The sequence below is a fragment of the Pseudomonas sp. W2I6 genome (genome assembly GCF_030815935.1).
Classification (GTDB): domain Bacteria; phylum Pseudomonadota; class Gammaproteobacteria; order Pseudomonadales; family Pseudomonadaceae; genus Aquipseudomonas.
In genome coordinates this window covers 1,087,587-1,202,929 of the sequence record NZ_JAUSXJ010000001.1, presented here as the reverse complement: position 1 = coordinate 1,202,929, position 115,343 = coordinate 1,087,587, and the positions used below count along the sequence as shown (strand labels likewise).

Annotated in this window: 102 protein-coding genes and 5 pseudogenes (1 of these 107 only partly in view); 39 read left to right on the top strand and 68 right to left on the bottom strand. The window is 59.2% G+C overall.

Annotation, left to right across the window (positions count from 1 at the left end):
• Nucleotides 1-147: 147 nt before the first annotated feature.
• Both QF039_RS05685 and QF039_RS05680 read left to right on the top strand, forming a co-directional pair.
• Nucleotides 148-567, top strand: coding sequence for an organic hydroperoxide resistance protein (locus QF039_RS05685; RefSeq protein ID WP_003218695.1), 420 nt, complete (start codon nt 148-150; stop codon nt 565-567).
• Nucleotides 568-592: 25 nt separating this feature from the next.
• Nucleotides 593-1,609, top strand: a complete 1,017-nt coding sequence (locus QF039_RS05680; RefSeq protein ID WP_307517137.1) for an alpha/beta hydrolase — start codon at nt 593-595, stop codon at nt 1,607-1,609.
• Nucleotides 1,610-1,676: 67 nt separating this feature from the next.
• Here the strand turns inward: QF039_RS05680 and QF039_RS05675 are convergent, their stop codons facing one another.
• Both QF039_RS05675 and earP read right to left on the bottom strand, forming a co-directional pair.
• Nucleotides 1,677-2,249 carry an elongation factor P gene (locus tag QF039_RS05675; protein WP_003218698.1) on the bottom strand — a complete coding sequence of 191 codons (573 nt, stop codon included), beginning with the start codon at nt 2,247-2,249 and terminating at the stop codon, nt 1,677-1,679.
• A 49-nt stretch (nt 2,250-2,298) separates the two neighbouring features.
• A complete protein-coding gene (gene earP / locus QF039_RS05670; protein WP_307517136.1) occupies nt 2,299-3,432 on the bottom strand; it encodes an elongation factor P maturation arginine rhamnosyltransferase EarP in 1,134 nt (377 codons plus the stop codon).
• A 131-nt stretch (nt 3,433-3,563) separates the two neighbouring features.
• On the opposite strand from earP, the gene QF039_RS05665 reads away from it, so the two are divergent.
• Both QF039_RS05665 and QF039_RS05660 read left to right on the top strand, forming a co-directional pair.
• On the top strand, nt 3,564-3,932 hold the full coding sequence (locus tag QF039_RS05665) for a hypothetical protein (protein WP_003218702.1): 369 nt from the start codon (nt 3,564-3,566) through the stop codon (nt 3,930-3,932).
• 15 nt (nt 3,933-3,947) lie between these two features.
• Nucleotides 3,948-4,430: a GreA/GreB family elongation factor gene (locus QF039_RS05660; RefSeq protein WP_307517135.1), complete on the top strand. Its 483-nt coding sequence runs from the start codon at nt 3,948-3,950 to the stop codon at nt 4,428-4,430.
• Between the two features lie 5 nt (nt 4,431-4,435).
• On the opposite strand, the gene cysB is transcribed toward QF039_RS05660, so the two are convergent.
• The 5 genes from cysB to QF039_RS05635 form a co-directional block, all read right to left on the bottom strand.
• Nucleotides 4,436-5,410 (bottom strand): HTH-type transcriptional regulator CysB, encoded by a 975-nt coding sequence (cysB, locus tag QF039_RS05655; RefSeq protein ID WP_307517134.1) that lies wholly within the window; start codon nt 5,408-5,410, stop codon nt 4,436-4,438.
• A 104-nt stretch (nt 5,411-5,514) separates the two neighbouring features.
• Nucleotides 5,515-6,015 carry a universal stress protein gene (locus QF039_RS05650; protein ID WP_003218709.1) on the bottom strand — a complete coding sequence of 167 codons (501 nt, stop codon included), beginning with the start codon at nt 6,013-6,015 and terminating at the stop codon, nt 5,515-5,517.
• 63 nt (nt 6,016-6,078) lie between these two features.
• A complete protein-coding gene (locus tag QF039_RS05645; RefSeq protein ID WP_003218711.1) occupies nt 6,079-6,996 on the bottom strand; it encodes a 5'-nucleotidase in 918 nt (305 codons plus the stop codon).
• 14 nt (nt 6,997-7,010) lie between these two features.
• Nucleotides 7,011-7,973 carry a putative 2-dehydropantoate 2-reductase gene (locus tag QF039_RS05640; protein ID WP_102368441.1) on the bottom strand — a complete coding sequence of 321 codons (963 nt, stop codon included), beginning with the start codon at nt 7,971-7,973 and terminating at the stop codon, nt 7,011-7,013.
• A complete protein-coding gene (locus QF039_RS05635) occupies nt 7,970-8,362 on the bottom strand; it encodes a thioredoxin (RefSeq protein WP_307517133.1) in 393 nt (130 codons plus the stop codon). Before QF039_RS05635 ends, QF039_RS05640 begins: the two co-directional genes overlap by 4 nt.
• On the opposite strand from QF039_RS05635, the gene QF039_RS05630 reads away from it, so the two are divergent.
• Complete coding sequence (locus QF039_RS05630) at nt 8,361-8,795, top strand: PilZ domain-containing protein (protein ID WP_003218717.1); 435 nt, start codon at nt 8,361-8,363, stop codon at nt 8,793-8,795. The two genes, QF039_RS05635 and QF039_RS05630, sit on opposite strands and share 2 nt — an antisense overlap.
• Nucleotides 8,796-8,928: 133 nt before the next feature.
• A complete protein-coding gene (locus QF039_RS05625; RefSeq protein ID WP_003218719.1) occupies nt 8,929-10,005 on the top strand; it encodes a 3-deoxy-7-phosphoheptulonate synthase in 1,077 nt (358 codons plus the stop codon).
• A 114-nt stretch (nt 10,006-10,119) separates the two neighbouring features.
• Here QF039_RS05625 and QF039_RS05620 read toward each other — a convergent pair whose 3' ends face one another.
• A complete protein-coding gene (locus QF039_RS05620) occupies nt 10,120-10,401 on the bottom strand; it encodes a GNAT family N-acetyltransferase (protein WP_003189869.1) in 282 nt (93 codons plus the stop codon).
• A gap of 626 nt (nt 10,402-11,027) precedes the next feature.
• Here QF039_RS05620 and oprI point away from each other — a divergent pair.
• A complete protein-coding gene (gene oprI, locus QF039_RS05615; protein ID WP_003172710.1) occupies nt 11,028-11,279 on the top strand; it encodes an outer membrane lipoprotei OprI in 252 nt (83 codons plus the stop codon).
• A 132-nt stretch (nt 11,280-11,411) separates the two neighbouring features.
• On the opposite strand, the gene QF039_RS05610 is transcribed toward oprI, so the two are convergent.
• From QF039_RS05610 to QF039_RS05600, 3 genes are all read right to left on the bottom strand, one after another.
• On the bottom strand, nt 11,412-12,380 hold the full coding sequence (locus tag QF039_RS05610) for a L,D-transpeptidase family protein (RefSeq protein WP_017477366.1): 969 nt from the start codon (nt 12,378-12,380) through the stop codon (nt 11,412-11,414).
• A gap of 72 nt (nt 12,381-12,452) precedes the next feature.
• On the bottom strand, nt 12,453-12,746 hold the full coding sequence (locus QF039_RS05605; protein WP_003218723.1) for a hypothetical protein: 294 nt from the start codon (nt 12,744-12,746) through the stop codon (nt 12,453-12,455).
• 58 nt (nt 12,747-12,804) lie between these two features.
• Complete coding sequence (locus QF039_RS05600; RefSeq protein ID WP_307517132.1) at nt 12,805-13,410, bottom strand: arylesterase; 606 nt, start codon at nt 13,408-13,410, stop codon at nt 12,805-12,807.
• Nucleotides 13,411-13,420: 10 nt separating this feature from the next.
• Here QF039_RS05600 and QF039_RS05595 point away from each other — a divergent pair, with 10 nt between their 5' ends.
• Both QF039_RS05595 and QF039_RS05590 read left to right on the top strand, forming a co-directional pair.
• Nucleotides 13,421-14,104: an ABC transporter ATP-binding protein gene (locus QF039_RS05595; protein ID WP_307517131.1), complete on the top strand. Its 684-nt coding sequence runs from the start codon at nt 13,421-13,423 to the stop codon at nt 14,102-14,104.
• Complete coding sequence (locus tag QF039_RS05590; RefSeq protein ID WP_003218728.1) at nt 14,104-16,614, top strand: ABC transporter permease; 2,511 nt, start codon at nt 14,104-14,106, stop codon at nt 16,612-16,614. Before QF039_RS05595 ends, QF039_RS05590 begins: the two co-directional genes overlap by 1 nt.
• 46 nt (nt 16,615-16,660) lie before the next feature.
• Here QF039_RS05590 and greB read toward each other — a convergent pair whose 3' ends face one another.
• Nucleotides 16,661-17,134, bottom strand: coding sequence for a transcription elongation factor GreB (gene greB, locus QF039_RS05585; RefSeq protein ID WP_008437752.1), 474 nt, complete (start codon nt 17,132-17,134; stop codon nt 16,661-16,663).
• Between the two features lie 152 nt (nt 17,135-17,286).
• Nucleotides 17,287-18,516 carry a hypothetical protein gene (locus QF039_RS05580; protein WP_307517130.1) on the bottom strand — a complete coding sequence of 410 codons (1,230 nt, stop codon included), beginning with the start codon at nt 18,514-18,516 and terminating at the stop codon, nt 17,287-17,289.
• Nucleotides 18,517-18,820: 304 nt separating this feature from the next.
• Between QF039_RS05580 and QF039_RS05575 the strand changes: the two genes are divergently transcribed.
• The 3 genes and pseudogenes from QF039_RS05575 to QF039_RS05565 all read left to right on the top strand — a co-directional run bounded on the left by QF039_RS05575 (nt 18,821) and on the right by QF039_RS05565 (nt 22,289).
• Nucleotides 18,821-19,747, top strand: a complete 927-nt coding sequence (locus QF039_RS05575; protein ID WP_307517129.1) for an ABC transporter ATP-binding protein — start codon at nt 18,821-18,823, stop codon at nt 19,745-19,747.
• A pseudogene (locus QF039_RS05570) lies at nt 19,744-20,468 on the top strand (ABC transporter permease). The gene QF039_RS05575 and the pseudogene QF039_RS05570 overlap by 4 nt, the downstream one beginning before the upstream one ends.
• 15 nt (nt 20,469-20,483) lie before the next feature.
• Complete coding sequence (locus QF039_RS05565; RefSeq protein ID WP_307517128.1) at nt 20,484-22,289, top strand: Gldg family protein; 1,806 nt, start codon at nt 20,484-20,486, stop codon at nt 22,287-22,289.
• 4 nt (nt 22,290-22,293) lie between these two features.
• Here QF039_RS05565 and QF039_RS05560 read toward each other — a convergent pair.
• The 3 genes and pseudogenes from QF039_RS05560 to QF039_RS05550 form a co-directional block, all read right to left on the bottom strand.
• Nucleotides 22,294-22,604, bottom strand: a pseudogene (locus QF039_RS05560) (class I SAM-dependent methyltransferase).
• 255 nt (nt 22,605-22,859) lie between these two features.
• Nucleotides 22,860-23,294, bottom strand: coding sequence for a DoxX family protein (locus tag QF039_RS05555; protein WP_177019477.1), 435 nt, complete (start codon nt 23,292-23,294; stop codon nt 22,860-22,862).
• Nucleotides 23,295-23,398: 104 nt separating this feature from the next.
• Nucleotides 23,399-24,820 (bottom strand): transglycosylase SLT domain-containing protein, encoded by a 1,422-nt coding sequence (locus tag QF039_RS05550; protein WP_102368437.1) that lies wholly within the window; start codon nt 24,818-24,820, stop codon nt 23,399-23,401.
• 238 nt (nt 24,821-25,058) lie between these two features.
• Here QF039_RS05550 and QF039_RS05545 point away from each other — a divergent pair, with 238 nt between their 5' ends.
• From QF039_RS05545 to QF039_RS05535, 3 genes and pseudogenes are all read left to right on the top strand, one after another.
• Nucleotides 25,059-25,865, top strand: coding sequence for a TatD family hydrolase (locus QF039_RS05545; RefSeq protein ID WP_003218739.1), 807 nt, complete (start codon nt 25,059-25,061; stop codon nt 25,863-25,865).
• A 96-nt stretch (nt 25,866-25,961) separates the two neighbouring features.
• Nucleotides 25,962-27,443 carry a methyl-accepting chemotaxis protein gene (locus QF039_RS05540; protein WP_102605081.1) on the top strand — a complete coding sequence of 494 codons (1,482 nt, stop codon included), beginning with the start codon at nt 25,962-25,964 and terminating at the stop codon, nt 27,441-27,443.
• A 108-nt stretch (nt 27,444-27,551) separates the two neighbouring features.
• Nucleotides 27,552-27,809 (top strand): annotated as a pseudogene (locus QF039_RS05535) (terminase); the annotation flags it as partial.
• A 19-nt stretch (nt 27,810-27,828) separates the two neighbouring features.
• Here the strand turns inward: QF039_RS05535 and QF039_RS05530 are convergent.
• The 3 genes from QF039_RS05530 to QF039_RS05520 form a co-directional block, all read right to left on the bottom strand.
• Nucleotides 27,829-28,626, bottom strand: a complete 798-nt coding sequence (locus tag QF039_RS05530; protein WP_008437738.1) for an acyl-CoA thioesterase II — start codon at nt 28,624-28,626, stop codon at nt 27,829-27,831.
• 101 nt (nt 28,627-28,727) lie between these two features.
• A complete protein-coding gene (locus QF039_RS05525; protein ID WP_307517127.1) occupies nt 28,728-29,492 on the bottom strand; it encodes a CHAD domain-containing protein in 765 nt (254 codons plus the stop codon).
• 80 nt (nt 29,493-29,572) lie between these two features.
• The gene (locus tag QF039_RS05520; RefSeq protein WP_003218744.1) at nt 29,573-29,851 is read right to left on the bottom strand and encodes a hypothetical protein; all 279 of its coding nucleotides are present in this window, start codon (nt 29,849-29,851) and stop codon (nt 29,573-29,575) included.
• Between the two features lie 217 nt (nt 29,852-30,068).
• Between QF039_RS05520 and QF039_RS05515 the strand changes: the two genes are divergently transcribed.
• Nucleotides 30,069-31,106, top strand: coding sequence for a patatin-like phospholipase family protein (locus QF039_RS05515; RefSeq protein ID WP_087693690.1), 1,038 nt, complete (start codon nt 30,069-30,071; stop codon nt 31,104-31,106).
• A 128-nt stretch (nt 31,107-31,234) separates the two neighbouring features.
• On the opposite strand, the gene QF039_RS05510 is transcribed toward QF039_RS05515, so the two are convergent.
• The 6 genes from QF039_RS05510 to kdpF all read right to left on the bottom strand — a co-directional run bounded on the left by QF039_RS05510 (nt 31,235) and on the right by kdpF (nt 39,267).
• A complete protein-coding gene (locus QF039_RS05510; protein ID WP_307517126.1) occupies nt 31,235-31,930 on the bottom strand; it encodes a response regulator in 696 nt (231 codons plus the stop codon).
• Between the two features lie 37 nt (nt 31,931-31,967).
• Complete coding sequence (locus QF039_RS05505; RefSeq protein ID WP_307517125.1) at nt 31,968-34,619, bottom strand: sensor histidine kinase KdpD; 2,652 nt, start codon at nt 34,617-34,619, stop codon at nt 31,968-31,970.
• Between the two features lie 156 nt (nt 34,620-34,775).
• Nucleotides 34,776-35,321, bottom strand: a complete 546-nt coding sequence (gene kdpC, locus QF039_RS05500) for a potassium-transporting ATPase subunit KdpC (protein ID WP_087693688.1) — start codon at nt 35,319-35,321, stop codon at nt 34,776-34,778.
• A 67-nt stretch (nt 35,322-35,388) separates the two neighbouring features.
• Complete coding sequence (gene kdpB, locus QF039_RS05495) at nt 35,389-37,446, bottom strand: potassium-transporting ATPase subunit KdpB (protein WP_307517124.1); 2,058 nt, start codon at nt 37,444-37,446, stop codon at nt 35,389-35,391.
• Between the two features lie 24 nt (nt 37,447-37,470).
• The gene (kdpA, locus tag QF039_RS05490) at nt 37,471-39,168 is read right to left on the bottom strand and encodes a potassium-transporting ATPase subunit KdpA (protein WP_307517123.1); all 1,698 of its coding nucleotides are present in this window, start codon (nt 39,166-39,168) and stop codon (nt 37,471-37,473) included.
• A gap of 9 nt (nt 39,169-39,177) precedes the next feature.
• Nucleotides 39,178-39,267, bottom strand: a complete 90-nt coding sequence (gene kdpF, locus QF039_RS05485) for a K(+)-transporting ATPase subunit F (protein ID WP_003218754.1) — start codon at nt 39,265-39,267, stop codon at nt 39,178-39,180.
• Nucleotides 39,268-39,610: 343 nt separating this feature from the next.
• Between kdpF and eat the strand changes: the two genes are divergently transcribed.
• The 3 genes from eat to QF039_RS05470 all read left to right on the top strand — a co-directional run bounded on the left by eat (nt 39,611) and on the right by QF039_RS05470 (nt 41,931).
• Nucleotides 39,611-40,975: an ethanolamine permease gene (eat, locus tag QF039_RS05480; protein ID WP_307517122.1), complete on the top strand. Its 1,365-nt coding sequence runs from the start codon at nt 39,611-39,613 to the stop codon at nt 40,973-40,975.
• 110 nt (nt 40,976-41,085) lie between these two features.
• Nucleotides 41,086-41,253 carry a DUF2897 family protein gene (locus QF039_RS05475; protein ID WP_008437727.1) on the top strand — a complete coding sequence of 56 codons (168 nt, stop codon included), beginning with the start codon at nt 41,086-41,088 and terminating at the stop codon, nt 41,251-41,253.
• Nucleotides 41,254-41,352: 99 nt separating this feature from the next.
• Nucleotides 41,353-41,931 carry a TetR/AcrR family transcriptional regulator gene (locus tag QF039_RS05470; RefSeq protein WP_307517121.1) on the top strand — a complete coding sequence of 193 codons (579 nt, stop codon included), beginning with the start codon at nt 41,353-41,355 and terminating at the stop codon, nt 41,929-41,931.
• 28 nt (nt 41,932-41,959) lie between these two features.
• Here the strand turns inward: QF039_RS05470 and QF039_RS05465 are convergent, their stop codons facing one another.
• The 27 genes and pseudogenes from QF039_RS05465 to mtnA form a co-directional block, all read right to left on the bottom strand.
• Nucleotides 41,960-42,292 (bottom strand): ComEA family DNA-binding protein, encoded by a 333-nt coding sequence (locus tag QF039_RS05465; RefSeq protein WP_177008084.1) that lies wholly within the window; start codon nt 42,290-42,292, stop codon nt 41,960-41,962.
• Nucleotides 42,293-42,403: 111 nt separating this feature from the next.
• Nucleotides 42,404-44,398: a nucleoside-diphosphate sugar epimerase/dehydratase gene (locus tag QF039_RS05460; protein WP_008437723.1), complete on the bottom strand. Its 1,995-nt coding sequence runs from the start codon at nt 44,396-44,398 to the stop codon at nt 42,404-42,406.
• A gap of 164 nt (nt 44,399-44,562) precedes the next feature.
• On the bottom strand, nt 44,563-45,741 hold the full coding sequence (locus QF039_RS05455; protein ID WP_177122831.1) for a DegT/DnrJ/EryC1/StrS aminotransferase family protein: 1,179 nt from the start codon (nt 45,739-45,741) through the stop codon (nt 44,563-44,565).
• A 124-nt stretch (nt 45,742-45,865) separates the two neighbouring features.
• Entirely contained in the window at nt 45,866-46,462 is a 597-nt protein-coding gene (locus QF039_RS05450; RefSeq protein WP_032899673.1) for a sugar transferase, read from the bottom strand.
• Complete coding sequence (locus tag QF039_RS05445; RefSeq protein WP_087693685.1) at nt 46,459-47,676, bottom strand: glycosyltransferase family 4 protein; 1,218 nt, start codon at nt 47,674-47,676, stop codon at nt 46,459-46,461. The genes QF039_RS05450 and QF039_RS05445 overlap by 4 nt, the downstream gene beginning before the upstream one ends.
• A gap of 2 nt (nt 47,677-47,678) precedes the next feature.
• A complete protein-coding gene (locus QF039_RS05440) occupies nt 47,679-49,223 on the bottom strand; it encodes a heparinase II/III-family protein (RefSeq protein ID WP_307517120.1) in 1,545 nt (514 codons plus the stop codon).
• Nucleotides 49,224-49,504: 281 nt separating this feature from the next.
• Nucleotides 49,505-51,649, bottom strand: coding sequence for a bi-domain-containing oxidoreductase (locus tag QF039_RS05435; protein WP_307517119.1), 2,145 nt, complete (start codon nt 51,647-51,649; stop codon nt 49,505-49,507).
• A 99-nt stretch (nt 51,650-51,748) separates the two neighbouring features.
• Nucleotides 51,749-53,677 (bottom strand): asparagine synthase (glutamine-hydrolyzing), encoded by a 1,929-nt coding sequence (gene asnB, locus QF039_RS05430; RefSeq protein ID WP_102368426.1) that lies wholly within the window; start codon nt 53,675-53,677, stop codon nt 51,749-51,751.
• A 10-nt stretch (nt 53,678-53,687) separates the two neighbouring features.
• The gene (locus QF039_RS05425) at nt 53,688-55,007 is read right to left on the bottom strand and encodes an oligosaccharide repeat unit polymerase (RefSeq protein WP_238544258.1); all 1,320 of its coding nucleotides are present in this window, start codon (nt 55,005-55,007) and stop codon (nt 53,688-53,690) included.
• A gap of 8 nt (nt 55,008-55,015) precedes the next feature.
• Complete coding sequence (locus tag QF039_RS05420; protein ID WP_008437701.1) at nt 55,016-56,263, bottom strand: lipopolysaccharide biosynthesis protein; 1,248 nt, start codon at nt 56,261-56,263, stop codon at nt 55,016-55,018.
• Nucleotides 56,264-56,310: 47 nt separating this feature from the next.
• A complete protein-coding gene (locus QF039_RS05415) occupies nt 56,311-57,291 on the bottom strand; it encodes a glycosyltransferase (protein ID WP_238544257.1) in 981 nt (326 codons plus the stop codon).
• Nucleotides 57,292-57,372: 81 nt separating this feature from the next.
• A complete protein-coding gene (locus QF039_RS05410) occupies nt 57,373-58,287 on the bottom strand; it encodes a GDP-mannose 4,6-dehydratase (protein WP_008437699.1) in 915 nt (304 codons plus the stop codon).
• Entirely contained in the window at nt 58,271-59,308 is a 1,038-nt protein-coding gene (gmd, locus tag QF039_RS05405) for a GDP-mannose 4,6-dehydratase (protein ID WP_008437698.1), read from the bottom strand. The genes QF039_RS05410 and gmd overlap by 17 nt, the downstream gene beginning before the upstream one ends.
• Nucleotides 59,309-59,334: 26 nt before the next feature.
• Complete coding sequence (locus tag QF039_RS05400; RefSeq protein ID WP_008437697.1) at nt 59,335-60,783, bottom strand: mannose-1-phosphate guanylyltransferase/mannose-6-phosphate isomerase; 1,449 nt, start codon at nt 60,781-60,783, stop codon at nt 59,335-59,337.
• A complete protein-coding gene (wecC, locus tag QF039_RS05395; RefSeq protein WP_307517118.1) occupies nt 60,780-62,045 on the bottom strand; it encodes a UDP-N-acetyl-D-mannosamine dehydrogenase in 1,266 nt (421 codons plus the stop codon). Before wecC ends, QF039_RS05400 begins: the two co-directional genes overlap by 4 nt.
• A gap of 9 nt (nt 62,046-62,054) precedes the next feature.
• Nucleotides 62,055-63,186 (bottom strand): annotated as a pseudogene (gene wecB, locus QF039_RS05390) (non-hydrolyzing UDP-N-acetylglucosamine 2-epimerase).
• A gap of 787 nt (nt 63,187-63,973) precedes the next feature.
• A complete protein-coding gene (locus QF039_RS05385; protein ID WP_177019490.1) occupies nt 63,974-65,344 on the bottom strand; it encodes a Wzz/FepE/Etk N-terminal domain-containing protein in 1,371 nt (456 codons plus the stop codon).
• A gap of 387 nt (nt 65,345-65,731) precedes the next feature.
• Entirely contained in the window at nt 65,732-65,977 is a 246-nt protein-coding gene (locus QF039_RS05380) for a lipopolysaccharide assembly protein LapA domain-containing protein (RefSeq protein WP_008437692.1), read from the bottom strand.
• A 24-nt stretch (nt 65,978-66,001) separates the two neighbouring features.
• Entirely contained in the window at nt 66,002-66,298 is a 297-nt protein-coding gene (gene ihfB, locus QF039_RS05375; RefSeq protein WP_008437689.1) for an integration host factor subunit beta, read from the bottom strand.
• A 339-nt stretch (nt 66,299-66,637) separates the two neighbouring features.
• Nucleotides 66,638-68,332: a 30S ribosomal protein S1 gene (gene rpsA / locus QF039_RS05370; protein ID WP_003218806.1), complete on the bottom strand. Its 1,695-nt coding sequence runs from the start codon at nt 68,330-68,332 to the stop codon at nt 66,638-66,640.
• 119 nt (nt 68,333-68,451) lie between these two features.
• Complete coding sequence (gene cmk, locus QF039_RS05365; protein ID WP_003172653.1) at nt 68,452-69,141, bottom strand: (d)CMP kinase; 690 nt, start codon at nt 69,139-69,141, stop codon at nt 68,452-68,454.
• Entirely contained in the window at nt 69,138-71,348 is a 2,211-nt protein-coding gene (locus QF039_RS05360) for a bifunctional prephenate dehydrogenase/3-phosphoshikimate 1-carboxyvinyltransferase (RefSeq protein WP_307522902.1), read from the bottom strand. The genes cmk and QF039_RS05360 overlap by 4 nt, the downstream gene beginning before the upstream one ends.
• 28 nt (nt 71,349-71,376) lie before the next feature.
• Nucleotides 71,377-72,489 (bottom strand): histidinol-phosphate transaminase, encoded by a 1,113-nt coding sequence (gene hisC, locus QF039_RS05355; protein ID WP_003218810.1) that lies wholly within the window; start codon nt 72,487-72,489, stop codon nt 71,377-71,379.
• A 9-nt stretch (nt 72,490-72,498) separates the two neighbouring features.
• On the bottom strand, nt 72,499-73,593 hold the full coding sequence (gene pheA / locus QF039_RS05350) for a prephenate dehydratase (RefSeq protein ID WP_003218812.1): 1,095 nt from the start codon (nt 73,591-73,593) through the stop codon (nt 72,499-72,501).
• Nucleotides 73,593-74,678 carry a 3-phosphoserine/phosphohydroxythreonine transaminase gene (gene serC, locus QF039_RS05345; RefSeq protein WP_003218814.1) on the bottom strand — a complete coding sequence of 362 codons (1,086 nt, stop codon included), beginning with the start codon at nt 74,676-74,678 and terminating at the stop codon, nt 73,593-73,595. The genes pheA and serC overlap by 1 nt, the downstream gene beginning before the upstream one ends.
• A 218-nt stretch (nt 74,679-74,896) precedes the next feature.
• Complete coding sequence (gene gyrA, locus QF039_RS05340; RefSeq protein WP_003218817.1) at nt 74,897-77,560, bottom strand: DNA gyrase subunit A; 2,664 nt, start codon at nt 77,558-77,560, stop codon at nt 74,897-74,899.
• Nucleotides 77,561-77,862: 302 nt separating this feature from the next.
• Nucleotides 77,863-78,939, bottom strand: coding sequence for an S-methyl-5-thioribose-1-phosphate isomerase (gene mtnA, locus QF039_RS05335; protein ID WP_087693679.1), 1,077 nt, complete (start codon nt 78,937-78,939; stop codon nt 77,863-77,865).
• A 108-nt stretch (nt 78,940-79,047) separates the two neighbouring features.
• Here mtnA and QF039_RS05330 point away from each other — a divergent pair, with 108 nt between their 5' ends.
• From QF039_RS05330 to QF039_RS05315, 4 genes are all read left to right on the top strand, one after another.
• On the top strand, nt 79,048-80,379 hold the full coding sequence (locus QF039_RS05330; RefSeq protein ID WP_307517117.1) for a TRZ/ATZ family hydrolase: 1,332 nt from the start codon (nt 79,048-79,050) through the stop codon (nt 80,377-80,379).
• A 63-nt stretch (nt 80,380-80,442) separates the two neighbouring features.
• Nucleotides 80,443-81,141, top strand: a complete 699-nt coding sequence (ubiG, locus tag QF039_RS05325) for a bifunctional 2-polyprenyl-6-hydroxyphenol methylase/3-demethylubiquinol 3-O-methyltransferase UbiG (RefSeq protein ID WP_003218825.1) — start codon at nt 80,443-80,445, stop codon at nt 81,139-81,141.
• A gap of 4 nt (nt 81,142-81,145) precedes the next feature.
• Nucleotides 81,146-81,817, top strand: a complete 672-nt coding sequence (mupP, locus tag QF039_RS05320) for an N-acetylmuramic acid 6-phosphate phosphatase MupP (protein ID WP_003218827.1) — start codon at nt 81,146-81,148, stop codon at nt 81,815-81,817.
• Between the two features lie 188 nt (nt 81,818-82,005).
• Nucleotides 82,006-82,746, top strand: coding sequence for a YciK family oxidoreductase (locus QF039_RS05315; protein WP_003218829.1), 741 nt, complete (start codon nt 82,006-82,008; stop codon nt 82,744-82,746).
• A 127-nt stretch (nt 82,747-82,873) separates the two neighbouring features.
• Here QF039_RS05315 and QF039_RS05310 read toward each other — a convergent pair whose 3' ends face one another.
• Genes QF039_RS05310 through QF039_RS05285 form a run of 6 tightly spaced genes read right to left on the bottom strand, consistent with a single transcriptional unit; the run spans nt 82,874 to nt 89,053 of the window.
• Nucleotides 82,874-84,388, bottom strand: a complete 1,515-nt coding sequence (locus tag QF039_RS05310; protein ID WP_307517116.1) for an ABC transporter substrate-binding protein — start codon at nt 84,386-84,388, stop codon at nt 82,874-82,876.
• Nucleotides 84,389-84,439: 51 nt separating this feature from the next.
• Complete coding sequence (locus tag QF039_RS05305; protein ID WP_177019495.1) at nt 84,440-85,411, bottom strand: ABC transporter ATP-binding protein; 972 nt, start codon at nt 85,409-85,411, stop codon at nt 84,440-84,442.
• Nucleotides 85,408-86,364, bottom strand: a complete 957-nt coding sequence (locus QF039_RS05300; protein ID WP_102368420.1) for an ABC transporter ATP-binding protein — start codon at nt 86,362-86,364, stop codon at nt 85,408-85,410. Before QF039_RS05300 ends, QF039_RS05305 begins: the two co-directional genes overlap by 4 nt.
• On the bottom strand, nt 86,361-87,218 hold the full coding sequence (locus QF039_RS05295; RefSeq protein ID WP_003218837.1) for an ABC transporter permease: 858 nt from the start codon (nt 87,216-87,218) through the stop codon (nt 86,361-86,363). The genes QF039_RS05300 and QF039_RS05295 overlap by 4 nt, the downstream gene beginning before the upstream one ends.
• Entirely contained in the window at nt 87,215-88,162 is a 948-nt protein-coding gene (locus QF039_RS05290; RefSeq protein WP_003218838.1) for an ABC transporter permease, read from the bottom strand. Before QF039_RS05290 ends, QF039_RS05295 begins: the two co-directional genes overlap by 4 nt.
• A 3-nt stretch (nt 88,163-88,165) precedes the next feature.
• Complete coding sequence (locus QF039_RS05285; protein WP_102606485.1) at nt 88,166-89,053, bottom strand: proline iminopeptidase-family hydrolase; 888 nt, start codon at nt 89,051-89,053, stop codon at nt 88,166-88,168.
• Nucleotides 89,054-89,235: 182 nt separating this feature from the next.
• Here QF039_RS05285 and QF039_RS05280 point away from each other — a divergent pair, with 182 nt between their 5' ends.
• Together QF039_RS05280 and QF039_RS05275 are read left to right on the top strand one after the other, a co-directional pair.
• Nucleotides 89,236-90,000, top strand: coding sequence for a LuxR family transcriptional regulator (locus QF039_RS05280; RefSeq protein ID WP_008437673.1), 765 nt, complete (start codon nt 89,236-89,238; stop codon nt 89,998-90,000).
• Between the two features lie 94 nt (nt 90,001-90,094).
• On the top strand, nt 90,095-91,027 hold the full coding sequence (locus QF039_RS05275) for a proline iminopeptidase-family hydrolase (RefSeq protein ID WP_003218843.1): 933 nt from the start codon (nt 90,095-90,097) through the stop codon (nt 91,025-91,027).
• A gap of 116 nt (nt 91,028-91,143) precedes the next feature.
• Here QF039_RS05275 and QF039_RS05270 read toward each other — a convergent pair.
• Nucleotides 91,144-92,656, bottom strand: a pseudogene (locus QF039_RS05270) (nucleobase:cation symporter-2 family protein).
• Between the two features lie 172 nt (nt 92,657-92,828).
• Here QF039_RS05270 and QF039_RS05265 point away from each other — a divergent pair.
• Both QF039_RS05265 and QF039_RS05260 read left to right on the top strand, forming a co-directional pair.
• Nucleotides 92,829-93,779, top strand: a complete 951-nt coding sequence (locus QF039_RS05265; RefSeq protein WP_177036277.1) for a LysR family transcriptional regulator — start codon at nt 92,829-92,831, stop codon at nt 93,777-93,779.
• A 144-nt stretch (nt 93,780-93,923) separates the two neighbouring features.
• Nucleotides 93,924-94,757 carry a nucleoside-binding protein gene (locus QF039_RS05260; protein WP_177019498.1) on the top strand — a complete coding sequence of 278 codons (834 nt, stop codon included), beginning with the start codon at nt 93,924-93,926 and terminating at the stop codon, nt 94,755-94,757.
• Here QF039_RS05260 and punC read toward each other — a convergent pair.
• Nucleotides 94,754-95,947 (bottom strand): purine nucleoside transporter PunC, encoded by a 1,194-nt coding sequence (gene punC / locus QF039_RS05255; RefSeq protein ID WP_307517115.1) that lies wholly within the window; start codon nt 95,945-95,947, stop codon nt 94,754-94,756. The genes QF039_RS05260 and punC overlap by 4 nt on opposite strands.
• Nucleotides 95,948-96,069: 122 nt before the next feature.
• Between punC and punR the strand changes: the two genes are divergently transcribed.
• The gene (punR, locus tag QF039_RS05250) at nt 96,070-97,002 is read left to right on the top strand and encodes a DNA-binding transcriptional activator PunR (RefSeq protein WP_003218855.1); all 933 of its coding nucleotides are present in this window, start codon (nt 96,070-96,072) and stop codon (nt 97,000-97,002) included.
• A 65-nt stretch (nt 97,003-97,067) separates the two neighbouring features.
• Here punR and QF039_RS05245 read toward each other — a convergent pair whose 3' ends face one another.
• On the bottom strand, nt 97,068-98,237 hold the full coding sequence (locus tag QF039_RS05245) for an aspartate aminotransferase family protein (RefSeq protein ID WP_102368414.1): 1,170 nt from the start codon (nt 98,235-98,237) through the stop codon (nt 97,068-97,070).
• 103 nt (nt 98,238-98,340) lie between these two features.
• Between QF039_RS05245 and QF039_RS05240 the strand changes: the two genes are divergently transcribed.
• Entirely contained in the window at nt 98,341-99,246 is a 906-nt protein-coding gene (locus QF039_RS05240) for a LysR family transcriptional regulator (RefSeq protein WP_003218860.1), read from the top strand.
• On the opposite strand, the gene QF039_RS05235 is transcribed toward QF039_RS05240, so the two are convergent.
• Together QF039_RS05235 and fabV are read right to left on the bottom strand one after the other, a co-directional pair.
• Nucleotides 99,243-99,866, bottom strand: a complete 624-nt coding sequence (locus QF039_RS05235) for an HAD family phosphatase (RefSeq protein ID WP_307517114.1) — start codon at nt 99,864-99,866, stop codon at nt 99,243-99,245. The genes QF039_RS05240 and QF039_RS05235 overlap by 4 nt on opposite strands.
• A gap of 100 nt (nt 99,867-99,966) precedes the next feature.
• Nucleotides 99,967-101,160, bottom strand: a complete 1,194-nt coding sequence (gene fabV / locus QF039_RS05230; protein ID WP_008437660.1) for an enoyl-ACP reductase FabV — start codon at nt 101,158-101,160, stop codon at nt 99,967-99,969.
• Nucleotides 101,161-101,545: 385 nt separating this feature from the next.
• On the opposite strand from fabV, the gene QF039_RS05225 reads away from it, so the two are divergent.
• Nucleotides 101,546-102,370, top strand: coding sequence for an aspartyl/asparaginyl beta-hydroxylase domain-containing protein (locus QF039_RS05225; protein ID WP_177068709.1), 825 nt, complete (start codon nt 101,546-101,548; stop codon nt 102,368-102,370).
• A gap of 147 nt (nt 102,371-102,517) precedes the next feature.
• On the top strand, nt 102,518-103,891 hold the full coding sequence (ppnN, locus tag QF039_RS05220; protein ID WP_003218868.1) for a nucleotide 5'-monophosphate nucleosidase PpnN: 1,374 nt from the start codon (nt 102,518-102,520) through the stop codon (nt 103,889-103,891).
• Nucleotide 103,892: 1 nt separating this feature from the next.
• On the opposite strand, the gene QF039_RS05215 is transcribed toward ppnN, so the two are convergent.
• A complete protein-coding gene (locus QF039_RS05215; protein ID WP_003218870.1) occupies nt 103,893-104,285 on the bottom strand; it encodes a RidA family protein in 393 nt (130 codons plus the stop codon).
• A 98-nt stretch (nt 104,286-104,383) separates the two neighbouring features.
• Here QF039_RS05215 and QF039_RS05210 point away from each other — a divergent pair, with 98 nt between their 5' ends.
• The 3 genes from QF039_RS05210 (at nt 104,384) to QF039_RS05200 (ending at nt 105,539) form a co-directional block, all read left to right on the top strand.
• The gene (locus QF039_RS05210) at nt 104,384-104,698 is read left to right on the top strand and encodes an AbrB/MazE/SpoVT family DNA-binding domain-containing protein (RefSeq protein ID WP_174717775.1); all 315 of its coding nucleotides are present in this window, start codon (nt 104,384-104,386) and stop codon (nt 104,696-104,698) included.
• Nucleotides 104,695-105,090, top strand: a complete 396-nt coding sequence (locus tag QF039_RS05205) for a PIN domain-containing protein (protein ID WP_003218874.1) — start codon at nt 104,695-104,697, stop codon at nt 105,088-105,090. The genes QF039_RS05210 and QF039_RS05205 overlap by 4 nt, the downstream gene beginning before the upstream one ends.
• A gap of 74 nt (nt 105,091-105,164) precedes the next feature.
• Nucleotides 105,165-105,539 carry a hypothetical protein gene (locus tag QF039_RS05200; protein WP_307522900.1) on the top strand — a complete coding sequence of 125 codons (375 nt, stop codon included), beginning with the start codon at nt 105,165-105,167 and terminating at the stop codon, nt 105,537-105,539.
• Nucleotides 105,540-105,554: 15 nt separating this feature from the next.
• On the opposite strand, the gene QF039_RS05195 is transcribed toward QF039_RS05200, so the two are convergent.
• Nucleotides 105,555-105,884 carry a YXWGXW repeat-containing protein gene (locus tag QF039_RS05195; RefSeq protein WP_023659079.1) on the bottom strand — a complete coding sequence of 110 codons (330 nt, stop codon included), beginning with the start codon at nt 105,882-105,884 and terminating at the stop codon, nt 105,555-105,557.
• Nucleotides 105,885-106,042: 158 nt separating this feature from the next.
• Entirely contained in the window at nt 106,043-106,942 is a 900-nt protein-coding gene (locus QF039_RS05190; RefSeq protein ID WP_177019505.1) for a DMT family transporter, read from the bottom strand.
• 97 nt (nt 106,943-107,039) lie between these two features.
• Here QF039_RS05190 and QF039_RS05185 point away from each other — a divergent pair, with 97 nt between their 5' ends.
• Nucleotides 107,040-107,888, top strand: coding sequence for a LysR substrate-binding domain-containing protein (locus QF039_RS05185; RefSeq protein ID WP_307517113.1), 849 nt, complete (start codon nt 107,040-107,042; stop codon nt 107,886-107,888).
• Here the strand turns inward: QF039_RS05185 and QF039_RS05180 are convergent.
• Nucleotides 107,885-108,781 carry a LysR family transcriptional regulator gene (locus tag QF039_RS05180; RefSeq protein ID WP_307517112.1) on the bottom strand — a complete coding sequence of 299 codons (897 nt, stop codon included), beginning with the start codon at nt 108,779-108,781 and terminating at the stop codon, nt 107,885-107,887. The two genes, QF039_RS05185 and QF039_RS05180, sit on opposite strands and share 4 nt — an antisense overlap.
• Nucleotides 108,782-108,878: 97 nt before the next feature.
• Between QF039_RS05180 and QF039_RS05175 the strand changes: the two genes are divergently transcribed.
• Nucleotides 108,879-109,532 carry an NADPH-dependent F420 reductase gene (locus tag QF039_RS05175; RefSeq protein WP_307517111.1) on the top strand — a complete coding sequence of 218 codons (654 nt, stop codon included), beginning with the start codon at nt 108,879-108,881 and terminating at the stop codon, nt 109,530-109,532.
• 86 nt (nt 109,533-109,618) lie between these two features.
• Here QF039_RS05175 and mqo read toward each other — a convergent pair whose 3' ends face one another.
• Nucleotides 109,619-111,265, bottom strand: a complete 1,647-nt coding sequence (gene mqo / locus QF039_RS05170) for a malate dehydrogenase (quinone) (protein WP_307517110.1) — start codon at nt 111,263-111,265, stop codon at nt 109,619-109,621.
• 437 nt (nt 111,266-111,702) lie between these two features.
• Here mqo and QF039_RS05165 point away from each other — a divergent pair, with 437 nt between their 5' ends.
• From QF039_RS05165 to QF039_RS05155, 3 genes are all read left to right on the top strand, one after another.
• The gene (locus tag QF039_RS05165) at nt 111,703-112,281 is read left to right on the top strand and encodes a fimbrial protein (RefSeq protein WP_003218890.1); all 579 of its coding nucleotides are present in this window, start codon (nt 111,703-111,705) and stop codon (nt 112,279-112,281) included.
• A 67-nt stretch (nt 112,282-112,348) separates the two neighbouring features.
• Complete coding sequence (locus QF039_RS05160) at nt 112,349-113,044, top strand: molecular chaperone (protein WP_003218892.1); 696 nt, start codon at nt 112,349-112,351, stop codon at nt 113,042-113,044.
• A gap of 41 nt (nt 113,045-113,085) precedes the next feature.
• Nucleotides 113,086-115,343, top strand: the 5' portion of a protein-coding gene (locus tag QF039_RS05155; RefSeq protein WP_177122722.1) for a fimbria/pilus outer membrane usher protein. The gene runs 319 nt beyond the window's last position; only the first 2,258 of its 2,577 coding nucleotides appear in the window; it begins with the start codon at nt 113,086-113,088; its stop codon lies off the right edge, out of view.

The following is a 115,343-nucleotide window of genomic DNA, read 5'->3' as shown; positions in this document are numbered from 1 at the left end:
CACATTTGTTTGTGCAATGCCTGGCTATCAAAGCACGCAAAATATTTTCCAAATATATCTTGCGCACTAATTATTAGCGCGATACATTCACCTCGCCACTTACTTAGCGCACAAACATTTAGCGCAAACACTGACGAGGAAATCACCATGCAAGCTCTCTACACCGCAGTAGCCACCGCCACCGGCGGCCGTGATGGTCGTGCTGTTTCCAGCGACAACATCCTCGATGTAAAACTCTCCACGCCAAAAGAACTGGGCGGCGCGGGTGGCCAGGCCACCAACCCGGAACAACTGTTCGCCGCCGGTTACTCCGCCTGCTTCATCGGTGCCCTGAAATTCGTCGCCAGCCAGACCAAACGCAAAATCCCGGATGACGCTTCGATCACTGCCCACGTCGGCATCGGTCAAATCCCCGGCGGTTTCGGCCTGGACATCGACCTGCACGTCAGCTTGCCCGGCCTGGCCCAGGACGACGCGCAAAGCCTGGTCGACGCTGCGCACCAGGTCTGCCCTTACTCCAACGCCACCCGTGGCAACGTCGATGTACGCCTGCACGTAACCGTCTGACCCACGCGGTTTTTTGGAGAAGAACATGAACACATTTGGCAAAGTACTCACCGGCACCCTGCTCGCCTTCTCGATCACCAATGCCTTTGCGGCCAGCGGTGACGTGGAGCACAACACCCAGGCGTTTCTCGATGTACTGAACGCCGGCACCGGCAAACCGATGGAGCAACTGACGCCCAGGGAAGCCCGTGCGGTGCTGACAGGTGCACAGTCAGGCGTGAAACTGACGCTGCCCAAGGCCGACGTGAGCCAGAAGACCATTCAGGTCGATGGCCAGCCGCTGAGCCTGACCATCGTGCGTCCGGCCGGGGTCAAGTGCACATTGCCGGTGTTCATGTTCTTCCACGGCGGTGGCTGGGTACTCGGGGATTTCCCGACCCACGAGCGCCTGGTGCGTGACCTGGTGGTGGGGTCGGGAGCGGCGGCGGTGTTCGTCAACTACACGCCATCACCTGAAGCGCACTACCCGGTGGCGATCAACCAGGCGTACGGGGCAACCAAGTGGGTGGCCGAACACGGCAGCGAGATCAACGTTGATGGCAAACGCCTGGCCGTCGCCGGCAACAGCGTCGGCGGCAACATGGCAGCGGTGGTCAGCCTGATGGCCAAGGACAGGGGCACTCCGTCAATCAAGTTCCAACTGCTGTTGTGGCCGGTGACCGACGCCAACTTCGACACCGGGTCCTACAACCAGTTTGCCGAAGGCCACTTCCTGACCCGCAACATGATGAAGTGGTTCTGGGACAACTACACCACCGACACCAACCAGCGCGCCGAGATCTATGCGTCGCCCCTGCGGGCAAGCACCGCGCAGCTCAAGGGTTTGCCACCTGCGTTGATTCAGACCGCAGGCTCGGACGTGCTGCGTGACGAAGGCGAAGCCTATGCCCGCAAGCTGGATGAAGCCGGTGTACCGGTGACCGCCGTACGCTACAACGGCATGATCCATGACTACGGTTTGCTGAATGTCGTCAGCCAGGTACCGGAGGTTCGTTCGGCGCTGCTGCAGGCGTCCGAGGAGCTGAAGCAACACCTGAAGTAAAAACCGGCACCCACAAAAAAGCCCGACTGATGGTCGGGCTTTTTTTATCGTACCGGTGGCGCAGGAATTACTTCTTGGCGCGACCTTTGTACGAACCACCTTCACGGGTGTCGATCTCGATCAGGTCGTCGATTTCGATGAAATCGGCTACTTGCAGTTCGGTACCGTTAGCCAGCTTGGCAGGCTTCATCACCTTGCCCGAAGTGTCGCCGCGAGCGGAACCTTCGGTGTAGGCAACCTTACGCACGATAGTGGTCGGCAGCTCTACGGAAACCAGACGGTCTTCGAAGAAGATAGCTTCGCAGACGTCTTCCATGCCTTCTTCCACGAACGGCAGAACGGCTTCGATGTCTTCAGCGTTCAGCTCGTACATGGTGTAGTCGGTGGTGTCCATGAACGTGTAGGTGTCGCCGCTGATGAAGGACAGGGTCGCTTCTTTGCGGTCGAGGATCACGTCGTCCAGTTTGTCATCGGCGCTGTAGACGATCTCGGTCTTGTAACCGGTCAGCAGGTTCTTCAGCTTGGTCTTCATGATTGCGCTGTTACGACCAGACTTGGTGAACTCAGCTTTCTGAACCAGCCAAGGGTCGTTTTCGAGACGGATCACTGTACCGGGTTTCAGTTCTTTACCAGTTTTCATTGCGAATATCCGAAATTTGGATGGGATTTACAAAAATCAAGGTCGCGTATCATATCCAATTTACATAAAACTGTACCAGCGCCGTCGCAAGATCGGTCCGCGAGCCTTGTTCCAGAGCCCATTTCTCGGCGTTCGCGGTCACTTCCGGCCAGTGTTCCAGCAGCATTTTCCAGCAAAGTGCCATATCGCCATCAGCGTTCCAGGCCTGCCAAAGGCCGACCAACGCGACTTTCGCAGCCGGAGACAGACCTTCGGTATACAACTCAAGGAACGCATCGAGCTTGTCCAGGTGAATGTCTTCGTCCTGGCGATAGATATGCCACAACAGTGGCCGCCCGGCCCATTGCGCCCGCACGAACGAGTCTTCGCCGCGCACGGCGTTGAAGTCACAGCACCACAACAGCCGGTCGTATTGCTCCTGGCGCATAAACGGCAGCACTTGCACGGTCAACCCGTCGCGCCGGTGCACATCACCTACTTCCAATGACTCGACCCCCAGCCAGCCCTGCACATCTCCGAGGATCCGCCCTTCCGGCACCAGCAGATGAGTGGCGCGCCCATCGGCCGCCAGCACGTCAAGCCAACTGGCCAGCCCGGCGTTTTCATAGGCGAACAACGACATCATTCGCGCACCGTCCACCGGGAAAACCCCAAGCGCCTGCAGAAACTGCTGCCGGGCGGCGGCGTCTTGCTGGAAGGCATCGCGCTGTTCCAGCAGCCCCGCCTCACGCAATAAACCGCCGGTGCCGGGACGGAATCCGGGAAAGAAGAAGTACTTTTGCACGCCCTTGAATTTCACCGAGGGCAAACCGTGGCAGCCGACCACCCAGTCTTCGGCGCTCAGGTAATCCAGGTTCATCCACAACGGCGTGCGGTCGCGTGCGGCCATCGCTTCCATGTAGCCAGGCGGCAATTGACAGGCGAACGCAGCGATCACCACGTCTGCCGCGTCGGTCGCCGGCCAGTCGGAGGGCCAGTAGCGCACGTCGACGCCCTCTTGCCATTGCTGGTGCACCTGCACATCAATCTCGGGGCACATGCGTTCGAACGCCCGCAGGTCATCGACCCACAAGCGCACCGCACACCCTTGTTCCGCCACCAATTGCCGGGCCAGGCGCCAGGTCACGCCGATGTCGCCGTAGTTATCGACGACGCTGCAAAAAATATCCCAGCGGGCTTTCATTCCGGGCTCCAACGCTCAAAGGCTCGATTGTCCGTATAAATGCCTCGATACAGAAGGGTTGATCGCGATTATTCTGCGCGCGGCTGTGGGACAATCGGCGCCATGCCACACGTGCCTGCCAGGAGGCCACCATGTCTGATCGTTCGTTCTCGCTGTTCAAGCTCAGTATCGCCGTGGCCTTCGGCCTGTGGCTGGGGTTTATCGCCATTGTGCTGAGCGTGTGGCTGGCTTCCCGCTACCTGCCCGAGCAAACCGTGGCGCCGGTGGCCCGAGTGGTGCAGCAACTGGGCAAGCCGGAGGTGGTTGCACCGGAGCCACCGAACCGGATGTTCGAGCAGTACCAGGAGAACCTGCGCAAACAGGAGCAACAGCAAACCCTGGACCAGGCCCGCAACAACCCGCGCAACCTGTCCAACCCCAAATGCCAGTTCTGGCTGCAACAGGACCAGAACGCCCCCAACGACAAGAGCCGGGCCAACGTCCTGCAATTTTGCGATTGATCACGAAAGCCGCCCATGAATAAACACGCCGTTCACCAGTTGGTTTTGGACAAACTCGCGGTCGATCTCGATATCGCCCAGCGCGCCGCGCAAACCGCGTACGAAACCGCGACCCACGAAGAAAACATCGCCGAGAACAAGTACGACACCCTGGGCCTGGAGGCTTCTTACCTGGCAGCCGGCCAGGCCCGACGCGTCGAGGAGATCCGGCAGGCGCTGACGCTCTGCCAGAACATGCAGCTGCGGGCCTACGATGACCAGCGCGGCATCGAAGTCGGCGCATTACTGGGGTTGGCAGATGAAAACAATCGCCAGCAGTGGCTATTCCTGGCGCCGGACGGCGCAGGCTTGAAGGTCGATGTGGTGGGGCAACCGGTGACCGTCATCACCCCACGCTCGCCCCTGGGCAAAAGCCTGCTGGGCAAGTTTGAAGGGGATGAGGTGGAGATTCTGGTGGGGGGCGCTCGGCAACAGTTTGCTGTTACCGAGGTGAAGTAAGCCGATCAGTGAACCGGTAGTTCAACGCCGTCGAACAGCTCTTCCAGTTCCTGCTTGTTGTGGCACTGGATGGCCTTGGCCATCACTTCGCGCGTCAGGTGCGGCGCGAATTTTTCAATGAAGTCGCACATGAAACCACGCAGGAAGGTGCCACGACGGAAACCGATCTTGGTCACGCTGGACTCGAACAGCTCGCTGGCATCGAGCACCACCAGGTCGTTGTCGAGCTTGGTGTCGACCGCCATCTTGGCGACGATACCGACACCCAGGCCCAGGCGCACATAAGTCTTGATGACGTCGGCATCAGCCGCGGTGAACACCACTTTCGGCGTCAGGCCACGATGGCTGAAGGCTTCGTCGAGTTTCGAACGGCCGGTAAAACCGAACACGTAAGTCACGATCGGGTATTCAGCCAGGGCTTCCAGGGTCAGCTTCGGCAGCTTGGCCAATGGGTGGCCTTGTGGGACCACGACGCAACGGTTCCAGCGGTAGCACGGCATCATCACCAGGTCGCCGAACAATTCCAGCGCTTCGGTGGCAATCGCGAAATCGACAGTGCCGTCGGCGGCCATCTCGGCGATCTGCATCGGCGAGCCCTGGTGCATGTGCAAGGCCACGTCCGGGTACTGCTTGATAAAGCTGCTGATCACCGACGGCAGCGCATAACGCGCCTGGGTGTGGGTGGTGGCGATCGACAGGGTGCCCTTTTTCTCGTTGGAGAATTCCTGGGCGATCTGCTTGATGCTTTCGACCTTGCGCAGGATCTCGCCGGCGGTGGTGATGATGCGCTCACCGGCCGGGGTGACACGGGTCAGGTGCTTGCCGCTGCGTGCGAACACTTCAACGCCCAACTCATCTTCGAGCAGGCGGATCTGCTTGCTGATACCGGGTTGCGAGGTGTAAAGGCTTTGAGCAGTAGCGGAAACGTTGAGGTCGTGGTGCGCCACTTCCCAGATGTAGCGCAGTTGTTGAAGCTTCATATGTGTCCCTCAAAGCGGATAGACGCCACGGGTATCAGCGACGGTATATAACTATATTAAAGGTTAGACGGATAAATCTAGAACTTTTTATCGTTTTCTACCAATCACACGTCGTCACTGCGTCGACGCTGCAACAGCGGCACCAGGTACACCGGCACCTGGGACAGCTGCAGCACCCGTGCGGCGGTTCTCCCCAGAGGTGTTGCCACCCCGACCGCCTGGCTGTGACTACCTACGATCAACAAATCCACAGAGAGTTTCTGCGACTGGTCGAGAATCACTTCACAAGGATCACCCTGGATCACCCGCACCGAACGGATCAACTTGAGGTCCTGCTCCCCGTCCCCCAGCTCCTCGCGAAAACTGTCGAGCACCCGTTGCTCGATGGTCGCCATCACCGTCGTCAGGCCCTGGCTTTGCCATTCACTCAAGGCCTTCTCATCAAGGTAGCTCTGCAACACCGATTCGGCGAACAGCCCGATGGGCTCGACCACGTGAATCACATACAGATCAGCCTTGAACGTTCGCGCCAGCGCCAGGGCATGTTGCATCACATAGGGGGCATACAGACCGAGGTCAGTGGCGTACAGCATCGAACGAATCATAGAACCTCCTGGGCAGCCAGGATGGCGGGGATTGATTCAGCTTAGCAGCGCCTTTGGCAGTGCTCAGCCCTCGGTCTGAATTTTCAACTCGTTACTGATGCCATGGGGTACGTGGCCGGTAGCCACGAACTCCCGGGCCTTCTCGCAATGCCCTTCCTGGTCATCGAAAAACACATCGGCGGCGAAGGCTTCGAGGAACGCCGACTTCTCCAGGCCACCAAGAAACAGCGACTCGTCGAGACGGATATCCCACTCGCGCAGCGTGCGAATCACCCGCTCGTGGGAAGGCGCCGAACGGGCGGTCACCAGCGCAGTGCGGATGGGGCAGGACTCGTCGGGGAACTCGCGCTGCAACAGGTTGAGTGCCGCCAGGAAGCCCTTGAATGGGCCGCCGCGCAACGGCTCGCGGGCGGATTCGCGCTCGCTGGCCTGGAAGGCTTCAAGGCCGCCCGACTGATAGACGCGCTCGGACTCGTCGGAAAACAGCACCGCGTCGCCATCGAAGGCGATCCGCAATTCGGCACTGGAGGCCCGACCTGCGCCGCCCGACAGAATCGTCGCTGCGGCAAACCCGGCATCCAGGGCGCTGCGCACATCCTCGGCATGGGTGGACAGAAACAAGTGGCAGCCAAACGCCGCCAGATAAGGATAAGGGCTGCGCCCGCCGACAAACGCCGCGCGGGAGATGTCGAGCCCGTAATGCTGGATCGAATTGAATACACGCAAGCCGGTGTCGGCACTGTTGCGCGACACCAGCACCACCTCGACCCGGGCGCGGCCGAGGCTCGCGTTGAGGCTCAGGAGTTTCTTCACCAGCGGGAAGGCGTCACCGGGCTCGAGGGTTTCTTCCTCGTGGTCGATCTGGTACTTGCGGTACGCCTCGACGCCCTGGGCCAGGTAGACCTTGTGGCTCTCGCTCAGGTCGAACAGCGCTCGCGAGGAAATCGCCAGCACCAGTTTGTCGCCCAATCCCTTCGCCATGGTGTTCCCCCCAATCAGCGGTTATGCCGATCCATAAAACTCAAGGCCTGATACAGCGCCTGCATGCGTGGCAATTCACAACCCGCCGCGTTGGCCGCGGCCAAGGGGCGCGCGTAGATCGCCGCCAGTTCCAGCGGGCGCTTGTGCACGTAATCGTGATACATGCTGGGCAAGTAGTCATCCATGCTCTCGGTCATGGTGAACATCTGCCCGGCGTAACTGGCGGGAATCTCATGCCCGCAGGCGTGGGCGCCCTGCACCACTTCGGCCATCAGCGCCTGGATCAGTTCGCGGCTGGACTCATCCGCCATCATCGCCGTGGTGCCCGTGCCGAACACTACCGAGAGGCCGTTGTAAGGCACGTTCCACACCAGTTTATGCCAGCGCGCCTGGTGCACATTGGCCATGGCCTGGGAATCGATACCGGCCTGGTGAAACAGCGCGGCGCCTTCTTCGACGATGGCTTGCCGACCGTTGTCATCGTTGGCCGCGGGGCCACTGTGGTAACCCAGGTTGACCCGGCCCAGCGCCTGATGCTCGACGATCCCGGGACCGGAACGGTGCACGCCGATGTAGCACAGGCCACCCAGCAGGTGCAGCGACGGCGGCAGGTGTTCACGCAGGCTGTCCTCTACGTCGAGGCCATTTTGCAACAGGATTATCCTGGCGTCCGGGGCGGCAACCTGAGCGATGGTCGGGGCCAGCTCGACATTCCCGGTCGATTTGGTGCCCACCAGCAGCCAGTCGCACGGCGGCATGTCGGCGGCGCGGGCATAAGCCTGTACCGGGTGAAGGTGCACGGTTCCGTGGATCGTGCTGTTGAGTTGCAGGCCGCGCTCGCTGACCGCCGCGTACTCGCTGCGCAGCAGGAAATGCACATCGAAGCCGGCGCGCGCGAGCATCACACCGTAGTAGCCACCAATGGCCCCGGTGCCGATGATCCCGATCCGTGGCGACTGTTTTGTTACTTCGGTCATGGCAACTCCTCTGGTATTCGTTTGAGCGCCTGCTGCACACCTTGAGCCAGGTCGCTGGCGGTCAGACGCGTCAGTGACGCTAATATTCCATGGAATTTCCCGTCACACACCACAAACAACGCCGGCAGGTGAAAGATCTCGTAGCGCTCCACTGCCCCGCCATTGTGACCCGCATCCACCCAGCACACCCGGTCCACCGGCAAGTCCCAACCCGGCAGTTGCTGGTGCAGGAAGCGGCAACGCGAGCAGCCGTCACCGGTAAACACCACCAGGGACGTGCCGGGAAGCCCCAGTAATTGCTGGTCGATATCCAGGTCGGTAAGTTGCAGTTCTTTCACTATACTGCTGCCACCGCCGTCAACTGGACGGTGTTCGGAGTCCGTGTGCATGGGTCGTTTCTTTCCTCACCCTGATGATGTCGCTGTCGAAATAACCCAACGCCCCATTTCCGGCATTTCCCGCCAACGGCTGCACACTATCGGCCTGGGCGGCGTCGCATGCAATTGCCCACGGGCCTGGCGCCAGGGCGCGGCCATCGAGTTGCACATCCCCTCACTGGGCCAGACGGCCCGCTATCCGGGCTATGTGGCATGGTGCCGCAAGGCCGAAAACGGCTACCGCGTCGACATTGCCTTTACCGATGAGCAGGCCTTGTTCGGTGCGCGGATGGGTGAGCAAGTGTGCCAGATCGAACGGTACTGCCGCCTCCACGAAGGCGTCGAGCCCACACCCGGGCAGAGCGAAGCCCTGGCCCGGGAATGGGTCACGCGCCATGCCGGCGAGTTCTCCCATGAGGCTTTTGTGCTGCCAGCGCTGGATTAAAGCGGACGTTGCCCATTGTCTCGCAGCCTTGTAACGCGCTAAGGTTCCGCTCCCCGCTGCACTTAAATCATGCTGTGCTCCGCCGCACGGGGATCGCTGGCGGCCGGCACCCGTGACCCTGACGAGTAACACGATGGCTGATTTACCGATCAACGACCTTAACGTCGAATCCAACGAGACCCTGATCACGCCTGATCAGCTCAAGCGCGAAATTCCCCTGAGCGACGCTGCCCTGCAGACCGTCACCAAGGGCCGCGAAGTCATCCGTGAGATTCTCGACGGCACCGACCACCGCCTGTTCGTGGTCATCGGGCCGTGCTCGATCCATGACCTCAAGGCTGCCCACGAATACGCCGAGCGCCTGAAGGTGCTGGCGGCGGAAGTGTCCGACACGTTGTATCTGGTGATGCGTGTCTATTTCGAGAAGCCGCGTACCACCGTCGGCTGGAAAGGCTTGATCAACGACCCGTACCTGGACGACTCGTTCAAGATCCAGGACGGCCTGCACATCGGTCGTCAATTGCTGCTGGATCTGGCGGAAATGGGCCTGCCGACGGCAACCGAAGCCCTGGACCCGATTTCCCCGCAGTACCTGCAAGACCTGATCAGCTGGTCGGCAATTGGTGCACGCACCACCGAATCCCAGACTCACCGCGAAATGGCTTCCGGCCTGTCCTCGGCCGTGGGTTTCAAGAACGGTACCGATGGCGGCCTGACCGTGGCGATCAACGCCCTGCAGTCGGTCTCCAGCCCGCACCGCTTCCTGGGCATCAACCAGGAAGGTGGCGTGTCCATCGTCACCACCAAGGGCAACGCCTACGGTCACGTGGTACTGCGTGGCGGCAATGGCAAGCCCAACTATGATTCGGTCAGCGTGGCCTTGTGCGAACAGGCGCTGAACAAGGCGAAGATCAAGCCGAACATCATGGTCGATTGCAGCCACGCCAACTCCAACAAGGACCCGGCCCTGCAACCGCTGGTGATGGAGAACGTGGCCAACCAGATTCTGGAAGGCAACCAGTCGATCATCGGTCTGATGGTCGAAAGCCACCTGAACTGGGGCTGCCAGGCGATTCCAAAGGACCTGGCCGACCTGCAATACGGCGTGTCGATCACCGATGCGTGCATCGACTGGTCTGCCACCGAGACCACCTTGCGCAGCATGCACGCCAAGCTCAAGGACGTGTTGCCCAAGCGCCAACGCGGCTGAGCACAGACTGCGGACACAAAAACGCCGGGCTAAACCCGGCGTTTTTTTTGATCGTTCCCCCGCCCTGCGTGGGAATGCATCCTGGGATGCTCTGCGTACCGCCCTACTCAATGCTCAAAGCTTCGCGGCATGGCGCTGGTGGCGCTCCATGTAGCGCTCAACGTAGGAGCAGGACGGGATCACCGTATAACCTGCCTCTTCGGCGAACTTCAACGCTTCCTCGGTCAGCGCGGCAGCAATGCCACGGCCGCGCAATGCGTTGGGCACGAAGGTGCGATAGATATCCAGGGTCTGCTTCCCGAGATCCATATAGGTCAGATAGGCACGATGACCGTCCACATTGGTCTCGAACTGATGACCAGCCTGGTCATGGTGGATGGACAACGCCTCGCTCATCACTACTCCTCGCGGGTCTTGGTTTCTGACCCCTACCTTACCGATGTTTTTCCGGCGAAGGAACATCTACGCCACCCGGTGCCGGTTTCGACAACGAGAAAAGCGGCCAGTGTCTTGCACTAGCGCTCACAACCAGCACAAGGAAATAGTAGGCGCCAATCGCACAATTGCTCAAGACGCGCTCGTCTTCCGTTGCGCTGGCGGACATAGAAAGGGCCAATCGAGATTCCTTACGTCGATGGCCTGAACATTGCCGGCAGTTGAAGCTTGAGACGAACACGCGCTCTTAAAGTCACCTCAACATGCACAAAAGATACCGAATGGCGAAAAGACAATCTGAACAATAGTGTCAGGGACGATATATAAAATGACTTATGTTTACATGGCTTAACACATGCCAGCCGGCCCTTTCAGGCTGGATCCAATCCTCGGCCGAGTGCGAAAATCTGGATAATTTTTATACAGACTCTCGAAAGATTAGCCAAAATAGATTGGGCGCGAGAATTTTTTTTGCTTCTTGCGCTACGTCAGTTTACTTACTACAAGTAATGGGTAGTATGTACGCCGGCTATTAGCTCACTCTGAGAAAGTAGCCATTTAATAGAAAGTCCTTGAAGGGGAACACGATGAACAACGTTCTGAAATTCTCTGCTCTGGCTCTGGCCGCAGTTCTGGCTACCGGTTGCAGCAGCGTCTCCAAAGAAACCGAAGCTCGTCTGACTGCAACTGAAGACGCAGCAGCACGCTCCCAGGCTCGTGCAGACGAAGCCTACCGTAAAGCTGATGAAGCTCTGGCTGCTGCTCAAAAAGCACAACAGACTGCTGACGAAGCTAACGAGCGCGCTCTGCGCATGCTTGAAAAAGCAAGCCGCAAGTAATAATCCTCCGGGGTTGTTATCAAGCCGATCCATTCTTGGATCGGCTTTTTTTTGCCTGTGATTTGGCTGGATTCCAGACAATAAAAAACCCGTCACCGCGCGAGGCGATAACGGGTTATGGATCGTGCAGGCTTACTGCTGCAGATCGACCGGCGTACTCGACACCATCGGCGCCCCGCCCGGCACACCGATTTCCGTCGGGATACCGTCTTCGGCCGCAACCACGTCACGCACCTGGTCCCAGTTGACCCGCAGGTTGCTGGACAGGTCTTCACGCTTGAGCAAGGCGTTGATGACGGCGGTGTGCTTGTCGACGACCGATGGGGTGCCATCGTCGTTCAGCGGCGTATGGGCTTCCAGGTAGACCTTGCCCCCGGCCGCGCCGAACTTGTAGGCGTCGTTGATAATCCGCACCGACGTGCCCACCGGCACCATGTCGGCCATTTCCAGCACGTTGTTGTTGAACATGCGGAAGCAACCGTGGCTGGTACGGGTACCGATGCCGAACTTCATGTTGGAACCGTGGATCAGGTAGCCCGGCGTGCCGAGGGTGAACTTGAACGGCCCCAGCGGGTTGTCCGGGCCGGCCGGCACGACGTTGGGCAACGGGTCGCCATTGGCGGCGTGTTCTGCCTTGATCGAGGCTGGCGGGGTCCAGGTCGGGTTCGGGATCTTGCCCGTGATGGTGGTGTGGGCCACTGGCGAGCCCCAGCCTTCACGGCCAATCCCCAACGGGAACGTGTACACCACGTTCTGGCCCTTGGGGTAGTAGTAGAGCCGGTACTCCGCCAGGTTGATCACGATGCCTTCACGCGGGCCGGGCGGCAGGATGAAGCGCGTCGGCAACACGATCTCGGTACCCGCTCCCGGCAGCCAGGCATCCACGCCCGGGTTGGCCGCGACCATCTCCGAATAACCCAGGTCGTAGGTGGTGCCGAGGTCCGCGAAGGTATCTTCGTACTTGGCCTTGATCACCTGGACCTGGCCAACGATATCTTCACCCGGTGGCGGCAAAGGCAACTGCAAGGCTGCAGCAGGACCGGCCGCGCAGAGCGCAGCGAGAGACAGGCAGCAGGTGACGGCGGAAAGGCGCGACAACATCCGGGAATTCCTTCGCAGATCGACGGGTAGTAGAAAATGGATTGTACACGGCTGCCCGGCGGGCACCCATATTCAAAGCTCGAAGCGCAGCTCTGGCCAGATCGGCGGTGTGCCGCGTTTTTGCGACTCGAGGATCGCCCGGCACAGGGGGCACAAACGCTGGTCCTGGAAGATCGAGCGATCCACCGATGACCAGCGCGGCTGGGCAGGCAACAACGTGCCGCAGAGGGTGCGGTCGATGGACCCGCCCAACTCCAATTGACGCGTCACCAGATGCACCCGGACTTCCTGGCAGGCGAACAGATCCAGCTGTTCGTCAGGCTCGATCAGTTGGTAGGCAAACAGTGACCAGGCAGGACGCGACATCGGGGGCTCCAAATCGGGGGGGCGCCACCTTAGCCGAAAGACCGCTGCTAGAAAAGCGTCATAGCAGTGGTTTTAGCGTTGGCCAGACATTTTCCAGCAACTTGCCCTGCGCGCCAACCGCCGGGTGCAATTGGTCAGCCTGCATCAGCTCTGGATGGCCGCCGATTCCTTCCAGGAAAAACGGTACCAGCGGGACGCTTTTCTCCTTGGCCAACGCCCCGTAGACCTCGGCAAACGCGGTGGTGTATTTCGGCCCGTAATTAGGCGGCAACTGCATGCCCAGCAGCAGCACCTTGGCACCACTGGCCTTGGACTGTTCAATCATCGATGCAAGATTTTGTTTCAATTGCGCAGGTGGCTGCCCACGCAGGCCGTCATTGCCGCCCAGCTCGATGATCACCAGGTCCGGCTTATGCTCTGCAAGCGCCGCCGGCAGCCGTGCCAGGCCTCCGGCACTGGTGTCGCCGCTGATAGAGGCGTTGACCACTTTATCGTCGAAACCTTCGCTCTTGAGCCGTTGTCCCAACAACGCTACCCACCCTTTGCTGGTATCCAGCCCGAAACCGGCACTGATACTATCGCCAACGATCAGGACTGTACCCGCCGCTGCGTTCTGGGCCATGCACATCAAGGCCAGGCCAGCACTCAAAAACCACATTCGCATTGGATTCTCCATGGGCGCAAGCATTCTCACCGCGCGAAACCTTAGCAAAGTGGTTCCCAGCGCGGAAGGTGAACTGACTATCCTGCACGAACTGAGCCTGGAACTGAACAAGGGCGATAGCCTGGCTATCGTCGGCGCCTCCGGTTCCGGCAAATCCACCCTCCTCGGCCTGCTGGCCGGCCTCGACCTGCCCAGCAGTGGCGAAGTCACCCTCGCCGGCCAGGCCCTGAGTACCCTCGACGAAGACCAGCGTGCACGCATCCGCGCCGAGCACGTGGGATTTGTGTTCCAGTCCTTCCAGTTGCTCGACAGCCTCAACGCGCTGGAAAACGTGATGCTGCCCCTGGAGCTGGACGGTCGCAATGACGCCCGCGAGCGCGCCAAACACCTGCTGGAGCGTGTCGGCCTGGGCCAGCGTCTCACCCACTCGCCGCGCCAACTCTCGGGGGGTGAGCAGCAACGGGTAGCGGTTGCCCGGGCGTTTGCTGCCGAACCGGACGTGCTGTTTGCCGATGAACCCACCGGCAACCTCGACAGCCATACCGGCGAGCGCATCAGCGACCTGCTGTTCGAACTCAACAAAGAGAGCGGCACGACCCTGGTGCTGGTGACCCATGACGAGCGCCTGGCCCACCGTTGCCGTCGCCTGATCCGTCTTGAAGCCGGCCTGATGGTCGCGCCCCTGGAGCCTTGATGGCACGCTTGCCCTTGTTGCGCCTGTTCAGCCTTGCCCTTCGCCAGTTGCTGCGCGATGCCCGCGCCGGCGAACTGCGTGTGCTGTTCTTCGCCCTGCTGGTGGCCGTGGCCGCCAGCACCGCCATCGGTTACTTCGGTGCCCGCCTGAACGGCGCGATGATGTTGCGCGCCACCGAGTTCCTGGCGGCCGACCTGGTGCTGGAAGGCAGTTCACCCGCCCGCACCGAGCAAATCCAGAGTGGCACCGAGCTGGGCCTGCAGCACGCCAGGGTCGTGGAATTCTCCAGCGTGATTGCCACTGACGCCGGCATCCAGCTGTCCAGCATCAAGGCGGTCAACGAGGCGTATCCGTTGCGCGGCGAGCTGAAGAGCGCCGCCGAACCCTTCGCCGAAGAAACTGCCGGAGGTGGCCCCAAACCCGGTGAAGCCTGGGTGGAAGCACGGCTGTTGACGGCACTGAACCTGAAAATCGGCGACAGCATCGACGTCGGCATGAAGACCCTGCGCCTTTCCCGCGTGCTGACCTATGAGCCGGATCGCGCCGGCAACTTCTATAGCCTGACGCCCAGGGTGATGATCAACCTGGCCGACCTTGACGCCACCGGCGTGGTGCAGCCCGGCAGTCGCGTGAGTTATCGCGACCTGTGGCGAGCGCCACAGGGCGGCACCGTGCTGCAAACCTATCGCGACCTGGTCAAGCCCGGCCTGGCCGCCAACCAGCGGCTGCAGGATGCGCGCGACGGCAACCAGCAGATCGGCGGCGCGCTGGGCAAGGCCGAACGTTACTTGAACATGGCCAGCCTGGTGGCGGTGCTGCTCTCCGGCGTGGCCGTGGCGCTCTCGGCCAATCGCTTCGCCAGCCGACGCTTTGATGCCAGCGCCTTGCTGCGCTGCCTCGGGTTGTCGCGACGCGAAACCATGTTGCTGTTCAGCCTGCAATTGGCCGTGCTGGGGTTGCTGGCCAGCCTGACCGGCGCCCTGCTCGGCTGGCTGGCGCAATTGGGCCTGTTTGCGCTGTTGCATGACCTGCTGCCGGCGGACGTTCCACCCGGCGGGCTGCTGCCGGCCGTTGCCGGGATTGGCACCGGGCTGGTAGCCCTCGCCGGTTTCGCCCTGCCGCCGCTGGCCGCCCTGGGGCGGGTGCCGCCACTGCGGGTATTGCGCCGCGACTTGCTGCCAATCCCTTCCAGCACCTGGATGGTCTACGGCGCCGCACTCTTCGCCCTGGGCCTGATCATGTGGCGCTTGAGCCTCGACCTGGTGCTGACCTTCGCCCTGCTGGGCGGCGGCGTGATTGCCGCGCTGGTTCTCGGCGGCCTGCTGCTCCTGTTGCTGCAAAGCCTGCGACGCCTGCTGGCCCGGGCCTCCCTGCCCTGGCGCCTGGGGCTGGGCCAGTTGCTGCGTCATCCCCTGGCCGCCGCGGGGCAGTCACTGGCGTTCGGGCTGATCCTGTTATCCATGGGCTTGATCGCGTTGTTGCGCGGCGAATTGCTGGATACCTGGCAGAACCAGTTGCCCAAGGACGCCCCCAACTATTTCGCCCTGAACATCCTGCCCGCCGACAAAGACACCTTCGGCGCACGCCTGCTGGAATTACAGGCGCAATCGGCTCCGCTGTATCCGGTGGTACCGGGACGACTGATCAGCATCAATGGCTCGCCAGTGCAGGAGATTGTCAGCAAGGACTCCAGCGGCGATCGTGCAGTACAGCGAGACTTGAGCCTGACCTGGGCCGCCGACCTGCCACCGGGCAACAAGCTGACGGCGGGCTCCTGGTGGACGGCGCAACCGACCGACGAGATTCCAGGCGTCTCGGTGGAGGCCAAGGTCGCCGACAGCCTGAAACTCAAGCTCAACGATCACCTGGTGTTTACCGTCGGCGGGGAAAACCGTGAAGCGCGGGTCACCAGCCTGCGGGAAATCAACTGGGACAACTTCCAGCCCAACTTCTTCATGATCTTCCAGCCCGGCACCCTGAAGGACCTGCCGGCCACCTACCTGACCAGCTTCTACCTCGCACCCGGCCATGACCAACAGATCGTCGACCTGTCCCGGGCCTTCCCGGCGGTGACCATCCTGCAGGTGGAGGCACTGCTGGAACAACTGCGCAGCATCCTGGCCCAGGTCACCCTGGCGGTGGAGTACGTGCTGTTGTTTGTCCTGGCAGCGGGGATGGCCGTGTTGTTCTCCGGGCTCCAGGCAACCCTCGATGAGCGGATTCGCCAGGGCGCCCTGCTGCGGGCGCTGGGGGCTGAGCGCAAGTTGCTGGTCAAGGCCCGGCGTATCGAGTTCGGGTTGTTGGGCGCAGTCAGCGGGCTGTTGGCAGCGCTGGGCACTGAACTGGTGACACTGGTGCTGTACCGCTACGCGTTCGACCTGACCTGGCACCCGCATCCGTGGCTCTTGCTGCTGCCGGTGATCGGCGCCGTGCTGATCGGCGGTGCCGGCGTGTTCGGCACCCGCCGCGCACTGAATGCCAGCCCGTTGACGGTGCTGCGCGAGGGCTGAAAACGCAAATGGCCCGCACGCGTTCATGCGTACGGGCCATCCGTTGTCACTTCACATATTCGATAGCGGTGATCCACCAGCACACTTCGCCACTGGGGGTCTGCACGAGCGCCTCGTCATCCACTTCCTTGCGCAACAGTGCCCGGGCCATGGGTGAGTCGATGGAGATGTAGTCCATACGCTCATAGATCTCGTCGTACCCCACGATGCGAAACCGCTTGGTCTCGCCCTGTTCGTTTTCAATCTCCACCCAGGCGCCGAAAAACACCTTCCCTTCCTGCTCGGGCATGTACTCGACCACGCGCATGTCTTCCAGGCGCTTGCGCAAATAACGCACCCGACGATCAATTTCCCGCAGCAGCTTCTTGTTGTACTGGTAGTCGGCGTTTTCGCTCCTGTCCCCCAGGGAGGCCGCCCACGTCACTTTGCGGGTGGTATCAGGGCGCTTTTCTCGCCACAGGTAATCAAGCTCCTTTTTCAGGGCTTCATGACCTTCTTTGGTAATCAGCTTGGTGCTCAAAAGCTCTACATCCCCTGGAAGTTTGCATTTTTCAGACCCGCTGCCGCATCAGGCACAACGCATTTAACGCCCGATGTCGGCTGTGGGGGTCGATGATAAATGAACTCGGGAAAGTAGCCAGACCCACCGGCGGATTCCGGCAACGACGCGTATCAGTCAGCCTCCGTCTGGGTCGGGCCGCATTCAGGCTGGCCGCGCCCGTTCTCGCCAAGCCATGCAAGTGACTCATCCAGGGATTGAAGCGTAACCCTCAGGTTGTCCCGCAGGACAGGCAACTGGAACAGCGCAGCCGTCAGCTGTTGCTCCTTGAGGCGCACCGCAAGGTCACGGTCATGCAACTGGGCTTCCTGGCTCTCCAGGTAGCGCGCACGCTCGTCCATTCGACGCTGCTCTGTCTGGTTCAGCGCCGAGCTGCCAGCCAGATGCTCCTCCCGGAGGGCCAGCGTGCGGGCCAACTGTTCCAGGGACGTTTCCTTTTCGGCAATCCTGTCGGCACTCCGCTGACTCTCCTGCTCAAGGTCAGCCTTTTCCTGGCGCAGTTCGAGACGCAACTGATCAAGCGCTTCTTCCTGCTTGAGCACGCTGAGCTTTTGCTGCGTCAGCTCCTGTGACAATCGGGAAAGATTGGCCAGCGTATCGTCCACTTCAAACAACGAGGCTGACTCATTCCGGGCAGGCATGGGCGGCGGCGCCTGGGGGACCGGTTCAGGTTGTTGGACTATGGGCGCCGGCACTGGCGCAGCGACAGCAGGCGCCTCGATCGGTGCCTGTAGTGGCGCCTCAACGAGCGGCTCGGATATCTCGAACTCAGCCTCGGGCGCCTGCGCCACCGGCTCGGGCAATGAACGCGCAGGCTCTGAAGGCTCGGGGGACCTGGGAGCAGACACCATTCTTGAGGAGAAACGAATCGACGGCACGATCAACGTATTGCTTTCAATGGCGGGCAAACCGGGCGCCGACGTTCCCAGGGTAATCACCTTCATCACCAGGGATTTCTTGATCGTCAACGAGTGATGATCTTCAGGCCTGGCCGGGGGCAATTTGCAGCCTTTCAAATCAACAAAATGAAAGGGAATCTGAGTTTCGCCGCTGCTTGCAGATTTTGCCCCGGGAGCAGCCGCGAGCGTCAGGATTTGCTTGAAGACATGGGTCGCTATTTGCAGGTCTTCCTTGGAGTCTATCGCCCCCAGAAAGTAACGTTCGGACTTTTTGCGCAACGCTGCGATGTACACCCGTGAACTACCGGGCTCTGTTTCTTCATCCAGACTGTAGGCAAGAAAGTTTGAAGAGATCTGCGCCACCGCAAAACCACAAAGCAGTGCACCATTGACCGGCGCATCATGCCCGGACTGTTCAAGAACAAGGGTACGTAGAAGCAGCATGACATCAGGCTCCATTTCAAATTGGCATAAACTTTAAATAAACACCAAATAAACAACGACTGTAATTAAATCATCAAAAGCAAAACAATTGTTTCAGCGAGTCATAGTCTGGCATGTAGGACTTATCTTATTCAGCCCCCTCAGCATTTCCAAGAGCGTTTATTGAACGTACCATTTTTTAACAGTGCGACGTCGGAAAAGCTTCAACATAAAAAGATTTCAAGCATTGAATTTCGAACATTCACAACCTGCTGTTCACCCAGGTTAATCCAGCCTTGCCATATCCATTCAGTAGAAAAGCATAATGATCGAGATAACGAGCCTGACAAAAACCATGGGCGGAAAAAACATTATTCATGACTTCTCATTCAACGCTCAACCCCAGGAATGCCTCGGGCTGTTTGGAAATGATGGTGCGGGAAAAACAACTATTATCAAAATGATCTCAGGCTCGACTACACCCTCTTCAGGCCATATAAAAATATTCGGTAACGATATCGCCCTGAACGCATTCCAGGCAAAGAAAGTCACCGGCTACCAGCCAGAGCGACTCTTGAGCCATGGTGCAATGAGTGTAAAATCCTTTCTCGGTTTCATTGCCGAAATACGCGGATTCCGCGGCGCGGAAAAACGCAAGATGATTGACCGGGCAGTTGCACGGCTTGAGTTGTGGCGGATACTCAAAAGCCCGGTGGAAACCCTCACGGACGGGTTGAAACGCAAGGTAGCCATCGCCCAGGCAATCCTGCATGACCCCAGCCTGCTGTTGCTCGATGAGCCAACAGAAGGTCTGAATGCCGACCAGAAACACAAAGTCAGAATGCTCATCAAGTCGCTCAGCGACGAGATGACGGTCATTGTCGCGTCCCGTGCGCCGGAAGAACTGACCGGTATTTGTACCCGCGCACTGGTGATAGCCGACGGCCGATTGGTGGCAGACACTTCGGTGCCCGAACTGCAGCGCAGCTCCCGTCATCACCAGGCGGTCACCCTTGCAGCCGACACACCGCTGGACCTGTTGGCCCTGGCGGTATTGCCCGGGGTCGCCGGCATTGAGGAAGACCGCGAGACTCCCGGCACAGTGACCGTACTCGCCCTGCCGGGGCAAATCATCTACCCCCACATCAATGCACTGGTCACCCAGCGCCGCTGGAAGCTCAATGCCCTGAACCTGGAAGCCGGGCGCCTGGATGACGTTGTGCACCATATGAGCCAGGAGGCATCGATTTGAAACTTCTCCCGGTCATATTCAAGCGTCAACTGGTTAGTTATCTTTCGGCTCCCCTCACTTACCTGAGCACTGCGGTTTTCCTGACCGCCGCTGCTGTATTTGGCTTCCATGCAACCCGGTTACTGGAAGTCGGCAGTGCCGACTTGCAGGGCTTCTTCCAGTTGCACCCCTGGCTCTACTTACTGTTGACACCTGTTCTATGCACTCGGCTTTGGGCCGACGAGCCCACCACCGGTTCCATGGAGTTCCTGAAAACCCTGCCCGTCACACGTTTCGAGATAGTGGTCGGAAAGTTTCTGGCGGCCTGGATTGTTTCTGGCGTGGCCCTGCTGTTGACCTTCCCGATAGTTATCACCGTCAACTATTTTGGCAATCCGGACAATACAGTCATTGCGTCACAATACCTGGGAAGTTGGGTATTGGCCGGATGTTATCTATCCGTGGGCTGTTTTATCTGCGCACTGACACACCATCGCGCGATATATTCACCGTAACCCTGTGCTTGCTGCTGACCGCCAGTGGCCTGTCATCCATTCTTGATGCGATTGAACATCAAGTTCCGGTATGGCTGATTGACCGCCTTCTTTCCCTGAGCCCGTCTGCGCGTTTTGACGCCATTGACCAAGGGGTACTGGCTCTTCAAGACAGTTTGTACTTCATCAGTATGATCATCGCCTTTCTTGGCGCGACGGTCATTGTCCTGAATGTAAGAAACGGTTGAGAAGGACACATCACGATGAAAACGCGACTAAGTGCCAGCCTCACAATTATCACGCTCCTGTTACTGTTTCTCGCTTTTAACCTGGTCTGGGCACTGAAACTTCCAAATCCACGGCTGGATTTTTCGGAACAGAACATCCATACACTTTCCGATCCTGTACAGACTATGCTCGGTTCACTGGAAACACCGGTGGATCTGTACTTCTTCAATTCAAGCAACCGTGCACACAAAGCCAACGCCGTTGAAAGCTACGCTAAACGGGTAGAGCTGTTGCTCAAGGAATATGAAAAAGCGGCAAAGGGCAAAGTCAACCTGCACCTCATCGACCCCACCCCTTTTTCTGAAGATGAATACAAAGCCAGGTTACTGGGACTTGACGAACAACACGGATTCTTCGGCCTGGTGGGTACCAGCGCGGGCCATGTGCCCCATAGCATCCCGTCATTCAGCCCGGACCGGGAGTCACTGCTGGAGTATGAAATCAGCCATTTGATTCATAAGGTGATCCACCCCGAGCAACCCGTCATGGGCGTGATCTCCCGGCTGCCAATAAACGGTGAGCGAGATGAACGCAACGGCGTTAATACGCCTCCCTGGCAGGTGTTGCAGGAGATCCGTCGCCAGTTCAACGTGGTGAGCCTGGAGCCGGGTATCGCGCAAATTCCTGAACACGTCAAAACCCTGATGGTGGTTCATCCCGGCAACCTGCCTGACCAAACCCTTTACGCAATAGACCAGTTTGTATTGGGCGCAGGCAAGTTGATGATGTTTATCGACCCGCTTGTCGGGCTGGACACCAGCGTCACGGCCCCGGAAAACCCCAGGCTGGAGGCATTGCTGTCCACCTGGGGCATCCAGATGCCCGCGAACAAGGTGATTGCCGATCGCGACTATGCCACTTCGGTGATCCTGACCACAGGCCAGCCGCCTGTGCGCCATCCCGCGGCACTGACCTTGCCCCGCCAGGCGATGGCACAGGATGACATCAGCGCCTGGAAACTTCACAACGTCAACGTCTTGAGCAGCGGCGCCCTGGTCCCTGCCAAGAGAAGCCGCATGACCTTCACCCCGTTGCTGCAAAGCTCCGCGCACGCCGCGCTGTTTGAGACAGAGCACTTTGTCCTGCCAGCGCAGCTCAATTCACTGATCAATGAAACAGCCACTCGCGCTCAACAACAGGTGATCGCCGCCCGCGTCGAAGGGCCCGCCTATTCCGCCTTTCCTAACGGCATCAGTGGGCGTAACACCGGCTTGCAAAAGGCTGCGAACATCCATGTGGTCGTGGTCGCCGACACTGACCTGCTCAGCGATCGTGTGTCTGGAATGCTCCAGAAGCATCGCGCGGCGGGTAGCCCGTTGTCAGATAACGCGATGTTTGTATTGAACACCCTGGACAACCTGGCGGCGCCCGATGCACTGATGAACATTCGCCCCCGCGCAGGCGGTGCTCGATCACTGCAGGTGCTGCAGGCAATGCGCGAAGACGCGGCACTGGCCTACGGTGAGAAATCCGCCGAACTGGCGCAACGCCTGGAACAAACGGAAAAGGAATGGCAACTGCTCAACCCCCCGACAATTTCCCCGGGCCCTCAGGCTGCAACCTCCAACACACTGCTGCAAGCGCTCAACAAGGAGCGGTTGCGAATCCCCATGGAAATTCACGCGCTGAAGGTCCAGTCATACGCCGAGGTTCACGCCCTGGAACGCAAAGTGAAGCTGCTCAATATCGTGCCTGTACCGCTGATACTGTGCCTGATTGCGGGGGGTATTTTCCTGTTGCGTCGCCGTCGCCGGCATCTGCCTTCAGCAGCGTTCTACTGAGGGCTCAACGCCGGGCGATCAGCCCTTGCCGGGCAATGCGGGTCAGTTGGCGTATCACTTCGCCCGCGTCGCTGGCACTGGGCGCCTGAATGACGGCCAGGTCGAAGCTGTTGGACGCAAAGCGCGCAAGGGAGAGTCGCCGTCTTCGACAAACTGGATCAGAAAGGCCGAAGGCCGCCCCGTGCGGCGCGGCCAGCCATCCAGATAGCGCAGCAACGTCGGCTGATGCTTGCCGCCCAAGAGGATTTTAGGATTGCGTTGGGTCAGGTCCGCGGTGATCGGGGCCAGGCGTATGAGGGGGCGTAGTGCATTCATTGTGTCGTGTCTCTGCCTCAAAAGTCTGCGGGCAGGTGAGAGGCAACACCGAACCAGCGCTTTAGCGGAATTTCGAAGCTGGCCCATGGCTCTGGCTTCTGTCGGGACTGTGATCAGTCACCCGTGGCGCCCCGCAATTAGCTGTTTAAATCGGCGCATGGGCAACATCCTAGAGAAGCCTGTAGGGCGGTGTCAAGAATCCCGAGCAACGAAAAGGCCCGCACTGGGCGGGCCTTTTAAGGGGGGTTCGCGGTATCAGTGAGTGATGACGCGGTCTGCGGACAATTTGCCCGCACCTTCCAACAACACGGCCAGCGTACCGCCCAGCAGCGCCAGGGCGAACTCGTAGCCGTTGTTGGCCATGAACAAACCGTTATGGATATGCACCGAGAAAATCGCCACCAGGGAAATGATCGACAGGCCGAGTGCCGCCGGCCGCGCCAGCAAACCAATGATCAGCGCCAGCCCGGCGAAGAACTCGGTACCACCGGACAACACCGCCATCAGGGTACCCGGGGCCAGGCCGATACTTTCCATCCACTGGGCAGTGCCCGCGAGGCCGCCGCCGCCAAACCAGCCAAAGAGCTTTTGCGAACCGTGGGCGGCGAAGATGATCCCGACAAAAATCCGCAGGACAGTCAGGCCGTAGCCGGCGCGGGTGGAGAGGATGCGGGTGATCAATGGGCTCATGCTGATAATCCTTTTCAAGGTAGGGGTTGGGTTGGCCGCTATATTAATCAGTTTAAACAATGATAAAAGCCGATAAAGCGGCTCATAATTATCGAATTAATAGATTATTTACGTGAGGCAACCCGTGGCGCTGCCGGCTCCAACGACTCCCGCTCACGATCAAACGCCAGGTAATACTTGTTCACGCTATTAACATAGCTGACGCCGCTCATTCCCACCTGCTCCATGGCAATGCGCTCGACCTGGAAAAACCATTGGTTTGGGTTAAGCCCCCGCCGCCGCGCCTCGGCACGCATTCCCTGGACCCGCTCGGGCCCCATGTTGTAGGCCGCCAGCACAAACGCCATGCGCTCGCGCTCGTTGAGCTTGGGGCTTGAGAAGAACTTGCGCCGGATCATCGCCAGGTACCGCGCGCCCGCCTGCACATTGTTGTCCAGGCTTTCGATGTTGTTCACCCCGACCCGCTGCGCCGCCGATGGCGTGATCTGCATCAGCCCGGTGGGGCCGCCGCTGCTGCGAGCGCCAGGGTCCAGGGCAGACTCCTTGAACGCCAGCGCGGCCAGGTTCAGCCAGTCCATGCCCTGCTCGCGGGCATGCTTTTGCAGCACCGGGCGCAGCTTTTCCAGGCGCTGGCGGTCGACGCGAGCCAGTGGATAACGTACCTGGTAGAGGCGGCGGTAGATGCGCTGGAACGCCACATCCTGATCGGACGGCGTGCGGTAGGTCTTGAGGAAGCGATCAATACTGGCCCGCAGCATCGAGGCATCCTGGCGCACAAACCAATACTCTTCGCCCGGCTCGCTGATGGTCACTTGCCGGTCGAAACGCAGCTTGGGCAGGATCTTCGCCCAGCGTTCGGCAATCGGCCGCTCGACAATGGTCAGGTGGAAAATCCCGGCCTGGACCATCTCCAGCACGTCCTCTACCGCGAGGCTCGGATCCACCCATTCCACCTTCACCGGCGGCAATTTGTGCAGCGCCAGCTTCTGGTTGACCTGGCTGATCGCGTCCGACGCGGCACTGCCCGTGGTCAAGGCCAGCGTGCGCCCGGACAGTTGCTCCAGCCGGGTAAACCGCCGCTCGCCCTTCAGCCCCACCAGCCATAACGGCACGTCGCTGGCGATCGGGTCGCTGGTGGCAATCTTGTGGGCGGCCTTCACATCCAGCAATTCGCCGGGTGCCACCAGGTCGCCCTCGCCACGGGCCAATGCGCCAATCAGCTGATCCTTGGCCTTGGGAATAATCTTGAGGTTGATTTCCTCGCCGTCACGGGCGTGACCGTTGAGGTATTGCTCGAAAGCGCGCAGGCGATGGTATTCAACACCGATGGCCTGGCCCTGGACTTCGCCGGAACTGTTGCGGCTCTGGTTGACCAATACCCGCAAGGTGCGGCTGCTGCGGATTTCCGCAAGGTCGCGGACCTTGCCGGGCCGGGTCACTTCCAGCGGCCCGTCCAGACGCGCAACCGCCGCCATGGGCAGCAGTAACGTCAGGCACAACACAAGCAACGCCGAGGGTCGGATCATCCGCTCTCCGGAAGAAAGAATACTGCCCATTGCTTCGCGAAAAACGAGGCGTTGGGGGACAGAAACAGAGCGCCATGAGCGCAGGCTTTGGGCGCAAGGGTGGCACGGCAGATGGCGACAAACCAAACACGGTGTTACTTGCGACTTTCAAAGACAGCTTTAACTCGTTGTAGTTCTTGGCTTTTCTTATAAATCTACAGCTCTGATATGCTTTCCGACCGCAGGCGGAGGTAGCACCATGCAACTCATTGATATCGGCGTCAACCTGACCAACCCAAGTTTCGACGAAAAGCACCAGGCCGTTCTCGACCGTGCCTACGCCGCCGGGGTGAGCCAATTGGTGCTCACCGGTACCAGTGTCGACGGCAGCGAACAGGCCCTGGAGCTGTGCCAGCAACTGGACGAAAGTGGCCAACGCCTGTTCGCCACCGCCGGCATTCACCCCCACTCTGCCAGTGACTGGAACGCCGAAAGCGCCAGGCGCCTGCGCGGCCTGCTCAAGGAAAGTCGCGTGCGTGCGGTGGGTGAATGCGGGCTGGATTTCAACCGGGATTTCTCACCGCGCCCCCAGCAGGAAAAAGTCCTCGAAGAACACCTGGCCCTGGCCGTGGAGTTGAAGCTCCCGGTATTCCTCCACGAACGTGACGCCAACCAGCGCCTGCTGGAAATCCTGCGGGACTACCGCGATCACCTGTCGGCCGCCGTGGTGCACTGCTTCACCGGCGAGCAGCGGGCGCTGTTCAGCTACCTCGACCTGGACCTGCATATCGGTATCACCGGCTGGATCTGCGACGAGCGCCGTGGGACGCACCTGCATCCACTGGTCAGGGAAATTCCCCGGGGCCGTCTGATGCTGGAAAGCGACGCGCCCTACCTGCTGCCTCGCACCCTGCGGCCCAAGCCGAAAAACGGTCGCAACGAACCCGCCTATTTACCGGAAGTCCTACGGGAGGTCGCGTTGCACCGCGAAGAAACCGTGGAAGACCTGGCGCAACACAGCACCGCCTGTGCCCGCGCCTTTTTTGGATTGCCTGTGCCGGATTGACGCGGCGCATTGACCCATATCAAAACCCGGCATCCCGATAGCGGCACAATAATGGCACCTTGCCAATGCTGTTTCCGCTATCAGAGAAAACCTTCCATGGGTGCCTGGCTTAGCAACATCTCGCTGAAGTACAAATTCTGGGCCGTGAACGCGGTCGCCTTCATCACCACCCTGCTGCTGGTGTTGTACGCCGTGCAGCTCGAACAACAGGCCCGCAGCCAGGCCTCACAGGCGTCGGCGCAAGCCCAGGGGCGCTTGCTCGGTGCCTGGCCCGCCGGCCAGCCACTGCCCAAGGGCGAGCACTGGCTGACGTTTGCTAGGGGCAAAGTCCCACAACTGGGCGACGAAGATCTGTCAGCCCTGGCCAACGCCAGTGGCTGGGTGGATTTCAATCACATGCCACTGCTCGGCGAAAACCCGCTGATGGGCGCCGAAGTAATCAGCCGTGCCGACGGTCAACAGGTCGCCGTGCTGGCCTACGGGCCCAGCTTGAGCCAAGTGTTCGAAGAACGCTTCGCCAACTACGCCGTAGCGGTGATGATTCTGATGCTGGCCATGCTCGGCGCCTCACAGCTGCTGATCCGCTTTCTCCTCAGCCAGCTCAACACCTTGAAAGACGTGATGCTGCACGTCGAGAAAACCGGCGACCTCTCGGCCCGCGTCCCCCTGGCCTGCAAGGATGAAGTCGGGCAGATGGCCAGCGCCTTCAACGCGATGCAGGCGGGTTATCAACGGGTGGTCAACACGGTTGCGCGCACCGCCAGGCAACTGGACGACGGCGCCGCACGCCTGGCCAGCAGCATGAACGAGGTGCAGCACGGCATGCTCGGCCAGCAAAGCGAAACCGACCAGGCCGCCACGGCGATCAACGAGATGACCGCCACCGTCTACCACATCGCCCAGCACGCCGGCGCCACCCGCGACCTGTCCCAGACGGCCGACACTCTCGCCGGCAGCGGTCAGGAAGTGGTCAGCCGGGTACAGCGCTCGATTGCCGGGCTGTCCACCGGCGTGCAGCAGACCGCCGAAATGATCCAGAAGCTGGCCGAGGACAGCCAGAAAATCAATGGCGTGGTCGGGGTGATTCACAGCATCGCCGAACAGACCAACCTGCTGGCCCTCAACGCCGCCATCGAAGCCGCCCGCGCCGGCGAAATGGGCCGGGGTTTTGCCGTGGTCGCCGACGAAGTGCGCAACCTGGCCAAGCGGGTGCAAAGCTCCACCGATGAAATCACCCGCATGGTGTCCGCCCTGCAAGCCGGCACCCGGGACGCGGTGGACTTCATGCAGGAAAGCTCGTTCAAGGCCGACGACTGTGTGCAACAGGCTCAAGAAGCCGGGATTGCCCTCGCCGAGATCACCGGCGCGGTGGCGCAGATGCGCGAGAGCAACACGCAGATTGCCGTGGCTGCCGAGCAGCAAAGCCATGTGGCCGAGGAAATGAACCGAGCGGTGGTGAGCATTCGGGACGTCACCGAAAACACCGTGCAGCAGACAGTAGACTCGGCGACCACCAGCAATGAGCTGGCAACCCTGGCCGGGGAACTGAGCAAGGCCATCGGCCAGTTGCGGCTTTAACCCCTGAAGGGATGGCTATGGCCCCCATAGCCATCCTTGATTCGCGGCCCCACCCTGCCCGACCTAAACTCTGCTCAAGATGTTTCAACGGACAGAGGAATCACGATCATGGGCAAACGTCATCCGAATATCCCCGCCTGGCAATGGCGCACCCACCCGCAAAATCACCAGCACGGGACCAATCAAGTGTTGCAGCTGATTGCGCTGCCACTCCTGGTCATCGGTTTTCTGTTGATGGCATCGGGCGTGTTCAGCGAGAACCTGGCGAGTGCCGCCATCGGTATCGTCGGCATTCTGGCAGCCCTTGCATTGCAGCATCACGGTCGTCGCCTGGAGGCACGCGGCAGCGACGCCTCCGGCGATCAACACTTGCTGGTCTGAGGACTCAGGCGAACACCACCACCGACTGGCGGCTGATAGCGATCAACTGGCCGTCGGGGCTCCACAACTGCGCAGCCGCATGGCCATAGCCATCGCGGGCGTGCTCGATGTGGACCAAGTATTGGCACCAGTCCAGGGTGCTCAGGTTTTGCAGCGGTTGGACAAACTCGATGGTCCAGGTCAGGGTGCTGCCGGCCGCCGGTTGTTTCAGGTGCGGCAACACCGACGGTGGCCACGCATCCACCAGCGCGAGGATGTGCGCTTCGGTCAGCGGCTCTTCTTTTACATCGCCACGCAAGCGCACCCAGCCGCCCATCTCCCGGGATGTATTGCCAGTGAACGGCAGGCCACCGACGCTCCAGCGCATCGCCAGGTGGCGCATGAACTCCGGCGTCACGCCTTTGATGTAGGGCAGCTCCTGGCATTCATCCCAATGCTTGAAGGTGGGCGCCGGTTCGGCGGCGACGTCAATCTGCGAAGGCCGTGATGCGCCAAAACTGGCCTGCACCAGGGTCATCGTTTCACCGTTCTGCACCACACGTCCCAGCACTTGGCTGACGGCCTTGCCTTCGCGCAGCACTTCGACCTCGTAGCGGGCCGGCACATCCGGCGCCACCGGACCCACAAAGGTGATCGCCAGGGAGCGCAACGGGCGATCCGCCGGGACCTTCGCCCGCAAGGCCTCGTACTCCAACGCCGCAACCAGCCCGCCAAAGCTGGCGCGGCCCTGGGCCCATTCGGCCGGGATCGAAACGTCCAACGGGTGGCTGCGGGCAGCGTCGAGCAAATCACTAAAGCGCATGGCGGTCTCAACTTGAAAAAGGAGTTGAGGGATCTTAACCAGCCGGCCTACACCATGCAGCGCCTATTCCGGCCAAAATCCCGGACAGATAGGTCGCAGGGTCAAGCGAAGCAGTCGGCGTTCAACTTATCCAAAACCCGATCCGCCTGCCCTTCCGCCTCGGCCATGGTGCGGTGCCAACCAGGCACGCACGCCTGCAAATCGGGCTCGTGCCCGGCTTGCGCCAGCCATTGCCAGCAATCGTACCAATCACCCAGGGCGCCCTGGGCCGCCTTGAGACGCGATATGGCTTTGGGCGGTAGCTTGTTCAGCTCGGGATAAGCCTCGGCCGCATAACGCACGCGCTTGATCAACAGGCGCAGGCGATGACGGTCGTGGTTGGGGTCGTGCAGCGCTTCGCCGAGCTTCTTCCATTGCTTGGCCAGGCGTTTTTCAATGCGCGTGCGCAGGCCCTTGAGCAATTTCTGCCGTTGGGAGGCGCGGATAAAGCGGGGGAATGCTTCGAGGATCAACAGCAGTTGCGCCAGCTCAGGCCCTTGTGCAACCGAGCGGTAGGTGGCCGGCTGCTGCCGGATACGCCGCTCGGCCGCCTCATGATGGCCGTGTTGGTGGAGGTACGCCGCCAGCACTTCGCGGTCGCGAAATGGCGTGGTCAGTTGGCCGACGGCACTGGCGGCCGCCTCGAGCTGCTCGACACCGGGCAACCCGCGCAATGGCCGCAACAGGCTGCGCAAGCGCCGCACCGTGGTGCGCAGATCATGCAGGGCCTCGTCGTCCGTGACGGCGGCGAGGCGCGCCTGGCAGCTCAGTAACCCAACTTCCAGGCCGATGACCTGAGCGACTAGCTGATCGACCAAGGCTGACATCCTTTCCTCCTCAATGATTAAACCTTCGGGCTTGAGGCCGCCGACGCCGCCTCGTTGCACTCGACAACTGCTACGCGGGGTTAGCGCCCTGCGCGCGACTCACGAATATAGAAGCGGGCTTTCTCGGCCTTGGTCGAGCAGCCTTCGAAGGCTTCGAACTGCTGCTGGGTCTTGGCGCCAGTCAACAACGACAGAGCCTTGGAGTAACTCACGGTGCCGGCGAAACCTTCGGCCTTGGCCAGGTCCAGCTCGTGCCACGCAGCGTCCAGTTGCGTGCCGCAGCTGTCGCGATAAGCGGTTTTCCCGGCACAACCGGCCAGGGCCAACACGATCACAGGCACACACATCCAGGCTTTCATCAAATGACACCTCAAGAAAAGAAAAAACAGTCACAGGTGTAGACGTTGCCTACACCGAAAAGTGCCTTATCCGACTGCCTGAATCCGCAGTCCCGATTGCCAGAGCATACCCGAGCGTGGTGACCCGCTCGCGAAAATAATCGGTTGTGACAGTGATGATTGAAGCGCGCCCCTCGATGGGTGCATTGTGGTCACCTGTTTTGCGAAGGATCAGGTCATGAAGAAACGTGTTGCATTGGTGCTGGGCTCCGGCGGCGCCCGGGGCTACGCCCATATCGGCGTGATCGAGGAAATCGAAAAACGCGGCTACGACATCGCCTGCATTGCCGGTTGCTCCATGGGCGCCGTGGTGGGCGGGATCTATGCCGCGGGCAAGCTGGAAGAGTACCGAAACTGGATCGAAAGCCTCGACTACCTGGACGTACTGCGCCTGGTAGACGTGAGCTTTCGCCTCGGGGCGATCCGTGGCGAGAAGGTGTTCGGGCAGATCCGCAAGATCGTCGGCGAGATCAATATCGAAGACCTGCGCATTCCCTACACCGCCGTGGCCACGGACCTGACCAACCAGCAGGAAATCTGGTTCCAGGAAGGCTGCCTGCACCAGGCCATGCGAGCCTCGGCGGCGATTCCCAGCCTGTTCACCCCGGTGATGCAGGGCAATCGCATGCTGGTGGACGGCGGCTTGCTGAACCCTCTGCCGATCGTGCCGGTGGTGTCGAGCCACTGCGACCTGATCATTGCGGTCAACCTCAACTCCACCAACCAGAAGCACTACAAGCTTCCGGTGATCCAGCGTCCGCCGGCGTTCAGGAGCCGCTTCGACAACCTGGTGCGTTCACTGGGTTCGCACTTGCCGTTTCGGCGCAAGCAGGCCGAGCAGTTATTGATGCTGGAACAGGAAGCGCTGCTGGCCCAGGCTGCCGACATCAACCCGTGGCTGGACTCTGCCGAACCCGAGGCGCAACAACCGGCGGCGGCACCGGAAAAGGCCGGGGCGCCAAAGTCGGCGACCGGCTCGTTCATCATCGATAACGTGGGGCCTGCATCGCTGCTGGATTTGATCAACCAGAGCTTCGAGGTGATGCAGACGTCATTGGCGCAGTACAAGATCGCCGGGTATCCGCCGGATATTCTGATCAACGTGCCGAAGCGCGTGTGCCGGTTTTTCGAGTTTTACAAAGCGCCGGAGTTGATCGCGCTGGGGCGGGAGATCGCGAGCGATACGCTGGATCGTTACGAGAGCGAGCAACACTGAGGTTTGATAAGCAGGGCTTGTGTGGCGAGGGAGCTTGCTCCCGCTGGAGTGCGAAGCGCTCCCAGGATTCTGGGGCTGCTGCGCAGCCCAGCGGGAGCAAGCTCCCTCGCCACAGGTGAGCTAACGCTTCAGGCCTCGGTGCTCAACAACCGATAGCCCACCCCAGCCTCAGTCACGATAAACCGTGGCTGGGTCGGATCATCCGCCAGTTTCTGGCGCAGATGCCCCACCACAATCCGCAGGTAATGGCTGTCTTCGGTATGGGTCGGGCCCCAGATATCCTTGAGCAGTTGCTGCTGGGTGATCACCCGCCCGGGATGCCGCGCCAGTTGCGCCAGCACCGCGTATTCCTTGCGGGTCAGCGCCACTTCGACACCGTCCAGCAGCACCCGCCGATAAGCCAGGTCTACCGTCAGCGGGCCAAAGCGCAACGCCGCTTCCTGGGCCTCCCCCGCCGGCGCCTGGCGCAACAGCGCCCGCACCCGTGCAAGAAACTCCTGGATGCCAAATGGCTTGGTCACATAGTCATTGGCGCCGTTGTCCAGCGCCTCGACTTTTTGCACTTCACTGGCTCGCACCGACAACACCAGTACCGGTACCGTGGACCACTCACGAAACTCGCGCAGCACCTGCTGGCCGTCCATGTCCGGCAGGCCGAGGTCAAGCACCAGCAGGTCCGGTTTACTCAAGGCGGCCTGCGCCAGGCCTTCGTTGCCGGTGCCGGCCTCGATCACTTTGTAGCCCTGGGAGGCCAGGCTGATACGCAAGAACTTGCGGATCTGCGGTTCGTCGTCAATGACCAAAATCGTCGCAGTCTGGCTCATGGTGTCCAACCAAAATCCGTGAAGAAAAGAGGGTAGCTCAAGGTTCGCTTTCCAGGCCAGGCTGGGCCTGCAATGGCAGGAATAACGTGATGCAGGTGCCACGACCGTCAATGCCGTCGGCCACGCTGATATGCCCGCCGTGGGCGCCGACCATGCCCTGGCAGATCGCCAGGCCGAGCCCGGTGCCCTGCCCGCCGCGATCCCCCCTGGCGGCGGTGTAGAACATATCGAAAATCTTCGCCCGCTCCTCCTCGGGAATCCCCGGTCCCTCATCGGCAACAGCAAAAAACAACTGGTTATCCTGCACGCCCGCGCTGAGTTTCAGCCGGCCTTGTGGCGGCGAGAAGCGTGCGGCATTTTCCAGTACATTGACCAGTGCTTGCTCGATCAACGCGGCATGCACGTAGAGCAGCGGCAGCTCGGGCGGCACGTCGGTGATCACCTGCAGCGGCGCCAATACCGCACGCAAGCGGCCCAGGGAGCTGCCGACGATATCGCCGGGTGACACCCAGTCCCGCGCCAGCTTCAGCGCGCCGTGACCCAGGCGAGTCATGTCCAGCAGGTTCTGGATGTAGCGATCCAGGCGCTCAGCCTCATCGCGAGTGCCTTCCAGCAGCTCCCGGCGATCTTCCAGGGGAATCGCCTCGCCGAGGGCCAGCAGGCTGTCGATGCTGCCACGCATGGAGGTCAGCGGTGTGCGCAAATCGTGAGACACCGAAGCCAGCAAGGCGCTGCGCAATTGCTCGGTTTCGCCGTGCAGGCGCGCGGCTTCCAGCTCCTGGCCGAGTTGTGCACGGGCCAGGGCCTGGGCCAAGGGCTGGCTCAAGGCCGTGAGCAGGCGACGGCGCTGGCCGCTCAGTTCAAGCCCGGCCTTCGGGCTGACCCCCAGCAGACCCAACGGGCCTTCTTCGCCGGACAACGGCCACCACCACCAGCGCCCGAACGGCAAGGTGCCGGTGCCCATGCCGGCCGGCTGATCGTGCTGCCAGGCCCAGTCGGCGGCGGCGCGTTCGGCTTCGGTAAAGATGATCGGGCCACCGGTCTCGACCTTCCAGTCGCCCTGCCCGTCGCGGTTGAGCAGGCACAATTGCAGGTCGCTCCAGCCTTCCAGGTGATGCGCGGCCGCACTGATCACTGCCTGGCGATCGGTGGCGGCGGTGAGTTTGCGGGACAGGTCGAGCAGCTCGGTGGTTTCTTCCTGGGTATCGCGCAGCGCCTGCAACTGCCGGCGCTGGCGTGCAGCGAGATTACCGGTAAGCGCCGCCATCAGCAGGAAGAACAACAGCGTCAGCACGTCTTCTTCACGCTGGATCGCGAAGGAGAAATTCGGCGGGATGAACAGGAAGTCGTAGCTCAGGAATGACAGCGCCGCACACGCCAGCGCCGGCCCCAGGCTACTGCGCACCGCCACCAGCAATACGGCGGCGAGGAACACCAGCGAGATATTCGGCAACGGCAAGGCACTGGCGACACCCCATGCGACTGCGGCCGCGATCACGGTCGCCACCACCGCCAGGGCATAGTCAAACCACACCAGCCCACGCACATCCGGCAGGCGCGGAGGGGCCGGAACTTCGTCGCTGTCGAGGACGTTGATTTCCAGGCCCCGTGCATTGCGCAGCAGGCGTGCCGCCAAGCCGCCACCAAACAGATTGCGCCGCCAGCGCGGCCGGGACTGCCCCACCAGAATCAAGCTGGCGCGACGCTCGGCGGCGTGCTGGATCAGGGTCTTGGCCACCTCCCCCGCTCGCAGCAACACCACTTCACCGCCAAGACGCTCGGCCAGTTGCTGGGCGTTTTGCAGACGCAGGCGCGATTGTTCATCGCGCACCCGGCCGTTATCCACATGCACCAGGCTCCACGGCAAATGCCGACGCTGGGCTACGCGGCTGGCATGACGCACCAGGCGTTCGGCCTGGGCATCGCCGTCCACGCCCACCAGCAAGCGGCCACGCACAGCCGGTGCGGCCTGGCCCAATTGGCGATAACCCTGGGCCAGGTCATCGTCGACATGGGCCGCGGCGGTCTGCATCGCCAGCTCGCGCAGGGCCATGAGGTTGGTCTGGGTGAAGAAGGCATCGATGGCAGCACGGGCCTGTTCCGGCACGTAGACCTTGCCGTCCCGCAGGCGCTCCAGCAGTTCCCGGGATGGCAGGTCGATCAGCAGCAGTTCATCGGCTTCCTGCAAGACCCAGTCGGGCAAGGTCTCGCGCACTTGCACGCCGGTAATGCCGCGCACCTGGTCGTTGAGGCTTTCCAGGTGCTGGACGTTGACCGTGGTGAAGACGTTGATGCCCGCCGAGAGCAATTCCTGGATGTCTTGCCAGCGTTTTTCGTGGCGGCTGCCGGGGGCGTTGCTGTGCGCCAGTTCGTCCACCAGCACCAGTTTGGGCTTGGCGGCGAGCAGGCCGTCGAGGTCCATTTCCTCCAGCATCACGCCGCGGTATTCGGAACGCAGCAGCGGCTGTTGTGGCAAGCCGCTGAGCAAGGCTTCGGTCTCGGCGCGGCCGTGGGTTTCCACTACGCCGGCGATCAGCCGCACACCCTGGCGCAGTTGGGTGTGGGCAGCCTGGAGCATGGCGTAGGTCTTGCCCACGCCCGGGGCGGCGCCGAGGAAGACTTTGAGCCGGCCACGGCCGTCCCGGGGCAGATCGGCTAACAGGGCATCGGCGCGGCCGGAGTCGCTCATGCGGGCGGTCTTCCTTCAGGTGTTGATGTGGTGATAGTGATGCCGTCATCGCGGGCAAGCCCGGCTCCCACATTTGATCTTCAGTGAATCCAGACTTTGTGTTCAACAAAGATCAACTGTGGGAGCGGGCTTGCCCGCGATTGACGGCACCACGGCTTACAGTTTTTCCAAGGCCATGTTCAACGCCAGCACGTTCACCACCGGCGGCCCCACCAGCGGGCTTTCGATGTGCTCGTCCATCAAGCGCTGCAGGGTCGCCACCGGCAGATTACGTGCGGCCGCTACCCGGGCCAGTTGATAGGCAATTGCCTGCGGTGGCAAGTGTGGATCAAGACCGCTGCCGGAGGTAGTCAGCAATGCCATCGGCACCGGTCCCTGGTCTGGCACCAGCATTTTCCTGGCATCGTCAAATACACGGGTTGCCAGTGCGGGGTTGCTTGGGCCGAGGTTGCTGGCGCTGCTGGAAACCGTAGCAAACGCACCGGCAGATGGCCGTGGGTGGAACCAGCCGTCACCGGTGAAATCCTGGGCAATCAGGCTCGAACCGCGAACCTTGCCGCTGGCATCGTGTACCAGGCTGCCGTTGGCCTGGTCAGGGAATGCGACTTGCGCCACGCCGGTAACAACCAGGGGATAGGCCACGCCGGTGATCAGGCTCATCAACACCAGCAGGCTCAGGGCCGGGCGGATAATGTTGGACATTTCAAATTCCTCAATTCGGTCATTGCAACCTGCAGGCACCGGTTTGCCGGTACCTGCGGGCATCGAGTCAAACCAGGTGCAGCGCGGTCAACAGCATGTCGATCGCCTTGATGCCCACGAACGGCACCACGATCCCGCCCAGGCCGTAGATCAGCAGGTTGCGACGCAGCAACGCCGCCGCACTCGCCGCCTGTACACGTACACCGCGCAGCGCCAGGGGGATCAGCACCACGATGATCAGCGCGTTGAACACGATGGCCGAGAGGATCGCGCTCTGCGGGCTTTGCAGGTGCATCACGTTGAGCACACCCAGTTGCGGGTAGATCGAGGCGAATAGCGCCGGCAGGATCGCGAAGTACTTGGCCACGTCGTTGGCGATGGAAAAGGTGGTCAGCGCACCACGGGTCACCAGCAATTCCTTGCCGATCTGCACCACGTCCAGCAGCTTGGTCGGGTCGCTGTCGAGGTCGACCATGTTGGCCGCTTCACGGGCGGCTTGCGTGCCGTCGTTCATTGCCATGCCGACGTCAGCCTGGGCCAGCGCCGGGGCGTCGTTGGCGCCGTCGCCGCACATCGCAACCAGGCGACCATCGTTCTGTTCGTGACGAATGCGCGCGAGTTTTTTCTCTGGGGTGGCTTCGGCGAGCACGTCATCCACACCGGCTTCAGCAGCAATCGCGGCGGCGGTCAGCGGGTTGTCGCCAGTCACCATCACGGTGCGAATCCCCAGCTTGCGCAGCTCGGCAAACCGTTCGCGGATGCCGGGCTTGACCACGTCCTTGAGGTGAATCGCGCCGAGCAACTTGCCGTCGGCACACACCAGCAATGGCGTGCCGCCGCTCTGGGCGATCTTGTCGATTTCCCGCGACAGCGCCGGTTGCAGGTCGCGGCGTTGCAAGCCAATGAACGCCAGCAGCGAATCCACGGCACCCTTACGGAACACACGGCCCTGGTAGTCGACGCCGGACAGGCGGGTTTCCGCGCTGAACGGTACCGAGGTCAGCTCATCCGTCGACGGCTCGGCTTGTGGGTGCTGGCCGCGCAGGTATTCGACGATGGACTTACCTTCGGCCGTGTCGTCCGCCAGGGATGCCAGCAGCGCGCCCTCGGCCAGTTCCTTGCCGCTGACACCCGGCGCGGCGATCACGTTGGTGCAACGACGGTTACCGAAAGTGATGGTGCCGGTCTTGTCCAGCAACAGCACGTGCACGTCCCCCGCCGCTTCCACCGCGCGACCGGACTTGGCGATCACGTTGAGGCGCACCAGGCGGTCCATACCGGCAATACCGATGGCCGACAACAGGCCGCCGATGGTGGTCGGGATCAGCGTCACCAGCAGCGCCACCAGGAACACCAGCGGCAAGTTGCCATTGGCGAAGTGGGCGAACGGCTGCAGGGTCACCACCACCAGCAGGAAGATCAGCGTCAGGCCGATCAGCAGGATATCCAGCGCGACTTCGTTCGGGGTTTTCTGGCGTTTGGCGCCTTCCACCAGGGCGATCATGCGGTCCAGGGTCGACTCGCCCGGGTTGGCGGTGATGCGGATCATCAACCAGTCCGAGACCAGGCGGGTGTTGCCGGTGACGGCCGAGCGGTCGCCGCCGGATTCACGGATAACCGGGGCCGATTCACCGGTGATGGCCGCTTCGTTGACCGCGGCAATCCCTTCGATGACTTCGCCGTCACCCGGGATCATTTCCCCGGCGACCACGCGTACCACATCACCTTTGCGCAGGCTGGTGGCCGGCACGACCTTGAAGCTGCCGTCGGCTTCCTTGCGGCGGGCGCTGAGGCCCTCGCTGCCGGCCTTGAGGCTGTCGGCGCGGGCCTTGCCGCGGCCTTCAGCCAAGGCTTCGGCGAAGTTGGCAAACAGCACGGTGAACCACAGCCACACGGCGATTTGCACGGAGACGTAGGTCGGTACGGCCACCTCCGGCACAAAGCACAGGATGGTGGTGAGGATCGCGGTCAGCTCGACCACCAGCATCACCGGCGAGCGTTGCAGCTGGCGCGGGTCCAGCTTGACGAACGCCTGGACCAGCGCCGGGCGCCACAGGGCCGACATTGCGGTTTTGGCCGGCTCCTGGGTTTTCACGGGAGCCGCGTTTTTTGCAGGCAAGTTCATTTTCATATCCCCTAGGCTCTTCATTTAAAAAGCAGCCATGCTCAAATGTTCAGCGATAGGCCCAAGTGCCAGCGTCGGCAGGAAGGTCAGGCCGCCCACCAGCAAAATGGTCACGGTCAACAGGGTCACGAACAGAGGGCCGTGGGTCGGGAAGCTGTTCTGGCCAATCGGTGCGGTCTTCTTCATCGCCAGGCTGCCGGCCAGGGCCAGTACCGGGAGGATGTAACCGAAGCGACCGAGCAACATCGACAGGCTCAACATCAGGTTGTGGAACGCGGTGTTGGCACTGAAGCCGCCGAACGCCGAACCGTTGTTGGCACTGGCCGAGGTGTAGGCGTACAGCAACTGGCTGAAACCGTGGGGGCCAGGGTTACTGATGGCGCCGGCCGGGCCAGGCAAACTGGCAGCGATGGCGCCCAGTACGAGGGTGCCGACCGGCATCACCAGCAAGGTCACGACCAGCAATTGCACTTCCCGGGCCTGGAGTTTCTTGCCGAGGTATTCCGGCGTACGGCCGATCATCAGGCCGGCGAGGAACACCGCAATCAACACGTTGAGCAACATGCCGTACATGCCGGCGCCGACGCCGCCGAAGATCACTTCGCCGACCATCATGTTGACCAGCGACACCATCCCGCTCAGGGGGTTGAGGCTGTCTTGCATACCGTTGACCGAACCGTTGGACGCGGCGGTGGTCGCCACCGACCACAACACGGTGCCAGTGGTGCCGAAGCGCGCTTCCTTACCTTCCTGCGGCGCGGCCTGCTCAACCGCCGGGTTGTTCAGCGCCGGATTGGGTTGGTACTCGGCCCACATCGCGGTAGCACCGCCGATGATGAACAGGGCCAGCATGCAACCGAGGATCGCCCGGCTCTGACGCAGGTCTTTCACGTAGTGGCCAAAGGTGAACACCAGCGCCACCGGAATCAGGATGATCGCGCCCAGTTCAAACAGGTTGGCCCAGGCAGTCGGGTCTTCGAATGGATGCGCCGAGTTGACGCCGAAGAAGCCACCACCGTTGGTGCCCAGTTGCTTGATCGCAATCTGGCTGGCAGCCGGGCCCAGTGGGATGACCTGGTCAACGCCCTGCATGGTGACCGCGTTCACATAGTGAGCGAAGGTTTGTGGCACGCCCTGCCAGACCAGGAACAACGCGAACACCAGGCACAACGGCAACAGGCCGTAGAGCGTGGCGCGAGTCATGTCGACCCAGAAGTTGCCCAAAGTCTTGGTGGATTTGCGACCGATCCCACGGCACAACGCGACCAGTACGGCGAGGCCGGTGGCGGCACTGACGAAGTTCTGCACGGTGAGGCCGACCATCTGACTGAGGTAGCTCAGGGACGCTTCACCGCTGTAGTTCTGCCAGTTGGTGTTGGTCATGAAACTGATGGCGGTGTTGAACGCCAGGGTCCATTCCTGACCCGGCAATTTCTGCGGGTTCAGCGGCAGGTATTCCTGGAACAGCAGGATCGCGAACAGCAGCACGAAACCGGCAAGGTTGAACGCCAGCAACGCCAGCGCGTATTTCTGCCAGCTCTGTTCCTGGTCTGCATCGACACCCGAAAGGCGATAGCACACGCGCTCGACCGGGCCGAACACCGGCGTGAGCCAGGTTCGCTGCCCTTCCATTACCTTGTAGTAGAACCGCCCCAGGGCCGGTGCCGGAATCAGCACCAAGGCAAAGAAGGCGATGATCAGCCAATAGTCATAACTGTGCATAGCCTGCTCCTAGTTCCGATCCGCGCGTAACAGCGCAACCAGCAGATAAATGAACAGCGCCACAGCCAACAGCAGTGACACCCCGTCCAGAACGCTCATGGAAGTTTCTCCGTCGTGCGGCGACTGCCGCGTGTAGGAGGATTGTCCGCAGGAGTGGCGTAAAGGAACGAGAGCGACGGTATGGGTGGGGCGTAAAGACGGCGTAAAGAGTGGGTTTATGCGGGGTTTACGGGGGTATGCACTTCAAATGTGGGAGCCGGGCTTGCCCGCGATAGCGTCAGACCAGACACCAACGCCCTTATCTGGTGCAGCGCTTGAAATGATTCAAACGCCAAACCGTTCCCTCGGCGACAGTTCGGCGCCTTTACGACACGGCTTTGGTTAATGGCATGTCCGCTGCAATGCCCTGAAACATTCCAAACCGTTCAGGGAGAGCTACACGATGAACACACAACTCAAACCCACCTTGGGCACTCTGCATTTGTGGGGCATCGCGGTCGGGCTGGTGATTTCCGGAGAGTATTTCGGCTGGAGCTATGGCTGGGGCGTGGCGGGAACATTGGGCTTCCTGGTGACCTCGTTGATGGTCGCCGCCATGTACACCTGCTTTATATTCAGTTTCACCGAGCTGACCACCGCGATTCCTCATGCTGGCGGCCCTTTTGCCTACAGCCGCCGGGCGTTCGGCGAGAAAGGTGGCTTGATTGCCGGGCTGGCGACGCTGATCGAGTTCGTCTTCGCCCCACCCGCGATCGCCCTGGCCATCGGCGCATACCTGAACGTGCAGTTTCCGGCCCTCGATCCGAAACATGCGGCCGTCGGCGCCTACATTGTGTTCATGGGCCTGAACATCCTCGGGGTGAAGCTCGCCGCCACCTTTGAATTGGTGGTCTGCGTGCTTGCCGTGGCCGAGTTGCTGGTGTTCATGGGCGTGGTCGCTCCCGCCTTCAGCTTCAGCAACTTCGCCCTCAACGGCTGGGCCGGCTCCGACACCTTCGGCGCACCGGCGATCGCCGGAATGTTCGCGGCCATACCCTTTGCCATCTGGTTCTTCCTCGCCATCGAAGGCGCCGCCATGGCGGCCGAAGAGGCGAAAGATCCCAAGCGCACTATTCCAAAGGCCTACATCAGCGGCATCCTCACCCTGGTGATTCTGGCCATGGGCGTGATGTTCTTTGCCGGTGGCGTGGGTGACTGGCGCACCCTGTCGAACATCAACGACCCGCTGCCCCAGGCGATGAAAACCGTGGTCGGCGACAGCTCGGGCTGGCTGCACATGCTGGTGTGGATCGGCCTGTTCGGCCTGGTGGCCAGCTTCCACGGGATCATCCTGGGTTACTCCCGCCAATTCTTCGCCCTGGCGCGCGCGGGCTACCTGCCCTCCTTCCTCGCCAAACTGTCGCGCTTCCAGACGCCGCACCGGGCAATCATCGCCGGCGGCATCGTCGGCATCGCCGCCATCTACAGCGACGGGCTGATCAACCTGGGCGGCATGACCCTGACCGCCGCGATGATCACCATGGCGGTGTTCGGTGCCATCGTCATGTACATCATGAGCATGCTCAGCCTGTTCAAACTGCGCAAGACCGAGCCACTGCTGGAGCGGACCTTCCGCGCCCCGGGCTATCCAATCGTGCCGGGGATTGCGCTGGTACTGGCCATGGTCTGCCTGGTGGCCATGGCGTGGTTCAACGCGCTGATCGGGCTGATCTTCCTGGGCTTCATGGTGGTGGGTTTTGTGTACTTTCAACTGACCGCGCAAGACCGCGCCGATGCACCGGCGGACGCTATGTTGACCGGGCTGTAAGGCTACCGGGGCAGAACGGGCCTACAATGAACTACTAAGAAAGCCCGTTACTCAAAGCAGTCATTACCGTGGGAAATTTCCCCACGGTTTGCTGCCTCAAGGAGAGCCCTATGCCGTGGTATGCCTGGTTGATTTTAGTGGTCGCGATCGGTTCGATCGTCGGTGGTTTGTTGATGCTGCGAGACAGCGCCAACAAGGTTGAATTGACTGATGAACAACGTAAGCGCGTGGCAGAACGCAATGCCCAGGCGGACGCCAAGGATGCGCAGGATCGCTGAGACTGAAGCGGCTCCCCGTTGAGCCGCACAATTTTGTAAACACCCGCGTATGCCCCGCCAAGCTTGGTTAACATGGCCTGATGTTTCGGAGGCCTTCCCATGCGCTATTCACAAGACCACAAAGCCCAAACCCACCGGCGCATCATCAAGGAGGCCTCGGTACGCTTTCGCCGTGACGGCATTGGCGCTACCGGCCTGCAGCCGCTGATGAAGTCGCTGAACCTGACGCATGGCGGGTTTTACGCGCACTTCAGGTCAAAGGACGAGTTGGTGGAAAAGGCGTTGCAAGAGGCCGCAGCTCAACTGGATGAACATTGCAAAAAGCTGTTCAGCCAACAGCGACCGTTGGAGGCGTTCATTGATAGTTACCTGTCGCAATGGCATCAGACATCACCCCATGAGGGGTGCCCGCTGCCCACGATGTCTTCCGAGCTGGGGTTGCGCGGGCAGAACAGCAGGACGACGGATGAGGTGCTTAACGCCCGGCTCAAGCAGGTCGAAGCGGCCCTTGATAGCCCGAATGCCCGCGAACAGGGCCTTGTGCTGATGTCGACGCTGGTGGGAGCGTTGGTGTTGGCAAGAAGTGTGGAGAGCGCCGAATTGGCCACGCGGATTCTTGATGTGGTGCGGGGGAGCTTGAAAGCGGGGTTCTGCGGCCAGAAGAAAGCCGGTCAATGACCGGCCTCCTCGCCTGCTTTTCAGATGTTCAATTGACCTCAAGCCTGTCGCGGTTCTTCTCCAGCAATGCCTTGCCGATACCTTTTACTTCCAGCAACTCATCTATCGCAGTGAAGGGCCCGTTGGTTTCGCGGTAAGCGACGATGGCCTTGGCTTTGGCTGCGCCAATGCCGAAGAGGTCCCGGCGCAGGGTTTCGGCGTCTGCGGAGTTGAGGCTGACCTTGGTGGTGTGGTCGACGTTGGTCATTTGTGTGGAAATGGAGGTTGGCGTTTCGGGTTTGGTGGAAGGTGCGGCAGTAGTGGCTAGGGAGAGGCTGGCAAGAAAGGCAAAGACAAAGGATGAGAAATAAGCTTTACGCATAGGTGACACTCCATGACATCGATAAGGGAAAAGCAGCTTTTCCGAAGCTGCTTTTCAAACTTAGGCGATGTTTGGGGAGAGTCAAAAATGGGTGAGTTACAGGGTGTGAGCTCAGGGCTCAAGACGACGCTGCTGGTAGATCCAGTCGACGATTTCACCGTCCGGGGAATAGCCGCTGACCGTTTCGCGCAGCAACTGACGCACACGCGTGTAGTCATCCTGTTCAACGGCGCTGAGCAGCTCCGTTAATCGGCCCTTCAACACCTCCCAGGGCAAGTAGTCTTCATTGGCACTCATAATCATCGGGTGCGGCGTCGTGACTACGTTGTCGCCGATCAACAGTTCCTCATAAAGTTTTTCGCCGGGACGCAGCCCCGTAAACTCAATGGAGATGTCACCTTGAAGATTTTTATCAGAGCGAATACTCAAGCCGGAAAGGTGCACCATCTTCTCGGCCAGCTCGACGATTTTCACCGGCTCGCCCATATCCAGAACAAATACGTCACCGCCCAGCCCCATGGAGCCCGCCTGGATAACCAATTGAGCGGCTTCAGGGATGCTCATGAAATACCGGGTAATCTTGGGGTGCGTAACCGTCAGCGGGCCACCGGATTTGATTTGCTTGTGGAACAACGGGATCACTGATCCTGATGAGCCCAGCACATTGCCGAACCGCACCATGGTAAAGCGCGTCTTGTTCACACGGGAAACATTCGAAGTCTCACCGAAAAGCACCGGAGCAATTTCACTGCTGAGCGCCTGCAGTGTCATTTCTGCGAGACGCTTGGTGCTTCCCATTACATTGGTGGGACGCACTGCCTTATCAGTAGAAATCAGCACGAAGTTCGCCACATTGGCGCGTAAAGAGGCTTGCGCGGCGCTCAGCGTGCCCATCACATTATTCAGCACGCCTTCAGCAATATTATGCTCGACCATCGGTACATGCTTGTAAGCCGCCGCATGGTAGACCGTGTTCACGCGCCAGGTTTTCATGACGTCAAAGAGCTTTTCCTGATTGCGCACAGACCCCAGGATTGGCAATAACTTAACTGAAAGCGACTCACGCACGATTCGCTGCTCAAGCTCTTGCAGGATGCTGTAGAGATTGAACTCGCTATGCTCATACAACAGCAGTGTCGTGGGTTGCAGCGTGAGAATCTGCCGGCAAAGCTCAGACCCGATTGAACCGCCCGCCCCGGTTATAAGAACCGACTGCTCCTTGATGCAATGTTCAAGCAGCTCGTCCTGAGGAGGGACAGAGTCACGGCCCAACAAGTCAGCAATATCAACTTCCTGGATATCATCGACTTTCACTCGCCCGCTGGCCAAATCCATAAAACCGGGCACGCTTTGCACATGGAGTGCGAACCCCTCCAGGAAGGTCAATATCTCCCGGCGGCGCCCACGATTGGCAGACGGAATGGCGAGAAGAATCTGCTGGGCACCGGTGACGTCAACCATCTGCTGGATATGCTTTGGCTTATAGACATGCAAGCCTGAAATCACACGATCGGCAATGCTGCTGTCATCATCAATAAAGGCGACAGGACGCAACAGCCTCCCCATGCGCAATGCAGCAACCAATTGATTACCGGCTGCCCCCGCACCATAGATGGCCACCTTCGGCAGTCCATCATCTCGATTGGTAAAAGGAACATGTTGCGCAGCCGCGAACCAGTCTCCCAGGAAATACTGGCGCATCGCGAGGCGTAGCCCCCCGATCATGACCATGCTCAACCACCAGTAATTGAAGATGACCGAGCGTGGAACAAACAACTGATGGTTGCCGCTCCAGTAAACAACCAGCGCGAGAATCAACGATGACAGGCTGACGGCCTTGATAATTGCGATCAGCGCATCGTTTCCAAAATAGCGCATGACTGCACGGTACATACCAAACCGTACAAACAGCGGAATAGCGATGACCGTGGCGCTCAGGAATAGCCATAGGTATTCAGTGAAAGGATTGATCAGCTCATCAATCCCCAAACGAACGACAAAGGCCATCCAAAGGGCAAACCAGACAAGAAAAACGTCGGTCACTACCTGGAAGGCACGTTTCTGCCGCCGCGTTAAACCCAGTAATAAGGTTCTCAACTTATCCATAACGCCTTGAAACACCTCTGTTACTCCTAAAGTACATCCGCCACCACCATGGATGATTCCAAGGGACCTCATACCATGATGATGGAAAATTCCATTTGACTGGCCCGCAGCTCAAATCCTTCTGCGTTGCAAACAAAGACGGGCATTCCTGACTGTCTAACTGATTACTCTTCGGTAGCCAACTGCATAACGGCCTTGAGCACCGAGCATGTCTTGTCGATCTCATGCTGCGTCAACGTCGGGTGCACGAGAAACATTACACTTGTTTCGCCGAGCTCCCGTGCTACCGGCAACCGGCTCGCCGGACGCCAGCCAGTATTGTCAAACGCCTTCTCCAGATAGACCTCGGAGCAGGAACCGGAAAATACCGGAACGTCTCGTGCCGAAATCTCCGCCAGAATACGATCACGATCCCATCCGGCCTTGAGAGCCTGAGGCTCGACAAACACGTAGCACTTATACGCCGCGTGAACACTGCCCTCAGGCATGATTGGCACACGCAAGCCTTTGAGTTGGCTGGCGCACTCCCATATCTGCCCGGCATTCGCCAACCGGCTGGCCTGCCAGTCGGTCATGCGCTTGAGCTGAATCCGACCGATGACGGCCTGAACCTCGAGCATTCTCCAGTTCGTACCGAAGCTTTCATGCAACCAGCGAAAACCAGGAGGATGGTTACGTTCGTAGACAGCTTCCCAGCTTTTGCCATGATCCTTGAACGACCACATGTCCGACCACAACTTACGATCGTTGGTTGTGACCATTCCGCCCTCGCCACCTGTGGTCATGATCTTGTCCTGACAAAAGGACCAGGCAGAGATATGGCCAATTGACCCCACCGGGCGCCCCTTGTAACGGGCGCCATGGGCCTGGGCACAATCTTCGATCACTTTAAGGTCGAATTCCTCGGCCAGGGCCATGATCGGATCCATATCGCAAGGCCAGCCAGCCAAATGCACACAGATTACGGCCCGGGTGCGAGGAGTCAGTACAGCGCGGATAGTCTGCGCGCTGAAGTTTTGCGAATCGCGATCCACATCGGCGAAAACCGGAACAGCCCCGGCATTCACAATGCTCGAGACGGAAGCAAGAAACGTGCGTGAGGTGACAATCACTTCATCGCCAGCACCGATACCCAACGCCTTCAAGGCAAGGTCTAGGGCAACCGTTCCGTTAGCCAGGCCGATGGCGTATTCGGTGCCCGCCCATGCAGCGAACTCCTTCTCAAACTCACGCCCCTGTGTACCAGTCCAGTAGTTGACCTTATTGGACAGAATCACATCACGTACGGCGTCAGCTTCCTCTTCAGTAAAAGAAGGCCAAGGAGAAAATGGTGAATTCAACACAACCAGTACCCGTCAGTTTTCATTCGAAAATATGAAAGACTCGTCACTACGAGCCCCGTTGCAATTCGCTCAATCCGCTGTTCGCGAGGCGCCTATATTTCAAGAACCGTCCAGGCAACGCGGCTCATGGCTTGGAACCTGTGAACTTCGGCGCGGTAGCTTCGCCTTCGGCACTGATACCGTCACGCACCAGAACTTTCTTGATTGTCAGGAAAATCACCTTCATATCCAGCCAAAAAGACTGATTGTCGACGTACCAGGTATCCAGCTTGAACTTTTCTTCCCATTCAATTGCGTTCCGACCGTTGATCTGCGCCCAACCGCTGACGCCAGGGCGAACCTCATGACGACGATATTGCTCGACGCTGTAGAGAGGCAAGTATTCCATCAGTAACGGTCGTGGACCTACCAGGCTCATATCGCCCTTGACCACATTCCACAATTCAGGCAATTCATCCAGGCTACTGGAGCGCAGAAAGCTGCCAAAGGCTGTCATGCGCTGGGAGTCCGGTAAAGGCTCACCATTTGCATCATGAGCATCTCGCATCGTACGGAACTTGATCATTTCGAAAGGCTTGCCGTTCCGACCTGGTCGTACCTGGCGAAACAAGACGGGAGAGCCCAACTTCTTGCGAATGTTCCAGGCAATAATTGCTATGACCGGCGAAAGCAGAATTAGTCCAAGCAACGACGCAAATAAATCAAATCCACGCTTGATCATCTAACACCACCCTCCAGCCAATCTACAAACCGGTCAGCCAATTTACGCCGGTCAAACTCTCTGACCGCCAATTCTCTGCCTCGTGCGCCCTTCGCCCGCAGCTCGTCACGGTCATCTGCCGCCTGTATCAAAGCATCTGCGAAAAGCGCAGCATCATCTGCAGGTACGACAAAACCGCAGTTCTCGGTGGAAATCATCTCGGCGAGCCAGCCCGGGTAGTTATTTAAAACAGGCAACCCTGACGCGATATAGTCGAAAAACTTGTTAGGCGACGTTCCGTAGTAAAAGGCCGGTACGTTTGCCAATATCTGCAGCCCCAGGTCCGCGCTGGCCATCAAACCGGACAACCGGGCCTTGTTCACCGGGGCATGAAATATCACATTGTCCAGCTGTTCTTCCGCTGCACGCTTCTGAAGCGCGGGCTTGAGCTTGCCCTGCCCGATCAAAACCAGCCGGATATCATCGCGCTTTCGCAGTTTAAGCTCTCGAGCCGCATCGAGCACCGCGTCCAGCTTGTTGGCCACTCCATGAGTACCCGCGAAGACCGCTACCAGATGGCTTTTATCCACTCCTGCCGGCAACCATGGCTCAGCAGGCGTGTTGAAAATATCAAGGTCACAACCGTTTGGGATCATTTCGATTCGATCACGCGCCACACCGCGGTGCGCAATGCCATCCACAATACCTGGCGACAACCCGATGAGTCGGTGAGCCGAGCGATAACTCGCCCACTCAAGAAAAGACATGGCGGCAAGGATCAATGGATTACGAATGACGCCCATCGCTTTCGGCAGTTCGGGCCAGAGATCCCGGACCTCAAATACAAACGGCTTATTACGAAACCACCGGGCGAATATCCCGGGGATACCGGCTGTCAATGGCGTGGTGGTCGCGAAAACCAGGTCGTAGCGCTCGGTTAGCGCAATACCGATACTGCGCACCGCAAACTTTAAAAAGCTGAGCGCTCGAACGAACAGGCCATCGCTGTTGGAGTACGCCAGGTCAAATTCGATGATCTCGATACCGTCGACGGTACCTTTGCGTTTTCCACCAACGAAAGGGCTCTCCAGCCCCGTTTCGCCGCCACCATAGCTGCCACAGACCATGGTTACCTGGTGCCCTCTCGCAACCAGACGACGGGCCATCTCATAGGACCGGATTCCGATTGTTCCTTTCGGAGTAGAAAAATGCTGATGAAAATAAAGGACTTTCATGTCTACCAGTGATACTCCGTAGTCAAAACGCCCGCCGAAGTCACCTCAACCTCAAGCACCGGCACTTCAGTTTTTTGTAAGTAGTAACGAGACTCCCAACCCTGGACGAGCGCTCGTCGCACGATAGGCATGCTGCCTGCAACCGACAATCGATGGGAGCCGTTGGTCAGGACGTCGCCCTCAAGCCGCCAGTCCCCCGGCTGCAAACGCCAGCGTAGAACTGCACGATCCTTGAATCCGCTAAATTCATCCCTGACCAGCATGCCGGTGTCGCTCAGGCTCACATGCCGCTTATGACGGACGCCGTTACCGTCGATATACGTGGCGCCGCAGGCGCTTGTTCCAGCCTGCTCAACCAGGCTTTCGACCTGGTGCGTACGCAACCACTCCCCGAACAGAAACCGGCTGAGCCTCGGCATCTGGTCTCGCCCATCAAATTGAAGGGTGTTGTGGCTGGCGGTACCCGGAAAATAACTCAGCCACTGGGCAGAGGTGTTGTAGCTGAAGGTACCTGCATCCCGGAGCAGGTTAATGCCTGCACGCCATAGATCCACATGCAGGGCATCGGCCTGGCTGGGGCGAAACCGGAAGCGCGGGTAGCGCAATACAGCGAAGGTTTGTTCACGCCGCAACAATGCATAACCACCCTGATCAAACAGCTGGCTAGCTGGACGCTCCGCTACCGCCGATGGGCCGGGCAGCAGCAGCCATTGCAGTGGCAAATCCCATTCACCTGCCGCCTCATAGGCTCTCTTTCCGGCAAACAACGCCATGGACAACTGGACCGAAGGCCTGAAGTCGCGATAGTCCGTATCCGTCAGTGGCAGCAGCCGGGCACCATCATTTGCGCCAATGTTCGGAGCATCTCCAGTGTGCTCGTCGACCAACGAAAATAACCAATGCGCGGCTGTGCGAGCCCTGAGTTGGAAAGTGGCGGAGAACGCCGGGAGCCCCAGCTTGTTTCTCCAGATTTCAACCATGGAAAATGTGTCGAGCATCACCCGATGATAATTGACGGAGTACTGGCTGAAACTGCCATCTTGCTCGATCAGCCGAGCGGCCCGGTTTTCGAGCCATTTGCGCCCCAATCGCTGCCAGCGTTCGCCCTCGGGGCAACCGCTTGAGGTCAACCAACTGCCGCCGACAAAAAGTGCAGCCGCCTCGGAAGTCCCGTGGTTATTGTCCTGAGCCATCGCATAGCTCAGCGTCGGCTCGATACGCTTGAGGTGCAGTCGGACCAGATCCACAAGCCCCGGCAACGGGTTGGCAAACTGTTCGACAATGACCGAACTCATCGCCAGGTGCAGGACACGAATGGACGCCTCCTGACCGCACTTCCAGTTCGGACCGCAATAGGGAGGATTGTTGACACACCAATCCGTCAACCAACCGTTTAACTGCGCCGTCCCTGAAGACCCGCCAACACAGGACTTCTGGGCAAAGACCAACGTCCAGTCAAATCGCGAAGCTTCCCAGATATTCTTGATATCACCGACAGCGGCATCAAAATCAGGAATCCGCCACCATTCCCGGCCGGGATCAGGCACTCGAACTCCATTCAGCGGATTCAAATGCCAGTCAGGGGGTGCGTCCGATACCGGGCACTCCCAGAACCCGAAATACCGGACCTGGGAATCCCATTGGGACGCACATGGCAACGAGCCGGCCTGCCTCGCACTTTCCGCAAAAAACGGGCCTTGAGGAATTTCAGCCCGAAGGCGTCGGACCGGGTTCAAGCCAGTCTTGACCCCGAGCCGATACGTCAATGCACGCGCCAGATTGCCAAAACCGAGAGCTATCGCAGTTTTGGCTTTAACAAGAAGAAGGCTCATTGCTCGCGCAGAATCCGGGCAACTTCAATGCTCACGCGCGCCACTTCGAAAATCTCATCGGAAGTGATCGGCGTGACCGCCCCGTTTTGCACCGCTGCCAGGAAAGCTGCAGCGCACTCGCTTTGCCCCTTGTTCTGTTTCCAGAGATTCAGCTTGCTGAAGCCCGGCCAGCCGAAACCCTTCAACTTGCGGAAGTTATCCAGTTGCAGGACGCGTCCGGCAGCGAAAACTTCAACTCGCTCTTTTGGAAAGCTTGAAGCGCCATTGGCCAGATAGAGGATGGTGCCGAAAGAGCCATCCTCAAACCCCAGGGTGATCGCCGCTTTATCTTCCGTAATGGCAACAGCAGGCGTATCGCCCATTCTGCGGGCCTGGATCGAAACAATTTTGCTGCCCGCGAGAAAACGCATTAGGTCGATGAAATGACACGCTTCGCCAATAATGCGCCCACCGCCGACTGACGGGTCCTGGGTCCAGTGATTTGCGGGAATCGCTCCGGCATTCATCGTCATGATGAAAGACTTGGGCTCTTTTACAGCCGAGAGCAACGCCTTCATCTTTTGCACCTGCGGCGAAAAGCGTCGATTGAACCCCACCATCAAATGTGGCTTGAGCCCTTGTTCGACAGCCTTTCGATAGGCCTCTTCAACCGTTGCCAGATCCTGGGCTTCAATTGCCAATGGCTTTTCGACGAACACATGTTTACCCGCCTCCAGCGCTTGCGCGACAAAACGGGCATGGCTGTCGTGCCGGGTGACAATTGCAACAGTGTTGATCGTGCTCTCGCCAAGCATCGCACTGATATCAGTCGAGGCTTGTGCAAATCCGGCCTTGCTGCCGTGTATTACACCGTTGATGCCACCGGCAGTCACAATCGTATGGAACTGAGCCCCTGCGGCCTTGAATGCCGGTATCAGCATTCTTGATGCATAGTTTCCTGCACCGATGAAGCCCACCACGGGTTTGACCGGGTCGAAACTGGCTACCGCACCAGGTGCCAGCACCACTTCCTTGATGTTTCGCTCGGTCTCTCCCGAGGTGTACTGAAGAATGATGCCCAGCGCCGAATTATCCGTCGTAAGCGTCTGATAGGCATCCGCGGCGTCTTCGAATGCAACCCGATGGGAGATCAACGAGTTGACCTCCAATTGGCCGCTGGCGAGCATGTCCAGGACGGCTTCGAAGTTGCGCTGCTCAGTCCAGCGAACGAAACCTATCGGGAAGTCGTTGCCTTGATCTTCGTAACTCGGATCGTAGCGCCCGGGCCCGTAAGAACATGAAACCTGGAATGTCAGTTCCTTCTCATAGAAGTCGGCTCGACTCAACTCAAGCCCGGTTACCCCTACCAGAACAATGCGCCCACGCTTACGGCACATGTGTGCCGCCTGGGTGACCGGGTCGGACGACTTGGTCGACGCCGTAATGATGACGCCATCCACCCCTCTTCCGCGGCTGAATGTCATTCCCGCCGAAACAACATCTTCGCCCTTGCCGGGGTTGCAGGTTTCGGCGCCATAACTGCGAGCCAATGCCAGCTTTTGCTCATCGAAGTCAACGGCAAGTACCCGGCAGCCTTGAGCCCGCAGGAGCTGGACCGTCATCAGTCCGATCAGGCCTACGCCGGTGACTACAAAGGTTTCCCCCAATGTCGGCTGAGCCAGACGAATGCCCTGCAAGCCGATGCTGGCAAGCACGGTAAACGAAGCGGCTTCGTCGCTGACCGAGTCCGGAATCAAGGCACACAGATTCTTGGGAACAACAACGATATCGGCATGAGGACCATTGGAAACCACACGGTCGCCCGGCTTGAACCCGGACACATCATTGCCCACGGCACCCACAACACCCACGTTGCAGTATCCAAGCGGCAACGGCTGCGCAAGCTTCGAGCGAACGGCTTCCACCGTTGTCGCCAAGCCATCGGTCTGGACCTTTTGCAGAACCATGCGGACCTTGTCAGGTTGCTGGCGAGCTTTTTCCAACCAGTTGGCACGGCCAAACCCTACCAGCATGCGTTCCGTGCCGGCAGAAATCAGCGTATTGGTTGTATGGATCTTTAGCGTGCCACTACGAACGGCGGGAGCGGGTGCATTAACCAATGACGTCTCACCGCTAGCCATGTTCTGAACAACCTGCTTCATGCATTCACACCAATAAAGTTAAAAATTCACTCATCACTGAGAAACTTGTATAGAGCTATGTATCCTACCATCGGATAAGGCCGTGGCGTCGCCGCCCACTCAACCGTCGAGGGCGAAATCGCCGTCCAGATACTGTTTGCACCAGAGTTCCATGCAAACGATGCCAAACAACGTATAAGCAGCGTCTATCCGGCCTGAACGATCTGCTTCGACCAGATGCGCCACCGCTTTGGGATCGAATATCCCCCTTTTCAGCAGGGATGCAGGAGAAAGCACCTCATCGACCAAAGGCTTCAGGCGTCCTTGCAACCAGTTGCGAAGCGGTACACCGAAGCCCGTCTTGGGCCGGTAGATGACGTCGTGAGGCAGATAGGGTTCCATGGCCTTCTTGAAAATCCATTTCCCTTCCCGGCCTTTTTGCTTGATATCCGATGGCAATGAGCCAGCCAGGCGGACCAGGTCAAGATCCAGCAGCGGCACACGCACTTCAACGCCCGTCGCCATACCCATCTTGTCGGTGTAGTTGAGATTGTGATCGGTGAGAAAATGCTTGCACTCCAGGGTGAGCATTTTATCAAGGGGCGTGGCATCCGAAGGCAGCCGCGAAAGTGTTTCTCGCATCGGCGCAAACAGATCATCGGCCGCCAGCTGGCGTCGCAAGTCTGGCGCCAACAGGCCATACGCCTGTTCAGGTTCAAGCCAGAGGAAATAACTGATCAAGCGATCATCAGCAGGCAAGTCCGCATAGCGAAAAGCCTTCCCGAGACGACGAGACAGCGGAGAGGATGCAGGAAGCAGGTTTGAACTGCTGGCCAAAACCGAACGCAGCGGTCGAGGCATTCCGCCCCACCAACGCTCTTGCGCCAACGCGAAATGACGACGATAGCCCGTGAAAATATCATCTCCCCCGGCACCCGACAGCAGAACCTTGATGCCGTTCTGGCTTGCCAGTTCCGAGATGAACAACGCATTCAGCGCCGCCGGATCCGGCGTAGGTTCATCGAGCAGATAAACCATTTCAGGCAGACGATCCATCATCTCATCGCCGACGCCTACGACATGCAGGTCGACATCCAGATGCTTGGCAACGCGCTGTGCGTACGGAAGGTCATCGGCGAACCCCTCGTTCGCAGTGGAGCCGTTGTCTACACGGATACTGAAGCACTGCAACCGCCCCTTATCGCGCATTTCCTGCGCTGCAAACGCGACGATGGCACTGGAGTCCAAGCCGCCTGACAAGAATGAACCCAAGGGTACGTCAGACACCAACTGACGCTGGACGGCAGTCCTGACGGCATCGGCGACATCAACAGCGACATCAGCAACCGTTTTCGTCAGGGGTTTCTCGGAAATCGGCAGTTCGTAGTAAAACCAGCTCTTCTCGATATGCCCATTACGGACGCATAACGCTTGGCCAGGTAAAACCTTTTTGATATCCCGCACGATCGTCCGATCACCCGGCGACCAGAGAAAACCAAGATGCGCGAGTACGGCTTGCGGGTCGATTTCAGTTTTACTGAAGCCGCCTCGGATCAAGCCCTTCATTTCACTTGAAAATGCAAAACAACCATCACTGGAATGGATATAGAGGGGTTTGACGCCCATCTGATCTCGAGCCACCCAAAGCGTTTCAGTGTCGCGTTCCCAGAATACGACCGCGAAAATCCCGTTCAAGCGGTTTAAACACTCAATCCCATAACGACAGAACAGTGCGAGCAATACTTCGGAGTCGGACTGGCTGGAAAAATGATCACCCGCCGCTTCGAGATGAGCCCTTAACTCCCGAAAGTTATAGATTTCACCGTTAAACACCATGACCACTCGCCCATCGGCAGAGACCATGGGTTGGTGACCGGCGGAAGTGGTATCGAGAATGGAAAGGCGCACCTGGCCCAACCATACACCAACGTCGGTATCGGCCCAGACGCCTTGATCATCAGGCCCACGACGTCGAATAAACGAAAGCGCTGAAGAGAAGTCAATAGATTCCCGCGTTCCGTTGTGAATGTAGCCCAAAATTCCGCACATATCAGTTTCTCTAGATTGGGTTATTGACTGGCTCTTCGCGCTTTGAGCTCAAGAATAAAAAAGGAAGCGATATAGACGCCATGAGAAGAACGACCGAAGCCAGTTCCCCACGAAAAAAATGAAGCATGGATGCGACTGCCAATGCATAGATACCCAATGCTCTATCACTTTTAGGGTTATAGACGACTGCGCCATAAAGCCGCCCACCTATAAGCCCGATAAAAAAGCCGCCGAACAATACGCCTAAGGTGCCAAAATTCATATAAATCTCGCCAAATATACCCGGCGGCAATGTCGTTCCTTCCGTGAGCCATTTATCTGGCCAAAAAGCACTTGTAAATACGCCGGCAGTGGTGAGCGGCTTGTCAGGAAAAAGCCCCGAAGGTAACAAGATCAATACGACCATCAGCAGCATTGAACCGTTTTGCCACTCTAGCTTCTGTGGCATAGCGTCTATGAGCACGGTCATTGTTTGCAACTGCATCAAATTACCCGTGAACTGTATCGCTAAAAAATGAACAAACGATAAAAAGACACCTTGATTTTCGTCGACAAAATAAAACTTACCTGTTGCGAGATACTCTTGCTTAAACAAGTGGTAAGCCATCAGAGAAACAAACATTACTGCGCCGAGCACAGCACCTTTTACGAGGTTGACACGCTTGACACGATAGTGCCGGACTATAATCAACGACAATATGATAATGAAGATTGTTGACTTCTGCCCTTGAAGCGCACAAATAAATAACCCGCCCAAAAAGTACAGCCAGAAACAAAAACGCTCGGCACGTGATTTTTTTCCACTACGCGTCAAACGTATGAACCAGGCAAGCGAGACAGAAAGCATCAGGTTTTCCAGAAGAAACAGGCCGTTTAACCCTGCAAACGCCCTTATCCGATCACTGGCGCCCTGAAGCAAACCGGATATCCCCCCCAGAATAAAAAGAATAGTTAAAAATCCTAGCAACGCCACCAAGGTAAATATAACTGCCCTTTGAAAAAAAATCCTTGAGCTTACGATGTTGCGAGTTCTACCGGGAAAACTAAGATAAGTTTTTCGCCCCAGCCAGCACCCCATCAAAACGAAAATCAACGTCCCGGCATACAGTAAAACTGCATAACCTATAGAGCTGTCCTTATCGAAAAAAGGATACTCCCAATATTGAGTAAACCCGTCAAACCCCATGATAAAGGGATACAGAGGGACGATGACACCTGCGAACCATATAACCAGAAAGAAAAAACCAAAACTAAAACAATCGAAAACCCCTTTCCCTGGTTTGGGTAACAAGCCCTCTTGCTCTGTATATTTATTTTCCAACGTTTTCACCTCTTGGATCATAATTCAGCGAGGCGGGCTCTCACCGCAACCAGGAGAAGTACTGAGGATAACGCAGCACCAACGAAATATCCCAGGACTCCAGACCAAGCACCCAAAATGGGGATACCTACGTATAGAATCAAAAAAACAAACAAGCCTTCGACGATATTGGTTTTGAGGCTCAAACCAAAAATACGCAACGCGACCAGTAGCGTACCGCTCGTAAGTGCAACGGCCTTCAACGGCAGGGTCAATGCCAGCACAATTACATAGATCGCGGTCTGCTTATAAGCACCACCAACAAACAACGCCCACACTGTAGAGACTGAAATTAGCAACAGTGCAACCGTAGACGAAATCTTCAACATGCTTTTGGAAAGTGCGTGATACCTGTCGCGGAGCTCACTTTTATTATTGATTACTTCTACCAAGTCCGGCAACGCCCTTTGCGCAATTATTGCCAACGGAAGTAAACCAAGTATGAGACTCAATATGGCAATACCAAAAAATCCAATTTCATCAGCTTTTACATGATAGGCGGTCAACATCAAAACAGGCAAACTGTCCACTAACAAACGAACAAATAGACCTGCATTGTTAATCGCCCCGGACTTGGCGCTAGCCACCAATGCGCTGCGATTCACACAACGAAAATCCAACGCCAGCACAATATGAGCTCGTAGCTTCCACCATATCGCAGCAAGACAGGAAAACTCTCCAATGTAACGAGCGACCATCCACCCTTTGATGCCAAACAGTTTCGTCAATACAACATGCATAATAACGCCAATGGACGTAACCAGCATCAGCACGAAATAGATTTCGCGCATTGCCTTCGCACCTTGGGCAAATCCCGTAGTCACACGAAGCAGATTAGTTAGCAGGACCAGGCCACAGGCATTAAAAACATATGAACTGATCACTGAAGTGAATAAAAACTCATGCGCTATATATACCCCTGAGATCACTACACCTGAAGCCATCGCAACTAACAAAAAAACCTGGCGAAGCACTTCACTTTGGTGAAAAACACCATTGCTCGCCGCGGTGTCGCGGATAGCGATACTCTGCATGCCCAAACTGCCCGCAAGTACCACCAGTGCGATAATTGTTTCCAGCGAGCGCACCGTACCGACCACTGAAGGATCAACCCAAGGCGTGATTAAAAACTGACTTATTATTACGCCACCCTGAATACAGGCCGTAATAACAATAAGCTGCAAAAGCTTTGAGTTCTCAAACATGCCGATCAGACGATTCAACACACGGTACCGCCATCAACCTTTATAAATATTCTCAACGACGCTCTCATTTATTTCACCGGTGATAAGGAATCCAGAACACTCTTAAGCGCCACACGACGGGCCGCGATGGAATAATTCGAGGAAATCCACTGATGCCTGGCTTTGGCGTCTTCAGCACAAACCGGTGTCGCCACAACTGCCGCCATGGCCGCTGCAATTTCCTCCTGGCTATCTGGCTGAACCCAGTAAGCGAAGTCGCCTGCGACTTCCGGCACCGCGCCCCGTGGCGAGGTGATTACCCGCGCGCCACACGCCAGCGCTTCGCCGATCGCATGTCCAAAACCTTCATAGAGTGTCGGTTGAACATAAGCCAGGCAATTCCTGTAATGATGCAATTTCTCCTCATCGGAAATCATCCCGACAAACTCCACCTTGTCTGCTACACCCAGGCGCTGCGCCAAATCTTTTAGTTCCTGCAGGTAATCGCCGTGCTTACCAGCAACGACAAGTCGAAGATGACTTGAATGAGACGAAACTTTTGCGAACGCTTCTATCGTCGGAATGAGTCCCTTACGAATGGCGTTTGTACGACTTGTCCAGGTCACTGTAAAAAAATAATCCGATTCGACCGCTGAAAGCTCGCCAGGAGAATAGTAATCCGTATCAATCGCCAGCGTCGCGTACACCGGGTTCCTAACCGGCAGGTTAGATGTAACCTCTTCACACTCGGAGCGTGAGATAAACAAGTTTCGATCGGCTAATAACAACGAGGTGCGCAGTACCGCCTTCTGCCATAATGGGCGATCCAGATAGCAAAGACCCGGAATTTCCTTCCTGCAGGTGGAGTAGTCAAAAGCGCCAGTTACGATCACCGGACGACGACGTAGCTTTCCGGCGAGCAACGGAAATGGTGAATGCCCCCACCACCAGCAAAAATAGAGATCGGCCTTCCAATCTAGAGTGCCCGGCGTCCCAGACAGAACGACTTCGTGTCCGAGCTCCTTGAGAATTCGAATATCAACCCGATAAAACTCAACTTTATCAAACATCTCGCGCCAATTAGCGTGAGCGGACATATTAGCAAAAAAACATATACGCACAGTGCACCAACCCGTTACTTGCCAACCGTATTAAACACGTGCCTTCTGCTGATACATTGACAGCAATGTATCGTGCAAACTAGGCACATTAATTTCACCTACCACATCAAAGAGCTTAGCCGGACTACCATAAAGCTCTTTAACTTCATCTTCCCTGACAAAGGCAGGATCAACTGTTATCGTTGGCCGATAACCTGCAATCTGTTCCATTTCATCAATCACGCTCAGTAAGGAAATGCTGCGCCCCGAGCAGATATTTATAAACTCACCACGTTGATTGGACGTCAACAGCCTTGAATAGGCCTCCACCACAAAACCGACATCAGACAAGTCGCGGGATACATCCAGATTGCCCAATCTGAGCTCCTTTTCTCCACGGGCAAATGCGCCCACGATCTTGGAGAAAACGAATGACTCCGATTGGCCGGGTCCAGTGTAATTGAATGGCCGTACCACCAATATAGGCATACGAGAAAACCACTTGCGGACAAGGGCCTCCATCGTCAGCTTGCTCAGTGCGTAATGATTAACGGGCTGCGGTTCACTGCTTTCTGAAATGGGCGATGAAATAGCGTTCCCGTAAATGTTTGCACTGCTCGCAATGATGATTTTTTCAACGACCACCTCAGCCTCCTTAATCGCATTAAGAAGGCTTTCTGTACCCAATACATTGACTCGGTAATATGACAAGGCATCGCTGCTGGTGACATGCGCCAGCGCGGCCAAGTGAATGACATGGGTGGGCTGAACCTGCTTTATCCAACCACTGAGTCGCGCCGTGTCATTCAGGTCCGCATCCAAGTGGTCAAACTCACAGGCCAGGCGCTCCCCACCAAGGCCGGCAACCCGCCAGCCGGCCTTGGTGAGGCTTTGCGCCAAATGCTTTCCAGTAAAACCCGAGAGCCCTGTAATCAGTACTGTCCGATCTTTACTTTGAAGTGCCATTGCGAACCCTTCTCAAGTCAGCTTCAACCATCAGCTGGCACAGTTGCTCCAGCGTCGTTTCTGGTTTCCAGCCTAACCGCTCTTTTGCAAACGAAGCGTCGCCAATCAACAACTCGACTTCCGCGGGTCGATAGAAGCGTGGGTTAACTTTTACCCGGGTGATGCCGGTACGCCGGTCAACGCCGAATTCGTTCTCGCCGCTTCCAGACCAATCGATATCAACCCCTACGGCCTTGAAGCTCATGGCAACAAAATCACGAACGGTTTCAGTACGGTTGGTAGCAAGCACAAATGTTTCCGGTGTGTCGATCTGCAACATCCGGTGCATGCCATCTACATACTCTTTAGCGAAACCCCAGTCTCGCTTGGCATCCATGTTTCCGAGTTCCAGCACTTGCTGCTCGCCCATTTCGATACTGGCGACAGCATCGGTAATTTTACGAGTAACAAACTCTTTTCCTCGCAGCGGAGACTCATGATTGAACAGAATGCCGCTGGTGGCAAAAATATCATATGATTCGCGATAGTTGATGGTTGTCCAATGCGCAAACAACTTCGCAACACCGTAAGGGCTGCGTGGGTAGAAAGGCGTGCTTTCAGATTGAGGAACAGCCTGTACCAGCCCAAACATTTCAGATGTCGAAGCTTGATAAAAACGAATCTTCGGATTTACTATTCGGATCGCTTCGAGCAAATTAAGCGCACCGACTCCGGTAATCTGCGCGGTTGTAATTGGCTGATCGAAGGAAACGCCTACGAAGCTTTGAGCCGCCAGGTTATAAACCTCGTCCGGGGCGCAATTCTGAATTAAACGAATAGTTCCGGAGAGATCAGTCAAATCAAATTCGACAAGATGAAGATCATCATGCCCAAAAACACCAAGTTCCTCTAATCGCCAGAAACTTACAGAACTTGTGCGGCGATAGGCGCCATAGACCTTATAACCCTTGGACAGCAGCAGTTCGACAAGGTAAGCCCCATCCTGACCTGTAACACCAGTAACCAGCGCATGCTTCTGCATCTGTACAACTCCTAAAAATTTAAGCCTTAAACACGTCCATAGGTATCGTCAAATCGAACAATATCATCCTCACCCAAGTACGTTCCCGACTGCACCTCTATGATCTCAAGAGGAATGGTGCCAGGATTGGAAAGGCGATGAACATGGCCAATAGGGATATAAGTACTCTGGTTTTCGTTCAGCTGAAAAACACGATCTTCACAGGTGACTTCAGCGGTGCCAGACACAACAATCCAATGCTCCGCCCGATGGTAATGCTTCTGCAAACTCAAGGTTGCTTTCGGCTTCACCAATATCCGCTTCACCTGAAAGCGCGAGCCCGAATCTATGCTGTCGTACCAGCCCCATGGGCGATGAACACGACGATGAAGCTTTGATTCTGGCCTGGCCTTGATATTCAACGCTTCGACAATAGCCTTCACACCCTGGCTACGATCTTTATCCGCAACCAATACGGCATCAGGCGTCTCGACGATAACAATATTTTCAAGCCCCACGGCCGTTACCAAACGGTGAGAGGCGTAAACCAATGTATTGGAGCTGGAGTCTATTATTACGTCGCCATGGGTAGCGTTTTGTTTTTCGTCCTTTTCACTCGAACGCCAAACAGCATCCCATGCTCCAAGATCAGACCAACCGGCATCCATCGTGAGCATTTTCAACGTCAGGCCAGCTGAAGGCGTTTTCGCGCAATGCTCGATCACGGCATAGTCAATCGACTCAGGCGGTATCAGGGAAAACGCGTCAAGTTGTGGTCGAATAAACCCATTATCTTCAACTCGGCCCTTCCACGCGGCCTCAGTGGCATCGAAGATGTCACTTCTGAACGCGCCCAGTGCTTTCAACCATACTGACGCGCGCAGCACAAAAATACCGCTATTCCAGAAATAGCTTCCATCTTCCAGGTATTTTTCTGCGGTTGTCCGCTCAGGCTTTTCAACAAACGCATCCACCCTCTTGACGGTAGAGGGATCTGCCGAGTGGATATAACCATAACCCGTCTCAGGGCGATCAGGCGTAATCCCCAAGATCACAATGCTGCCGTCTTTCGCAACATCGACCGCTTTACTGACCGTGTCAGTAAAAGCTTGAATATCGAGAATCATCTGGTCGGCCGGGACAACGACCAGAACCGGGTCAATCTCCTCTCCCACCTCATCGCGCGCATAAAGCGCCGCCAACGTAAGCGCAGGGGCCGTATTGCGTCCTACCGGTTCAAGAATGACAACAGCTTTAGAAACGTTCATTTCCCGGATCTGGTCGAGACACAGGAAACGATGCTCATCGTTGGCAACGATGCATGGAGCCAATAAATCCGAGCCTTGACCGTCAATCTTCAACAGTCGGGCAATCGCCTGCTGAAACAACGTCTCCCGCCCCGAAATTGCCAGAAACTGCTTCGGGTAAAGAGTTCTGCTAAGCGGCCAGAGTCTCGTTCCCGAGCCTCCAGACATAATAACCGGAAGAATTTTCATACAAGCCAGATTCCCCGGGTATCAACAATCCGGCGACCCTCGAGAAGTGAAGAAGGAACACTTTTGAATGGCTTGTGATCCACCAGTAACAACAAGACATCCGCGCGCTCAAACGCTTCTTCTATTGTGCACAACTCAGCGTTCGGCAACGTCGCAGGCAGAGAATCAATATTAGGTTCTACGACAATAACCTTCCCGGCGTGCCGGCTTGAGATATTTTTCGTAATTTCCAGAGATGGACTTTCCCGCAGGTCGTCAATATCAGGTTTGAATGCCAGGCCGAAGCACGCGATAACAATGTCTTTTTCCGCCTTCCCGGGGTGACTCGACAGATGATCGGCCACAGCAGCATCAACTTTCTCCATAACCCACGACGGTTTTGAGTCATTGACTTCACGTGCAGTTTGGATCAGTTTCGCCTGGCCTTCAGCCTGACTCACGATGAACCAAGGGTCGACGGCGATGCAATGCCCACCCACGCCAGGTCCTGGTTGGAGGATATTGACGCGAGGGTGCCGGTTGGCGAGCTTGATAAGCTCCCACACATCGACATCGAACTTATCGCATATCATCGACAATTCGTTCGCGAAGGCAATATTCACATCGCGAAAGCTGTTCTCGGTCAACTTGCACATTTCTGCTGTTCGGGCGTTGGTGATAATGCACTCGCCCTCTACAAACAATTTATACAGACGTGTCGCGGCTTCTGAGCACTTGGGGGTCATCCCGCCGATGACGCGATCATTCTGTACCAACTCACGCAACACGTGGCCGGGAAGCACGCGCTCAGGGCAGTGAGCCACGCGAATGTCCGACGCCTCGCCATGGGTCTGCGGGAACGTCAGGTCAGGGCGTGCTTCAGCCAGCCATGCCGACATCTTTTCAGTCGCACCCACGGGAGAAGTGGACTCGAGGATGACCAGATCACCCTTTTTCAATACTGGCGCAATGGATTTGCTTGCGGACTCAATGTAAGAAAGGTCCGGAGCATGACCATCCTTGAAAGGAGTGGGCACCGCAATCAAGAAGGCGTCCGCCGGCTCAGGTCGTGTACTGGCGCGCAGATACCCCTCGGTCACGGCCGCGTGCACGACTATGTCCAAATCAGGCTCAACGATATGAATCTGTCCGCCGTTGATCGTATCGACGGCCTTTTGATTAACGTCGACACCAATGACCTTTAACTTTCGCGCAGCAAAAACGGCTGCGGTTGGCAAACCGATATAGCCCAAACCAATTACAGAAATAGTGGAAAAATCCATGACCAAACCTTAATTTTTGAAAGTGGCTAGAGCATTAACAATACGCATGCAGGCGTGACCGTCACCATAAGGATTATGAGCAACGCTCATCTCCTCGTAAGCCTTCTGATCAAGTAAAAGCTCACGCAAGTGGTGAACTATCTTGTCCTTCTCTGTACCGACCAATCTGACGGTACCCGCCTCAATCGCCTCAGGCCGCTCGGTAGTGTCCCGCATGACCAGCACGGGCTTGCCCAAAGAAGGTGCCTCTTCCTGCACACCACCGGAGTCCGTCAGAATCAAGTACGACCGATTCATCAAATAGACAAAAGGTAGATAATCCAATGGTTCGATGAGGTGAATATTTTTTATACCAGCCAACAAACGGTTGACCGGTTCACAGGACATTTGGATTCAAATGAACGGGGTACACGATCTCCACATCATCAAACTCATGGGCAATCGAAGCCAACGAACTGCAGATCCTTTCGAATCCATCGCCGAAGCTTTCACGCCGATGCCCTGTCACAAGGATGACGCGGCGTTGAGCAGGTAAAAATGCGAACTGCTCGGAGAACTTCTGTTTTAACTGGTCATTGGTCTCGAGCTTCTGTACGACCTCAAGCAGAGCGTCGATTACAGTATTCCCAGTCACATGAATCGCGTCAGGTGACACCCCTTCACGCAGTAAATTCTGTTGCGATCGTTCAGTAGGAGCGAAGTGAAGAAGCGCGAGTGCTCCCGTCAACTTTCGATTGGCCTCTTCCGGCCAGGGAGAATATAAATTTCCGGTGCGAAGCCCAGCTTCGATATGAGCCACAGGAATTTGCTGATAGTACGCCGCCAATGTAGTTGCAAAGGTCGTAGCGGTATCACCATGCACCAAGACAATATCCGGCCGATAAGTCCGGAAGACCTCTTTCATTCCCTGAAGAATACCAGTTGTCACGTCGGTAAGGTCTTGACCCGACTTCATGATATTAAGATCAAAGTCAGGTTCAAGTTTAAATAACTCTAACACTTGATCCAGCATTTCACGGTGTTGACCCGTGACGCAGATTTTGGCCTCAAAACGCTCATCTGCATTCAACGCTAAAGCTAATGGAGCCATTTTTATAGCTTCCGGTCGCGTACCGAAAACACTCAAGATCTTTAAAGTCATTAGATTACCAACGATTCCATATCATTATTTAGTCAGAGAATCAGTCTGGAAACCAGCAACGCTGCCATGCCCCTGCCTGACCTACCGATTACGCGCAAGCGAGTTTTCGCCGCTCCAACTGCAACCGCCTCTGCTTTGCAGCGCAGCATATCATCAACAAGCGTGCCAACATAACGCCTGGCTGGCTCAACCACACGCCCCATGAGACCCCATCATCCCCCCCTCAGTTCAGGACAGGACAAGGTTTTACCGCAACATTTGCGGTGAGCCGCTTCACCGCAATGGTGCGTCGCAACCTCTCATTGAAATTGGGCTTTTGGTTATTGCCCCACAGGAACCCGACCTATCCGAGATCGCAATTGGGCCCACGCTCGACTGTGCCATGCAGCTCGTTGCTAATCGCCGGCGCACCCTGCACGACCGACCTGGCCGAACGGTACGCCCTTATCAAATTCCGAACCAATACTAGCCATAAGCCATTAACCTGGAGACCGCACATAAAAATCCACATCAAACCGTATTAGGCGGTGCACCATCAACTATTAAACCAACAATACAAACCTGTGCAGGACGCTTGACGCCCGCACAAGTAAACAAAGATCAAATGCCGAAACGCCATGAAGACTCGACGCAAAGTCTTAGTAACTTTTGATAGCCGAGAAACCACCCAGGAATGCCCCTCGGCGGTTCACAGTTGCGCAAGCACGTAATGCAGGTTCCGTATGAAAGCAAGAAATACGGCCCCGAGGGGAAAACGCGTGAAGCCAAAAGCTTCACGGCCTTGGAGTTATTTTCGGTTTAACTTATTGCCAGGCTCTTGTTGCCGATCCAACTGAGCGACCGAATGGAGAAGTGAGCCTGCCGGCTCGTGCCCATCGCGCTCTGCATTGTCGCGAGCAGCACGTAACGCCTGCCTGACCAACGCAATACCAATCGCGACAATCGCCCCCAGGAGCAGGCCAAGAAAAATGATCAATGGACGATTCGGGCTCGACGGAACCAACGGCTCAAGGGCCTGCTGGTCAATACTCACCAGCCGCAGCTTCGCCAGGTCGATATTCAGGCTACTCAAACGGAAAATCTCTGTTCTCAACGGTTGAACGCCCGCAAGAAAGATATCTTCATTTTTTCGAGCATCCAGGACCTCAATCTCTCGGTTGGATGCGAGCAACTGAAGCTCCCTGGCGATTTGAGCGATGCGCGACTCGGTAAAATCATCCGACTTGCGTGACTGCAATGCAGCAAGCTCAGCCTTAAGCGCATCTACCCCCATAAAATAAAGTGGGATCTGCTGGTTGTTCACCTCAGTACGCATCACGCTACCAGCGTTCGTCACGGCCGATTCACCAAGTGAAGAAGGCGTAGCCGGCTTTTGAATGCCCAGGGAACGGGCAATCCCTATAGCCTCATTCAGCTGAGCAATACGGTCGCTACGCAAGGTTTTCAACTGCGAACGCAGCGCCTTCAATTCATCCTGCAATTGCGCGCGTTTCAACGAGTCAGCTTCTCGCAATGACGCTATTTTGGCTTCTTTTTCAATATCGTAGTTTGAACGAGCCGAATCGAGCTTGCCTTTAAGCTCCCTCAAACGGTTTTTAACGATCACATTCAAATCAGCCGTGACGCGTTCGCGCTCACTTTCGATAGCGTAGTCGACAAAGCCATTAAGAATAGAGACGCCGTCGACGCCTTTCGGATACATCATCTCGAGCTTGATGTAGGAACTCAGCGAATTTTTCTTATCTGCATCAGGAAGAATCAAACGAATAGAGTCATGATTGAACTCCTGAAAACTCTGCTCCAGAGTCTGCCCAGGACGAACAAATTTCTCGAAAAGCTTCTGGTTTTTCTTGAAATAGCTCAGGCGCGTATCATAAGAGTCGAGCGCTGCGCCCACTTTGAGGAGCGCGTCAGCCGGAGGAAGCTGATATATCTCTGATCGATTTAGCGCATCCAAATCATTAATCGCCGCAGGCCGCAAAACCGTGCTGACCTTATATACAGGGGCAGCTAAAAATGCGTAGGACGCCGCAATCAATCCCGCCCCGAGAGTGACGAAAAGCAGAAGTTTTTTTTGTTGCCAGACAGACGCGAAAAGTCGCACAAAATCAATTTCGTCGGACGATCGAACCGGGGGAGCACGGAAGCTACTACTCACAACAAAAACCTGCCTTCAAAGAGAAACTGCGGGCTCGTTATGCAGACAAGATTGTGTATTTTTATTTTAGTTATATGGCCGAAAAAACCCAGCGTCGCTGCCGGACTTTAGCGCACAAAATGCCTGTTATCGAGAACAGATTCCATTTTGCCATCTCACTGACATATTACAAGTCTTGACATATCTGTAGGAGTCTTCCTGCACAGATAGGGGCAACCCTTATATAGGCCGTCCGAGAAGGACAGAAAAGCAAATTTCGTAGCCGCGAGACAATAGTCAGTGGTACCGCCGGACTTACCACATGCCGATCACTCGACGTAACTGATGCGCACCGCACCAGAAAAATCCGACGAACGGCTCGCGAGTGACACAATAACCATGGAAGCTCTACCCACGCCTTGCGGGCATGGACTTTTGACGTCGGCCCCACCCAACGATGACACTAAACAGCGGGCCCAGCAGCATTCCAATTATCAAGGCCACGACCACAAACACCGACACCGGCATCTGCCCGGTCACCCAACCCAGGAATGAAAGAGACGCGCCCTGCTGGTTTTCCAGCACGAACCCCAACACTGCCAGCACGACAATTAGCATAGCCAGCACCAGAACAACGCGCTTAACCCCACGCATAACCTTCTCCTACCCCAAAAACACTCAGACGCTTTCTTCTTCGTCTTCGTTCACCCGATCGCGCAATTCCTTGCCCGGCTTGAAATGAGGCACGAACTTGCCGTCAAGGCTGACGGACTGCCCGGTTTTTGGGTTGCGACCCACACGAGGCGCACGATAGTGCAGCGAGAAGCTACCAAACCCACGAATTTCAATCCGATCGCCGGTAGCCAGACATTGGGACATCTGCTCAAGCATGGTCTTGATGGCCAGCTCCACATCCTTGGATGAGAGCAGCCCTTGATGGGTGACAATTCGTTCGATCAACTCCGACTTCGTCATATTTTTCCCTTCTTTTTCAAGCAGCTAGGAAAAGCGCTTCGAAGGTTTTAGCATGACCGGAGGAATTTGAACAGCCCAAGTATTGACTTATATTCAAAGAGTTGGAGCGTAACTCGATGAGAGTTGGCATTGCGCCGCACGGCCGCTAGCCGCCGCTCAGCTTCACTGAAGCCACTCCACGGCGATCACTGCCAGATAGAGCCTGCAGGAGCCGATGCGCTGCCAGCGCGACCACAGCGTTCCACCTGCAGAACACCAAGGCGACGCTGCGCACAACACTAAATCCCAGGCACAAAAAAGGGCGACCGAAGTCGCCCTTTTTCTATGGTCTGACAGAACTTAGTTCTGCTTTTCCATTTGTGCACGCAGCAGGTCACCCAGAGTGGTAGGACCAGCAGAAGGCTCAGAGGTAGCTGGCTTGTCGCGCAGGCTCTGGATGGCTTCTTTCTCTTCAGCATCGTCTTTCGACTTGATGGAGAGCTGGATTACGCGGCTCTTGCGGTCAACGCTGATGATCTTGGCTTCTACTTCTTCGCCTTCTTTCAGAACGTTGCGCGCGTCTTCAACGCGGTCACGGCTGATTTCGGAGGCTTTCAGAGTCGCTTCGATATCGTCGGCCAGAGTGATGATGGCGCCTTTAGCGTCAACTTCCTTCACGATGCCTTTAACGATTGCGCCTTTGTCGTTCTCTTGAACGTACTCGGAGAACGGATCGCTTTCCAGTTGCTTGATACCCAGGGAGATGCGCTCGCGCTCTGGGTCAACCGACAGGATAACGGTGTCCAGCTCGTCGCCCTTCTTGAAACGACGAACAGCTTCTTCGCCAACTTCGTTCCAGGAGATGTCGGACAGGTGAACCAGACCGTCGATGCCGCCGTCCAGACCAATGAAGATACCGAAATCGGTGATCGACTTGATGGTGCCGGAGATTTTATCGCCCTTGTTGAACTGGCCAGAGAAATCTTCCCATGGGTTAGATTTGCACTGCTTGATGCCGAGGGAGATACGACGACGCTCTTCGTCGATGTCCAGAACCATAACTTCCACTTCGTCGCCGACTTGTACGACTTTCGAAGGGTGGATGTTCTTGTTGGTCCAGTCCATTTCGGAAACGTGTACCAGGCCTTCCACGCCTTCTTCCAGCTCTGCGAAGCAGCCGTAGTCGGTCAGGTTGGTAACACGCGCGGTTACGCGAGTGCTTTCTGGGTAACGAGCCTTGATAGCGACCCATGGATCTTCGCCCAGCTGCTTCAAGCCCAGGGAAACACGGTTGCGCTCACGATCGTACTTCAGAACCTTGACATCGATCTCGTCGCCAACGTTGACGATTTCCGATGGATGCTTGATACGCTTCCAAGCCATGTCGGTAATGTGCAGCAGGCCATCGACGCCACCCAGATCGACGAATGCGCCGTAATCGGTGAGGTTCTTGACGATACCTTTGACTTGTTGGCCTTCCTGCAGGGATTCCAGCAGAGCTTCACGCTCGGCGGAGTTCTCTGCTTCCAGCACGCTGCGACGGGAAACGACAACGTTGTTGCGCTTCTGGTCGAGCTTGATGACCTTGAATTCGAGTTCCTTGCCTTCCAGGTGCGTGGTGTCGCGCACAGGACGAACGTCGACCAAAGAACCTGGCAGGAACGCACGGATGCCGTTAACGTCGACAGTGAAGCCGCCTTTAACCTTACCGTTGATAACGCCCTTGACCACTTCTTCAGCTGCGAAGGCTGCTTCGAGAACAATCCAGCATTCAGCGCGCTTGGCTTTTTCACGGGACAGCTTGGTTTCACCGAAACCGTCTTCAACCGAGTCCAGAGCAACGTGAACTTCGTCACCGACATTGATAGTCAGGTCACCAGCATCGTTGTAGAACTGTTCCAGCGGGATCAGAGCTTCAGACTTCAGACCAGCGTGAACGGTTACCCAGCGAGCTTGGTAATCGATATCAACGATAACACCGGTGATGATGGAGCCTGCCTGAAGGTTCAGGGTTTTTAGGCTTTCTTCAAAGAGTTCCGCAAAGCTTTCGCTCATTTTAATTCCTGTTGATAAGGGCGAAGAATACGCCCATCTCCACACCCCAGACGGTGTGGGTCAGTTTCAATTAAAAGAAGCACCACAGGACTATGACTGGTCCCCTGCGGCCTTCTTGGTCACCCGGCGATATCGCGAATGGCGATCTCACTCAAGATGCGTTCCAGCACCTGCTCGATGGACAACTCCGTGGAATCCAGCTGTATGGCGTCAGCCGCCGGCTTGAGCGGGGCTACCGCACGCTGGGTATCACGCTCATCGCGTGCACGGATCTCATCTAGCAGACTCGACAGACTAACACCATCGACTTTGCCCTTCAACTGCAAGTAACGGCGACGGGCCCGCTCCTCGGCGCTGGCCGTGAGGAAAATCTTCAGCGGCGCCTCGGGGAAGACCACCGTGCCCATGTCGCGGCCATCGGCCACCAGACCCGGCGGTTCCTGGAAAGCCCGCTGGCGCTGCAGCAAAGCATCGCGCACCGCCGGCAATGCGGCGACCTGGGAAGCCCAGGAGCCAACCTGCTCGTTGCGCAGGTCGTCGGTCACATCGTCCCCTTCCAGGATGATGCGCTGGGGATGACCTTCGGTCGCCCCGACGAACTGCACGTCAAGATGCGCAGCCAGCAGCTTCAGCGATTCTTCGTTGGTCAGGTCGACGCCATGGTTGCGGGCGGCAAAGGCCAGCAAGCGGTACAGCGCCCCGGAATCCAGCAGGCACCAGCCCAGGCGCTTGGCCAGGATGCCGGCGATCGTGCCCTTGCCCGAGCCACTTGGCCCGTCGATGGTAATCACCGGTGCTTTGATATTCACAATTGAGCCTCTTGGGCAACACGGATGCCGACATGGGCACACAGTGTAAGAAAATTCGGAAAAGACGTAGCCACGTTGGCACAGTCATGGATACGAATCGGCGCAGCCGCTCGCAGGGAAGCCACGCTGAAGGCCATGGCAATCCGGTGATCGCCATGGGCGTGGACTTCACCACCGCCGATCGCGCCACCATCAATAATAATCCCATCAGGTGTCGGTTCACACTTCACGCCCAGCGCAAGCAGACCGTCGGCCATGACCTGGATCCGGTCGGACTCCTTGACCCGCAGCTCCTCTGCCCCACGCAATACCGTCCGGCCTTCGGCGCACGCCGCAGCCACGAACAACACCGGGAACTCATCGATAGCCAGCGGGACCAGGGCTTCAGGAATCTCGATCCCCTTCAACGGCGCCGCACGAACACGCAAATCAGCGACCGGCTCACCACCCACTTCCCGTTGGTTTTCCAAGGTGATGTCCGCGCCCATCAGTCGCAGGATATCGATCACGCCGGTACGGGTCGGATTGATACCCACATGTTCAAGCAACAGCTCGGAGCCTTCGGCGATTGAAGCCGCCACCAGAAAGAACGCCGAGGAGGAAATATCCCCAGGCACCTCAATATGGGTCGCGGTCAACGCATGGCCCGACTCGACCGAAGCCGTAGCGCCCGCCACGTCCACCGGATACCCAAAACCACGCAACATCCGCTCGGTATGGTCGCGGGTCGGCGCCGGTTCGGTAATCGAGGTTTTACCCTCGGCATACAACCCGGCTAACAACAGGCAGGACTTGACCTGAGCGCTGGCCATCGGCAATGCGTAGGTCAGCCCCTTGAGTGCCTGGCCGCCACGAATGGTCAGCGGCGGACGCCCTTCCGGCCCGGTCTCGATCACCGCACCCATTGCGCGCAATGGCTTGGCCACGCGATTCATCGGGCGCTTGGACAGCGAGGCGTCACCCGTCAACACACTGTCGAAGCGCTGGGCCGCCAGCAAACCGGACAACAACCGCATGGAGGTGCCGGAGTTACCCAGATAGATCGGACCTGGCGCCGGCTTCAAGCCATGCAGGCCAACCCCGTGGATGGTGACGCGCCCATGGTGCGGGCCTTCAATCACCACGCCCATGTCGCGGAACGCCTGCAAGGTCGCCAGGGCGTCCTCACCCTCCAGAAAACCTTCGACTTCAGTGACACCGGCCGCCAGAGAACCGAGCATGATCGAGCGATGGGAGATCGACTTATCCCCAGGCACGCGGATCTGCCCGCTCAAGCGGCCACCGGGACTGGCGAGAAACACCAGGTCATCCGCGTTTACTGCAGCATCCATATAAGCCCGACGCGCCAGAATCTTGCTGAAATGCTCCCGCGCCACCCGCGCACGGGTGAACACGCCCAACAACTGGTGCCCGTCGCCAGCATCGACCGCGTCGCGCAAGGCGTCGAGGTCGCTGCGGAACGTGTCCAGGGTGCGCAACACCGCATCGCGGTTGGCAAGGAAGATGTCGTGCCACATCACCGGATCACTACCGGCGATCCGGGTAAAGTCGCGGAAACCACCGGCGGCGTAGCGGAAAATCTCGAGGTTCTCGTTGCGCTTGGCCAGCGAATCCACCAGGCCAAATGCGAGCAAATGCGGCAGATGGCTGGTCGCTGCCAGCACTTCATCGTGGCGCTCGACCTGCATATGCTCGACATCCGCCCCCAGCTCGCGCCAGAGCCGATCCACCACGGCCAGTGCCGCAGGATCGGTTTCATCCAGCGGTGTCAGAATCACTTTATGGCGACGGAACAGCTGCGCATTGGACGCCTCCACCCCGCTCTGCTCGGACCCGGCAATCGGATGCCCAGGCACAAACCGCGCAGGCATGCCACCAAAGGCCAGCCGCGCCGCACGCACCACATTGCCCTTGGCACTGCCGACATCGGTCAGGATTGCCTGGCCCAGATCCATGCCGGCCAACAGCGCCAGCAACTTCTCCATGGCCAGGATCGGCACCGCCAGCTGAATGACATCCGCGCCCTGGCAGGCTACAGCGAGATCAGCCTCGCAACGGTCCACCACACCCAACTCCACCGCCAACTTGCGCGATTGCGGGTCCAGGTCCACACCGACCACTTCGCCACACAGGCCGCTTTCCCGCAGGCCCTTCGCAAAGGAGCCACCGATCAATCCCAGACCGACCACCACCAGGCGACCGATCATAGGTACAGCAGGTTGCAATGCAGTGACATCAACCACGAGCCAGAACCTTGGCCAGCGCTTCGAGGAAGCGGCTGTTTTCAGCAGGCAGACCGATGGTGATGCGCAGGTGGTTCGGCATGCCGTAGTTGGCCACCGGACGCACGATCACACCCTCGCGCAGCAAGCCCTGGAACACAGGAGCCGCCACTTGGCCGAGGTCGACGCAGATGAAGTTGCCCTTGGACGGAATCCAGCCCAGGCCCAGCTCACGGAAGCCTTCCTGCAATTGCAGCATGCCGCTTTCGTTGAGGCGACGGCCTTCTTCCAAGTACTCGGCGTCCTGCACCGCAGCGCAAGCCGCCGCCAGTGCGAGGCTGTTGACGTTGAATGGCTGGCGCACACGGTTCAACACATCGGCTACCACCGCAGTGGACAAGCCGTAACCGACCCGCAGCGACGCCAGGCCATAAGCCTTGGAGAAGGTGCGCGAGACCAGCAGGTTCGGATAAGCCGCGAGGAAGTCCAGGCCGTCCGGCAAGTCGCTGCCTTCGGCGTACTCGATGTACGCCTCGTCCAGCACCACCAGTACATGCTCCGGCACGTCCTGCAGGAAGTTATCCAGCACCTCGGCGCTGAACCAGGTGCCGGTCGGGTTGTTCGGGTTGGCGATAAACACAACACGAGTATTGCCATCGATGGCCGCCAGCATGGCTGGCAGGTCATGACCCCAGTCTTTCGCAGGAATCACACGCGCCTCGGCGCCAACGGCCTGAGTGACGATCGGATAGACCGCAAACGCGTGCTCGCTGAATACCGCGTTCAGGCCCGGCGCCAGATAGGCGCGGCCGACCAGCTCCAGAATATCGTTGGAGCCGTTACCCAGGGTTACCTGGTTGATATCAACGCGGCAGTTTTTCGCCAGCAGGGACTTGAGTTCAAAGCCGTTACCATCGGGATAACGGGTCAGTTCGGCCAGCGCCTCACGAATCGCAGCCAGTACCTTGGGGCTTGGGCCCATCGGGTTTTCGTTACTGGCCAGCTTTACGATCTTCGACGGATCCAGATTCAACTCGCGCGCCAACTCGTCCACAGGCTTGCCCGGAACGTAAGGCGACAGTTGTTGCACGCCCGGCTGCGCCAGGGCGAGGAAGTTGCCACTCATGTTAAAGCCTCACAAAACCGCTTTCGGGTAGGAGCCCAGCACCTTGAGTGCCACGGCTTCCTGACTGATTTTCTCGAGCACACCCTTGACCAGAGGGTCGCGGTGATGGCCGACGAAGTCGATAAAGAACACATAAGTCCATTTACCGCTGCGCGAAGGACGAGTCTCGATTCGCGTCAGGTCAATCCCGTTATCGTGGAACGGCACCAGCAGCTCATGCAGCGCGCCGGGCTTGTTGCTCATGGAGACGATGATCGACGTCTTGTCGTCGCCGGTCGGCGGCACTTCCTGGCTGCCGATCATCAGGAAGCGCGTCGAGTTATCCGGGCGATCCTCGATTTTCTCGGCCAGGCGCGTCAGCCCATACAGGCCGGCAGCCATGTCGCCGGCAATCGCCGCCGAGTTCCACTCACCCTTGACCCGCTTCGCCGCTTCGGCGTTGCTGGACACCGCCACGCGCTCCACATTCGGGTAGTGCGCGTCCAGCCACTTGCGGCACTGGGCCAGGGACTGGGCGTGGGAGTAGATGCGGCTGATGCTGTCGGTCTTGGTGTTTTCGCCCACCAGCAAGTGGTGGTGAATACGCAGCTCGACTTCGCCGCAGATCACCATGTCGTGCTCAAGAAAACTGTCGAGGGTGTGGTTGACGGCACCTTCGGTGGAGTTTTCCACCGGCACCACGCCAAAATTCACCGCCCCGGCGGCCACTTCACGGAACACTTCGTCGATCGCAGCCATCGGCTTGCTGATCACCGCGTGACCGAAGTGCTTCATGGCCGCGGCTTGAGTGAAGGTGCCTTCCGGGCCCAGGTAAGCCACTTTCAGCGGCTGCTCCAGTGCCAGGCACGAAGACATGATTTCACGGAACAACCGCGCCATCTCTTCGTTGCCCAACGGGCCCTTGTTGCGTTCCATCACGCGCTTGAGCACCTGGGCTTCACGCTCCGGACGGTAGAATACCGGCACTTCGCCTTCAGCCAGGGAAGCCATCTTCACCCGTGCAACTTCCTGGGCGCACCGCGCGCGCTCACTGATCAGTTCCAGGACTTTCTCGTCCAGGCTGTCAATGCGTACGCGCAGGGCCTTGAGTTCTTGCTCAGACATTAGCCGTGTTCCTTTTCGAACTCTGCCATGTAAGCCACCAGCGCCTTGACGGCGTGGATATCGACAGCGTTATAGATGGAGGCGCGCATGCCACCTACCGAACGGTGGCCCTTGAGGTTCAACAGGCCGCGCTCGTCGGCGCCGGCGAGGAAAGGCTTGTCCAGGCGATCATCCGCCAGGCGGAACGGCACGTTCATCCACGAACGGTCGGTCAGGTTGATCGGGTTGCTGTACAGGCCGCTGGCGTCGATGAAGTCGTACAGGGTACGTTTCTTCTCTTCGTTGAGCTTGCCCATGGCAGCCACGCCGCCCTGCTCTTTCAGCCATTCGAACACCAGGCCCGACAGGTACCAGGCGAAGGCCGGCGGGGTGTTGTACATCGAGCCGTTATCGGCCGCGACCTTGTAGTTGAGCATGGTCGGGCACAGCGAACGCGCACGACCCAACAGGTCTTCACGGACGATGTTGACCAGGATGCCGCTCGGGCCGATGTTCTTCTGTGCACCGGCGTAGATCATGCCGTACTTGGACACATCGATCGGGCGCGAGAGGATGTCCGAGGACATGTCACAGACCAGCGGGACATCACCCACTTCCGGCACCCAATCGAACTCCAGGCCGCCGATGGTTTCGTTCGCCACGTAGTGAACATAGGCCGCGTCTTTCGACAGCTTCCACTCGTTCTGACCGGGGATGGCGAAGTAGTCGTAGGGCTTGGCCGTGCCTGCCACATTGACATGACCGTAACGGGAGGCCTCTTCAATGGCCTTCTGCCCCCAGATACCGGTGTCGATATAGTCCGCAGTGCCGTCTTCCGGCAGCAGGTTCAGCGGGATCTGGGCGAACTGCTGGCTCGCACCACCCTGCAGGAACAGCACTTTGTAATCGGACGGGATGTCCAGCAAGTCGCGCATATCCTGCTCGGCCTTGGTGGCAATGGACACGAACTCATCGCTGCGATGGCTCATTTCCATCACAGAGAGGCCTTTTCCATGCCAGTCGAGGAGTTCACCCTGCGCGCGCTGCAGGACTGCTTCAGGAAGCGCCGCGGGACCGGCACAGAAGTTATAGGCTCTCTTGCTCACATCCAATCTCTCTGATCTGGTGGGACTGCAATCAACATCCCGCAACGCGGAACCCTGTAGGAGCTGGCTTGCCAGCGATGCAAACGACTCGGTGCTTCACTTGAATCGAGTTGATGCCATCGCCGGCAAGCCGGCTCCTACAAGAGCGGCGCGGCGTCGTATTTCAAACGGGACAAACAACAAGGGGGCGAATCTTCATCCGCCCCCTGTGTGTCCGCTTATTCCTGCGGTTCTTCTTCGTCTGCGGCAGCGTCGAGTGTTGGCTCGTCGACGCCGTCATCGGCATCGCCGATCACTTGCCCCTCGAGTGCAATCCCCTCTTCACCTTCCAGCTCCTCGCCTTCGACTTCCGATGGCTCCTGGACACGCTCCAGGCCTACCAACGTTTCGTCGCTGGCCAGCTTGATCAAGGTCACGCCCTGGGTGTTACGCCCCAGGCTCGACACTTCATCAACCCGGGTACGTACCAGAGTGCCCTGGTCGGAAATCAGCATGATTTCCTCACCATCCAGCACCTGGACCGCGCCGACCAGGCGGCCGTTGCGATCGTTGCTGACCATGGCGATAACGCCCTGGCCGCCACGCTTGTACTCGGGGAACTCGCTGATGGCCGTACGCTTGCCGTAGCCGCGGGCCGATGCAGTGAGGATCTCGCTGCCTTCTTCCGGGATCAGCATCGAAATCAGCTTCTGCCCTTCCGGCAGGCGCATGCCGCGCACACCGCGGGCGGTACGGCCCATGGCACGAACGTCGGACTCCTTGAAGCGCGTAACCTTGCCGCCGTCGGAGAACAGCATGACTTCACGCTCGCCGTCGGTGATGGCCGCGCTGATCAATACGTCGCCTTCGTCCAGTTCGAGGGCGATCAGGCCCACGCTGCGTTGACGGCTGAAGGATTCCAGCGGGGTCTTCTTCACGGTGCCTTTCGCAGTGGCCATGAAGATGAAGTGACCTTCGGTGTACTCGTCTACCGGCAGCATGGTGGTGATGTATTCATCACTGTCCAGCGGCAGCAGGTTGACCAGCGGACGACCACGGGCAGCGCGGGACGCTTCCGGGATTTCGTAGGTTTTCAGCCAGTACACCTTACCCTTGCTGGAGAACAGCAGCAGCGTGGTGTGGCTGTTGGCAACCAGCAGGTGAGCGATGTAGTCCTCATCCTTGACGCCGGTAGCCGATTTGCCTTTACCGCCACGACGCTGGGCCTGGTACGCAGCCAGAGGCTGGGTCTTGGCATAGCCACCGTGGGAAATGGTCACGACGCGATCCTCTTCCGGGATCATGTCACCCAGGGTCAGGTCGAGACGGGCGTCGAGAATCTCGGTGCGGCGCACATCGCCGTATTCGGCGCGGATCACTTCCAGTTCTTCGCGGATCACTTCCATCAGGCGCACGGCGCTGTTGAGGATGCGGATCAGCTCGCCGATCTGGTTGAGAATCTCCTGGTACTCGGCCAGCAGTTTCTCGTGTTCCAGGCCGGTCAGACGGTGCAGACGCAGTTCCAGAATGGCCTGGGCCTGTTCCGGGGACAGGAAATACTTGCCGTCGCGCAGGCCGTATTGTGGGTCCAGGGTCTCCGGACGGCACGAATCGGCACCGGCACGTTCCACCATCGCTACTACGGCGCTGGATTCCCACGGCATCTTGATCAGCGCTTCCTTGGCTTCCGACGGCGTCGGCGAAGCCTTGATCAGGGCGATGACCGGGTCGATGTTCGACAGCGCAACAGCCTGGCCTTCCAGGATGTGGCCGCGTTCACGGGCCTTGCGCAGTTCGAATACGGTACGGCGGGTTACCACTTCGCGGCGGTGACGCACGAAGGCTTCCAGCAGATCCTTGAGGTTCAGGATGCGCGGGCGGCCGTCGATCAGCGCTACCACGTTGATACCGAATACGCTTTGCAGCTGGGTCTGGGCGTAGAGGTTGTTGAGGATCACCTCAGGCACTTCGCCACGACGCAGCTCGATCACCACGCGCATACCGTCCTTGTCAGACTCGTCGCGCAGCTCGGTGATGCCTTCCAGCTTCTTCTCTTTAACCAGCTCGGCGATCTTCTCGATCAGACGCGCCTTGTTCAACTGGTAAGGGAGTTCGGTGATGACGATCTGCTGGCGGCCACCGACCTTGTCGATGTCTTCGATGATCGAGCGGGCACGCATGTAAATGCGGCCGCGACCGGTACGGTAGGCTTCGATGATGCCGGCGCGACCGTTGATGATCGCGGCGGTCGGGAAGTCCGGACCCGGGATGTACTGCATCAGCTCATCGACGGTCAGCTCGGGGTTGTCGATGAGGGCCAGGCAACCGTCGATGACTTCACCGAGGTTGTGTGGCGGGATGTTGGTGGCCATGCCCACGGCGATACCGCTGGAGCCGTTGACCAACAGGTTGGGAATACGGGTCGGCATGACCGCCGGGATCATTTCGGTGCCGTCGTAGTTCGGCACCCAGTCCACGGTTTCCTTGTGCAGGTCAGCCAGCAGCTCGTGCGCCAGCTTGGTCATGCGCACTTCGGTGTATCGCATGGCCGCAGCGTTGTCGCCGTCGACCGAACCGAAGTTGCCCTGGCCGTCTACCAGCAGGTAGCGCAGGGAAAACGGCTGGGCCATCCGAACGATGGTGTCGTACACCGCAGTGTCGCCGTGAGGGTGATACTTACCGATCACGTCACCGACAACACGGGCAGATTTCTTGTACGGCTTGTTCCAGTCGTTACCCAGCTCGCTCATCGCGAACAGCACACGCCTGTGCACGGGCTTCAAGCCATCGCGCGCATCAGGCAGTGCCCGACCGACAATTACGCTCATCGCGTAGTCGAGGTAGGACTGTTTCAGCTCGTCTTCGATATTGACCGGGAGGATTTCTTTGGCCAGTTCGCCCATGAGAAGCCTGATTCCTTTTTCGGGTGAAACCTCGTCACATCCTATGGGACGAACGAAGCTCGCCGCTGCCGGCATGATGCCTGGCAACGACTTACGACAAATCAACGAGTTATGACACGGATCTGCGCATTAAAGGTTACCCCTTGGGGTGACCCTGGAAACCGCCGGATGTTATCACAATCGCCGCCACGCACCTATCCCCCTGATGCGCATGGAGCATAGTAAGTTGACGGATGACAGGCTTGACGGCGACGAGAGGGCCTTAGAGCTGGATCCAAGGGGATTTTTGCGGGCAAATTGCCTCAATGCAGGCGTTTACGACACATCAGTTGCGCCAACTTCGCCGTGTCGGGGCGTTCGACGATGCCTTTTTCAGTGACGATCACATCAATCAGGTCCGCCGGCGTCACGTCAAACACCGGGTTGAAGGCGTCTACATCAGCGGCTACGCGGGTGCCGCCGACTTCCAGCAGTTCACGGGCGTCGCGCTCTTCAAGCGGCACGTCATCACCGCTGGCCGCCATCAGGTCGATGGTGGAGCTGGGCGCTACCACCATGAAACGCACGCCGTGATGCATGGCGCACACTGCCAACTGATAGGTACCGATCTTGCTGACCACGTCACCGTTGGCCGCAATGCAGTCGGCACCGACGATCACCCAGGTCACGCCCTTGGTCTTGAGAATATGCGCGCCAGCCGAATCGGCATTCACGGTGACCGGAATGCCTTCATTGGCCAATTCCCAGGCCGTCAGCCGCGAGCCTTGCAGCCAGGGCCGGGTTTCGTTGGCGTAGACGCGCTCCACCATGCCTTCCAGGAACGCTCCGCGAATCACCCCGAGCGCGGTACCGACGCCGCCGGTAGCCAACGCACCCGCATTGCCATGGGTCAGGATCGCCTGGACATTGCCCTGATGCTTGCGGATCAGCTCTACACCCAGCTGCGCCATGGTCAGGTTGGCTTCGCGATCACTTTGGTGAATGGCCACCGCCTCGGCTTCCAGTACCGCCAGCGGGTCGGCGTGTTTCTTGAGGCGGTCGAGGCAATCGCGCATGCGCTTCATGGCCCAGAAAAGATTCGACGCGGTCGGGCGGGTATCCGCCAGCAGCGCGTAGTCCTCTTCCCAGGCGGCCTGCCAGTCATCGCCCTCGGCGATGTGGGCACGAGCGGCCAACACCAGGCCATACGCCGCACTGATGCCAATGGCCGGCGCACCGCGCACCACCATCGTGCGAATGGCCTCGGCCACCTCGGCAGCACTGGTGCAGGCGACCCAGGTTTCTGCAGACGGCAAAATACGCTGATCGAGCAGGTACAGTGCGCCATCACGCCAGTCGATGGCCTTCACTTTCTCCGCAGCCAACAGTCGATCGCGCATCCCTCACCCCGCACTCATGAACAAAAGCTGCCGATTATAGCGATCCGCCAGCCAGGACGCTCGGGTATACTTCGCCGTTCTTTATAGATGCCTGGGAAACTGCCCTCGATGACACCGACTGCCGCCCCGCTCGACTTATTGCTGCTGCCCACCTGGCTGGTACCTGTCGAGCCTGCCGGCGTAGTGCTCAAGGAGCACGCCCTGGGCATTCGTGACGGACGCATTGCGTTTATCGGCCCACGCGCCGCGGCCCTGAAGCTCGCCGCGACCGAAGTGCGCGAACTGCCGGGCATGCTGCTCAGCCCCGGCCTGATCAACGCCCACGGCCACGCGGCCATGACGCTGTTTCGCGGCCTGGCCGACGACCTGCCGCTGATGACCTGGCTGGAAAACCACATCTGGCCCGCCGAGGCCAAGTGGGTCGACGAAGCCTTCGTCCGCGACGGCACTGACCTGGCCATCGCCGAGCAGATCAAGGGCGGCATCACGTGTTTCTCGGACATGTACTTCTTCCCGAAAGTCGCCAGCGAACGGGTGCACAACAGCGGCATGCGTGCGCAAATCGCCATCCCGATCCTGGATTTCCCGATTCCCGGCGCTGCTGACGCCGACGAGGCGATTCGCCAGGGCGTCGAGCTGTTCGGCGACCTCAAGCATCACCCACGGATCAAAATCACCTTCGGCCCGCACGCGCCGTACACCGTCTGCGATGAAAACCTGGAAAAAATCCGGGTGATCGCCGAGGAACTGGACGCCTCGATCCACATGCACGTGCATGAAACCGCCTTCGAAGTGCAGCAGTCCGTTGAACAGCGTGGTGAACGCCCGCTGGCACGGCTTGGCCGCCTGGGTTTGCTGGGGCCGCGCTTCCAGGCCGTTCACATGACCCAAATCAGCGATGACGACCTGACTTTGCTGGTAGAAAGCAACACCAGCGTGATCCATTGCCCGGAATCCAACCTGAAACTGGCCAGCGGCTTCTGCCCGGTGGAACGCCTGTGGCAAGCCGGCGTCAATGTGGCAGTAGGCACCGACGGCGCGGCCAGTAACAATGACCTCGACCTGCTGGGCGAAACCCGCACCGCCGCGCTGCTGGCCAAGGCCGTCGCCGGCTCGGCCACCGCCCTGGATGCCCACCGCGCCCTGCGCATGGCCACCCTCAACGGCGCCCGGGCCATGGGCCTGGAAAGTCAAATCGGCTCGCTGGAAGTCGGCAAGGCCGCTGACATCGTGGCCTTCGACCTGTCGGGCCTGGCGCAACAACCGATCTACGATCCGGTCTCACAGCTTATATATGCCACCGGACGCGATTGTGTGAAACACCTTTGGGTCGGCGGCAAGCAATTGCTCGACGACCGGCAACTGACCCGCCTGGATGAACAACAGTTGTGCGCCACGGCCATCGCCTGGGGCCAGCGCATCAGCGGACACAGCGAATAACACCCGCCCTGGCAACGCATGCCAGGGCCGGCAAAACGTTTTATCAGATTTAGAGGATTCCCCATGAGCAACGTCGACCACGCTGAAATCGCCAAATTCGAAGCCCTCGCCCATCGCTGGTGGGACCGCGAAAGCGAGTTCAAACCCCTGCACGACATCAACCCGCTGCGGGTCAACTGGATTGACGAGCGCGTCAACCTGGCCGGCAAGAAGGTACTGGATGTGGGTTGCGGCGGCGGGATCCTCAGTGAATCCATGGCCCAGCGCGGCGCCACCGTGATGGGTATCGATATGGGCGAAGCGCCATTGGCCGTGGCCCAGTTGCACCAACTGGAGTCCGGCGTGAACGTCGAATACCGGCAGATCACCGCCGAAGAGCTGGCCGAAGAGATGCCCGGGCAGTTCGACGTGGTCACTTGCCTGGAAATGCTCGAGCACGTGCCGGACCCGTCCTCGGTGATCCGCGCCTGCTTCCGCATGGTCAAGCCCGGTGGCCAGGTGTTCTTCTCCACCATCAACCGCAATCCGAAGGCGTACCTGTTCGCGATCATCGGTGCCGAATACATCATGAAGCTGCTGCCCCGCGGCACCCATGACTTCAAGAAATTCATCCGCCCTTCCGAGCTGGGCGCCTGGAGCCGTCAGGCCGGGCTGACCGTCAAGGACATCATCGGCTTGACCTACAACCCGCTGACCAAGCACTACAAGCTGGCCAGCGACGTTGACGTCAACTACATGATCCAGACCCTGCGCGAGGAGTAAGCCTGTGAAGTTGCGAGCGGTTCTTTTCGACATGGACGGTACCCTGCTGGACACCGCGCCAGACTTTATCGCCATCTGCCAGGCCATGCGCGCTGACCGCGGCCTGGCACCGATCAACGACCAGCACATCCGCGATGAAATCTCCGGCGGCGCCCGGGCGATGGTCGCCGTGACCTTTTCCATGGACCCCGAGTCCCCGGGCTTTGAAGAGCTGCGCCAGGAATTCCTCGAGCGTTACCTCAAGGGCTGCGCGATCCACAGCAAGCTGTTCGAGGGCATGGAAGAGCTGCTGGTGGATATCGAGAAATCCAGGCTGATCTGGGGCGTGGTCACCAACAAGCCACTGCGCTTTGCCGAACCGATCATGCAGCAGCTAGGCCTGGCCGAGCGCTCCGCGCTGCTGATCTGCCCGGACCACGTGAAGAACAGCAAGCCGGACCCGGAACCGTTGATCCTGGCGTGCAAGATGCTCGACCTGGACCCGGCCAGCGTGCTGTTCGTGGGGGATGACCTGCGGGACATCGAGTCGGGCCGCGACGCCGGCACTCGCACCGCGGCGGTCACCTACGGCTATATCCACCCGGACGACAACCCGCGCAACTGGGGTGCCGATGTGGTGGTGGATCACCCGCTGGAATTGCGCAAAGTGCTGGACAGCGCGCTGTGCAGCTGCTGATCGGGACTGCCTGAGGTTGCTGCAATTTTGTGGAGAGGGAGCTTGCTCCCGTTCGACTGCGCAGCAGTCGCGAAAGCTGGGGCTGCTTCGCAACCCAACGGGAGCAAGCTCCCTCGCCACAGAAGCCTTGGCCAGCCTTAGCCGCAATCAATCACATGGATTTTCTGTGAACTTTGTCGAGGTTGTTTATGTTTGATTACTCCGCACGTCCAGAACTGCTCAAGGGCCGGGTCATCCTGGTCACCGGCGCCGGTCGCGGGATTGGCGCAGCGGCGGCCAAAACCTATGCGGCCCACGGCGCCACCGTGTTGCTGCTGGGCAAGACCGAAGCCAACCTGGCCCAGGTCTACGACGAAATCGAAGCCGCCGGCCAGCCGCAGCCGGTGGTGATCCCGTTCAACCTGGAGACCGCCCTGCCCCATCAATACGACGAGCTGGCAGCGATGATCGAAAAGGAGTTCGGCCACCTCGACGGTTTGCTGCACAACGCCTCGATCATCGGCCCGCGCACACCGATCGAGCAGTTGTCCGGCGAGAACTTCATGCGGGTGATGCATGTGAACGTCAACGCGATGTTCATGCTGACCAGCACGCTGTTGCCGCTGCTCAAGCTGTCCCAGGATGCGTCGGTGGTGTTCACCTCAAGCAGCGTGGGCCGCAAGGGCCGGGCTTATTGGGGGGCTTACGGGGTGTCGAAGTTTGCCACCGAAGGGCTGATGCAAACCCTGGCGGACGAGCTGGACAACGTCGCACCGGTGCGCGCCAACAGCATCAACCCAGGCGCCACCCGCACCAGCATGCGGGCCCAGGCGTATCCAGGGGAGAACCCGACCGATAACCCGACACCGGAGGAAATCATGCCGGTGTACCTGTACCTGATGGGGCCGGACAGTACCGGCATCAATGGGCAGGCGTTTGACGCGCAATAACAACTGACACGGTCTGTGTGGGAGCTGGCTTGCCTGCGATAGCATCACCGCGGTGTGACTGAAACACCGAGGTGCCGGCATCGCAGGCAAGCCAGCTCCCACATTGGTTTGTGGTGTGGTTAAAAACTCAGTTCTTCACCACTTCCTCAAGCGTGAAGCGCCCCAACGGGTTTTGCAGGAAGTTGCTCACGTTCTTGCGTGAGATGTTGATGTACGGGCTGTAGTACAAGTCGATCCAGTTCACATCCTGTTTCGCCATTTTCTGCAGGTCGACGTACATCTGCTCACGCTTGACCGGGTCCGCCTCGATCCGCGCCGCGGCCACCAGATCCTTGACCTTGTCGTTCTTGTAGCGGGTCATGTAGTTCTGGTTGGTGTCGTGGCCCAGCACGAAGGTGGTCTTCTGGTCCGGGTCGAGGATGTCGTTGGTCCAGTACATCACCGAAATATCGTAATCGCCGTCCACCAGCATCTGCCAGCTTTGGGTCGGGTCGACCTTTTGCAGGTTGGCCGTCACACCGACCTTGGCCAGTTGATCCTTGATCATCACCGCAATCTGCTCGTCGGCTTCGTTGCCGGCGTTGACCACGTAGTTGAGCTTCAAATCCTGGGCGCCGGCAGCCGCCAGCAGTTTCTTGGCTTCGGTCGGGTCATACGGGCGTTGCAGGTTGTTGGCGTAGTGGTACAGCGAGCCTCTTGGAATGTAGGAATAGGCCACGGTGCCCTGGCCGAAGGTGGCGGTTTTCACCAGCGATTGTTTATCGATGGCCATGTCCAGCGCCTGGCGCACTTCCGGCTTGGCCAGCAGGCCGTGGGCGTGGTTGATCAACAGGTGATCTTCACGGGTGGACGGATCGGAGTGCACCACCACGTTCTTGTCTTTTTTCAGCTCTTCAACCCGGGAAAACGGGACGAAGATCGCCGTGTCCAGCTCGTTGTTCTGCACCATGCGCATGCGGGTGTTGTCGTCGGTGACGGAGACCCATTCCACACCATCCAGGCTCACGTTGCTGGCCTGCCAGAAGTTCGGGTTCTTTTTCAGGATCACCCGATCGCCCTTGCGCCACTCGTCCACGGTAAACGCGCCGGAGGTCACCGGGTTTTCCGAGTAGGCGTCTTCGCCCATCTTGGTCATGGCTTTTTCCGACAGGATCGACACCGTCGGCGAAGCCAGTTGCGAGAGGAAGGCCACCGCCGGGGTTTTCAAGGTCACTACCAGGGTTTGCGGGTCGCTGGCCTTGGCGGTGTTGATCAGGCTGAACGGGTCGCTCCACAGCGAGGCCTTGTTGTCGCGGATGCGCAACAGGCTGAAGGCAGCGTCGTCGGCGGTGATCGGCGAGCCATCCGAGAACTTCGCGGCACGCAGCTTGAAGGTGTACGTCAGGCCGTCCTTGGAAATGTCCCAGCTTTCTGCCAGCCCCGGTTCCATCCTGGTGCCCAGGTTGTCCACGCGTACCAGGGTGTCATAGACGTTGGCGAACACCCAGGTGTCGCGGTTCTGCGCGCTTTTGATCGGGTCAAACGTGGTGCTGTCTTCGCGGCAGCCGATGGTCAGCACACCCGCCGCGTGGGCGGTACCGGCGGTCAGCGACCAGGCGGTGAGCGTGGCGGCGGCGAGCAACTTCAAGTGACGGGATTGCATGTCATAACTCCTTGTCTATAACGGCGGTTGTTCATGATCGGCAGGAAGGGTTCAAAGCAAAGGTTCTTCAAGCACGCAACTGTACCGATGCGTTTGCACAACGTGAGTCGGCGGCAATACCTCGGCACACACGGCTCGTGCATGTCGGCAACGCGGGTGAAAGGCGCAACCATTAGGCAGCTTCAGCGGGCTCGGCGGCTCGCCCGGCAAGGGCTCGCTGGGCAACGGGCGGTACGGATCAATCTCCGGGATCGCCTGGATCAACGCCGCCGTGTAGGGGTGACGGGGCGTGGTGAACACCGCCTCCACCGGGCCTTCCTCGACGATTTTCCCCAGGTACATCACCGCCACCCGATCACACAGGCGGCGGACGATGGCCAGGTCGTGGGCGATAAACAGGATCGCCAGGTTCATGCGCTGTTGCAGTTCCAGCAGCAGGTTGATGATCTGGCCCTGGATCGACACATCCAGGGCAGCCACGCATTCGTCGGCGATGATCAGCCGCGGCTCCACCGCCAGCGCCCGGGCAATGCCGACGCGCTGGCACTGGCCGCCGCTCAGGGAGCCGGGCTTGCGGCTGGCAAGCTCGGGGCGCAGGCCTACCAGATCGAGTAATTCGTCGACGCGGCGTGGGATGTTTTCCGACGCCACCTTGCGCTGCACCCGCAGGACTTCGGCGATGGTTTCGCCGACGGTAAGACGCGGGTTCAGGGCCGCGTAGGGATCCTGGAAGATCATCGCCGTCTCGTGCCGCAAACGGGCGATATCGACCGGCCCGGCGTGGGCCATGTCGATGCCGTCAAACACCACCTGCCCGGCGCTGATGGGGTTGAGGTGCAGGATCGCCCTCCCCAATGTGCTTTTGCCGCTGCCGGACTCGCCCACCAAACCCAGTGTTTCACCGGCGGCCAGGGTCAACGACACCCCGTTGACCGCCCTCACCCACTGTTTATTCAGGCCGAACAGGCCGCTGCCGGCGGCGGCAAAACGCACCTCAAGGTCATTCACCTGCAACAACGTCATGGGCGAACTCCCAGGGGATAGTGACAGGCCACCCGCGCGCCTTCCGGCAGCAGCTCGGTGCACAAGCTGCCGACTTGCGGGCAGCGCGGGTTGAACCGGCAGCCCTTGGGCAATGCGTCGAGCAATGGCGGTTGGCCGGCGATGGTGCGCAACAGGGCGTGGCCGCTGCTGGTGGCGGGCTGGCACTCGATCAAGCCGGCGGTGTAAGGGTGTTGCGGGTGTGCCAGCAGCTCGTATTTGCTGCCGTGTTCGCACAGGCGCCCGGCGTACATCACGGCGATGGAGTCGCAGGTTTGCGCCACCACGCCCAGGTCGTGAGTGATCATGATGATCGACAGGCCACGCTGGTCCCGCAGGTCCAGCAACAGCCGCAGAATCTGGGCTTGCACGGTCACGTCGAGGGCGGTGGTCGGTTCGTCGGCAATCAGCACCTTGGGATTGCAGCCAAGGGCCACCGCGATCATTGCCCGCTGGCGCATGCCGCCGGAAAACTCGTGGGGGTAATTGTCGATCCGCGCCTGGGGATCGGGAATGCCGACCTGGCGCAGCACTTCGATAGCCTGCAAGCGCGCCTCCTTTTTCGACGCGCCCTGGTGCAGTCGGATGCCTTCGGCGATCTGCTCGCCGATGCGCATCAACGGGTCGAGGTGGCTACTGGGGTTCTGGAAAATCATCCCAAGTTGCCCACCGCGTACCGCGCGCATGCCGGCGTCATCCAGCTGCAGAAGGTCCTGGCCCGCCAGGCGCACCGAACCGCCCTGCACCCGCAGGCTCGGGGATGGCAGCAAGCGCATCAGCCCGCGACAGGCCATGGTCTTGCCCGAACCGCTTTCGCCCACCAGGCCGAGGATTTCACCTTCGGCCAGGTCGAACGACACCCGGTCCACCAACGTTACGTCGCGCCCGGTGTTATTGGCGATGACGCTCAGGTCCTGCACCTGCAACAGGCTCATGAGCGATCCCCCAGCACTTGCGCCACACCATCGGCCAGCAGGCTGAAGCCCATGGCCAGGGTCACGATGGCCAGGCCCGGGAAGGTGCAAATCCACCAGGCGGTGGTGATGAACGCCTGGCCTTCGGCAACCATGGTGCCCCACTCGGCGGTCGGCGGTTGTACGCCCAGGCCGAGGTAGCTGACCGCTGCGCCGTTGAGCAGCACCAGCACTGCGTCAGACATCGAGAACACAATCGAACCGAACATCGCGTTGGGCAACAAATGCCGGAACAGAATGCGCCCATGGCCAAAGCCCAGGCTTTTGGCGGCCAGGGCGAAGTCGCTTTCCTTGAGCACCAGGATCTGCGAGCGGATCAGCCGCGCGTAGGACACCCAGCCCACCAGTGCCATGGCGATATAAAAGCTTTTCAAACCCGGGCCGAGAATGGCCATGATCGCCAGCATCAGCACCAGGAAAGGGAACGCGAGGATCACGTCGATCACCCGCATGCAGAAGCTGTCGAAACGCCCGCCGATGTAGCCGGACACCGCACCGACGAAGGTGCCGATCAGGAACGGAAAGATCACCCCCACCACCGCCAGTTGCAGGTCGATGCGTGCACCCCAGATTACCCTCGAAAGGATGTCTCGCCCGTAGTTGTCCGTGCCAAATGGATGGGCCTGGCTGGGGCCCAGCAAACTGATATCGGTGTTTTGCGCAATCGGGTCAAAGGGTGCGATCCAGGGGGCGAACACGGCCAGCGCCAGCCATGTCAGCAGAATCAACAGGCCCCAGGCCGCCGTCAGCCGGCCATTGCGAAAACCAAAGCGCAGGCGCAGGCGCCATGGGGCGATCAATGGGCGGCTGCTCATTGCATCTTTACTCGCGGGTCCAGCGTGACCGTCACCACATCGGCAACAAAGTTGACCAGCACGGTCGCACAGGCCAGCACCATCGCCACGCCCTGCACCACCATGTAGTCGCGGGTGAAGATGCCGCGCACCAGCAATTGGCCGATGCCGGGAATCGCAAACAGGCTTTCGATCACTACCGTGCCGCTGATCAGCCAGCCAATGTTCACCGCCAGCAGGTTCACCGCCGGCACCAGGGAATTGGGCAGCACATGACGACGAAACACCGCCGCCTCCGACAACCCGCGCGCCCGGGCGGCGGTAACGTGGTCAGCCTGCAACTCCATCAACATGCTCGCCCGCAGGTTGCGCACCAGCACCGCCGACAGCGCCAGGGCGATGGTCAGGCACGGCAGAACCATGTGGTGCGCCTTGTCCAGCCAGGTGCGCCCATACCCGGAGACCGGGAACAGGCCCCATTGCACGCTGAGCAACAGGATCAGCATCAAGCCCAGCCAGAACGCCGGCATGCCCAGGCCCACCGTAGTGAACAGCCGGATCAGGTTATCCGCCCAGCCACCTTTATTACGCGCGGCCACGGTGGCCAGCGGCACGGCGATCAACAGCGCCAGCAGCACACTGCCGAGCACCAGGAACAGGGTCGGCTCGATGCGGGTGACGATCAGTTTCAGCGCGTCGACCTTGTACAGCAGTGACTGGCCGAGGTCGCCCTTGAGCAGGTTTTTCAGGAAGTAGAAATATTGCAGCCACAGCGGCTGGTCGAGGCCGTACTGGGCGCGGATCTTCAGCAAGGCGTCCGGGGTGCTGCGCGAACCCAGCAGGGCCCGCGCCGGGTCGCCGGGAATCGAGCGCACCAGCACAAAGGTGATCAGGCTGATGCCAAACAGCACCGGCAGCAATTGCAGCGGCCGGGACAGCACAAAACGGTAACGCGCCAGGTTCATCCGTCAGCCTCGATGACGAGCGAGGAAGTCCAGCAGCACCGGGAAGTATGCCTGGGGCTCTTCGTAAAACGGCATATGGCTGCTGTTGGGGAACACGTGCAGCTCGGCGTGCCGGGCCGCGCTTTTCATGCGCATGGCGCAGGCCGGGGTCAGTTCGTCGTGCTGGCCGGTGGTGATCAGTATCGGCATCTTGAACTCGCCCATCTCGGGGATGCGGTTCCAGTCCTTGAGGTTGCCGATGTAGAGAAATTCGTTGGGACCCTGCATGGTTTCGTAGGGGCCCATGTTCCAGTCGCCGAGGGAACGCTGGACCGGCGCCGGCCATTCGTCCAGGCGGCAGACGTGGCGGTAGTTGAGCAAGGTGATGGCGGCCTGGTACTGCGGGTGATCGAGGGTACCCATGGCTTCATGGCGTTGCATCATCGCCACGGTTTCGCTGCCCAGGGCGCCGCGCAGGCGTTCCAGCTCGAGGGACAGGTGCGGAATGTCGCCGACGGTGTTTTCCAGGATCAGGCTTTTCAGCGCATCGGGGTAGTGAATGGCGTACTCGATGCCCAACCATCCGCCCCAGGAATGCCCCAGCAAGTGCACGCGGCCAAGGCCAAGGGCCTGGCGCACGGTTTCGACTTCTTCGACATAACGGCTGATTTCCCACAGCGAAACATCGGTCGGTCTGGCTGAAGCGCCCGTGCCAAGCTGGTCGAATGCAACCACTCGCAGGCCGTTGTCCTTGAGCCAGCCATGGGCGTCGCGCAAGTAGTCGCAAGGCAGCCCGGGGCCGCCATTGAGGCACAGCAACACCTCATCGCCTTCGCCAAAGCTATAGGCCACGAGGTTGTGGCCATCGACCTGCACGTTGTACCGCTGGTCGGGGGCAATTTCACGCCACATGCATACATTCCTTGTTGTGTGTCGGCCCTGTGGAGAGTGGCCGTTTAGAGGCCAACACTACCGAGGATGCCGCGTGTCCATAACCTGGTAATTCTTATAGGTTTGGTCTGGCAGTCCTTCGCCGGGGCGTGGCATTCTACTTGCAGCAAGACGAGATTCAAATGAAATCGGGAGCAGAACGGATGCTGGCCAGGCTAACTGCGTTTAATGACCGTCTCATCCCCGGCAGGAGCCTGGATGAACAGATGGACAACACCCTCGTATTGGCCCAGGACCTGGGTTTTGATGCGTTGGTCTACGACTACACCCCCGTGCCCATTGACCATAATGGTGCACTGATCACCCCTTCTGTGCTGCAACTGCGCAATACCCCGCCCGACTGGTACAACCTGTGGTGCAGTTCCGGCTTTTATCAGATCGATCCGGTGCAACACCTCGCACTGTCGACGGTTTCACCGTTTGTGTGGTCCTACGAGGCCAAGGCTGATACCGCGCTGCAAAAGATCATCGACCCCTGCCACGCCCCGGTTTCCAGCTACTTGCACGACCGCCAGATGACCTGCGGCGTCAGCGTGCCGATCCATTTGCCCCGTGGCGGCTTCGCCTCGCTGACCGGCCTGCGCACCGGCAAGGCCAGCGCCGTGTTGCAGGACGCCCGCCAGACGCTGTCGGAATTCAGCCTGATTACCCACGCCTTGCAGGAAGCGGCCTACCCGCTTTTCAGCAAGGAACTGCGCTCCTACCCGCATATCCGCCTGACCAAGCGTGAGCGCGAATGCCTGAAATGGGCCGCCGACGGCCTGACCGCCGCCGAAATCGCCACGCAATTGAGCCGCTCCCTGGCAGTGGTTACCCTGCACCTGGCGTCGGCCATGCACAAACTGGGGGCCAAGAACCGGGTGCAAGCGGTGGTACGGGCCACTCATTACCGGCTGCTGGAAGACTGATCCGAAGGAAAAACCTAGCTGTTTTGCTAGTTACTTAAACTTTCTGTGCCGACTATCGTGTACCTGATCACTTTTTCTCAGGGCAGGGCACGAAATGGAATTCATCGAAACAATCCGCGAAGGCTATGCGGCCTTTCGCGACTACCAGACCTGGTATCGGGTAACCGGCGACCTGGACAGCGGCCTCACGCCGCTGGTCATCCTCCATGGTGGCCCGGGTTGTACCCATGATTATGTCGATGCCTACAAGGACGTAGCCGCCAGTGGCCACGCGGTCATTCACTACGACCAACTGGGCAACGGCCGCTCCACCCACCTGCCTGACAAAGACCCTTCATTCTGGACCGTCGGCTTGTTCCTCGAAGAACTGGACAACCTGCTGGACCATCTGCAGATCAGCAACAACTACGCGATCCTGGGTCAATCCTGGGGCGGCATGCTCGGCAGCGAACACGCCATCCTGCAACCCAAGGGCCTGCGTGCATTTATTCCGGCCAACTCGCCGACCTGCATGCGTACCTGGGTTGCCGAGGCCAACCGCCTGCGCAAGCTACTGCCTGAAGGCGTGCACGAGACCTTGCTCAAGCATGAACAGGCCGGCACCTACCAGGACCCTGAGTACCTGGCCGCCTCGCGGATTTTCTATGACCAGCACGTGTGCCGGGTCAATCCGTGGCCGGAAGAAGTCGCCCGCACATTCGCCCAGGTGGATTCGGACCCGACGGTGTATCACGCCATGAGCGGCCCGACGGAATTCCATGTGATTGGCAGCTTGAAAGACTGGAACGTGATCGGCCGGCTGTCGAAGGTCAATGTGCCGACCCTGGTGATTTCCGGTCGCCATGACGAGGCCACGCCGCTGGTGGTCAAGCCGTTCCTGGATGAGATCGCCGATGTGCGCTGGGCGCTGTTCGAAGACTCCAGCCACATGCCGCATGTTGAAGAGCGACAGGCGTGCATGGGGACAGTGGTGCAGTTTCTGGATGAGGCTTGTTCCGTGCCCCACAGAACGCTCAAGACTGGCTGAGATCAAAATGTGGGAGCGGGCTTGCTCGCGAAGGCGGTGGATCAGTCAGCATATTTAGCGACTGACACACCGCCTTCGCGAGCAAGCCCGCTCCCACATTGGACTCTTTGTGGCTGTTACACCTCGCTGGTCTGTGCCCTGCCGTGCACGGCCGCTTTCTTCGGCACTTCCTCCAGCAACGGAATTTCCTTGCCCTCGGCATCAAACAGCTTGCCGCCGCTGAAGTAATCCCCGTCCCGCAACGCCGCCACGTCCTGGAAGCACAGGCTGCGTTCCGTCCCGGCAACGAATACCGACTGCTGGTCCGAGTTGCCCGCGGTGAAGTGGTTGAACGCCAGGTTCAACAGGATCGCCATGATCGCCGACGAACTGATCCCCGAGTGGAAAATGGTCGCGAACCAGCTCGGGAAGTGATCGTAGAAACTCGGGGCCGCAATCGGGATCATGCCAAAACCGATGGAAGTGGCGACGATGATCAGGTTCATGTTGTTGCGGTAATCAACCTTGGACAAGGTCCGGATACCACTGGCAGCCACGGTGCCGAACAGCACGATCCCGGCCCCGCCCAGCACCGAAGTCGGCACTGCCGCAATCACCCGCCCCATGAACGGCAGCAGGCCGAGGATCACCAGGAATATCCCACCGGTGGCGACCACATAACGGCTCTTGACCCCGGTAACCGCCACCAGTCCGACGTTTTGTGCAAACGCGCTCTGGGTGAACGAGCCGAAGATCGGCGCAAACATGCTCGACAGCATATCCGCACGCAGGCCATTGCCGAGGCGCTTGGAGTCGACCTTGGTGTCGATGATTTCACCCACTGCCAGAATGTCCGCCGAGGTTTCCACCAGCGTCACCATCACCACGATGCACATGGAAATGATCGCCGCGAGATGGAATGGTTGGCATGCCGAAATGGAAGGGTGTGGGAAAGCCGAACATCGGGCCCTGGGTCACGCTGGAGAAGTCAGCCATGCCGAGGAACACCGCGATAACCGTGCCGATCACCATCGCCAGCAGGATCGACAGCCGCGAGATGGTCGCGCTGCCGATCTTGCTCAGCAGCAATACCAGCACCAGGGTCAGCGCCGCCAGGCCGATGTTCGGCATGCTGCCGAAATCTGCGGCGCGGCTGTTGCCGCCCATGGCCCAGCGGGCGGCGACGGGCATCAACGTCAGGCCGATGGTAGTGATCACAATCCCGGTGACCAGCGGCGGGAAGAATTTGGTGATTCGCGAGAACACCGGGGTGATCAGCAGGCCTATCAGGGAGGCGGCCATCACCGCCCCGAGAATCGCCGGGATGCCACCCGCACCGTCGCTGCCAACAATCGCCACCATAGTCGCCACCCCGGCAAAGGACACCCCCTGCACCAGCGGCAACTGGCAGCCGAAAAACGGCAGGCCCAGGGTTTGCAACAGCGTAGCCAGGCCTCCGGCAAACAGCGAGGCAGCGATCAGCAGGCCAATATCGGCCGGCGACAACCCGGCCGCCTGGCCGACGATCAACGGTACAGCCACGATGCCGCCGTACATGGTGAGCACATGCTGCAGGCCGTAAGCCATGTTGGCCGCGACGCCGAGATTCTCATCTTCTGGCCGCTGCGGTGACGCCTTCGGGATAGTCATGGTGAGGGGTTCTCTGTTTTTGTTGTGCACTCACTGTATGCAATAGAAAGATTGGATGTCCATAGAGTTGTATACAATCATTTTCACAAGAACACCCTGAACGCCGTTACAAAAATCCATTCAGCCGCCCTGCCCCGTGGCTCGAAGCGCTGCGCACAAGGACATGAAAAAAATGCTCAACCGCAAGCTGCGCATCCACGCCCCGGCGATTTACTACTTCGACATGGTTCGCCGCTGCCACTCGATCCGCGAAGCCGCGCGCCGCCTGAACGTGGCGTCTTCGGCGGTGAACCGGCAGATCCTCAAGCTGGAAGACGAGGTGGGCGCGGCGCTGTTCGAGCGCCTGCCCGGCGGCCTGCGCCTGACGGCGGCCGGGGAAATCCTGACCCGCCACGTGAGTTTCCTGTTGCAGGACGTGGAGCGCGTGCGCGGTGAACTGGATGGCTTGAACGGTGTGCAGACCGGCCACGTGGAAATCGCCACGGTGGAAGGCGCCACTGTGGAGCTGCTGCCCGCCGCCCTCAAGCGCATGCGTGAGCGTTATCCGAAAGTGACCATTGGCGTCACGGTACAAGGTTCGCAATCGATTCCCGGTGCGGTGGTCAACGGCCAGGCTGACCTGGGGCTGGCCTTTGCTTTACCGCGCAGCAGCGAAACCATCCAGGTGTGTGTCGGCCATTTCCGCCTGGGGGCGTTGATGGCACCGGGGCATCCGTTGGCCGGTGAAACCAGCGTGAGTTACGCGCGCTGCTGTGAACACGGGGTGATCCAGGCCAAGAGCGAGCTCTCGGTTCACCACCTGATCGCACCGCTGCACAAGCGTTCGGCGGCGACGAACAAGCCACTGCTGCACAGCAACTCGATGGAGCTGGCCCGGCAACTGGCGCGCCAGCAACTGGGCATCGCGTTCCAGACGCGCATTGGCGTGGAGGTAGATTTAGCCCGCGGCGAACTGCTGCACATTCCGCTCAGCGACCAGGGCGGGATCTTCAGCGACCTGGGCTTGTACGCCCGCAAAGACCGAGACTTGCCGATGGCGGTGCAAGCCATGGCCCATCTGCTCAGTGAAGAAATCAGTTTGCGCGAACATCAGGAAACGCCCTCGGCGCCACGTATTTCCTGACTCTCAGGCCAGCTTCAGTGCTGCCGTTTCGGCATCGGCCCAGGCGAGATTCTGTTCTTTGGAACCCACAACGGATGTGCCGATACTGCGCCCGGCGACCCTTGCGCGGTCGCCATGAGCCAAAACGCCAAAGGAATTAAAACAATGAAAAAGGCACTGCACGGCGCAACCGTATTACTCACCCTGTTCGGCGGCGGGGAGGCTGTCGCGCTGGAATGGATGAACAACAGCCTGGGATTTCGCTACGGCCAGCAGTTCACCAACCCGAACAACCCGGATGAATTCAGCAAGCGCATCTACAGCTTCACCCACGCCAGCGGCTACCAGTACGGCAGCAACTACCTGAACCTCGATGTGTTCCTGTCCGACAGCCGCGACCCGCGCAAGGGTACCGACCACGGCGGCAGCGAAGTGTATGCGGTGTACCGGCACCAGCTGTACGCCTCACGGGTATTCGATGTGCCGCTGGGCACTGGAGTGATCAAGGATTACGCACTGACCTTCGGCTTTGATGCCAACCGCAACAACAACCTGGCGTCGGCGAAAAAACGCGCGCTGGTGATTGGCCCGACCTTGAAGTTCAACACCGTCGGCGTGCTGGACCTGAGCCTGATGTACTACAAGGAAAGGAACCATTCCGGCATCCCCGGTGCGAAAGAACCCGACCACACCTTCGACGATACCTACATGCTTAACCTGACTTGGATGCGGCCTTTCGAGATCGGTAACCACGGGGCGAAGTTTCAGGGGTTTATCAATCACGTCGGGAAAAAGGGCGAGGACTTCCATGGTCGCGATACGGCGCCGGAAACCCTGATGCGCGCCGCGCTGATGGTGGCGGTACGCCCGGGAAAGAGCGTCAAGCCCAATCTCTACCTGGGCGTCGGGTATGAGTATTGGCATAACAAGTTCGGCGTGGACGGCGGCCGGGGTAGCCGCACGTCAACACCGACGGTGAACATGGAAGTGACGTTCTAGCGGGCGCGCACCAGGTCGGCATCGCCATCGTCGACCTTCGGTCGCGCCAGCCAGTAGCCCAACACGGCCAATGGCGCGGTCGCCAGCATCACGATCGCAGTGATCAACAGCGGCTGGTCGATCATCGACGACACGATCAGGCTCGCCAGGAAGCACAACCCCAACTGCAAGGTGTTCTGCAATGCCGCCGCCTTGCCGGAATTTTCCGCAAACGGCATCAGTGCATTCGCCACCACGATCGGGTAGCTGGCGCCATTGACCAGGGCCATCAGGCAGAACGGAATCAGCAAGGTGGCGAGCGTCGGCACGGTCAAGGTCGCGACGAGGTACAGCGCGACCATGCTGATGCAGTACGCCAGCAGCAGCCACGGCAACAAAGTCTTGCCCTGGAACCGCTGCAACGCACTGCGGCAACTGTAGCCACCGATCAGGAACGACAGCGTTGGCAATACGTAGCTCAAGCCGATGTCATTCGGGCTGTAGCCCATCCCGCCAAGGATGAACGGCGAGGCGGTAAGCCAGGCGAAGAAACTGGCCGAGCATGCGGCAAAGATCATCACGTTGCCGGTGAACACCCGCGACTTGAGCAATTGCCCATAGCCGATTCGGGACGGTTCGCCGTCGGTTGTCAGGCGTTTCGGCAGCGGCCTGAGAAACAACGTAGGCAGCAGCAGGAGCAGCGAAACCACCAACAACACACCGAAAATCGCCTGCCAGCCCCAGTGATTCAGCATCAGCGCTCCCAGCAATGGCGCCAGGGCCGGAGACAGTGACATCAGCGGCATAATGCCGGCGAACACCCGATGGGCCTTGTCCGCCGGGTAGCGGTCGATCACCAGCGCCTGCCAACTGACGGCGGCGGAACACACGCCAATCGCCTGGACAAAACGCAAGGCCAACAGCTGCGGTGCGGTCTCGACCAAGAACATCCCCAGGCAGCCGAGCACAAACAGGGAAAGGCCCGTAAGCAGCACCGGCTTGCGTCCCAACCGGTCGGATAGCGGCCCCCACAGCAACTGCCCGACGGCAAAGCCGGCGAGGAAAATGCTCAGGCTCGCGCCCACCGCGCCGGGGGAAATCTGCAGTTGCTCGCCCATGGCGCCAAACGCCGGCAAGTACATATCCATGGCCAGATAGCCGAGCATGCTCAGCCCCGCCAGGTACCAGGTGAATCCAAAAGAATTTTTCATTGAAGCCTTGTATAACCTGCCATCAAACTATTTGCTGACTGGCGCCTATTATGAAGCTGAGCAAATCCCTGTGAAGCGATAATAATTGGACACTCTTATCAATAATTTTGAAGGCAAACCCCATGTGGTCTGAATATTCCCTGGATGTGGTGGATGCAGTGGCCCGCCACGGCAGCTTCAGCGCCGCCGCCCAGGAACTGCACCGCGTGCCGTCAGCCATCAGCTACACCGTGCGGCAACTCGAAGAATGGCTGGCGGTGCCGCTGTTCGTCCGACGGCATCGGGATGTGGAGCTGACACCCGCGGGTAAATTGTTCATCGACGAAGCCCGCGGCGTCATGAAAAAAATGCTCGGCACCCGCCGGCTGTGCCAGCAAGTGGCAAATGGCTGGAGTGGCCAGTTGAAAGTCGCGGTGGACTCCATCGTTAAACAGCAGCGCTGCCGGCAGTTGGTACTGGATTTCTATCGGCAGTTCCCGGAGGTGGAATTGCTGTTGGATTACGAGGTGTACAACGGGGTGTGGGATGCCCTGGCCGATGACCGCACCGATATCGTGATCGGCGCCACCAGCGCGGTGCCGGTGGCCAGTCAATTCACATTTCGTGACATGGGCCTGCTGAACTGGCTGTGCGTGGTCAGCAGCCGGCATCCGCTGGCAGCGGTCGAAGGCCTGCTCAGCGATGACCAACTGCGGCCCTTCGCCTCCCTGTGCATGACCGACACCTCGCGCAACCTGCCCAAGCGCGACACCTGGACCCTGGATAACCAGCGTCGTTTGGTGGTGCCGCACTGGGCTTCGGCGATTGATTGCCTGCGGGATGGCCTGTGCGTCGGCATGGCACCGGCGCACCTGGTGCAGCCGTGGATCGAGCGCGGCGAGCTGAGCGCCCTGCAACTGTCCCGGCCCTTCCCTGCCAGCCCGTCGTGCGTGGCCTGGGCACAGAACAAACTGTCGCCGGCCATGGCCTGGTTGCTGGATTACCTGGGGGATACCGAGACCCTGAATCAGGAATGGCTGAACGGGGTGCAGGTGGGCTCCGGCTACCCCGTTTGACTGATCGTTCCCACGCTCTGCGTGGGAATGCAGCCAGTGACGCTCCGCGTCAGCCTCATCCGTGTTTAGTCCAGAAGCCGGGAAAGTGCGCGCACGATCATCTCCACTTCCTTGGCATCGATGGTCAGCGGCGGCAGCAGGCGGATGATCTTGCCCCGCGTGACGTTGATCAGCAGGCCATGCTCTTGCGCCGCACGGTGGGCCAGGTCGCGCTGAGGCGTTGCCAGTTCGATGCCGATCATCAGCCCTTGCCCGCGAATCGCCAGCACCTGGGGATGCTCGTTCAATTCCACCCGCAGGCGCGCCAGCAGCCGCTCACCCTGTTGCGCCGCGTTGTCCAGCAGGCCTTGTTCTTCGATGATCTCCAGCACCGTACAACCGACACGGCAGGCCAGCGGGTTGCCGCCGAAGGTGCTGCCGTGGCTGCCGGGGGTAAACAGTTGCGCAACAGCGGCCCGGGCCAGGCACGCGCCAATCGGCACACCGTTGCCGAGGCCTTTGGCCAAAGTCATCACGTCCGGCACGATGCCTTCATGCTGGAAGGCAAACCAGCGACCTGTACGGCCGATCCCGGTCTGGATCTCATCGAGCATCAACAACCAGCCTTGCCGGGTGCAGTGCTCGCGCAAGGCTTTCAGATAGCCCGGCGGCGCGACTTGCACGCCGCTTTCGCCCTGGATCGGCTCAAGCAGCACCGCAACAATGCGCGGGCCAAACTCCCGGGTCACGGCCTCCAGTGCCTTCAAGTCACCGAAGCCGACCTTGATAAAGTCCCCCGGCAGTTTTTGAAATCCCAACCGCACGGAAGGCCCGTCGCTGGCGGACAGGGTGCCCAGGGTGCGCCCGTGAAAGGCATTCTCCATCACCACCACCAGCGGCTGTTCGATACCCTTTTTCCAGCCATGCAGCCGGGCCAGCTTCAGCGCCGTTTCGTTGGCTTCGGCACCGGAGTTGTTGAAGAACGCCTGGTCCAGCCCGGAGAGCCGGGTGAGGCGCTGGGCCAGGCGCTGCTGCCAGTCGATGCTGTAGAGGTTGGAGGTGTGCAGGAGCAAACCGGCCTGCTCACTGATGGCCGCTACCAGCCGCGGATGGGAATGACCGACGTTGGTCACCGCCACACCTGCCACCGCATCCAGGTATTCACGGCCCTGCTGGTCCCACAGGCGCGTGCCAAGGCCTCGGGTAAAGCTCAGGGGCGACGGTTGATAAGTGGTCATCAGGCAGGCGGCGGTCATGGCATCAGGCTCCAGTGCATCGTAGTGATGGCACCAGTATCGTTAGCCACCCGAGCTGGATAAACTGCACAACACTGCGATCACTTTAAACCAGGGCTTGATAATGGATCTGTTCCAGGCGATGACGGTGTACGTAAAAGTGGTGGAAGCCGGCAGCATGACGGCGGCAGCGCAGGCGTGCGGCATGTCCACCACCATGGTCGGCAATCACCTGCGCGCGCTGGAACAACGCCTGGGGGTCAGCCTGCTCAAGCGCACCACGCGCAAGCAAAGCCTGACCGAGTTTGGCGGGATTTATTACCAGCGTTGCCTGGAGGTGCTGGGCCTGGTGGCCGACTCCGAGCAGATGGCCGAACAAGCCAACAGTGACGTGCCCAAGGGCCTGCTGCGGATCACCGCACCACCGGCCTTTGGCACCGAACGCCTGGCACCGGCGCTCAGCGAATTTTCCCAGCGCTACCCACAGATCAAGCTGTACGTGGTGCTGAGCAACCAGCGGATGGACATGGTCGACAGCGGGTTCGACGTGGCCATCCGCTTGGGCGACCTGGACGCGCCAAGCCTGATTGCCCGCCCCATGCAGGATTACACCATCACCCTCTGCGCCTCTGCGGAGTACCTGGCGCGCCGTGGCACACCTCAACGCCCCGATGACCTGCAGCAACATGACTGCCTGGCGTTCGCTTACCCGGCGACCGACGATTGGCGCAACGCCGACAAGTTGTGGCGAATGCGCGGCGCAGAGGGCGACGTGGAAATTCCGGTTTCCGGCTCATTGACCATCAACAGTTCGCAGGCCTTGCGCCAGGCTGCCCTGGAAGGCATGGGCATCGTGATGCTGCCTGACGCCCTGGTCGAGCCAGACCTGCGGGCCGGTAAACTGGTGGCATTACTGACGGACTACCAACTGCCCAGCCGGCCCATGCATTTGCTGTACGCCCAGGACCGCTATCGCCTGCCCAAGCTGCGGGCGTTCGTGGATTTCGTCATGGAGAAATGGGCGCGCTAGAGGCTCACCCCCAGCTCGATCAAGCGCTCACGGGTCTGCGCGGCAGACACGTGGTGAATCCCCTGCCAACCCAGCGCAGTGGCCGCCTCGATATTGCCGGCTACATCGTCAATAAACACCACTTCACCCGGCTGGATATCCGGCAAATGGGCGCGCACCTGCGCCAGGCTGGCGTGGTAAATCGCAGGATCGGGCTTGATCAGCTTGATTTCGCCGGACACCACGATGTCGCGAAAATACTGCAGGATGGGATAGTGGGCGCGGGCATAGGGAAAGGTCTCGGCGGACCAGTTGGTCAGGCCGAACAGCGGCATCTTCGCCTCATGCAACGCTTCGAGTATCGCCACGCCCTCCGGCAATGAACCACGCAGCATCTCGTGCCAGCGGTCGTAGTACGCCTGGATCATTGGTGCATGCTGCGGATGTTCGGCGATCAGCGCGCGGGTGCCCTCAGCCAGACTGCGCCCGGCGTCCTGCTCGGTGTTCCAGGCCTGGGTGCAGACGGTGTCCAGGAACCGTTGGCGCTCCCGGTCGTCGGTAATCAGCTGGCGGTAGAGATGGTGCGGGTTCCAGTCGAACAGGACACCGCCGAAATCAAAAACGACTGCACGAATCGTCATGTAGATCCTCCGTTAGCGTGGGTGTGATAACGGCCGCAGTCTGGCATGACGCGCACAAAAAAGCGGCCCCTGGAGGCCGCTTCTTCGTTACCGCAAGCGCTTAAGCCTGAATCAGGCCCTTGATCTTCACGGTCGGATTCACGTCAGCGTCGTAGTCCACGCCGTCGATCTCGAAACCGAACAGGCGCAGGAATTCCGCCTTGTAGCCGGCAAAATCGCTGATCTCGTTGACGTTGTCATCGGAGACCTGATCCCACAGGGCCGCTACCGCGTCCTGAACCTTAGGCTCAAGTTCCGCGAGGTCGGCACGCAGGCGGCCGTCGGCGTCGAGCTTGGGCTCTTTGCCATACAGGCTGTCCTTGAACAGGCCGTAGACCTGCTCGATGCAACCTTCGTGGGTGCCCTGCTCTTTCATCACTTTAAACAGCAACGACAGGTACAGCGGCATGATCGGGATCGCCGAGCTGGCCTGGGTAACCACAGCCTTGAGTACCGACACACGGGCGTCGCCTTTCAGCGCCGCGAGGTTTTCGCGCAGGGTCAGGACTTTCTTGTCGAGGTCCTTCTTGGCTTCGCCGATGGAGCCGTTCCAGTAGATGTCCTGGGTCAGCTTCTCGCCGAGGTAGGTGAACGCAGTGGTCTTGGCGCCTTCGGCCAACACGTCGGCGTCACGCAGGGCGTCGATCCACAGCTGCCAGTCTTCGCCGCCCATGACTTTCACGGTGCCGTCGATTTCTTCCTGGGTGGCCGGCTCGAGGGTGGTGTCGACCACGACGCCCTTGTCGGTGTTGATGCCGCGCAGGGTCACAGCCTTGCCGATCGGCTTCAGGGTGGAGTTGTGCACCACGCCTTGCGGGTCGGTACGGCGTGGCGCGGCCAGGCTGTAGACCACCAGGTCGATCTTGCCCAGGTCTTTCTTGATGGTTTCGATGGTCAGGCGCTTGATCTCGTCAGAGAACGCATCGCCGTTGATGCTCTTGGCGTACAGGCCTTTTTCCAGCGCAAACTTCTCGAAGGCGGCGCTGTTGTACCAGCCGGCAGAGCTCAGCTTGCCTTCTTCGCCTTCTTTCTCAAAAAACACGCCCAGGGTGTCGGCGCCGCAGCCAAAGGCAGCGCTGATGCGCGCGGCCAGGCCGTAGCCGGTGGAAGCCCCGAGGACCAGCACCTTTTTCGGGCCGCCTTCAATGGCACCGTGTTCGGTCACGTAGTCGATCTGCTCTTTGACATTCGCTTCACAGCCAACCGGGTGAGCGGTCACACAGATAAAGCCACGAACCCGCGGTTTGATGATCATAAAATTTCTGCCTCTTCCAAGGTGCCGAAGGCCAATGGTGGCCATTACAGCGTCAATCGTACGGGTCTATGACGCCCGGAAAACCGAAGCGTCACGATAGTCGCAAATCTTCTGTTCACAAAATGCTATCCGCAACACCGCCAGCCTGGCCATCCGCCGAGGCATTTTAGGGGGACAGCGGTAAAAATCTGTGCAGTGACTTCACAAATTTCCAGCATTTAAAACGCCACGTGAGGGCGATAACACCCTATCATGACCATATTATTTCGATATGTTTCAGCTCAGGCATGATGCCCCACGGGTTGACTGACTCCTTTGCCTGGCCGGCCAGTCAATCGCAGACGGTTTTGAAGCAATCGAAAACTGCCCGATGGAGCCCAGTTTCATGAGTAAGAGTGTCATCCGCAAACGCCTAGCGTCCGCCGCCTGGGTCCTTGGCGTCTTGCTGTTCATTTATTGTTTCCCCAAGACCACCCTGGTGTTTCTGCTGCTGGTGGTGTTCTGCGGCCTGTACGATTTCCTGCGCAATGGCCTGTACGACGGCGCGACCATCAAGAAGTATTTCATCGGCAACGGCCGCAATACCTGGTTGCTGGCGCCGTTCAACACGCTGTTTGACCTGATGAGCCAGCGCAATCGCCACGTTTATAAAATGAACGACCTGCCGCCGGCCTGGCGCGAAGACCTGCAAAAGGTGATCGACGACGCCATGGCCAACAAAGACGAGATCATTCAGTACCTGGACGAGCGCATGGCCGAGAAAAAACGCGGCATGCTGTTTTTCCAGTGGTACGGCCGCCCGATCGAGACCACCCTGGATATCCCGCAACTGCGGGAAAAACTGCCCTACGTGAAAACCATCGGCGTGTCGGTATTCAACGAAAACCGTTCCACCTCGTTTCACTTCGGCCCGCTGCGCATGATGTTCCGCGTGCTCTACAACATGGCGCCGGCGCCCCATCACGACGGCGTCTACATCCAGGTCGGCAAGCACAAACACTACTGGCACGATGATCCGCTGTTTATCTTCGATGACACGCTGATGCATGCCTCCTTCAACAAGAACGACGCCAAGCGCTACTGCCTGTTCATCGACATCGTGCGGCCAACCCTGGTGCCGTCCGTGCTCAACGGCCTGATCGCGGCCTTTGCCGGAGCAGTCTTTACCCTGCGTCGGTTTTTCTACAAAAACTGGAAGCTGATTCAGTAACTTCTGCGGCATGATGGTGCGCGACGGTGTTTGCGCTCGGCTCCAGTGCCGGGGAAAATGCCAGTCCAATGCGACCGAAAACGGCGCGCACTATCCTCAAGCCACTGGCCATGCCTGGTCCGGTGGCTGTGCTTTCAGGGAATCAGAATGCCCCAAAGACAAGTCATCAATGCCTCCGTAAGCCCTAAAGGCAGCCTTGAAACGCTGTCGCAACGTGAAGTCCAGCAACTGAGCGAAGCCGGTACCGGCAGCATCTACACCCTCTTCCGTCAATGCGCCCTGGCCATCCTCAACACCGGCGCGCACATCGACAACGCCAAGACCATCCTCGACGCCTATAAAGATTTCGAAGTGCGCATCCACCAGCAGGACCGTGGCGTGCGCCTGGAACTGTTGAATGCCCCCGCTGACGCGTTCGTCGATGGCGAAATGATCGCCAGTACCCGGGAGATGCTGTTCAGCGCCCTGCGTGACATCGTCTACACCGAAAACGAACTGGACAGCCAGCGCATCGACCTGAGCAGCTCCCAGGGCATCACCGACTACGTGTTCCACCTGCTGCGCAACGCCCGCACCCTGCGCCCGGGCGTCGAGCCGAAGATCGTGGTGTGCTGGGGCGGGCACTCGATCAATACCGAAGAATACAAATACACCAAGAAAGTCGGCCACGAACTCGGCCTGCGCAGCCTCGACGTGTGCACCGGCTGCGGCCCCGGCGTGATGAAAGGCCCGATGAAGGGCGCGACCATTTCCCACGCCAAGCAACGCATTACCGGCGGGCGCTACCTGGGCCTGACCGAGCCGGGGATCATCGCCGCCGAGGCGCCGAACCCGATCGTCAATGAGCTGGTGATTTTGCCGGACATCGAAAAGCGCCTGGAAGCCTTCGTGCGCGTCGGCCACGGCATCATCATCTTCCCGGGCGGCGCCGGCACCGCCGAAGAGTTCCTGTACCTGCTGGGCATCCTGATGCACCCGGACAACCGCGACGTGCCGTTCCCGGTGATCCTCACCGGGCCGAAACACGCCGCGCCGTACCTGCAACAGTTGCACGCGTTCGTCGGCGCGACCCTGGGCGAAGCGGCCCAGGCTCATTACCAGATCATCATTGACGACCCGGCTGAGGTGGCACGGCAGATGACCGTCGGCTTGAAAGCGGTCAAACAGTTCCGCCGCGAGCGCAACGACGCGTTCCACTTCAACTGGCTGCTGAAGATCGACGAGGGCTTCCAGCGCCCGTTCGACCCGACCCACGCCAACATGGCCAGCCTGCAACTGAGCCACGCGCTGCCGCCCCATGAACTGGCGGCCAACCTGCGCCGGGCGTTCTCGGGGATTGTGGCGGGCAACGTCAAGGACAAGGGCATCCGCCTGATCGAGCAGAACGGGCCGTATGAGATTCATGGCGACCCGGCGATCATGAAACCGCTGGATGAGTTGCTGAAGGCGTTCGTAGAGCAGCACCGGATGAAACTGCCAGGCGGCGCCGCCTACGTGCCGTGCTACCGCGTGGTGCAGTGAGTCAGCGCTGAACCGCTACGCACTTGATCTCCAGCAGCAAGCCCGGGTTGGCCAGTTCTGATACGCCAATGACCGTCCAGGCGCACAACCCGCGAGGGAACAGGCGGTTTTTCACTTCACGGAAAACCGCCATGTGCTCGCTCATGTTCACGTGGTAGGTGGTCATGTCGACCACGTCTTCAAACGTACAGCCCCCCTCCTCCAATACCAGGCGCAGGCTCTCCCAGGCGGCGACGAACTGTGCCTCGGGATCGGTGATGACTTCCAGGTGTTCCGTGCGGCCGACCTGCCCTGCGCAGTACAGGGTCTTGCCGACTTTTACCGCCGGGACGTAGCCGGCGCGCTCGACGATGGGGTGCATGGAGGTGGGGATGATGAGGTGGCGGTCGGTCATATGTTGTATCTCTTAAGGCTGGTTTCAGGCGTGTCGACGGGAAACGTTCGGACTATCGTTTTACCTGTTCCGACCCACCCACGCCAGATGAGTAACCTATGGACCAATGGATCTTGCCCTCCACTATTCCTTACCCTAAGGTAAGGAGTATCACGAGAGAGGCTTTCAACATGGCTACCGCCACACTCACTTCAAAAGGCCAAATAACCATTCCCGTTCAAGTCAGGGCCGCACTTGGGCTGAACACTGGCGACCGGGTCGAATTCGTCGAAATGGAAGAGGGCAAGTTTGCGATCATCGCGGCCAGCAAGACTGTGTCGGACCTCAAAGGGCTGATCCGCAAACCCGCCAATCCCGTCAGCATCGAAGAAATGAACCTGGCCATCGCTGCACAGGGAGCCAAAGCACGATGATTGGACTGGATACCAATGTGCTGGTGCGTTACGTCACCCAGGATGATCCCGTCCAATCGCCAAAGGCATCCAGACTGATCGAGTCGCTCACCACTGCCTCGCCGGGTTTTGTCAGCCTGGTTTCAGTGGTGGAACTGGTGTGGGTCCTGCAGTCCAGTTACCAGTCAGCCAAGAGTGAAGTGGTTGCGGTCCTGGAGACGCTGCTGCGTACCCGCGAACTGACCGTAGAGCACGCCGACGTTATCTGGCAGGCACTCCGGCGATTTACAAGCACCAGGGCCGATTTCGCCGACTGCCTGATTGAACGCTGCGCCCACGCAGCAGGCTGTGAATATACGGCGACATTTGATGTCAGCGCGGCCAAGGCTACCGGCATGCGGCGGCTGACCTGAGGCGTCGCGTTGCAGAAGCGTCAAGGCTTTGGTAGAAAATGCCCTTACTGACTTTATCCAGAGACAAGACCAACGTGCGCACGCTTTTTCTCGCCGGCCTGGCATTAACGTCCCCATTGACCCTCGCCGAAGCCATCACCTGGCCCGACCTGCCCGACACCTGCTTCGTCAGCGGTCGCTCCGCTACCAGTCAGGATGTGGACATCGGTTGTGCGGCGTTTCTGATCAATGTGAAGGGCAAGGCGGCAGGCACGCCGATCAAGCTGGATATCCCGCAGTACGCCATGCATGTCGACGAAGGCACCGGCAAGGAAACACCGGTGATCCTCATCCAGGCGGAAGAGAATGGCGATGTTAAAGCGGTAGGTTACAAGGAGCTTGGCACCGGCCAGTTGGGCGCGGCGCTGCTCAGGGAAGTTCGGCTTCTGGGTACGAAGAAGCCGATTTAAGCCATCGGAAAACGGTCAGCGAACCCAACCGCCGCCCTGCCAGTGATAGCCGTCGTTACGCTGCTCCCAATGCGGGTGAACATAACGATAACCTGGCCGTACCGGCTCCCAGTGGCCGTGAACCGCCACATAGCGCCCGCCTTCCCAACGCCAGTAGCCACGCGACCACAGGTAACCTGGCCGCCCTTCGGGCTCGACCTCGATGACCTGCACCGGCGGCGGTTGCGGCGCGACGACTTCTACATATTCACGCTGCACCGGTCGTCGATCATGCACGACCCGCTCCTCTACACACCCGGAAGCCGCGACGACCAAAGCCGCCAATGCCGCATAACGTAACAACATACAGAATCCTCGGGCGTGACCGCCCAGCGTTTATACCGGAAAAAAATGCCCCCTTGTTCCAGCCGCGCTCCTGCTTGGCCATAAGACTTTTTAACAGGTGCCAACTGTCAGCTTGCTGAACCCACGGGCAGACAGCAGGTAAAGAAAAACTGACCTTTTCAAGAGGCACAGACTGCGACCGGCTGTTTCAGTCGCACCAGAATCAGCCCGGCCACCACCACGGCGATCCCTGCATATGTCGACGCATGAATCTCATCGCCAAACATCAGTGCCGCCCACACCAGTGTCACGGGAGGCTCCAGGTACACCAATGTCGCCACATGGGTAGCCGTCATTACGCGCAACAACATCCACAGGCTCAGGTAAGCCACGAAGGTAGAGAACACCGTCAGCCAAACGATGGAGATCAATACGTCGGGGGTCCGCGGAATGCTCAGCGTATCGGTGTACAGCACCGCTGCAGCAAAGCCGATCAAGGTCAGCAACGACTGGATAAACAACGCCAGGCTCAGGTCGCCGGAGTCAGTGCGGGCCGCCCGCCGTTCGTACAGCGTGGCCACGGTCAGACCGAGTGCCGACACCAGGGGCAATGCATACATGACCCACCCGACTTCGGCCCCGCTGTTGCGGTATTGCCCGAAGATGACGATCGACACGCCGGCAAAACCGATCATCAACCCCAGCCACTGCCAGCCGCCGCTGCGTTCGGCGTGGCTACCCGATGACAGCGCCGCCGTCATCAACGGCTGCAGGGCCGCGATGATCGCCGCAATCCCCGGCGGCAAACCGTTCTGGATCGCCACGTAGACACAGGTCAAATAGAGAAACTGCGAGAGGAAACCCACCACCGCGTGATGGCGGATCTGTGCCCAGGAAACCTTCAGCAGCCGCACGTTCAAAAACAGCGCCAGGCACAACGACACCAGCAAGAAACGCCAGAACAGCACGTTGAACACGCCATCACTCCGGGTCGCCAGTTTCGCGCCGATAAACCCCGAACTCCACGACAGCACGAACACCGCCTGTAACAGCAACCGCCCCACGGTTGATCGCTTCATTGAGCCTCCGGTTCGCTTGATTGACCAAAAGGCTAAGTGCCGCGCATGATTCTGTATATTTGAATAATCTGTACCACTAATCCTTAAAAGTGGAATCATGAGCAAACAACTGAATATTGATCTGTTGCGCACTTTCCACGCGGTGGCCCGCTTCCAGCGATTCAACGAAGCGGCCAATCATGTGCATCGCAGTGCCTCGACGGTGACCACGCAGATCCAGAAGCTCGAAGACCAGGTCGGCCAACGCCTGTTCAGCCGCAGCAACCAGGGGGTTGAACTGACGATGTACGGCAAGAAACTCCTGGGCGAAACCACCGAATTCCTCAAGAGCCACGACCGCTTGCTGGCCTCCCTCACGCCGCAACGCATGCAGGGCAAGATTCGCCTGGGTTTGCCTGATTCCTACGCGCCAGACTTCATGCAGGAGTTCCTGCCCCGCCTGGTCGCCGACAACCCACTGCTGGAACTGGAGGTAGAGGCGCGCTCCAGTGGCGAACTGCTCACGCTGTTCGCCAGCAGGCAGTTGGACCTGGCCCTGATTGTCAGCGCCCAGCCGTTGGAACAAGGCGAGCGCCTGGGAGAAATCCAGCCGCTGTGGGTGGCCGCCGAACACTTCAACTGCCCACCGCAGGCGCCGCTGCCGATTGCCGTGCAACTGACAGGTTGCCCTTATCGCGCTGCAGCAATTCGAGCGCTGAAGGAGCACGGCACTTACTATCGGGTGCTGCTGGAAAGCGCGAGTTCGCCCGCTGTTGAAGCGTGTATCCGCAGTGGCATGGCGGTGGGGTTGGTGGAAGAAAGCCGCATGGGTAAGGGATTGACGCGCCAGATTGCTGGAGCTGAACTGCCGCCGCTGCCGCTGCATCACCTGTACCTGCTTGGCGACAGCAGCAACCTGTTGGCACTGCATCTGTATGAGCAGGTCAAGGCCGGCTTCAGCGTCTAGGGTGGTCCGAAACGCAACAGCACCGCATCGACAAATCGCCGCAGCTTGGCGGTGCGCTGGCGATTCGCGGTGTAGAGCAAATGCATCTGCCGACTTGGCGCCTCATAGTCCGGCAGCACTCGCACCAACTCACCGCTCTTGAGCGCCGAGCGTAAGAAGTCCTCAGGCCCCAGCACAATCCCGAAACCATCCCGCGCGGCCGACATCAAGGCCCGGCTTTCATTCACGTGCAGGCGGCTGGCGACCTGGGCCTTGTGCAGGACGGCGCCTTGGTAGAACGACCATTCGCGATCAGCCGGGCGTGACCAGTAGGCGTATCCCAGGCACTCGTGGTGTTCAAGGTCTGCGGGCGTCAGCGGCGTGCCGCGCTCGGCCAGGTATTTGGCTGCCGCACAGACCACCAGGCGGTAGGGCTGCAGCGGCCGGGCGGTGAGGCTGCTGTTCGCCAGCGGGCCGATACGGAACGCCACTTCGTAGCCCTCCTCCACCAGGTCGACAAACCGGTCGGTCAGGTGCAGGTCGATTTCCACCTCGGGGTTGTCGCGTAAAAATTCGGTCACCAGTGGCATCAGGCTGTAGGAGCCAAAAGTCACCGGGGCGCTGATCTTGAGCTTGCCCCGTGGTGTGTCATTCATGATCTGGGCGAGGGAGTCTGCGGCCTCTGCCTCTGTCAGGATATGTTTGCAGCGCTCGTAGTACGCGCTTCCCAACTCCGTCAGGCTTTGCCGGCGTGTGGTGCGGTTGAGCAGGCGTGCGCCCAGCCGCCGCTCCAGCGCCGCCACATGCTTGGCTACCATCTGCGGCGACATTCCCAGGCGTTCGGCAGCACGGGCGTAGGACCCCAGCTCGGCAGCCATCACAAAGGCACTCATGCTTGAAAGGCGGTCCATCATTCACTACTCCCAGTAACAATACCTAAACCAGAACGGCCATTTATCCTCATCCAGTAGCCAATCATCATAACGTCTCTCTCAACTCAGGAGCACCGACATGAAAATTGGCATTATCGGAGCAGGCTTTATCGGACGCGCCGTTGCGCAGTTGGCGTTGGCGGCCGGCCATGAAGTGATGTTGAGCAACTCCCGCGGCCCGCAGTCGATGAGCAGCGTGCTGAGTGGCATTCGTGGGGTTCAAGTGGGTACTGCGCAAGACGCCGCGCAATTTGGCGAACTGGTCCTGCTGGCGATTCCGTTCGAACATTACCGCAGCGTGCCGGCGCAGTGGCTGGAAGGCAAAACCGTGATGGATGCCAACAACTACTACCCGAACCGCGACGGCCATATTCCCGTGCTCGACCGCTTTGAAACCACCACCAGTCGGTTGGTGGCCGAGCACCTGTCGCAATCAAATGTGGTGAAAGTGTTCAACGCTATCCTGGCGCCGGACCTGACCCAGGATGCTCGCAGCCGCGGCGCACCCGACCGGCGCGCGCTCCCGGTCGCGGCGGATGACCCGGCAGCCAAGGCGCAAGTCATCGCCCTGCTGGACGAGATCGGCTTCGACGCAGTAGATGCCGGTGGGCTGGATGAGAGCTGGCGGTTTGAACGCGCCAAGCCGGCCTACTGCATACCTCTGGATAAAGAGGGACTGAAGGCAGCGTTGGCAGCTGCAGAGCGGCAGGTCGAGTTGCCCGTGCGCTGGTAACACCTGCAAAAAGCCCGCTGACCGTTACCGGTTCAGCGGGCTTTTTTTACATCGGGTTGATCCTGAATCAGGACCTCACCAACGTCTTACAGCGCGAGGTCAGAAGCTGGCTTGCTCGGCTCAGCCGCAGGCTTTGCAGCCTCGGTGGCTTTTGGAGCAGTCAGCTGCGGAATCGCAGGTGGAGGCGTCAGCTGCAGAATGTTGGCGGTGTAGGCCCATTCTTTAGCCACAGCTTCCGGGCTGTCGTTCAGCTTGGTGCCGTAGCTAGGCACGATCTGGTGCAGCTTTTCCTGCCAGGCCGGGGAAGCAACCTGTTCCTTGAACACTTTCTGCAGCACGGTCAGCATGATCGGAGCCGCGGTGGACGCGCCTGGCGATGCACCCAACAGGCCGGCGATGGTGTTGTCGGCGGAGCTGACCACTTCGGTACCGAGTTTCAGGACGCCGCCCTGCTCTTCGTCACGCTTGATGATCTGCACACGCTGACCGGCCTGCCACAGGCGCCAGTCTTCTTTCTTGGCGTTCGGGAAGTACTCTTGCAGCGCCTTGAAGCGGTCGTCATCCGACAGCATCAGTTGGCCGGCGAGGTACTCGACCAGTGGGTATTCGCGGATACCGACTTTGGTCATTGGCCAGATGTTGTGGGTGGTGGTGCTGGTCAGCAGGTCCAGGTACGAGCCTTCTTTCAGGAACTTGGTCGAGAAGGTAGCGAATGGGCCAAACAGAATCACGCGCTTGCCATCCAGCACGCGGGTGTCCAGGTGCGGAACCGACATCGGCGGTGCGCCAACGGAAGCTTTACCGTAGGCCTTGGCCAGGTGCTGCTCGGCAATCGTTGGGTTATCGGTGACCAGGAACGAACCGCCAACAGGGAAGCCCGCGTATTCCTTGGCTTCAGGAATGCCCGACTTCTGCAGCAGGTGCAGTGCACCGCCGCCCGCGCCGATGAACACGAACTTGGCGTCGGTTTCCGTCTTGGTGCCGTCTTTCAGGTTCTTGTAGCTGACACGCCAGGTGCCATCGGCGTTCTTGGTGATGTCCTGCACTTCGCTCGACAGTTTCAGGTCGAACTTCGGCGTAGTTTGCAGGTGAGCGACGAACTGGCGCGTGATCTCGCCGAAGTTCACGTCCGTACCGATCGGGGTCCAGGTGGCCGCGACTTTCTGGTTCGGGTCACGCCCTTCCATCATCAGCGGAACCCATTTGGCGATTTGCGCCGGGTCCTCGGAGTACTGCATGCCGGCGAACAGCGGGCTCGCCTGCAGCGCTTCGTAACGCTTCTTCAGGAACTTGATGTTGTCATCGCCCCACACGAAGCTCATGTGCGGAGTGGAGTTGATGAACGAACGCGGGTTCTTCAGGACGCCCTGCTGAACCTGCCAGGACCAGAACTGACGGGAGATCTGGAACGCTTCGTTGATCTCGACCGCTTTCGGGATCTCAACGTTGCCGTTCTTGTCTTCCGGGGTGTAGTTCAGCTCAGCCAAAGCCGAGTGACCGGTACCGGCGTTGTTCCAGCCGTTGGAGCTTTCTTCGGCCACGCCATCCAGGCGCTCGACCATCTCCATCGACCAGTCCGGTTGCAGCTCATTGAGCCATACACCCAGGGTTGCACTCATGATGCCGCCGCCGATCAGCAGCACATCGACTTTCTTTGCCTCTTCCGCGTGAACGGAAGTGATCCCCATCGACAAAGCCAGCCCCAGCAGGGCAGTGTTTACTTTTTTAAACATCAGTAGCACCTATGATAAAACGCCATCCGCCCCACTGCCCCTGATCATGGGCAACCCTCAATCACGCTGCGCCAGGCAACGCACCGCGGGGTGTGCACATTCATTCGGGGACCGCAGGGTGGGCACACAAGGCCGACGTATCGACCTCACTTTTATGTCCCTTCTGCGCTGACTTCTTATCATTATTGGCTTCAGCTACCTGGGCGCCAGCTAACCACCGGGACGTATACGGGTGTACGTACTCGATAGAGGCTAGACCAAGATGGCGCGCAGAATATCACGCTCGGCGCCTTATATGGACTCAGCGGTCGGGCGGCCATCAGTTCGCCAGTTTTTAAGATTCGTCTCATGTGCCTCTAAAACACAGCATTGCACTATGGATTGGCTTACCTGACGGGTAGGCAGACAACCTTCCTTCTCTTAAAAGAGGCACTGCAATGCTGAACAAACTGAGCCAACTCACCCTCGCCTGCGGCGCTTGCTGGTTGCTGGCCGGCACCGCTCAGGCGGCGGACGGGCAGATCGAATTCACCGGTTCCGTCACCGATAACGCCTGCACCATCACCACCGGCGACGTGAACAAGTCGGTGACTCTGGACCCGGTGCGCATCGCTGACTTCGCGCCCACCGTGGGTTCGGTGCTCACCGATAAAGCCAAGCCGTTTTCCATCAGCCTGGACAACTGCAGCACCGCGACCCGTAAAAACGTCGCGATCACCTTCAGCGGCCAGCAAGACGCCAGCGACCCGACATTACTGGGCCTGACCGGTGAAAACCAGGTGCGCGGCATCGCGATCCAGATCACCGACTCCCGTAACGGCAACAAACTGCCACTGAACACGCCGACCGCCGATTACGACCTGCGTGCACAGTCCAATACCTTCGACTTTACCGCTGCCTACGTGCGCACCGTCGCCGACACCACCACCGGTGAAGGCGACGACGCGGTGACCACCTCCGGCATCAGCACCGGTCAGGTGCACGCGCTGGCCAGCTTCGACGTTACCTACAAGTAATTGCTCGTCAACACCGTGGGCCAGGCGTTCGCGCGCCGGCCCGCGGGCTTCCGGAGGTCCCCCTGTCATGCGTTTGAAAGTCTATCTTCTGCTCGCCCTGCTGCCGCTCTGGCACAGCGCCGCCAACGCCGCCGTCACCGTCGGCGCCACGCGACTGATCTACGACGGCGCTTCCAACGAAGCCAACCTGAGCGTCAGCAACCGCGACGACACCTCGCCTTACCTCGTGCAGTCCTGGGTCAGCCACTTCGGCAGTGGCAACGAGGAAAGCGTCGATAACTTTATCGTCACGCCGCCGCTGTTCCGGCTGGATGCCGACAAGGAAAATATCCTGCGCATCATTTTTACCGGTGGCCCAGAAGTGCCCCAGGACCGCGAAAGCCTGTTCCTGATGAACGTCAAGGCAATCCCGGCCATGAGCGACGATCAAAAAGGCAAGAACGTGCTGCAGATCGCGCTCAAGACCACGATCAAACTGTTCTACCGCCCGGCCGGCCTCAAAGGTTCGCTCAAGGACGCGGTGGCGCAAGTGAACTGGAAGGCCCAAGCGGGTGCATTGGCCGTCAATAACGCCTCCAAGCTGCACGTGGTGGTCAGCGAACTGAAGCTCAACGGCCTGCCGATCACCCAGGCGCCGGATGTGCTGCGCCCAGGCGAAGCGCGTGAGCTGCCGATCCAGGCAAAGGCCGGCGATGAAGTGCAACTGAGCTACATCGATGACTACGGCAGCATCGTGACCGCCCCCGTCATCCGCATTCACTGATACCCACGCGACAACCCCGGAACGCCTTTTCAGGAACGACCATGCTCCGTTCATTCCCATTCATGCGCCGTCGGGCCGTGAAGGCTTTCGGCTGCCCGCTCGTGGCCGCCGCCGCCTTGCACCTGGCCCCCGCACACGCCGGCTACGAGTTCGATGCGTCGTTTCTCGAAATCGGCGGCGGGCAGAGTTCGGCCGCTGTGAAACAACAGGTCAGCGCCATGAGCGACGGCCAGTTGCCGGGGATTTACCGGGTGGATATCCAGCTCAACCAGCGCTCGATCGAACAGCGTGATGTGCGTTTCATCCGCGCCACCGGCACCCAGGAACGCTCGAGCACCGGCCTGTTCCCCTGCCTGGATGTCGAGTTCTTCCGCGCCCAGGGCGTGGCCGACACGGCCCTGCAAAACCGCACCGACGCCGACCCCACCTGCATTGCGTTCGATCAGGGCCTGGCCGGCGTGAGCTACGACTACGACTTCAACCGCCAGATCCTGTCGATTGAAATCCCACAGGCCTACCTGGGCAGCATCCCTTTTGAAGTGCGCCGTCGGCAATGGAGTAACGGCGAACAGGTGGCCTTCACCAACTACAGCTTCACCGGCAGCACCGTGGAGTCCGATACCGGCCGCCGCCAGGACCAGTTCGGCAGCCTGAGGAGCGGCGTGAATGCCGGGGCCTGGCGCCTGCGCAATTTTTCGACCTGGCAAAAAGGCAGCACCACGCCCGGGCGCTGGGAGTCGCTGGAAACCTACGCCCAGCGCGACATGGGCAATATGATGGCGATCGCCACCCTGGGCGATTCCACCACCGAAGGCGACCTGTTTGACGCGATCCCCTATCGCGGGCTGGGCATCGCCTCTGATCTGGACATGCTGCCCGACCAGGCCCGCGAATTCGCCCCGGTGATTCGCGGCATTGCCAATGGCCGCTCGCGGGTGATCATCCGCCAGCGCGGCTATGTGATCCATGAGCAATGGGTGCCGTCGGGGCCGTTCGCCTTGACCGACCTGTACCCCACCGCCAGCAATGGCGACATCGAAGTCACCGTGGAAGGCCCGGACGGCCAGCGCCAGGTCTACACCCAGTCGTTCTCGTCGGTGCCCTACATGCTGCGCGAAGGCCAGCAAAGCTATTCGGTATTCGCCGGCCAATACCGCCCGGCGCAATCGTCCTTTGTGCAGCAAACCCCAACATTTATCCAGGCCTCCCTACGACGCGGTTTGAGCGGCAGCACCACGCTGTTTGGCGGCAGCCTGCTGAGTAATCAATACAACGCCGGCCTGCTGGGTTTTGCCCACGACTTTGCCGGCTTTGGCGCGATCTCGGTGGACGTGACTCACGCCCGCAGCGACGCCGTGGGCCGGGAGAAAACCACGTCCAGCGGCCAGTCGTTTCGCTTTCGCTATTCCAAGTCCCTGGCGGCCACCGACACCAACTTCAGCCTGATCGGCTACCGCTACTCCACCGGCGGCTACTACTCGTTCAACGAAGCGCTGAACAGCCGCAGCACCGAGCAAACCCTGGACACGTACCGCAGCGGCCACATGAAAAGCAACTTCACCGCCAACGTGTCGCAGCAATTGGGCGGCTACGGCGGGGTCTATGCCAACGTGTCGAAAACCGCCTACTGGGACAAGAGCAAGGCCGACACCTCGATCCAATTGGGATACAGCGCGAGCGTCGGGGACATTTCCTACTCCCTTGGGCTGGGCCTGAACAAAGGCGCCAACAGCGACGACCGCAGCCTGTCCCTGAGCATCAGCATGCCCCTGGGCGGCACGCGCAGCCAGCGCGTTACGGCCAACATGAACCAGAGCGCGCGGGGCTCGGCATCACGCACCGCGACCCTGAGCGGCAACGCGTTCGAGGACGATACGCTGGCCTACAGCGCGGGTGTGTCGCAGCAAGTCAGCGGCGCGCAACGCCAGACCGGCGGCACCTTCGCCGCGCAATACGACGCGCCCAACGCGATTGTGCGCGGTGCCTATAACGAGACCACCGGCAGCCGCCAACTGGACATGGGCGTCGAAGGTTCGGTGGTGGCGTATGGCAGCAACCTGATGTTCAGCCAGCCATTGGGCGAAACCAATGTGATCGTCGCCACACCGGGCGCCGCCGACGTGGGCATCAGCAACAAGCGCGGTGTGCGCACCAACAGCAATGGCTACACCGTGGTGCCGCAGGCCCTGCCCTATCGCAAAAACCGCGTGTCGCTGGACACCCAGTCGATGCCGTCTGACGTCGACATCGCCGAGCCGGTGCAGGAAGTCACGCCAAACCGCGGCGCGTTTGTACTGGC

Coding starts and splice junctions, on each gene's coding strand:
- QF039_RS05685 (WP_003218695.1), top strand. CDS start 148: ATGCAAGCTCTCTACACCGCAGTAGCCACCGCCACCGGCGGCCGTGAT.
- QF039_RS05680 (WP_307517137.1), top strand. CDS start 593: ATGAACACATTTGGCAAAGTACTCACCGGCACCCTGCTCGCCTTCTCG.
- QF039_RS05675 (WP_003218698.1), bottom strand. CDS start 2,249: ATGAAAACTGGTAAAGAACTGAAACCCGGTACAGTGATCCGTCTCGAA.
- earP (WP_307517136.1), bottom strand. CDS start 3,432: ATGAAAGCCCGCTGGGATATTTTTTGCAGCGTCGTCGATAACTACGGC.
- QF039_RS05665 (WP_003218702.1), top strand. CDS start 3,564: ATGTCTGATCGTTCGTTCTCGCTGTTCAAGCTCAGTATCGCCGTGGCC.
- QF039_RS05660 (WP_307517135.1), top strand. CDS start 3,948: ATGAATAAACACGCCGTTCACCAGTTGGTTTTGGACAAACTCGCGGTC.
- cysB (WP_307517134.1), bottom strand. CDS start 5,410: ATGAAGCTTCAACAACTGCGCTACATCTGGGAAGTGGCGCACCACGAC.
- QF039_RS05650 (WP_003218709.1), bottom strand. CDS start 6,015: ATGATTCGTTCGATGCTGTACGCCACTGACCTCGGTCTGTATGCCCCC.
- QF039_RS05645 (WP_003218711.1), bottom strand. CDS start 6,996: ATGGCGAAGGGATTGGGCGACAAACTGGTGCTGGCGATTTCCTCGCGA.
- QF039_RS05640 (WP_102368441.1), bottom strand. CDS start 7,973: ATGACCGAAGTAACAAAACAGTCGCCACGGATCGGGATCATCGGCACC.
- QF039_RS05630 (WP_003218717.1), top strand. CDS start 8,361: ATGGGTCGTTTCTTTCCTCACCCTGATGATGTCGCTGTCGAAATAACC.
- QF039_RS05635 (WP_307517133.1), bottom strand. CDS start 8,362: ATGCACACGGACTCCGAACACCGTCCAGTTGACGGCGGTGGCAGCAGT.
- QF039_RS05625 (WP_003218719.1), top strand. CDS start 8,929: ATGGCTGATTTACCGATCAACGACCTTAACGTCGAATCCAACGAGACC.
- QF039_RS05620 (WP_003189869.1), bottom strand. CDS start 10,401: ATGAGCGAGGCGTTGTCCATCCACCATGACCAGGCTGGTCATCAGTTC.
- oprI (WP_003172710.1), top strand. CDS start 11,028: ATGAACAACGTTCTGAAATTCTCTGCTCTGGCTCTGGCCGCAGTTCTG.
- QF039_RS05610 (WP_017477366.1), bottom strand. CDS start 12,380: ATGTTGTCGCGCCTTTCCGCCGTCACCTGCTGCCTGTCTCTCGCTGCG.
- QF039_RS05605 (WP_003218723.1), bottom strand. CDS start 12,746: ATGTCGCGTCCTGCCTGGTCACTGTTTGCCTACCAACTGATCGAGCCT.
- QF039_RS05600 (WP_307517132.1), bottom strand. CDS start 13,410: ATGCGAATGTGGTTTTTGAGTGCTGGCCTGGCCTTGATGTGCATGGCC.
- QF039_RS05595 (WP_307517131.1), top strand. CDS start 13,421: ATGGGCGCAAGCATTCTCACCGCGCGAAACCTTAGCAAAGTGGTTCCC.
- QF039_RS05590 (WP_003218728.1), top strand. CDS start 14,104: ATGGCACGCTTGCCCTTGTTGCGCCTGTTCAGCCTTGCCCTTCGCCAG.
- QF039_RS05580 (WP_307517130.1), bottom strand. CDS start 18,516: ATGCTGCTTCTACGTACCCTTGTTCTTGAACAGTCCGGGCATGATGCG.
- QF039_RS05575 (WP_307517129.1), top strand. CDS start 18,821: ATGATCGAGATAACGAGCCTGACAAAAACCATGGGCGGAAAAAACATT.
- QF039_RS05565 (WP_307517128.1), top strand. CDS start 20,484: ATGAAAACGCGACTAAGTGCCAGCCTCACAATTATCACGCTCCTGTTA.
- QF039_RS05555 (WP_177019477.1), bottom strand. CDS start 23,294: ATGAGCCCATTGATCACCCGCATCCTCTCCACCCGCGCCGGCTACGGC.
- QF039_RS05550 (WP_102368437.1), bottom strand. CDS start 24,820: ATGATCCGACCCTCGGCGTTGCTTGTGTTGTGCCTGACGTTACTGCTG.
- QF039_RS05545 (WP_003218739.1), top strand. CDS start 25,059: ATGCAACTCATTGATATCGGCGTCAACCTGACCAACCCAAGTTTCGAC.
- QF039_RS05540 (WP_102605081.1), top strand. CDS start 25,962: ATGGGTGCCTGGCTTAGCAACATCTCGCTGAAGTACAAATTCTGGGCC.
- QF039_RS05530 (WP_008437738.1), bottom strand. CDS start 28,626: ATGCGCTTTAGTGATTTGCTCGACGCTGCCCGCAGCCACCCGTTGGAC.
- QF039_RS05525 (WP_307517127.1), bottom strand. CDS start 29,492: ATGTCAGCCTTGGTCGATCAGCTAGTCGCTCAGGTCATCGGCCTGGAA.
- QF039_RS05520 (WP_003218744.1), bottom strand. CDS start 29,851: ATGAAAGCCTGGATGTGTGTGCCTGTGATCGTGTTGGCCCTGGCCGGT.
- QF039_RS05515 (WP_087693690.1), top strand. CDS start 30,069: ATGAAGAAACGTGTTGCATTGGTGCTGGGCTCCGGCGGCGCCCGGGGC.
- QF039_RS05510 (WP_307517126.1), bottom strand. CDS start 31,930: ATGAGCCAGACTGCGACGATTTTGGTCATTGACGACGAACCGCAGATC.
- QF039_RS05505 (WP_307517125.1), bottom strand. CDS start 34,619: ATGAGCGACTCCGGCCGCGCCGATGCCCTGTTAGCCGATCTGCCCCGG.
- kdpC (WP_087693688.1), bottom strand. CDS start 35,321: ATGTCCAACATTATCCGCCCGGCCCTGAGCCTGCTGGTGTTGATGAGC.
- kdpB (WP_307517124.1), bottom strand. CDS start 37,446: ATGAACTTGCCTGCAAAAAACGCGGCTCCCGTGAAAACCCAGGAGCCG.
- kdpA (WP_307517123.1), bottom strand. CDS start 39,168: ATGCACAGTTATGACTATTGGCTGATCATCGCCTTCTTTGCCTTGGTG.
- kdpF (WP_003218754.1), bottom strand. CDS start 39,267: ATGAGCGTTCTGGACGGGGTGTCACTGCTGTTGGCTGTGGCGCTGTTC.
- eat (WP_307517122.1), top strand. CDS start 39,611: ATGAACACACAACTCAAACCCACCTTGGGCACTCTGCATTTGTGGGGC.
- QF039_RS05475 (WP_008437727.1), top strand. CDS start 41,086: ATGCCGTGGTATGCCTGGTTGATTTTAGTGGTCGCGATCGGTTCGATC.
- QF039_RS05470 (WP_307517121.1), top strand. CDS start 41,353: ATGCGCTATTCACAAGACCACAAAGCCCAAACCCACCGGCGCATCATC.
- QF039_RS05465 (WP_177008084.1), bottom strand. CDS start 42,292: ATGCGTAAAGCTTATTTCTCATCCTTTGTCTTTGCCTTTCTTGCCAGC.
- QF039_RS05460 (WP_008437723.1), bottom strand. CDS start 44,398: ATGGATAAGTTGAGAACCTTATTACTGGGTTTAACGCGGCGGCAGAAA.
- QF039_RS05450 (WP_032899673.1), bottom strand. CDS start 46,462: ATGATCAAGCGTGGATTTGATTTATTTGCGTCGTTGCTTGGACTAATT.
- QF039_RS05445 (WP_087693685.1), bottom strand. CDS start 47,676: ATGAAAGTCCTTTATTTTCATCAGCATTTTTCTACTCCGAAAGGAACA.
- QF039_RS05435 (WP_307517119.1), bottom strand. CDS start 51,649: ATGAAGCAGGTTGTTCAGAACATGGCTAGCGGTGAGACGTCATTGGTT.
- asnB (WP_102368426.1), bottom strand. CDS start 53,677: ATGTGCGGAATTTTGGGCTACATTCACAACGGAACGCGGGAATCTATT.
- QF039_RS05415 (WP_238544257.1), bottom strand. CDS start 57,291: ATGTTTGATAAAGTTGAGTTTTATCGGGTTGATATTCGAATTCTCAAG.
- QF039_RS05410 (WP_008437699.1), bottom strand. CDS start 58,287: ATGGCACTTCAAAGTAAAGATCGGACAGTACTGATTACAGGGCTCTCG.
- gmd (WP_008437698.1), bottom strand. CDS start 59,308: ATGCAGAAGCATGCGCTGGTTACTGGTGTTACAGGTCAGGATGGGGCT.
- QF039_RS05400 (WP_008437697.1), bottom strand. CDS start 60,783: ATGAAAATTCTTCCGGTTATTATGTCTGGAGGCTCGGGAACGAGACTC.
- wecC (WP_307517118.1), bottom strand. CDS start 62,045: ATGGATTTTTCCACTATTTCTGTAATTGGTTTGGGCTATATCGGTTTG.
- QF039_RS05380 (WP_008437692.1), bottom strand. CDS start 65,977: ATGCGTGGGGTTAAGCGCGTTGTTCTGGTGCTGGCTATGCTAATTGTC.
- ihfB (WP_008437689.1), bottom strand. CDS start 66,298: ATGACGAAGTCGGAGTTGATCGAACGAATTGTCACCCATCAAGGGCTG.
- rpsA (WP_003218806.1), bottom strand. CDS start 68,332: ATGAGCGAAAGCTTTGCGGAACTCTTTGAAGAAAGCCTAAAAACCCTG.
- QF039_RS05360 (WP_307522902.1), bottom strand. CDS start 71,348: ATGATCGGTCGCCTGGTGGTGGTCGGTCTGGGATTGATCGGTGGCTCC.
- hisC (WP_003218810.1), bottom strand. CDS start 72,489: ATGAGTGGCAACTTCCTCGCCCTGGCGCAGCCGGGCGTGCAACAACTG.
- pheA (WP_003218812.1), bottom strand. CDS start 73,593: ATGTCTGAGCAAGAACTCAAGGCCCTGCGCGTACGCATTGACAGCCTG.
- gyrA (WP_003218817.1), bottom strand. CDS start 77,560: ATGGGCGAACTGGCCAAAGAAATCCTCCCGGTCAATATCGAAGACGAG.
- mtnA (WP_087693679.1), bottom strand. CDS start 78,939: ATGCGCGATCGACTGTTGGCTGCGGAGAAAGTGAAGGCCATCGACTGG.
- QF039_RS05330 (WP_307517117.1), top strand. CDS start 79,048: ATGACACCGACTGCCGCCCCGCTCGACTTATTGCTGCTGCCCACCTGG.
- ubiG (WP_003218825.1), top strand. CDS start 80,443: ATGAGCAACGTCGACCACGCTGAAATCGCCAAATTCGAAGCCCTCGCC.
- QF039_RS05315 (WP_003218829.1), top strand. CDS start 82,006: ATGTTTGATTACTCCGCACGTCCAGAACTGCTCAAGGGCCGGGTCATC.
- QF039_RS05310 (WP_307517116.1), bottom strand. CDS start 84,388: ATGCAATCCCGTCACTTGAAGTTGCTCGCCGCCGCCACGCTCACCGCC.
- QF039_RS05305 (WP_177019495.1), bottom strand. CDS start 85,411: ATGACGTTGTTGCAGGTGAATGACCTTGAGGTGCGTTTTGCCGCCGCC.
- QF039_RS05300 (WP_102368420.1), bottom strand. CDS start 86,364: ATGAGCCTGTTGCAGGTGCAGGACCTGAGCGTCATCGCCAATAACACC.
- QF039_RS05295 (WP_003218837.1), bottom strand. CDS start 87,218: ATGAGCAGCCGCCCATTGATCGCCCCATGGCGCCTGCGCCTGCGCTTT.
- QF039_RS05290 (WP_003218838.1), bottom strand. CDS start 88,162: ATGAACCTGGCGCGTTACCGTTTTGTGCTGTCCCGGCCGCTGCAATTG.
- QF039_RS05285 (WP_102606485.1), bottom strand. CDS start 89,053: ATGTGGCGTGAAATTGCCCCCGACCAGCGGTACAACGTGCAGGTCGAT.
- QF039_RS05280 (WP_008437673.1), top strand. CDS start 89,236: ATGCTGGCCAGGCTAACTGCGTTTAATGACCGTCTCATCCCCGGCAGG.
- QF039_RS05275 (WP_003218843.1), top strand. CDS start 90,095: ATGGAATTCATCGAAACAATCCGCGAAGGCTATGCGGCCTTTCGCGAC.
- QF039_RS05265 (WP_177036277.1), top strand. CDS start 92,829: ATGCTCAACCGCAAGCTGCGCATCCACGCCCCGGCGATTTACTACTTC.
- QF039_RS05260 (WP_177019498.1), top strand. CDS start 93,924: ATGAAAAAGGCACTGCACGGCGCAACCGTATTACTCACCCTGTTCGGC.
- punC (WP_307517115.1), bottom strand. CDS start 95,947: ATGAAAAATTCTTTTGGATTCACCTGGTACCTGGCGGGGCTGAGCATG.
- punR (WP_003218855.1), top strand. CDS start 96,070: ATGTGGTCTGAATATTCCCTGGATGTGGTGGATGCAGTGGCCCGCCAC.
- QF039_RS05245 (WP_102368414.1), bottom strand. CDS start 98,237: ATGACCGCCGCCTGCCTGATGACCACTTATCAACCGTCGCCCCTGAGC.
- QF039_RS05240 (WP_003218860.1), top strand. CDS start 98,341: ATGGATCTGTTCCAGGCGATGACGGTGTACGTAAAAGTGGTGGAAGCC.
- QF039_RS05235 (WP_307517114.1), bottom strand. CDS start 99,866: ATGACGATTCGTGCAGTCGTTTTTGATTTCGGCGGTGTCCTGTTCGAC.
- fabV (WP_008437660.1), bottom strand. CDS start 101,160: ATGATCATCAAACCGCGGGTTCGTGGCTTTATCTGTGTGACCGCTCAC.
- QF039_RS05225 (WP_177068709.1), top strand. CDS start 101,546: ATGAGTAAGAGTGTCATCCGCAAACGCCTAGCGTCCGCCGCCTGGGTC.
- ppnN (WP_003218868.1), top strand. CDS start 102,518: ATGCCCCAAAGACAAGTCATCAATGCCTCCGTAAGCCCTAAAGGCAGC.
- QF039_RS05215 (WP_003218870.1), bottom strand. CDS start 104,285: ATGACCGACCGCCACCTCATCATCCCCACCTCCATGCACCCCATCGTC.
- QF039_RS05210 (WP_174717775.1), top strand. CDS start 104,384: ATGGACCAATGGATCTTGCCCTCCACTATTCCTTACCCTAAGGTAAGG.
- QF039_RS05205 (WP_003218874.1), top strand. CDS start 104,695: ATGATTGGACTGGATACCAATGTGCTGGTGCGTTACGTCACCCAGGAT.
- QF039_RS05195 (WP_023659079.1), bottom strand. CDS start 105,884: ATGTTGTTACGTTATGCGGCATTGGCGGCTTTGGTCGTCGCGGCTTCC.
- QF039_RS05190 (WP_177019505.1), bottom strand. CDS start 106,942: ATGAAGCGATCAACCGTGGGGCGGTTGCTGTTACAGGCGGTGTTCGTG.
- QF039_RS05185 (WP_307517113.1), top strand. CDS start 107,040: ATGAGCAAACAACTGAATATTGATCTGTTGCGCACTTTCCACGCGGTG.
- QF039_RS05180 (WP_307517112.1), bottom strand. CDS start 108,781: ATGATGGACCGCCTTTCAAGCATGAGTGCCTTTGTGATGGCTGCCGAG.
- QF039_RS05175 (WP_307517111.1), top strand. CDS start 108,879: ATGAAAATTGGCATTATCGGAGCAGGCTTTATCGGACGCGCCGTTGCG.
- mqo (WP_307517110.1), bottom strand. CDS start 111,265: ATGTTTAAAAAAGTAAACACTGCCCTGCTGGGGCTGGCTTTGTCGATG.
- QF039_RS05165 (WP_003218890.1), top strand. CDS start 111,703: ATGCTGAACAAACTGAGCCAACTCACCCTCGCCTGCGGCGCTTGCTGG.
- QF039_RS05160 (WP_003218892.1), top strand. CDS start 112,349: ATGCGTTTGAAAGTCTATCTTCTGCTCGCCCTGCTGCCGCTCTGGCAC.